The 115,343-nt window shown below is 44.9% G+C and carries 78 protein-coding genes and 1 tRNA gene (1 of these 79 running past the window's edge); 23 read left to right on the top strand and 56 right to left on the bottom strand.

The annotated features are described in order from the left end of the window. Positions 1 to 1,113, bottom strand: the 5' portion of a protein-coding gene (locus DN53_RS16120) for a FecR family protein (protein ID WP_129655951.1). 102 nt of this gene lie to the left of the window's left edge; only the first 1,113 of its 1,215 coding nucleotides appear in the window; its start codon is at positions 1,111 to 1,113; its stop codon lies off the left edge, out of view. Positions 1,114 to 1,243: 130 nt separating this feature from the next. Between DN53_RS16120 and DN53_RS16115 the strand changes: the two genes are divergently transcribed. The 4 genes from DN53_RS16115 (at position 1,244) to DN53_RS16100 (ending at position 3,113) form a co-directional block, all read left to right on the top strand. After that, positions 1,244 to 1,843 carry an RNA polymerase sigma factor gene (locus tag DN53_RS16115; protein ID WP_129655949.1) on the top strand — a complete coding sequence of 200 codons (600 nt, stop codon included), beginning with the start codon at positions 1,244 to 1,246 and terminating at the stop codon, positions 1,841 to 1,843. 69 nt (positions 1,844 to 1,912) lie between these two features. Continuing rightward, positions 1,913 to 2,275 carry a helix-turn-helix transcriptional regulator gene (locus DN53_RS16110; RefSeq protein ID WP_129655947.1) on the top strand — a complete coding sequence of 121 codons (363 nt, stop codon included), beginning with the start codon at positions 1,913 to 1,915 and terminating at the stop codon, positions 2,273 to 2,275. A gap of 96 nt (positions 2,276 to 2,371) precedes the next feature. Further along, the gene (locus tag DN53_RS16105) at positions 2,372 to 2,824 is read left to right on the top strand and encodes a MauE/DoxX family redox-associated membrane protein (RefSeq protein WP_129655945.1); all 453 of its coding nucleotides are present in this window, start codon (positions 2,372 to 2,374) and stop codon (positions 2,822 to 2,824) included. A gap of 52 nt (positions 2,825 to 2,876) precedes the next feature. Continuing rightward, positions 2,877 to 3,113: a DUF6520 family protein gene (locus DN53_RS16100; RefSeq protein WP_129655943.1), complete on the top strand. Its 237-nt coding sequence runs from the start codon at positions 2,877 to 2,879 to the stop codon at positions 3,111 to 3,113. Positions 3,114 to 3,410: 297 nt separating this feature from the next. On the opposite strand, the gene DN53_RS16095 is transcribed toward DN53_RS16100, so the two are convergent. The 4 genes from DN53_RS16095 to DN53_RS16080 all read right to left on the bottom strand — a co-directional run bounded on the left by DN53_RS16095 (position 3,411) and on the right by DN53_RS16080 (position 11,846). Beyond that, positions 3,411 to 5,717 carry a zinc-dependent metalloprotease gene (locus tag DN53_RS16095; protein WP_129655941.1) on the bottom strand — a complete coding sequence of 769 codons (2,307 nt, stop codon included), beginning with the start codon at positions 5,715 to 5,717 and terminating at the stop codon, positions 3,411 to 3,413. A gap of 83 nt (positions 5,718 to 5,800) precedes the next feature. Beyond that, the gene (locus tag DN53_RS16090; RefSeq protein ID WP_165357471.1) at positions 5,801 to 7,123 is read right to left on the bottom strand and encodes a RagB/SusD family nutrient uptake outer membrane protein; all 1,323 of its coding nucleotides are present in this window, start codon (positions 7,121 to 7,123) and stop codon (positions 5,801 to 5,803) included. A gap of 105 nt (positions 7,124 to 7,228) precedes the next feature. Next, complete coding sequence (locus DN53_RS16085) at positions 7,229 to 10,525, bottom strand: SusC/RagA family TonB-linked outer membrane protein (RefSeq protein WP_242502200.1); 3,297 nt, start codon at positions 10,523 to 10,525, stop codon at positions 7,229 to 7,231. A 163-nt stretch (positions 10,526 to 10,688) separates the two neighbouring features. After that, positions 10,689 to 11,846: a FecR family protein gene (locus DN53_RS16080; RefSeq protein WP_129655937.1), complete on the bottom strand. Its 1,158-nt coding sequence runs from the start codon at positions 11,844 to 11,846 to the stop codon at positions 10,689 to 10,691. A 101-nt stretch (positions 11,847 to 11,947) separates the two neighbouring features. Between DN53_RS16080 and DN53_RS16075 the strand changes: the two genes are divergently transcribed. Next, a complete protein-coding gene (locus DN53_RS16075) occupies positions 11,948 to 12,544 on the top strand; it encodes an RNA polymerase sigma factor (RefSeq protein WP_129655935.1) in 597 nt (198 codons plus the stop codon). A gap of 228 nt (positions 12,545 to 12,772) precedes the next feature. Here the strand turns inward: DN53_RS16075 and DN53_RS16070 are convergent, their stop codons facing one another. The 4 genes from DN53_RS16070 to DN53_RS16055 all read right to left on the bottom strand — a co-directional run bounded on the left by DN53_RS16070 (position 12,773) and on the right by DN53_RS16055 (position 21,167). Then, a complete protein-coding gene (locus DN53_RS16070; RefSeq protein WP_129655933.1) occupies positions 12,773 to 15,061 on the bottom strand; it encodes a zinc-dependent metalloprotease in 2,289 nt (762 codons plus the stop codon). After that, complete coding sequence (locus DN53_RS16065; RefSeq protein ID WP_165357469.1) at positions 15,048 to 16,424, bottom strand: RagB/SusD family nutrient uptake outer membrane protein; 1,377 nt, start codon at positions 16,422 to 16,424, stop codon at positions 15,048 to 15,050. Before DN53_RS16065 ends, DN53_RS16070 begins: the two co-directional genes overlap by 14 nt. Positions 16,425 to 16,467: 43 nt before the next feature. Continuing rightward, the gene (locus DN53_RS16060) at positions 16,468 to 19,701 is read right to left on the bottom strand and encodes a SusC/RagA family TonB-linked outer membrane protein (protein ID WP_242502199.1); all 3,234 of its coding nucleotides are present in this window, start codon (positions 19,699 to 19,701) and stop codon (positions 16,468 to 16,470) included. A 275-nt stretch (positions 19,702 to 19,976) separates the two neighbouring features. Next, the gene (locus DN53_RS16055; protein ID WP_129655929.1) at positions 19,977 to 21,167 is read right to left on the bottom strand and encodes a FecR family protein; all 1,191 of its coding nucleotides are present in this window, start codon (positions 21,165 to 21,167) and stop codon (positions 19,977 to 19,979) included. A gap of 107 nt (positions 21,168 to 21,274) precedes the next feature. On the opposite strand from DN53_RS16055, the gene DN53_RS16050 reads away from it, so the two are divergent. Next, positions 21,275 to 21,883: an RNA polymerase sigma factor gene (locus DN53_RS16050; protein WP_129655927.1), complete on the top strand. Its 609-nt coding sequence runs from the start codon at positions 21,275 to 21,277 to the stop codon at positions 21,881 to 21,883. Here the strand turns inward: DN53_RS16050 and DN53_RS16045 are convergent. After that, positions 21,880 to 22,377 carry a hypothetical protein gene (locus DN53_RS16045; RefSeq protein WP_129655925.1) on the bottom strand — a complete coding sequence of 166 codons (498 nt, stop codon included), beginning with the start codon at positions 22,375 to 22,377 and terminating at the stop codon, positions 21,880 to 21,882. The genes DN53_RS16050 and DN53_RS16045 overlap by 4 nt on opposite strands. 155 nt (positions 22,378 to 22,532) lie before the next feature. Here DN53_RS16045 and DN53_RS16040 point away from each other — a divergent pair, with 155 nt between their 5' ends. Next, complete coding sequence (locus DN53_RS16040; RefSeq protein WP_129655923.1) at positions 22,533 to 23,249, top strand: UPF0758 domain-containing protein; 717 nt, start codon at positions 22,533 to 22,535, stop codon at positions 23,247 to 23,249. Here the strand turns inward: DN53_RS16040 and DN53_RS16035 are convergent. The 18 genes from DN53_RS16035 to DN53_RS15950 all read right to left on the bottom strand — a co-directional run bounded on the left by DN53_RS16035 (position 23,246) and on the right by DN53_RS15950 (position 44,823). Continuing rightward, on the bottom strand, positions 23,246 to 23,626 hold the full coding sequence (locus DN53_RS16035) for a DUF2116 family Zn-ribbon domain-containing protein (protein ID WP_129655921.1): 381 nt from the start codon (positions 23,624 to 23,626) through the stop codon (positions 23,246 to 23,248). The two genes, DN53_RS16040 and DN53_RS16035, sit on opposite strands and share 4 nt — an antisense overlap. Positions 23,627 to 23,872: 246 nt before the next feature. Beyond that, positions 23,873 to 23,949: transfer RNA gene (locus tag DN53_RS16030), tRNA-Arg, on the bottom strand. 92 nt (positions 23,950 to 24,041) lie between these two features. Continuing rightward, positions 24,042 to 24,914 (bottom strand): sugar phosphate isomerase/epimerase family protein, encoded by an 873-nt coding sequence (locus tag DN53_RS16025; RefSeq protein ID WP_129655919.1) that lies wholly within the window; start codon positions 24,912 to 24,914, stop codon positions 24,042 to 24,044. Positions 24,915 to 25,102: 188 nt separating this feature from the next. Then, positions 25,103 to 25,777 (bottom strand): bifunctional 4-hydroxy-2-oxoglutarate aldolase/2-dehydro-3-deoxy-phosphogluconate aldolase, encoded by a 675-nt coding sequence (locus DN53_RS16020; protein WP_129655917.1) that lies wholly within the window; start codon positions 25,775 to 25,777, stop codon positions 25,103 to 25,105. A gap of 31 nt (positions 25,778 to 25,808) precedes the next feature. Then, positions 25,809 to 26,855, bottom strand: a complete 1,047-nt coding sequence (locus DN53_RS16015; protein ID WP_129655914.1) for a sugar kinase — start codon at positions 26,853 to 26,855, stop codon at positions 25,809 to 25,811. A 53-nt stretch (positions 26,856 to 26,908) separates the two neighbouring features. Further along, positions 26,909 to 28,015 (bottom strand): bile acid:sodium symporter family protein, encoded by a 1,107-nt coding sequence (locus tag DN53_RS16010; RefSeq protein WP_242502198.1) that lies wholly within the window; start codon positions 28,013 to 28,015, stop codon positions 26,909 to 26,911. Positions 28,016 to 28,075: 60 nt separating this feature from the next. Further along, positions 28,076 to 28,570 (bottom strand): nuclear transport factor 2 family protein, encoded by a 495-nt coding sequence (locus tag DN53_RS16005; RefSeq protein WP_129655912.1) that lies wholly within the window; start codon positions 28,568 to 28,570, stop codon positions 28,076 to 28,078. Between the two features lie 26 nt (positions 28,571 to 28,596). Next, positions 28,597 to 29,517, bottom strand: coding sequence for an RraA family protein (locus DN53_RS16000; RefSeq protein ID WP_242502191.1), 921 nt, complete (start codon positions 29,515 to 29,517; stop codon positions 28,597 to 28,599). Between the two features lie 40 nt (positions 29,518 to 29,557). Next, entirely contained in the window at positions 29,558 to 30,040 is a 483-nt protein-coding gene (locus DN53_RS15995; RefSeq protein WP_129655910.1) for a RidA family protein, read from the bottom strand. Between the two features lie 64 nt (positions 30,041 to 30,104). Continuing rightward, on the bottom strand, positions 30,105 to 31,733 hold the full coding sequence (locus tag DN53_RS15990) for an aminotransferase class V-fold PLP-dependent enzyme (protein ID WP_129655908.1): 1,629 nt from the start codon (positions 31,731 to 31,733) through the stop codon (positions 30,105 to 30,107). A 42-nt stretch (positions 31,734 to 31,775) separates the two neighbouring features. After that, entirely contained in the window at positions 31,776 to 33,023 is a 1,248-nt protein-coding gene (locus DN53_RS15985; protein ID WP_129655906.1) for an amidohydrolase/deacetylase family metallohydrolase, read from the bottom strand. Between the two features lie 17 nt (positions 33,024 to 33,040). Continuing rightward, positions 33,041 to 34,054, bottom strand: a complete 1,014-nt coding sequence (locus DN53_RS15980; RefSeq protein WP_207211133.1) for an SMP-30/gluconolactonase/LRE family protein — start codon at positions 34,052 to 34,054, stop codon at positions 33,041 to 33,043. A 26-nt stretch (positions 34,055 to 34,080) separates the two neighbouring features. Next, the gene (locus tag DN53_RS15975) at positions 34,081 to 35,763 is read right to left on the bottom strand and encodes a PQQ-dependent sugar dehydrogenase (protein WP_242502190.1); all 1,683 of its coding nucleotides are present in this window, start codon (positions 35,761 to 35,763) and stop codon (positions 34,081 to 34,083) included. A 179-nt stretch (positions 35,764 to 35,942) separates the two neighbouring features. Then, entirely contained in the window at positions 35,943 to 37,025 is a 1,083-nt protein-coding gene (locus tag DN53_RS15970; protein WP_129655902.1) for a family 20 glycosylhydrolase, read from the bottom strand. Between the two features lie 10 nt (positions 37,026 to 37,035). Beyond that, a complete protein-coding gene (locus DN53_RS15965) occupies positions 37,036 to 38,208 on the bottom strand; it encodes a heparan-alpha-glucosaminide N-acetyltransferase domain-containing protein (RefSeq protein ID WP_129655900.1) in 1,173 nt (390 codons plus the stop codon). Positions 38,209 to 38,569: 361 nt separating this feature from the next. After that, entirely contained in the window at positions 38,570 to 40,183 is a 1,614-nt protein-coding gene (locus tag DN53_RS15960; protein WP_129655898.1) for a RagB/SusD family nutrient uptake outer membrane protein, read from the bottom strand. Between the two features lie 9 nt (positions 40,184 to 40,192). Continuing rightward, complete coding sequence (locus tag DN53_RS15955) at positions 40,193 to 43,489, bottom strand: TonB-dependent receptor domain-containing protein (RefSeq protein WP_242502188.1); 3,297 nt, start codon at positions 43,487 to 43,489, stop codon at positions 40,193 to 40,195. A 182-nt stretch (positions 43,490 to 43,671) separates the two neighbouring features. Further along, positions 43,672 to 44,823: a FecR family protein gene (locus DN53_RS15950; protein WP_129655895.1), complete on the bottom strand. Its 1,152-nt coding sequence runs from the start codon at positions 44,821 to 44,823 to the stop codon at positions 43,672 to 43,674. A 118-nt stretch (positions 44,824 to 44,941) separates the two neighbouring features. Between DN53_RS15950 and DN53_RS15945 the strand changes: the two genes are divergently transcribed. Next, complete coding sequence (locus tag DN53_RS15945) at positions 44,942 to 45,514, top strand: RNA polymerase sigma factor (RefSeq protein WP_129655893.1); 573 nt, start codon at positions 44,942 to 44,944, stop codon at positions 45,512 to 45,514. 137 nt (positions 45,515 to 45,651) lie between these two features. Then, positions 45,652 to 46,425 carry a carbohydrate-binding family 9-like protein gene (locus DN53_RS15940; RefSeq protein WP_129655891.1) on the top strand — a complete coding sequence of 258 codons (774 nt, stop codon included), beginning with the start codon at positions 45,652 to 45,654 and terminating at the stop codon, positions 46,423 to 46,425. 168 nt (positions 46,426 to 46,593) lie between these two features. Here DN53_RS15940 and DN53_RS15935 read toward each other — a convergent pair whose 3' ends face one another. The 5 genes from DN53_RS15935 to DN53_RS15915 form a co-directional block, all read right to left on the bottom strand. Then, on the bottom strand, positions 46,594 to 47,838 hold the full coding sequence (locus tag DN53_RS15935) for an aminotransferase class V-fold PLP-dependent enzyme (RefSeq protein ID WP_129655889.1): 1,245 nt from the start codon (positions 47,836 to 47,838) through the stop codon (positions 46,594 to 46,596). Positions 47,839 to 47,992: 154 nt separating this feature from the next. Continuing rightward, positions 47,993 to 49,432, bottom strand: a complete 1,440-nt coding sequence (locus DN53_RS15930; protein WP_129655887.1) for a RagB/SusD family nutrient uptake outer membrane protein — start codon at positions 49,430 to 49,432, stop codon at positions 47,993 to 47,995. Between the two features lie 36 nt (positions 49,433 to 49,468). Beyond that, positions 49,469 to 52,882, bottom strand: a complete 3,414-nt coding sequence (locus tag DN53_RS15925) for a TonB-dependent receptor (protein WP_129655885.1) — start codon at positions 52,880 to 52,882, stop codon at positions 49,469 to 49,471. A gap of 117 nt (positions 52,883 to 52,999) precedes the next feature. Further along, positions 53,000 to 54,127, bottom strand: coding sequence for a FecR family protein (locus DN53_RS15920; RefSeq protein WP_129655883.1), 1,128 nt, complete (start codon positions 54,125 to 54,127; stop codon positions 53,000 to 53,002). A gap of 70 nt (positions 54,128 to 54,197) precedes the next feature. After that, a complete protein-coding gene (locus tag DN53_RS15915; RefSeq protein WP_129655881.1) occupies positions 54,198 to 54,806 on the bottom strand; it encodes an RNA polymerase sigma-70 factor in 609 nt (202 codons plus the stop codon). Positions 54,807 to 55,455: 649 nt separating this feature from the next. Here DN53_RS15915 and upp point away from each other — a divergent pair. Beyond that, the gene (gene upp / locus DN53_RS15910) at positions 55,456 to 56,109 is read left to right on the top strand and encodes a uracil phosphoribosyltransferase (RefSeq protein ID WP_129656042.1); all 654 of its coding nucleotides are present in this window, start codon (positions 55,456 to 55,458) and stop codon (positions 56,107 to 56,109) included. A gap of 17 nt (positions 56,110 to 56,126) precedes the next feature. On the opposite strand, the gene DN53_RS15905 is transcribed toward upp, so the two are convergent. Both DN53_RS15905 and DN53_RS15900 read right to left on the bottom strand, forming a co-directional pair. Next, positions 56,127 to 57,497, bottom strand: coding sequence for an MBL fold metallo-hydrolase RNA specificity domain-containing protein (locus tag DN53_RS15905; protein ID WP_129655878.1), 1,371 nt, complete (start codon positions 57,495 to 57,497; stop codon positions 56,127 to 56,129). A gap of 3 nt (positions 57,498 to 57,500) precedes the next feature. Further along, entirely contained in the window at positions 57,501 to 58,349 is an 849-nt protein-coding gene (locus tag DN53_RS15900) for an ATP cone domain-containing protein (protein WP_129655876.1), read from the bottom strand. 218 nt (positions 58,350 to 58,567) lie between these two features. Between DN53_RS15900 and DN53_RS15895 the strand changes: the two genes are divergently transcribed. Then, complete coding sequence (locus tag DN53_RS15895; RefSeq protein ID WP_242502182.1) at positions 58,568 to 59,326, top strand: GntR family transcriptional regulator; 759 nt, start codon at positions 58,568 to 58,570, stop codon at positions 59,324 to 59,326. A gap of 4 nt (positions 59,327 to 59,330) precedes the next feature. Here DN53_RS15895 and DN53_RS15890 read toward each other — a convergent pair whose 3' ends face one another. Genes DN53_RS15890 through DN53_RS15845 form a run of 10 tightly spaced genes read right to left on the bottom strand, consistent with a single transcriptional unit; the run spans position 59,331 to position 79,063 of the window. Further along, the gene (locus DN53_RS15890) at positions 59,331 to 60,566 is read right to left on the bottom strand and encodes a DUF4185 domain-containing protein (protein ID WP_129655874.1); all 1,236 of its coding nucleotides are present in this window, start codon (positions 60,564 to 60,566) and stop codon (positions 59,331 to 59,333) included. A 57-nt stretch (positions 60,567 to 60,623) separates the two neighbouring features. Next, complete coding sequence (locus tag DN53_RS15885) at positions 60,624 to 62,603, bottom strand: sialate O-acetylesterase (protein WP_129655872.1); 1,980 nt, start codon at positions 62,601 to 62,603, stop codon at positions 60,624 to 60,626. A gap of 10 nt (positions 62,604 to 62,613) precedes the next feature. Beyond that, complete coding sequence (locus tag DN53_RS15880) at positions 62,614 to 63,963, bottom strand: sugar porter family MFS transporter (RefSeq protein ID WP_129655870.1); 1,350 nt, start codon at positions 63,961 to 63,963, stop codon at positions 62,614 to 62,616. 14 nt (positions 63,964 to 63,977) lie between these two features. Next, the gene (locus tag DN53_RS15875) at positions 63,978 to 66,665 is read right to left on the bottom strand and encodes an ROK family protein (RefSeq protein WP_129655868.1); all 2,688 of its coding nucleotides are present in this window, start codon (positions 66,663 to 66,665) and stop codon (positions 63,978 to 63,980) included. A 5-nt stretch (positions 66,666 to 66,670) separates the two neighbouring features. Beyond that, the gene (locus DN53_RS15870; protein ID WP_129655866.1) at positions 66,671 to 70,165 is read right to left on the bottom strand and encodes a VCBS repeat-containing protein; all 3,495 of its coding nucleotides are present in this window, start codon (positions 70,163 to 70,165) and stop codon (positions 66,671 to 66,673) included. A gap of 43 nt (positions 70,166 to 70,208) precedes the next feature. Next, a complete protein-coding gene (locus DN53_RS15865) occupies positions 70,209 to 72,986 on the bottom strand; it encodes a GH92 family glycosyl hydrolase (protein WP_129655864.1) in 2,778 nt (925 codons plus the stop codon). A gap of 1 nt (position 72,987) precedes the next feature. Next, positions 72,988 to 74,487: a RagB/SusD family nutrient uptake outer membrane protein gene (locus DN53_RS15860; protein WP_129655862.1), complete on the bottom strand. Its 1,500-nt coding sequence runs from the start codon at positions 74,485 to 74,487 to the stop codon at positions 72,988 to 72,990. Between the two features lie 11 nt (positions 74,488 to 74,498). Beyond that, the gene (locus tag DN53_RS15855; RefSeq protein WP_165357465.1) at positions 74,499 to 77,627 is read right to left on the bottom strand and encodes a SusC/RagA family TonB-linked outer membrane protein; all 3,129 of its coding nucleotides are present in this window, start codon (positions 77,625 to 77,627) and stop codon (positions 74,499 to 74,501) included. Positions 77,628 to 77,640: 13 nt separating this feature from the next. Further along, entirely contained in the window at positions 77,641 to 78,606 is a 966-nt protein-coding gene (locus tag DN53_RS15850; protein ID WP_129655858.1) for a DUF4961 domain-containing protein, read from the bottom strand. 22 nt (positions 78,607 to 78,628) lie between these two features. Continuing rightward, positions 78,629 to 79,063 carry a DUF5004 domain-containing protein gene (locus DN53_RS15845; RefSeq protein WP_129655856.1) on the bottom strand — a complete coding sequence of 145 codons (435 nt, stop codon included), beginning with the start codon at positions 79,061 to 79,063 and terminating at the stop codon, positions 78,629 to 78,631. 504 nt (positions 79,064 to 79,567) lie between these two features. On the opposite strand from DN53_RS15845, the gene DN53_RS15840 reads away from it, so the two are divergent. After that, positions 79,568 to 80,539, top strand: coding sequence for a sterol desaturase family protein (locus tag DN53_RS15840; protein WP_242502181.1), 972 nt, complete (start codon positions 79,568 to 79,570; stop codon positions 80,537 to 80,539). A gap of 12 nt (positions 80,540 to 80,551) precedes the next feature. Here the strand turns inward: DN53_RS15840 and DN53_RS15835 are convergent, their stop codons facing one another. After that, complete coding sequence (locus tag DN53_RS15835) at positions 80,552 to 82,753, bottom strand: outer membrane protein assembly factor BamB family protein (protein WP_207211132.1); 2,202 nt, start codon at positions 82,751 to 82,753, stop codon at positions 80,552 to 80,554. A 260-nt stretch (positions 82,754 to 83,013) separates the two neighbouring features. Between DN53_RS15835 and DN53_RS15830 the strand changes: the two genes are divergently transcribed. Then, positions 83,014 to 84,279 carry an amidohydrolase/deacetylase family metallohydrolase gene (locus tag DN53_RS15830; RefSeq protein WP_129655853.1) on the top strand — a complete coding sequence of 422 codons (1,266 nt, stop codon included), beginning with the start codon at positions 83,014 to 83,016 and terminating at the stop codon, positions 84,277 to 84,279. A gap of 1 nt (position 84,280) precedes the next feature. Then, positions 84,281 to 85,513 carry an amidohydrolase/deacetylase family metallohydrolase gene (locus DN53_RS15825; RefSeq protein ID WP_129655851.1) on the top strand — a complete coding sequence of 411 codons (1,233 nt, stop codon included), beginning with the start codon at positions 84,281 to 84,283 and terminating at the stop codon, positions 85,511 to 85,513. Between the two features lie 51 nt (positions 85,514 to 85,564). Here DN53_RS15825 and DN53_RS15820 read toward each other — a convergent pair whose 3' ends face one another. From DN53_RS15820 to DN53_RS15790, 7 genes are all read right to left on the bottom strand, one after another. Next, a complete protein-coding gene (locus DN53_RS15820; protein WP_129655849.1) occupies positions 85,565 to 87,352 on the bottom strand; it encodes an alkaline phosphatase in 1,788 nt (595 codons plus the stop codon). 84 nt (positions 87,353 to 87,436) lie between these two features. After that, complete coding sequence (locus tag DN53_RS15815) at positions 87,437 to 88,276, bottom strand: endonuclease/exonuclease/phosphatase family protein (RefSeq protein WP_129655847.1); 840 nt, start codon at positions 88,274 to 88,276, stop codon at positions 87,437 to 87,439. 116 nt (positions 88,277 to 88,392) lie between these two features. Then, the gene (locus DN53_RS15810; RefSeq protein ID WP_129655845.1) at positions 88,393 to 89,856 is read right to left on the bottom strand and encodes a potassium/proton antiporter; all 1,464 of its coding nucleotides are present in this window, start codon (positions 89,854 to 89,856) and stop codon (positions 88,393 to 88,395) included. A 102-nt stretch (positions 89,857 to 89,958) separates the two neighbouring features. After that, a complete protein-coding gene (locus tag DN53_RS15805) occupies positions 89,959 to 91,371 on the bottom strand; it encodes a TolC family protein (protein WP_129655843.1) in 1,413 nt (470 codons plus the stop codon). After that, positions 91,355 to 92,707 (bottom strand): HlyD family secretion protein, encoded by a 1,353-nt coding sequence (locus DN53_RS15800; RefSeq protein ID WP_129655841.1) that lies wholly within the window; start codon positions 92,705 to 92,707, stop codon positions 91,355 to 91,357. Before DN53_RS15800 ends, DN53_RS15805 begins: the two co-directional genes overlap by 17 nt. A gap of 5 nt (positions 92,708 to 92,712) precedes the next feature. Continuing rightward, entirely contained in the window at positions 92,713 to 94,380 is a 1,668-nt protein-coding gene (locus DN53_RS15795) for a peptidase domain-containing ABC transporter (protein WP_129655839.1), read from the bottom strand. After that, the gene (locus tag DN53_RS15790) at positions 94,373 to 95,059 is read right to left on the bottom strand and encodes a TetR/AcrR family transcriptional regulator (protein ID WP_129655838.1); all 687 of its coding nucleotides are present in this window, start codon (positions 95,057 to 95,059) and stop codon (positions 94,373 to 94,375) included. Before DN53_RS15790 ends, DN53_RS15795 begins: the two co-directional genes overlap by 8 nt. Positions 95,060 to 95,594: 535 nt before the next feature. Here DN53_RS15790 and DN53_RS15785 point away from each other — a divergent pair. The 9 genes from DN53_RS15785 to DN53_RS15745 all read left to right on the top strand — a co-directional run bounded on the left by DN53_RS15785 (position 95,595) and on the right by DN53_RS15745 (position 110,193). Then, the gene (locus DN53_RS15785) at positions 95,595 to 96,869 is read left to right on the top strand and encodes a ribonucleotide-diphosphate reductase subunit beta (protein WP_129655836.1); all 1,275 of its coding nucleotides are present in this window, start codon (positions 95,595 to 95,597) and stop codon (positions 96,867 to 96,869) included. 3 nt (positions 96,870 to 96,872) lie between these two features. Continuing rightward, on the top strand, positions 96,873 to 98,666 hold the full coding sequence (locus tag DN53_RS15780) for a ribonucleoside-diphosphate reductase subunit alpha (protein ID WP_129655834.1): 1,794 nt from the start codon (positions 96,873 to 96,875) through the stop codon (positions 98,664 to 98,666). 149 nt (positions 98,667 to 98,815) lie between these two features. After that, entirely contained in the window at positions 98,816 to 99,613 is a 798-nt protein-coding gene (locus tag DN53_RS15775; protein WP_129655832.1) for a ThuA domain-containing protein, read from the top strand. Positions 99,614 to 99,627: 14 nt separating this feature from the next. Further along, positions 99,628 to 101,412 carry a PQQ-dependent sugar dehydrogenase gene (locus DN53_RS15770; RefSeq protein ID WP_129655830.1) on the top strand — a complete coding sequence of 595 codons (1,785 nt, stop codon included), beginning with the start codon at positions 99,628 to 99,630 and terminating at the stop codon, positions 101,410 to 101,412. A 158-nt stretch (positions 101,413 to 101,570) separates the two neighbouring features. Then, on the top strand, positions 101,571 to 103,013 hold the full coding sequence (locus DN53_RS15765) for a calcineurin-like phosphoesterase C-terminal domain-containing protein (protein ID WP_129655828.1): 1,443 nt from the start codon (positions 101,571 to 101,573) through the stop codon (positions 103,011 to 103,013). Positions 103,014 to 103,167: 154 nt separating this feature from the next. Continuing rightward, positions 103,168 to 104,106, top strand: a complete 939-nt coding sequence (locus DN53_RS15760; protein ID WP_165357463.1) for a FecR family protein — start codon at positions 103,168 to 103,170, stop codon at positions 104,104 to 104,106. 136 nt (positions 104,107 to 104,242) lie between these two features. Then, positions 104,243 to 107,722: a TonB-dependent receptor gene (locus tag DN53_RS15755; protein WP_165357461.1), complete on the top strand. Its 3,480-nt coding sequence runs from the start codon at positions 104,243 to 104,245 to the stop codon at positions 107,720 to 107,722. 14 nt (positions 107,723 to 107,736) lie between these two features. After that, positions 107,737 to 109,482 carry a RagB/SusD family nutrient uptake outer membrane protein gene (locus DN53_RS15750; protein ID WP_129655823.1) on the top strand — a complete coding sequence of 582 codons (1,746 nt, stop codon included), beginning with the start codon at positions 107,737 to 107,739 and terminating at the stop codon, positions 109,480 to 109,482. 147 nt (positions 109,483 to 109,629) lie between these two features. Beyond that, entirely contained in the window at positions 109,630 to 110,193 is a 564-nt protein-coding gene (locus DN53_RS15745) for an RNA polymerase sigma factor (RefSeq protein WP_129655821.1), read from the top strand. Positions 110,194 to 110,221: 28 nt separating this feature from the next. On the opposite strand, the gene DN53_RS15740 is transcribed toward DN53_RS15745, so the two are convergent. From DN53_RS15740 to DN53_RS18095, 3 genes are all read right to left on the bottom strand, one after another. Next, positions 110,222 to 111,829 carry an aminotransferase class V-fold PLP-dependent enzyme gene (locus DN53_RS15740; RefSeq protein WP_129655818.1) on the bottom strand — a complete coding sequence of 536 codons (1,608 nt, stop codon included), beginning with the start codon at positions 111,827 to 111,829 and terminating at the stop codon, positions 110,222 to 110,224. A 172-nt stretch (positions 111,830 to 112,001) separates the two neighbouring features. Beyond that, positions 112,002 to 112,892 (bottom strand): PorP/SprF family type IX secretion system membrane protein, encoded by an 891-nt coding sequence (locus tag DN53_RS15735; protein ID WP_129655816.1) that lies wholly within the window; start codon positions 112,890 to 112,892, stop codon positions 112,002 to 112,004. Between the two features lie 30 nt (positions 112,893 to 112,922). Continuing rightward, a partial coding sequence (locus DN53_RS18095) for a T9SS type B sorting domain-containing protein (protein WP_165357459.1) occupies positions 112,923 to 115,343 on the bottom strand: 2,421 nt, incomplete at its 5' end.

Here is a 115,343-nt window from a genome sequence, read left to right as displayed (position 1 = left end):
GGATCCGCTGTATTCCACTTGTTTCAAGTTAGCATCTTCAAAGACTACCTGCATGTCGTACCACCGCTCCAGGACTTTCATGATCTCTTCAAGGGTGGCATGGTCGAAACTGAACACCCCTTCCTTCCAGGACACCACATCAAAGATGTTCACTTCAGATAGGGATGCCGTCTTGTTTTGGGTATTGTACCGGAGTTGTTGATTGGGCCTTAAGTTTTCCCTGCCTGCCGGCGAGGCAGGGGTGTTCCCTTCGTAGGTCAGGGATACCTTTCCCTCGACCAAAGTGGTATAGATAACAGGTTCGTCCCTGTATGCCTTGATGTTGAACTCGGTGCCGAGTACCTCCACGGTTTGTTGTGGATGGTCAACTTGGAACCGGGATCCGTTGTGCTCCGTACTGGGAGAGACCTCAAGATAGGCTTCTCCATAGATGAGTTCAATGGTCCGGGTCTTTCCATCGACAAAAGCGACGGGATATTTCAGCTGCGATTCTGCATTGAGCCATACCTTGGTCCCGTCGGAGAGCTCGACAAAGAACTGCCCACCCCGGGGAATCGTCAGTGTGTGGGTTGCGGGTTTCGGATTGCGGGTTGCGGGGTCGTCCCCCGACGAGGCCTGGGATGACGTATAGGTAATCGCCTCGCCGTTACTGGTGGCATGGTCGGACCGGAACGAGGTTCCTTCTTCCAAAACGACCGTGGATCCGTCCTCCATGGTGAGGGTGGCTTTGTCCGACCCTGGTACGATGGCATTGTCCACAATGACCGGTTCGATCTGTATGTCTTCGGATTTCTTGGATCGGTCCAGCATAAAATATCCTGCGAGGAGCATTCCCGTAGCGACCAATACTGCTGCATATCGTAAATAGGGGCTTGTCCTGAAACGATGGGCCAATGATCTTGACCTTCGGATCCTGGTCAAGAGCTGCTCGACTTCGTGTTCGGTATCGGGGTCGTTCATAGTGTAATTGATGAGATAGTTCGTGTTTACGTACTGCTGAAAGCGTGCCTTCCCTTCCGGGGCATCGATCCATTTTTCCAGGATATCCATTTCCTCAGCCGTTGCACAATGGCTCAGGTATTTGACAAGGATGCTTTCTATTTGAGGGTCCATAATCCCTGGGTTCTTTATTTATATAACTGGGCAAAAAAGTGAACTACGGGCTTTTTTAATGTTTTTTTTTACATTTAGTTAAATTTTAATTGATGTCGAGGTAACTTGAGATTAAGTTTTTTCGCTAATTATGGATTATTCCCAAATGGACAATGTAGTATTGATAGGCCAGCTCCAACAGGGCTCGGAGGCGGCCTATGCGCATTTGGTCCGGGAATACCACCATGCGCTTTTCAGCTATGCCGTTTCCCTTTGCGGGGATGGTCCCTCGGCTCAGGACATTGTCCAGAATGTGTTTTTCAAGACTTGGGAAAAGCGGAAAAAACTCAAACCTCATCTATCGATCAAGAGTTTTTTGCTTAAACTGACCTATAATGAGTTCATCAATTTTTACCATAGGTCAAAGGCCACTTCAAAACTGGAAATGGCCTATAGGGATGCCCTTGAGCAGGTGGTCGAGGATAGTGATTCCGAACTTTTACGGAAAAAAATGGCGATAGTGACGGAGGCCATTGCCCAATTGCCCCCTAAATGCAGGGAGACCTTCCTGCTCAGTAAAAAGGAGGGGCTGACCAATCTGGAGATAGCGGAATACCTCAACATTTCCCTTAGGACCGTGGAATGGCACCTTGCCAAGGCCTATGACAAGCTCCGGAAAGAGGTGGGCGATAAACTCAGGTCTTTTCTTTTTCTTTTGTTTCCGATTGAAAAAAAAATACTTGAAGGATAATTAGTTTGAATATTGCTTTATTTGTGTAACTGCTCAGAACTAAAATAATAGAACTTTGGATTTCTGTTTATGATTAAAAAGGGAATCAAGGAACACAAGGTCACGTTGACGCCAGAGGACATCCAAATCATCAGGGACGTTCATGATATGATCATCAACAATCTGGACAAAGACCTTCCCACCTTGCAGGATCTTGCCCGTCAGAAGGGTACCAACGAGTACAAACTGAAATATGGCTTCAAACAAATCTATGGTACGACCATTTTTAGATTTCTGATCAGGGAACGTCTTCGAATGGCAAGGACCCTGATCCAGCACAGCTCCTTAACGATAAAGCAAATCATCCAAATGACCGGCTTTAAGAGCAAGACCCATTTTTCAAGGGCATTCAAGGACAAATATGGAATGTCCCCTACGGATTTAAGGTTGTAAAATCCTTAAAATCATATATTTACTCCGTTTCAGATAACAAATACTCCCTTAGAGATACATCAGACTACCGAACTTTGTCATATCAAATCAAAGGATATGTCACACAAAGGAATCTACTCCAAACTTATTACCCTGTTCAGCCTTTTGCTGACCATTCTATTCATGTATACAGCGGTAAGTAAACTGAACCATTTGGATCTCTTTCAATGGCGCCTGGAACGGATGCCTTATATTTCATCCTATGCCTCTTTGATCTCATGGGCCGTGCCCTTTTTGGAGCTGGTGATCGCAGGCCTATTGTGGTTTCCTAAATACCGAACCATGTCACTTTATGCCAGCTTAATCTTATTGGGCTCATTCACCACCTATATCATTGTAGTGTTAAAGTACAGTGAGTCCATCCCCTGTTCCTGTGGCGGGGTCATTTCAGCCTTGAGGTGGAAGGACCATGTAATATTGAATATCTCCTTTATGGTGCTTTCCCTATTGGGAATCCTTTGGTCAAAGAAACAAAACAACATCCAAATAAATCAAAATACTGTGCAGTAGGGGAAGCCGAAAACCTAGAAAAGAGTAGGCATTAACTTTTATACTAAGTATTATGAAATCTAATTTTTTAAAACTTGTTTTACCGGCCTTCGCCATTCTGTTGGCGGTTGGCCTAGCCTTTGCCACAGAGGAAAGCAATCTTCCTTATGTGGGCTATATCGCAACCCAATCCGGGTATGCTGAAATTCAAACAGATTGTCCCAATCTTAGTGGGGGGTACTGTTATGATGGACTTAATCAGGTGTTCAATGACAGTGGGTTGACAGACCCTAAGCGTACATGGGATTAAACACCATAATACGTTTGTCAAGATGAGGCTGTCCTTTTGGACAGCCTCATTATTTTATGAAAAGCCATTCCAAAATCAACTAATTGCACTTCCCGATGCAACACCACATGTCGACACAAATGATCTTCTGTACTATAGGCCTGGCCACAAATCATTATTTCAAAGTGGCGCCAAAAAGCTTGGTTGACCCGTTAAGGTTGCCATATCCTTCCTGATAAAAAAAGCCGCCCAGAAATTGCTTTCCAGACGACTTGATCACTAATTCAAAAAAAATGATCTACTATAAAAAAAGAAAGGTCATTTTGGTTCCACTTGAAGTACCTTCTCCAGCTTGGCAAGGCATAGGGCCCAATGACCTTTCTGTTCCAGATGCCTTTCCTGCCGCAACTTTTCATCCATCTGTTTTTTTAATTGTATGAGTTGTCCCATCATCATGCCTTTGGCATAATCGGTTTGCGCAAATACCTCAAGATTGCGTTTCACATCTGTACTTTCTTCCAAAACAATCTTTACCAACCAATCGATATAGGCTGCCTGCAACCCTTGTTTTCTGGGTTCCACAAACCCACCCTTCCCATTCAATTCACTAAAAAGTCCCCTTTGCAGTTGTACAAAATAGGCATTCATAACCCCTTCGAAGCCTTGGATGGTCTCCATATATTGCAAACGTTTCATGAGTTTCGGTTTCAACATCTCCTGTACCAATAACTGTTGGTATGTAAATAACTCGTCGGGAAAAGTCGTAAACCGTGAATAGGTACTGAACGTTGGTCGGGCCAACCACTCTGGGGGAGCAACAACCTGATCGACCAAAAAATCCATGGCCTCCCGCTGGGTTTCCAAGGGAATGGGATCATACATTTTTCCGGGTTGATCCATCGATTTATAGAATACCTCATATCCACCTACAAGTGAAAAGACATGCCTCATGGTGAAATACCAAAGTTCAATGGCCTCCCTATGGATACGTTCCATACGTGCATTGTCCTTTTGGCCCTGGTTCAGTTTAGGCAAGAGCGCCATGGCCCGCTCCAGATTTTTCATGGCCAATTTGGCTCCTTTGACAGGATCATCCGTTTCGACGACTTCATCCGTTGCGGTCGGACCGATGAATTCACCCTGATCGTTCGTATAGCGATACCAAGGAATGGTATCCTGCAATCTGATGAAGCGTTCCAGACTATCGTTCTTTTTTTCAGCCGACCAACCCTCAGGAAACTCCTGATACCCCCATCGGATATAGTATTTATCAGTGGGGCCCACTTTTTGCATTAAAAGGGAAGGGGGAATGCTATCTTCGGGCTGTGCCATATTGTTATGGCGCGTATAATTCATGATACTCGGGGTATGGCCCATTGTCCGAAGCCATTGTGCATCACCCATTTTATCAACGGGGTACCGATATTCCCCATAGCTATTGTCAGTAATCCCAAAAGCATGACCTGTTTCATGGGCCACCAAGGATTGTATCAATTCCCCCATGAGTTCATCGGGAAAGGGATAGGTTTGGGCACGCTCATCCAAGGCCGAGCATCGGATAAAGTATGCATCCATCAGATGTTCATAGGAAGAACCCAACAGAATATCGGATTTTATGATCTCTCCCGACCTTTGGTCCACCACCAAGGTCACGGTCGAACCGCTTCTTTTTTCCCCGAACTCCCTGATATTCCCATTCCTGAACCATCGAACTACTGAAGTTCCCAGACAATGGCTCGACCACTCATCCAAGGAATCGACCTCATGCACAACGATGGCATCTTTAAAACCTGCCGACTCGAATGCGGGCAGCCATTCCAAGATACCGGCTTTGACATAAGGCCTCCATTGCTTCGGGATGTCAGGGGACATGATAAAGGTGATGGGGCGGATGGGAACACTGGTCTGCCTATCCTTATATTTTTTTTCCAAACGCCAACGGACAATGCTTCCCATATCATTTTTGGTACGATCGCGGTGGTTGGGCATACCCTCGATCAAAAAACTCATTCGATAATCAAACCGTCTGGGATCCATGGGACTTGACAGCTTCATAAGGCTATAATAAACCGGCTGTATGATTTTGACGTTTTTCTTTTGTTGGCCCAGGTGTACCTTGACCACTACCTCATCCCCCATCACCTTGGTGCCGACAACTCCGGTCAATTTTGGTACATTGGGTGCATTGGATAGCGTTTCCCATCCCAGGGATCCATCAAATAGGATATCGGTGATATTGATACGGAACCTAGCTTCGTTTTCTTCCATGATATCAAAAACACCCAATATGTTCGATTCCACATCCGGATCATTTCCCACAGGCAACCAAATACCTGTCTCGGACCAAATCCTAGGTTCCTCCAAATAAATCTGGTTGCCATATTTCCTGAACACCACCTGTTTGGTTTCATATCTATGTAATCGACCGATCCTGGTAAGAAGCATGGGTTGCCCCATGTAGGATTTGGAGAGGTCCATAAAAAGCTGACCTTCCACTAGGGATGGGTTCAAAAAAGTCTGTGTTGTTGATGGGACTTCCCTAAACTCGGTCCCTCCAATCGGATTTTGGGCCATTCCAAAAAAGGGAACAGTCAAGAACAGCCCCATCCATAAAAAATATTTCATTGTTTTTCGGTTTTTAAGGACAGGCACTCCCCTACCACAGTACTGAACATTTCCAGACTTGTTTCCAGAGAGTGCCCATCCGATCAATATCCTTGGTTCTGTGGCAATAGATTGGGATTGGCCTCCAATTCGATCTCAGGTATCGGAAAAAGTACATCTGAATCCTCCCAATCCGGTTTGAACATTCCCAAAATCGCTGTGGCCCTACCCGTTCGCCTAAGATCGAACCAACGATGTCCCTGTTCGGTGAACAATTCCACCCTCCGTTCGGCAAGAATAGCTTCCAAAAGTTCACTTTCCGAATTGGCCGTGGTATTGGCAAGCCCTGCCCTATTTCGAATCATATTAAGGTCTTCACGGGCACCGATCAAATTTCCTAGACGTGTCCTTGCTTCTGATCGGATCAGATATTGTTCCGCCAATCTAAAATGGATGGAATATTCAAGGGACTCGGTAACATCAAACCGTGCCTTGTACTTGTATGGATAATACAGCGTGATGGTCTGCTCTTCATTGGAGATGCTATCGATCCATGCCGACCTTCGACCATCACCATCCTCAAAAGCGGAAAGGAGCCCATCGGTCAAGGCAAAAGACTGGCCAGGTACAAATGGGATGATCAATTGGCTGGCCTCTTGGGTATTCCCAGGAAATTCACCATGCTGCAATTGCCAAATCGTTTCCATTGATTCCTTTAGGAACACCGTTCCCAGTTCATCCTCCAAACCAAAGTTGCCAATGACATCGGTTGCCTCGGCCTCGGCCAAGTCCCATTGGTCCGTATAGAGGTATACCCTTGCCAACAAAGCCTTGGCCACATTTCGGTCCGGAACCAACCGTTCTTCATTGTCGATGGTACTGCTTTCCATAAGTCCCACAGCCCGCACCAGATCTGAAATGATCCTTTCATAAACCAAGTCCTCGGACATCCGTGAGACTTGATTGTTAAAGGCATAGTCTGTGGTTGTGATATAGGGAACATCCCCAAAAACGGATACCAAAAGACTGTGCATGAAGGCGCGGACAAAAAGTGCCTGTCCCATAAACCTGTCTTGCTCACTCTCTTCCAAATCGGTGGCCCCTTCAATCCCTTCGACAATGGCATTGGCCCCGTAAATGACCTTATAGGCTTCACTCCACCAAGTCAAAACCTCGGTATTGGGTGGCAGCACCCGGTTCTGGTAGAATTCCAACAATTGGGGATTGAAGCCATAGTAGTCCAGTTCATCACTGTATATGGCCAATCTAGTGGTAAACCCATAGTTGCCGGAGACCATTCCAGATTCCCGCATGGTAAAATACAGGTCGGCCATGGCGGATTCCACCGTAGATGGATCATTGAACACGGTCTCGGAGACCATGATGTTCTTTGGAGGGTCGACTTCCACAAATGCCGTACAGCCCATAATTCCTATTAAGGGTATTATCGATAGACACCTTTTCCCATACAAGGAGTTCCATTTCATTATTAAATACTTCGTTATTGTTTTCATGATACTTTTTTTAAATGGTTAGAACCCTACTTTAAGTCCCAAGGTCAGTTGTCTCAGTGGGGGCAATCGGTTGTTGAGTGTCTGTTCCGGATCGGGCCCCTTGTATTTGGTAAAGGTCAAGAGGTTCTGCCCTTGCAGGTATACATTGACATCCAGACCATTTTCTAGATGGGGCACTCTATAGTTCAAGGAAATATTGCGTACCCTGATAAAAGAGGCATCCGACACGGCGGCACTGCTCCTTCGCTGAAGGTCTCCATTGTTGGAGCCGGCTATCAATCCGGACGAGGCGACTTGATAGTTGTTCATGTCACCCGGTTCCCGCCATCTATCATGGTAGAGTTCGACACCGGCATTTCTCCTAAACCCGGGAACCGCGTTGTCCCGGAGGGTATTATAACCCTTTTGCTTTTTGAACTGTAGGAAAACATCAAAGGTCATGTTGCCCCAGTTGAGGGTATTCCCGAGACCCCCATAAAACTTGGGTGCCAGGTCCTCAATCCATTCAAGGTCCCCACTGCTACTGATGTTCCCGTCCCCGTTATAGTCCTCGATCACGTATTGTCCAGTGTCGGGATCGACCCCAAGGGATCTGTACAGCTTTACGATGGATAAAGGTTCACCTATGACATAGCGATTGGCAAAAGTGGAAGTTTCCAGACCATCATAGCGCACAAGTTCACTCTTGGGAACCGATATATTAAAAGTCGTGGACCATTTAAAGGTTTCCGTACTTAGATTGGCGGAACGAAAATCCAACTCAATACCCGAGTTCTCCACCGTGGCATCGAAATTACCGGTAAGCTCGGAAAACCCGGTCGTGGCCGCCAAGGGCACCCCCACCAGTTGATTGGAGGAACGGTTCCTGTACCATGATGCATTTACAAATACACGGTCCCTGAAAAACCCAAGTTCAAGCCCTGCCTCCAGTTTTTTGTTGACCTCCCATCCGAACAAGGGATTAAAAATGCCCGAAGGACTCAGAATGGCGACCCCGTCATAATCGGAACCTGTGACAGTATAGGTATCCAAGAACTGGTAATCCCCGATATTATCACTCCCTGTGGTACCAAAACTGCCTCGGAGTTTTCCAAAACTCAGTACGGAACTGTCAGAAAGGGGGGCCTCTTCGGAAAAGATCCATGCCAATCCAACAGCACCGAAATTCCCGAACTGTTTGCCCGGACCGAAGCGGGAAGACCCATCCCTCCTTCCCGTCAGGTTTAGGATATACCTGTCCAAAAGCTTAAGGTTGACCCTCCCGAACACCGCATTATATTTATAATCGCTGTCGACACTGTTTCGGACCTCCACACGATCGGCAGCTGTCAGGTTAAAGATCAGGGAATTGTTGGGAAAGCCCGTACCCCGCATCACCAGTTGCTCGGTGGTTTCCTGTTGGAAAGTGGTCCCCAAGAGTACATCCATGGAAAGCTTTTTCCAATCCGTTTTCCATTGCAACTGGGGTTCAATGATCCATGAATTCCGCTTGGAACCATTTGTGGTCAGGCTGGAATAACTTTGCGGGGTAAAGTTGAACCTTGGGTTTCTTGCCGAACTCGGCAGGGTCCGGTACGAATCCAAACTATAATCCGTATAGCCCATGCTCGCCCTTACCTCCAAATCCTTCACAAGCTCATACGAGATCAGGGCATTTGCCATAACAGTTCTGGTCTTGACCCCAAATTTCTCTTCAAGGGCTGCCAAAGGGTTGTCCCATGTATTGTTTTCCCAATTGAGATTACCATCCTCGTCAAACAATGCAGGTGCATTCGGTGCCAGTGTATACGCTTGAAAGCTTAGGTCTGATCGTGGCAATAGATTATCCTCCTGGCTATAACTGGTGGACAGGTTCAACCTGAACCTCTCATTGTCCGATCGGTGGTTGATATTGCTATGCACATTGGCCCTTTTATAATTGGCATCCCCAGGAAAGACTGTCGTTTCCTTCAAAAAGGCCCCACTGACCAAAAACTGGGTACGTTCACTTCCCCCGGAAACCGAAAGTTGGGCATTGTTCCGATACGCCGTCCCCCCTATAAGTTCCCTTTGCCAATCGGTATACCTATTTTGGTCCCATAGGGTAATATCGGGCCAATAAAAGTCATAGGCGGGCACGCCCAAAAACCCATCAAGACCATCATTGCTGACCCCTTCCCTTCTCACCTCCAGATATTGCTGGGTGTCCATCAGATTCATAAATTGGGAAACCTGGCCAAGGGAAGTACTCAGGTGGGCATCGAACCGTGTTTTACCTGCCCTCCCCTTTTTAGTGGTGATCAGCACCACACCATTGGCCCCTCTTGAACCATATATGGCAGTGGCATCGGCATCCTTAAGTACTTCGATGCTCTCAATGTCATTGGGATTGATAGCATTCAGGGGGCTGATATCGCTGTTCACGATATCCCTGGATATATCCTCGGAACCTAGGGATTGGGATCCGTAGGGCACCCCATCCACAATGAACAAGGGGTCGGTGGCCCCATTGATAAAATTCCTCCCACGGACCTCAATGGAGTACCCTCCTCCCGGCAGCCCTGTGGACTGCACGATGTTCACCCCTGACATATGCCCTTGCATGGCGGCCAATGGGTTGGCCACAGGTTGCTTTTCCATGGTCTTGGCCTTGATCGTGGCAATGTTTCCTGTACGTTCTTTTTCGGAAACCGTATAGTACCCTGCATTGAGCACCACTTCGTCAAGGGCACTGACACTTTCTTCCAACTGCACATTGATGGTGCTCTGGGTACCTACTGTAATCTCTTGGGGGGTAAAGCCCAGATAGGAGAAGGCCAGGACCTGTTCTGGATCGACTACTTGTATGGTGTAGTTCCCTTCAAAATCGGTCAGGGTTCCCCTTGTGGTTCCCATCAATATCACGGTCACCCCCTGTAGGGGCACCCCGTTGGTATCGGTCACGGTCCCGGTTATTTGACGTTGGAAGGCCTGTTGTTTGGGGCGGATGATGATCCGGTCGTTCCGGCCCAGGATGATGTTGAAGGCCTCTCTCTGAACGGCCTGTTGTAAGAGCTGTTCAACGCTGACCCTTCCTTTTTTCAGGTCGATTTTGGGTGCATTCGCGAACAGGTCCTCGGGATAGATGAAACGGTATTTGGTCTGTGTTTTGATCAGGTCAAACACTTCGTCCACAGTCAATGTCCGGTCCGTGGCCACGGTCACCCTTTCTTGGGAAAAGGTGGTCTTGGTCGTGAGTCCGAACATGGTGGTACAGAGCAAGAAGATAAAGGTTCTCATAAGGTACAGGAAGAGCGTTTGGGGCCTCCCATGTGGTTTGGTTGTTCCAATTTCCATAAATTTGTCTTGTGTTAGTTATACAATTCGTTGATTGGCACTGTAGGGACGAAGTCGGCCATCGGCAAAATGTTTGGCTTCGCTCCCTTTTTTTGTGCGTTTTGGGCAGGGGTTTTATCCCCTTGAGTGAAAAAATCGGTGCTTAGCTACTGTCCATATCGGTCTATTTTAAGGTTATGGTATTTCCTTTTATCGCATAGGTCTCGATCATATCAAAGTCTTTGATATTGTCCAAGATCTCCGTGATCTCCTGTTCCCGGCCCAATGCGCCGGTAAATCCTTGTTGGGCCAGTTTGGGGTCTTCGAACACTGCCTCCATATCGTACCAGCGTGATAGCACCTTCATGATCTCTCCTAGGGCCATTCGGTTGAAACTGAACACACCTTCTTTCCAGGAAATCTGGTCGTAGACATCCACTTGGGCCGTGGAGAGGGTTCCCACTTGCCGGTCCCATACCGCTTGAAAGCCTGGGCCCAGGGTGCTGGTACGCCCTTGTACTTCCAAGGCCACCCGCCCCTCTACCAGGGTGGTGCGAACCTTGGTCTCGTCTTTATAGGCTTTGACATTGAATTGGGTGCCGAGGACCTCTATTGTCTGTTCAAAGTGGTTGACCTGAAACTGGGTTCCATTATTTTCCGTACTGGGGGCTACCTCGAAATAGGCCTCGCCGTAGACCAGGTCCACTGTTCTTGGGTGGTCCGTGGGAAAGGATACCGGATATCGTAATTGTGATTCGGCATTGAGCCATACCTTGGTCCCATCGGAGAGCTGGACAAAGAACTGTCCTCCTCTGGGCACCGTTATGGTGTTGAAGGCCGTTTCGGTCACGGTAGTTTGTGCATAGACAATCTCCTCCCCATTGCTGGTTGCGTTTTGGGATTGGTAGTTGGCTCCTTTTTCAAGGGTGACCTTTGAACCATCTTCCAATGTCAAGATTGCTCGGTCACTTCCCACTTGAATCTGGTTGTCCACGATCACGGGCTTGCTCTGTTTGCCATTTTCGTCAAACACCTGTTGTGTCAGTACATACCCGAGCCCAAGGGCCAGAATCAACAGGGCTGCATACTTTAAAATGCTCGTACGTTGTTTGCGACGGATGTGTGCCTGCTTCTGGTCGATATGATTGATGAGGACCGTTTTAGTATGCTGGGCATCATAGTTGTCCATGATTCGGTTCACTGCCACGTTGACCTTAATGTGTTCCACAAACTTCGGGGCATTGGGGTTCTTTTTCACCCATTCCTCCAGGGCAAGGAGTTCGTCCCTATTGGCCTCGTTGGCCAGGAACTTTACAATTAGGGTCTCGATAGCTGGATCCATCCGTGTTGTTTTATCCTAAGACGAACCCGGAAAAGGGACACCCTGACGCAAGGTTAAAAAAAATTGATATTTTTGTTAAGGACCTGTTATCGGACACCCCCATGGAAAAGCTTCCCCAACATGACACTGCACTCCTGCCCTCCCTTAGAAAAGGGGATCGGAGGGCCTATGCTACTTTGGTGGAGCTATACTATGTGGAACTCTGCCGCTATGCGGCCAATCTTTCGCGGGATGCCTATAAGGCGGAGGACATCGTGCAGAACGTATTGATCCGGCTCTGGGAAAAACGGGAGCGGTTGCACCCGGAACTGGATTTGAAGCGCTACCTCTACCGTGCGGTCTATAATGAGTTCGTGGACCAGTACCGTAAGGAGATGGCCACCACGGCTTTGGAGAAAAAGTATATCGAGGAACTGGACGCCTATTTGGAGAAAGAGGATCCTGAGCGAATTGAACGGCTCATGGAGATTGTCCATCGGGAAATCGATCGGTTGCCGGCCAAGTGCAGGGAGACCTTTCTATTGAGCCGAAAAGAAGGGTTGACCTATGGGGAGATCGCCGAGCACATGGGTGTATCGGTCAAGACCGTGGAGACACAGATGACCAAGGCCTTTGCCCTGCTGCGGGAAAAAGTGGGCGAAAAGCTCCAATCACTCTTGTTTCTACTCTTTGGTGGTCAAGGTAGCGTGGTCCTATAATTGGGTTTATCATCTCTCACATACATTTTATAATTGTCCCCTTAAGTTTAAGTTTTCTCCGGACTGGAAATTCACAATTTTTTTGAAGCATCCATAAAAGGGACCGAACTTAGTAGGAACATAGGTTCCATGAAGTCCGGTCCTCATTTTTAGTCAACCCATCAAACCAAAATGTAAACATCGAAGTTTTATGATTTGGTTGGTGTGTGTTGTGGTTATGGTCGCTCTTCATTGTATCGCGTTCAATTTGTTCAGGCATATTTGCCAATGGCCCAATGAACTGGATTCTTTGTTCTTTTTAACGGCTTTTTTAATATCTTTTTTTAGGGATATTAGTTGCTGCATTAAAAGCCCTTTTGAGTAATCTGTATAGTCAAATTTTTTATCCTCTACCCTAAAGCTTGCCTCTTTCCGTTTTACTATATTAATCAACGTATCGATATAAGTGGATTGTATTTCTTGACGTCTTGGCGAAATGTCAGCCCTGATATCCTTCAATTCTTGAAACAGGCCTTCCTGTAGCATACTGATCATTCCCCATAGTACTGCTCTCTCCATGTGCTCCAACCTCCCCATTCGGGATACACCCATCAGTTCAGACAATAATTGTAATTGATAGACCAATAACATATCGGTACCGTTTATATCATCAAGTCGATATTCAAAACTGGGATGTTCCAGCCATTGGGGTACCTCAAAGGCATTTTGGAGCAAAAACCCAAGGGCCTTACGCTGTTCCCCCATGGAAATGGGCACATATACGGCACCGGGCTGAGCAGCTGATTTATAATGGATCGTATAACCGCCCACGAGGGAAAGTACGTGACGCATTTCATAAAACCAGAGTTCCAAGGTTTTCTTATAAAGCCGTTTCAAAAGGGCATCATCCGGTTGGTCCCGGTTCAACTTTGGCAATAACCCCATGACTTTTTCCATATTTCGAAGCCCTAGTTCCGTACTCGTTATGGGGTCACGATTATCCACTGCCTCATGGGTGTTCCCCGGTCCTATCCTACCATACCGATCGGCATTGAACCGATACCATGGAATACTATCATAGGCAAGGATAATGCTATCTAAAATAGGTCGCTCTTCAAATGGGGAAGTAACCTTAGGGAAGTTGCTATAGCCCCATTTAATTTGGAAAATATCCATAGGCCCTACTTTTTGCAACAACAATGATGCAGGAATGCTATCCTCGGGCTGTGCAATATAGTTATGCCTTGCATAGTTCATGATGCTTGGTGTATGCCCCATTTTCCGGAGCCATTGCACATCCCGTATTTTCTCCAAGGGATAGGCATATTCCCCGTAATTGCCATCCATAAGTCCCAAGGCATGCCCTGTTTCATGGGAGGTCACATACTGAAAAAGTTCCCCTACCAAGGATTCGGGTACGGGATATCGTTGTGCTCTAGCATCCATGGGCGCACAGCGTACCACATATTCATCCACAAGACTGCGCGGGGAGGAACTGATCAGAATATCGGCCTTAAGGATTTCACCGGTTCGTTGGTCCACGATCATTTTCGCCGTTGACCCGCTTTCCTTTTCCGATCCACGAACCCCTGAAAAATTCTCCCATCGAATCATGGAATAGGTCACACTGTGACCACTTGGTGCTCCTTCCGGCAAGTCCCGTACCTTAATCGCATTTTTGAATCCAGCTGCTTCAAAAGGGACCGACCATGCCAATATTCCCGCTCGGATATAGGGTTTCCATAGATCCGGAACATCAGGGTGAAAATAAAAGGTGATCGGGATCACAGGTTCACTTAATGTCGACATTGGGTCCTTTTTCTCCATGCGCCAACGCATAATGGCCGCCTTGTAATTATCCGTTCTTTGGGCATCCCATACATCTTCCAAATAGTATCCCATCCTGTGATCGAACAATCGGGGTCGCATAGGCCAATCGGTCAACTGATAAAAACTGAAATCCACCTCAATGGTCTTGGACGTAGTGCCAGTATTCGTTGTCCGTTTCGTTCGGATGACGGTCTCCCCATCCAATTTCTCCACCTTATAAATGTATGATTTTCGAAGATCGATACGCTCAGGGGAATCATAGGCAAACCACTTCATATCATTGGACAATATAAGTTCGGTAGCATCTATGGTCAGACCACCGGTATCGTTTTTATCCTTGATGATCTTGAACTTTCCCAGGACCCGTTCTTCGATCTTGTAGTCGTCATCAATGGGAATCCATTCGCCAAGGGTAGAACGCACCCGGTGTTGGGTCAATACCACCTGCTCGCCGAGGTGTAACCATCGTACCATTAATTGACCTTTATGATGTCTTACAAACAGCATAGGTTCTCCGATAATCTCCCTATCCAGCACCAAAAAAAGCCGATTGTCCTCCAGATAGGCCCCTATACCATTATTGGCCTGCCCCCAAAGAGGGCAGGCCACCCCAAGAAGTAGCGCACTTAGAGCAAGAGCCCTATGGACAGTGCGTTTCCTTCCCAAGGCAATGGAGCTAATCCAAAACATAATCTTAATAACCTTCATTTTGAGGGGCCAGGTTTGGGTTCAACAAAAGGTCGGATTGGGGAATGGGCAAGTTGACGGCAAAAGGCTCCCATTCCGGTTTGATGACACCTAAAATGGCATCGGCCCTAGCGGTCCGTTTCAGATCGAAAAATCGATGTCCCTGTTCCGAAAACAGTTCCACTGCCCTTTCTTTATAAACTGCATCCAACAAAGCTGTACCGGACAGTCCCGAAATCGGTGCAAGCAATGCCCGCTGTCGGACCCGGTTCAGATAAGCCAGCGCCTCGGCATCCTGGCCCAAATGTGCATAAGCCTCCGCACCTATCAAATACAGCTCGGACAACCGGAGCAAAATGGAGCATTCCTGCGTACTGGGGCTTGGTGCGTTCAACTTGTATTTATTGGCATAATACCAGGTTTCACTGTCACCAACGACCTGGCCCACCCAGGCCTGCAAACGGCCATCCCCAGCTTCGAACCGGTTGATAAAATCGTTGTTAAGGGCCGAGTTCGGAGGTGGACCTTCCGAAAAGACAAATGTTGATCCCTCTTTGGTGTTGTTGCCCGGGATGCCCGAATCCAACTGCCAAAGGGTTTCAGGGCTGTCCCTTTTAAAAACCAACAGCAAATCCTCTTCCAGCCCGAACGGACCGTCATTTTCCACCTCCAGGACCTCTGTGAGGGCATTCGACCATTCTTCCCGATACAGGTAAAACCGGGCCAAAAACGCAGTGACCGTCCAATAATTCGGTCTGTAATTGTCCGCTACTTCCACTTGGGCCAAGAATTCCTTTGCCAATCTCAAATCTTCGAAGATCAAGATGGAAAGTTGCTCCAAATCCATACGGCCTACTTTACTGTTGATGTCAAAATTGGTCGAATCGATAAAGGGCACCGGACCGAACAGTTCCATTAAATGGAAATGAAGGAACGCCCTCAAAAAATAGGCCTCGCCCAAGAACCGATCGATATCCCCTTGTGCAAGATCCGTGGAGTTTTGGACTCCCTCCAAAATACTGTTCGTTGCATAGATCAGTTCATAAGCCCCGTCCCAAAGCCGTTCCACACTCCCATTGGAGGACGTTAGGCGGCCATTGGCAAACTCCTGAACTTCGGGCAATACGTTGCTGTACAGGGTTAGTTCATCCGTGTAATGTCCCATTAGATAGGATAGTCCCGATACGGTCCCAGTCGTGAACACATCTTCCCTTAGTTGGGAGTGGATATGTGCAAAAGCAGCATCGACGGTGGCCGCTTCTTCGAAGACCACGCTTCCCGTGAGTTCATTGGTCGGGGGAGCTATGTCCACGAATTCCTCGCAAGACCCCAAAAAGAGCCCCATCATCAGCACGAAAAGTGAAGACCGATGGATTGTATGCATAATACCTTGTATTGTTTTATATATAGATGTCATAGTGGTGTGATTAAAAAGTGAAACGTGTTCCTAAAGTGACCATGCGCAGCGGGGGCACTGTTGCACTGTTCTGCGTCTCTGGGTCCAACCCCAGATAGTTGGTCCATGTCCAAAGGTTCTGCCCCCTGAGAAAAAGCATACATCCCAGGCCCTTGTCCTTCTTGGCCACCAGGTTATAGGACAGCGACACGGTCTTTAACCTAAGAAAGGAGGCATCTGAAATGCCAGCATCACTGGAAACATAGTTCCGATAGCTCTGTATGGCCTCTGGGGACTGGCCCGCCGTAAATCGTTGTATATCGGCATCCGTTTCGGATGGAGTCCATCTGTCCAACACCTCCTTGGGCTGGTTGGCCAATCCTCCTGGGGCCACCCCTCCCGTTGACCAAAAATTCCGCCCCAGTTGTTTGGAAAACTGGAACAGGGCATCAAAGGTCAATCTGCCATAGGTCCATTGACTGGTGAACCCGCCAAAGTATTTGGGGTCCAAACGTGCAATGGCCTCTCGATCATCCACACTGGTAATGACCCCGTCATTGTTAAAGTCTTCGAATACATACAATCCCGTTTCCGGGTCAACGCCATTGACTTGGTACACCTTGGCGATGTTCAGTGGTTCACCAACTTTCAAACGATTGGCAAAGGTCGATCCTTCCAAATCGGGAAAAGACTCCAATCGGGTCTTGGGAATGGTCAGGTTAAAGGAGGCTTCCCAACTAAACTTTTCACTACGGGCAATCATGGCGTTCAGGCCAAATTCCCAGCCCTCGTTCAAAACGATGGCGTCCAAGTTGTCATTGACACTGGAGAAACCTGTGGTTGCTGGAAGGGGGATGCCGACCAATTGGTTGGAGGACGTATTTCGATAGTGAGCCGCATTCAGACGGATTCGATCTCCCAAAATCCCCAATTCAAGGGCCACTTCCCGCTTTTCATTGGATTCCCAACTAAAATTGGGATTGAAAAGCCTAGTGGGAAAGATTCCAACGCTGCTCTGATATTGGTCTATCCCAAAAGAATAGGTGTCCAAGTACTGGTAGTCCCCTATTTGATCGTTTCCGGAGGTTCCCAAACTGGCCCTAATCTTTCCAAAACTGAGCCACGGAACATACTCCTTGAGAAAAGGTTCCTCTGAAAAGACCCACGCGGCACCAATAGCCCCAAAATTTGAAAATCGATTTTCAGGGCCAAAACGACTGGAGCCGTCCCTTCTTCCCGTGAGGTTGAGCACATACTTTCCCTTGTGGTTCACATTGACCCGACCAAAAACAGCCTGATACCGATACTGTTGGTTTACATCCGCCAAACCAATGGTGGTAGTGGCCGCCGATATGTTCTCTATAAAACTGTTGTTGGAGAAACCAAGGGCCAACTGTGACAAACGTGCTGTTCTACGATCTTGAAAGGAAAGTCCGGTCAAGACCGTAACACTGGTATTTCCCAATGAAAGCCCATATTCCAATTGGGGCTCCACGATCCATGAGGTCCTCTTCCCGGTATTGTGAATCGCGGAAGAAGACTCACTGCCAATACCAAAGGCCGGGTCAAAGATGGTGGAGGGGTTGGTGCGGATTTCCTTCAAATGGCTTTCCGTATATCCAAGATTAACCCTTGCCTTGAACCCATCCCATAAGGTATAATCCAATGATGCATTGCTGACCATGGTCGTCGCATTGTAGCGAAATGTTCCCTGTTGCCGAGAAAGGGGATTGTTCCAAGTGGAGTTTTCCCAATTCAAGCTGCCATCAGAATTATATAGCTCAGGTGCATTGGGCGCAAGGCTAATGGCCAAAAATGTAATATCATTCGCGGGCAGGTCATTATTGTTCCACGTAAAATTATTGGACCATTGCAGGGAAAGCCTATCGTTCTTGGAGGTAAAGCTTACCTTCCCAAGCCCAGATATCTTCTCGTTCCGGTAATCCCCTTTAAAAACACTGGTCTGACCATGATAATTCCCACTGAGCATAAAACGGGTACGCCCTTCCCCTCCAGTGATCGAGGCTTGCAGGTTATTGACATAGGAGGTGTTCCCGAACAGTTCCCGCTGCCAATTAGTTCGCCTGTCCGGGTCCCATGTCCCATTGATATCGTAGGCATTAAATGGCAAGGGATCAATACCATCATTGGCATAGGCTTCCGTCCGCATCAACCGATATTCGGCCGCATCCAAGACATCCATGGTACGGGAGGCCCGCCCAAGTCCACTTTCCAGACCGATGCTCACCCGGGTTCCGCTAAACCCTGTTTTCTTTGTGGTGATCAATACCACCCCATTGGCACCCCGAGACCCATAAATAGCGGTCGCATCCGCATCCTTTAGGACTTCGATACTTTCTATATCCATGGGGTTGAGCGTGTTCAAGGGACTAAATCCCCGTCCCAATAGAATTCCGGATGCCGCTTCCTCCCCTATGGAAGAGGAATCGTAGGGGACACCATCAACAATGTACAAGGGCTCATTGCCCAAATCCCGCACACTGTTCCTTCCGCGTATCTGAATGGAAAAACCGGATCCTGCAATACCAGAGGTCTGTACGACCTCGACCCCGGGCATTCTTCCCTGCAAAGCAGCCAAAGGATTGGAAATGGGCTGTTTTTCAATCTCCATACTGGACACCTTCTCGATACTTCCCGTACGTTCCTTTTCGGTCACGGAGTAGTATCCTGCATTTAAAACCACCTCATCAAGTTCTTGCACACCTTCCTTGAGTTGTACGTTGACAATGGTTTGGTTTCCAACGGTTATTTCTTGGGTGGCATAACCAACACTGGTAAAGACCAATACATGATCGGGGCTGGGAATAGTAATTTGATAGTTGCCGTCGAAATCCGTTGCCGTGCCCAGAGTTGTTCCCTTTACCATTACAGTAACCCCGGGTATGGGGGTTCCCGCTAGGTCGGTGACGGTTCCGCTGACCTGTTGTTGTTCGCTCTTTTTCCGTTCCTTGATCAAGATGGTGTTGTTCTTGGTCACGACAACGTTCAGGTTGGCCTTGGACAGGCTTTTGTTGATGAGCTTGTCCATGCGTATGCTGCCTTTTTTCAATTCGACTTTGGGAAGGTCCTTCAATAGTCCTTCATGGTAGATGAACATGTACTCCTTGGTCTGCGACTTAATGATCCGAAAGACTTCCTCTACTGATACGGTCTTGTCGGCATCGATCATGATGCGTTGGGACATGCTTTCCTTGGGGGTCAGGCCAAATGTAGCTACACAAAATAAGAGTACTAATGTCCGCATAATGCATTTTAATATCCCATCTATTTTATGATAGCGGGGATCTCTTTTATTAATTTCCATAAATTTGAGTGTTACTTGTTAGTTATTTAACTGATAATGACGTTAGGGGGGTATAGTCTGAACTGTCCAGGTGCCGGCTATATTCCTCCTTTTTCCACTTGCCGTATAGGCAATTATTTCTTACGGTGCTAGGTTTTTGGTTTCATACTTTTGGTTTTAGTTGTTATTGGTTTTTCGTTTATAGTTTTTGGTTATGGGTTGTCACTATTTACTTTTCATTTTAAGACAATCGTGTTTTGGTGGATCTCGTAGGTCTGGATGATATTAGTTTCCATCAGGGCGGATAAAACTTCCTCGATGGTATATTTTTTATTGATGGAGCCGATAAAGCGTTCCTTTCGCAAAGTGTCGTTTTCAAAGACGACTTGCATATCGTACCATCGTTCCAATACCTTCATGATATCTTCGAGCGGGGTGTAGTCAAAACTGAACACGCCTTCTTTCCAAGAAATTACATCCGATACGTTTACCTTGCTAAGTGATATGGTCTTGTCTTGGACATTGTATTGTAACTGTTGGTCGGGCAACAAGTTTTGCCTGCCTGCCGGCGAGGCAGGTGTATTTCTATCATAGGACAGGGCCACCTTTCCTTCGACCAAGGTGGTGTAGATATGGGTCTCGCCGGTATAGGCCTTGATGTTGAACTCCGTACCCAGTACCTGTACGGTTTGATACTTGTTGTGAACTTGAAACTGTGAACCTTCGTTTTCCGAACTTGGCGACACGTCAAAATAGCCTTCCCCGTAGACCAGTTCAATGACCCTTGGTTCTCCATTTTTAAAGGCCACGGGATATTTCAATTGGGATTCCGAATTGAGCCATACCTTGGTCCCATCCGCTAGGGTCAGAAAGAATTGGCCTCCCCTTGGAACGGTCAACGTATTGGTCGCTGGTCCGTCATTTTTTGTTTTTGGTGCTGGGTTGGAACCATAGACGATTTCTTCCCCATTACTTCTTGCATTTGCGGATTGGTAATTCGTGCCCTTTTCGAGGATTACGGTACTGCCATCCTCCAGGGTCAGGGTGGCCTTGTCCGTACCGGGCCGTATTGTATTGTCCACGATAACAGGTGGTGTGTAAATTGGCGCTTTGGCTTTCTGACCTATGTACAGTCCAAGGGACACGATGACTAGGATAGAAGCGGCCACGGCCGTTGCGTTTGTCCATAGTCTTCTGACCTTATTCTGCCGTTCGGCTTCTCGGATGTTGATTAGGAGTTTTGTTTTCTCCTGCTCGGTGTCAAAATCTTTCATGATATGGTCAATGGCATAGTGGGTACGTACAAAGGATTGGAACTCCTCGGTATGGCCCGGTGCTTTGATCCAATGTGTCAACTCGTCCAGTTCTTGGAATGAGGCTGCTTGGTTTAGGTATTTTACGATGATTTGCCGTATTTGGGAGGTCATGGAACATGTATTTTACTAAAGCTACTAAGAACCTCAAATCCAACTCCCCTAACGGTTTTAAAAATTTTTTTTCATATTTACCTAACCAAAGCCCAAAAACCAGGTATATGCAAGGGACATCCGACAAAGATTATGGGAATGAGGCGATTTTGGTGTACGATTTACAGCAAGGTGAGGAAGCTGCCTATGCTTTTTTGATGGATCGGTACCATCATAAACTGTGTCTCTATGCCCATAGCCTGTGCAAGGACCATGATCTGGCCGCTGATATGGTCCAGAACGTGATGCTCCGTATTTGGAAAAAACGGGATCGACTTCGCACTGATTCCAGCGTCCGAAGCCTACTCTACCGCTCGGTGTACAATGAGTTCTTGGACCAGTACAAGCACCGTAAGTTCATCCTGAACCTGGAAAAGGAGTATATGACCGCTATAAGCACCCTTGTGGAGGATGATGAAACGAGTCTGGACCGTTTGATCCAGCATGTCCGACGGGAAATCGAGGACCTGAGCCCTAAGTGCAGGGAAATCTTCTTGCTGAGCAAAAAGGAGGGACTGACCAACAATGAGATCGCGGAACATCTCAACCTTTCGGTCAAGACGGTGGAGAGCCAGATGACCCGTGCTTATGCCCAGATCCGCAAAAAGGTGGGAGAAAAACTACAGGGGATTTTGTTCTTTATGTTCGGTCTGCCAAGCAGGATGCAGGGCAATTAGGGAAATTCCTTAAGGGTTCCTCGAAACCTGCCTTCGGTGATCTTCAGAAAATATTCGATGCTTTTTCCTCCCTGGGCCTTTGGAAACAGTTTGAGCGAAAAGTTACCGGTCACCGTTCCGTTGGATTCGTTATGGGACTCCAACACAAAAATGGCTTTTTCCGGTTCTTGTAGAGTGTATTGTGCCACGATTGCATCCCCGCCGAGGGTATCATAATAAAGCGCCTTTTCCTTTTCCACTGTATAGGCCCCAACTCCTTTAAATTTAGTCTTTACCATCAACACACCATTGTCGAGCCCTTTTCCAATGCCCAAGAATACGAGCGTATCGTTCTCCGTCAACTGTAGTTCAGTGCTTCCCTCCCAATGATTTTCATCCTTTTGGGCCACAAAGATGTTTTCCTGCAAAGCGGGAATGGAATTGTCGTCGGAATTACATGCAGCTATGAGCAGAAGGGATACAATGAACAGCTTTTGAAAACGTATGGGTTCCATGGGACTTTTTCCCTAAGATGTGTAGGTCTCGAATGGGTTGCTTTAAAGTTCTCCTAACCGGTGAAAATCGGATATATACGAATATTTTCCTACTTCCCATGGTGTTTTGCCCAATTTGGCTCATGGGAAAATAGCCTATCTAAAACATCTACACCATGCCACAAAAAAAATTTACCATCAAGGAATGGGGCTTTACCGAGCGGCCCCGTGAAAAAATGCTGCTCTTCGGGGCTGATGCCCTGACTAATGCGGAACTGCTTGCCATTTTTATAGGATCTGGTACACCAAGGGAATCTGCGGTCGGGCTTGCCCAGCGTATCCTAGACCGTTATAATGGGGATTTGGAACGATTGTCCCAGGTACCTGCCCATGAGCTCTACCATTTCAACGGAATAGGTCCTGCAAAGGCCATGACTCTCAAGGCTGCCTTTGAACTGCACCGTCGCAAAGGACTCCCGGTACAGGAAGATTATTCCCTGTTTGTCCTGAACGGAAGTGAAGATTGTGTACGCCTCTTCAGGGAATACAACGATGGGCGGAGCGATAGCACATCCTGGTTCCTCTTGGCCAATTCCAACCGACGGTTCCTTGGTCTTATAGAGCTTGTCGCCTATGTCAATGGACCCAATATCCCGAATCTACGAGACTTGCTCGATACCATCCAGGACCATAGTGCCTCTAAGTTGGTTTTTATCAGGAAAGTAAACCAAAGGGCTGCCATGCCCACTATCAAGGATATCGAGTTTTATGAACAGCTTCGGGTCACCTCCCAACACTTGGGTTTAGATCTGATGGATTTTCTGATGGTCTCCGAAACTTCGCATTGCAGCTTTGCCGATTTAAATCTGTTCCCGGGCCTTCCCTATCGCTAGGTTTCGTTTACCTGTAGCGGATGGTTGTCTTTGAGGACCAGTAAGATGGTATCATCATCTAATTTGAGATAGCCCATCTCAAAACAGAAAACATATTCATCACCGGCGCGGGTTCGGTATATATTGGTATAATAAGTGAAGTCAAATCCCTTTATCAAAAGCTCCTCCCGTTTTACTTTGGTGGTCCCGGAACTCCGCCAATTGAGTTCCTTGATAATCTGTCGGTTTTTTTTCAAAATGCCCACAATCTTGCGGACCAATTGGGAATGTCCTGCATTTTTGTTGTAGTTAAAGCTACTGCGGCAGTTGTCATCACAGAACTTTTTGTCCGAGCGTCCCTGTATGGGTTCGTTGCAATATAGACAATGCCTTTCCATAAAAATGCCTTCAACCAAAAATAGGGATTTTCAAGAATTGTGTCCCGTCCATTCCATTTGGACCGTTTTCTTTGGAAATAATAGCCTTGCAATGTCCTCAGGATTAACACTAGGTTGAATTCAATAGAAAATCGGCCAAAAATCACTTAAATATGTTAAAAATTGTTAAAATTAAGGCTTGTGTGCGTAAAGTGTGCGTTTTTGAAAAGAAAAAAGCCTCCAATTCCTTGGAGGCCCTATGAATACTGGTGATCGCGGAAGGATTCGAACCTTCGACCGTCTGCTTAGAAGGCAGATGCTCTATCCAGCTGAGCTACGCGACCTAAGTTTGCGGGTGCAAAGATACTAATGTCTTCGGTTGTAAAAAATATTTTTTTGATTTCTTATGTCCTTTACCCCCATTTCTGCCAATTCTCTAATGAAAGCCTATTTCTTTCAGTCCTTCATGGCTTATCTTTATCACTTCCATGGGTTTTTGGTCCCAAGTCCTATCCTGCTCCACAAAATATTTTACCATCCCTGAAGCTTCTTTTTGAGCCAAAATCCGTTTAAAATCGATGGTACCTTCACCCACGGGGGCAAACTTTCCCTCTTCATCCATATCCTTGACATGCCACGCCTTAAATCGCCCTGGATACTTTTCAAAATACGCAAGGGGATCGGCACCAGCCTTGGTTACCCAATACAAGTCCATTTGAAAGTTTACATATTTTGGGTCTGTATGCTCCAAAAGATAGTCAATGGGCACAATACCCTCTTCATTTCTCTTGTATTCAAAATCATGGTTATGGTACAACAACTTTAGTCCGACGGCCTCGCACTTTTTCCCCATTTGGGTAAGTATTTCTGCCAAATTGGAGACAGAGCCTTTCATTCCCATACTCTTGGTCTCCGAGTTATAGGTAAAAAGTCCCATTGGGGGCACTGGAATGACAAAGTACTCAAATCCAGCTTTTTTGGCAGCTGCCAGTTCCGTGTCAATATTATCTAAAGTAGCCGATGCCTGATGGGTACTTACAGGTTGTAATCCCAAGCTATTTAAATACGCCTTAAAATCCTCCGGGGCCATTCCGTAGTACTTTCCATCGCTGTAACCAGCAGCCTCCACGTAGGCATAGCCTGCCTCTTCCACTTTCTCCAAGGTTGCTTTAGCATCATCTCCCATATTATCCCTGACCGTATACAGGGCCAACCCCCCAAAGTTCTCTTGGGCATTTACGGTTACCGCTAAAAACAGCACAAAAAACGTAGATAGAATACCTTTGGCTGATTTTAAATCTGTTTTCATCATTGTATGTATAGATTAATTTCTGTTCAATATAGGGTTTTCCTGGGATTATTCCTGCCCCTGAATACTACGGTTGATTACCCAGGGTTCCCAATGTTTTCAAACGCTAAATGTTATTCAAAAAGAAAGCCAATAACAAAATTCTTTGCTATTGGCCTTACAGACTTATAGTGAGCTTATCCCTAAATTCAGAGTCCGCTCCGGATTTCCTTGATGTTCTTTAAGGTATCACTGACCAATGCTTCCAGTCCGGCATAATCTTGGTTCGCCAAAATTTGTTTGCTGATCAGTTGAGATCCCATGCCCACGCAAGTGACCCCAGAGGCAAACCATGCTTTCAGGTTGTCGGTTTCCGTGCTTACCCCTCCGGTAGGCATAATGCTGGTCCATGGTTGTGGTCCCTTTATGGCCTTCACGAAGCCGGGGCCATAGGTTGATCCCGGGAACAGTTTAATGATTTCCACACCAAGCTCTTCAGCCCGATTGATCTCCGTTAGACTGCCACAGCCTGGCGAATACATTATTTTTCTACGGTTACAGGTTACTGCAATGTCCTCTCGCAACGATGGGGTCACAATAAAGTTTGCCCCCATCTGTATAAAAAGTGAAGCTGCAGCCGCATCCGTAATGGACCCCACTCCCATGATCATGCCCGGGAGTTCGGCCAAAGCGTACTTGTTGAGTTCTGAAAAGACCTCGTAAGCAAAATCGCCACGGGCCGTGAATTCCAATAAACGTGCGCCTCCATCATAACAGGCTTTGAGCACTTTTTTCCCTAGTTCCACATCTGGGTGATAGAACAACGGAACCATACCCGTTTCCTGCATGACCTGTGCTACTTCCAATCTACTGTACCTTGCCATATATATCTTCTTCTATTCTAAATAATACTTGTTATCGGGCAACTCGTCCGGAAGCATCTCCTCCCATGAGTTTTTCCACTTCATCTACGGTTACCAAGTTCGCATCTCCTTTAATAGTATGTTTAAGGCAAGAAGCCGCTACCGCAAAGTCCAATGCGTTCTGATCATCTTCAGGATACTTAAGGAGTCCATAAATAAGGCCTCCCATAAACGAATCCCCACCCCCTACGCGGTCCACAATATGGGTAATCTGATACTCACTGGATTTGTACATGGTTTTTCCGTCGTACAAAACTCCTGCCCACGTGTTGTGCGAGGCAGATATTGATCCCCTTAGGGTAGTGATTACTTTTTTGGCATTGGGGAAACGCTCCATCATTTGCTTACAAACCGACAAAAAGGCTTCGGCCTTTACATGTTCACCCTGGGTAGTGATGTCCAATCCTTCTGGTTTGATTCCAAAGTGCTTCTCGGCATCTTCCTCATTACCCAATACAATGTCGCAGTATGAGGTCAGTTCGGACATGATTTCCTCACGTTTGGCATCGTCACAGTACTTCCAAAGTTTTGCTCTGTAGTTAAGGTCTGTGGAAACCGTTAGTCCCAATTTTTTTGCGGCTTTAACGGCTTCAATACAAGCATCGGCAGCTCCTTGGGAAATAGCGGGGGTAATACCTGTCCAGTGAAACCATTCGGCTCCTTCAAAAACAGCATCCCAATCCACCATGCCTTTGGTGATCTCGGCCATGGCCGAATGGGCACGGTCATAGACCACTTTACTTCCCCTGCTCACCGCTCCGGTTTCCAAGAAGTAAATCCCAAGACGGTCTCCACCAAACACAATATGCTCGGTGCCAACGCCTCTTTTTCGCATCTCCATAAGGGCACATTCCCCTATATCGTTTTTGGGAAGCCGTGTCACAAAATCCACAGGAACCCCATAATTGGCCAAGGAAACGGCCACATTGGACTCTCCTCCACCATACACCACATCAAAACTACTTGCTTGCGAAAACCTTAAAAACCCTTCAGGGGCCAATCGCAGCATAATTTCACCAAATGTCACAACTCTTTTCATTCCTTCTACTAATCGTATTATTTGTTTGTTATTGTTTAATTTAATCTGATTTCTTACTCTTTATCTTCCTCAACTTCTTCACCTTCCGGAAGTCTTTTGTGCCAGTACGAGGCCAATATAGATCCCGTGATGTTCATTAACGGACCAAATACGGCAGGTGCAAGTCCCATGGTGGCAATTTTACCCAAGGAGTTTGCAATACCCGAAGCCAGTCCGCCATTCTGCATTCCCACTTCTATGGATATGGTTCTGGAATCCCTCTCGGACATGCCCACAAGTCGTGCGAACCAATAGCCCAAGGTATATCCAAAAAGGTTATGCACCAATACCAATAGCATCAGCACACCACCTATATCCAATAGACTGTCCCTTCCGGCAGCAGTGATCACCACAATGATCAATCCTATACCCAACATGGAAATTATGGGCATGGCCTTATCCAACCATTTGGCTCCATCGCCTCTTAGTTTGTTGAACAACAAACCAGCCCCAATGGGCAAGATGATCATTTTAACAATGCTCCACATCATACCCAATACATCTATTTCGATGAATTCCCCTGCCAATAGTTTCATCAACAAAGGAGTGACAAATGGGGCCAAAAGCGTAGCTATGGACGTAATGGTAATGGAAAGCGCCAAATTTGCTTTGGCCAAATAGGCCATTACATTGGATGCCACCCCACTGGGTGAACAACCGATCAATACAATACCAGCGGCAATCTCAGGCGGAAAATCGCTAATGGTAGCCAATAGGAAACCCATAACCGGCATAATGGCCAATTGGGCGGTTACCCCTACCAAAACCCCTTTTGGAGTTTTAATGATTCCCACAAAATCGTTGACGCTCATGGAGGTTCCCATACCAAACATGATTATCTGGATCAAAGGGATGATCAATCCTGTTAGCTTGAAGTCACCTATATAGGTGAAATATTGGGGATAATACAAAGCCAATGTCACCCCGGCAAATATCAAGGCCGTGAACACATTGCCATTCAAAGATTCGTACCCACTGAAACCATAGGCACAAAAAACAAATATGCCAATGATCACGAGACCTGCACTAGGTAAATTACCCGTTGCGGCCATGCCTATGGCAATAACCAGCAAAAGCAGGGAAATCCCCAAGGAAATTGAGTGTTTATTTAATTTTTTCAAAAGTCAAGTTTGTTTTGGTTATTCTTATGTACAGTTGTTGTTCCCTTAAGGAACGCTTGCCTATAATTTAAAGGCTTGTCTGGCCAATAATTGCCATTCCCCACTTTCGGAGAGTTCATAGATCTGCATGTTCCCTATCTTGATTTCCAAGGGTTCGCCATCTTTGGTGGCACTGGCCAAAAAGATGTTACGCACCACTGCGGTATTGCCCGATAGGGTTATGGTCTGCTCTGGTCCGGTCACTGATTGAAAATCAAAAGGGCCATTGAGCACATCATCGATAAAGGTCTCTTTGTCCTGTACCAATCCACTGGAGTGGCCATAGGTCATTTTATCCGAGCAAAGCTTTTCCAGCACCTCACGGGTTGGATTTTCCAATGCCTTGTTAAATTCCAAAACCACAGCTTCCACGTCCGATACTTTAGGCGCAGGGGCTGCGGATTCAACCACTGTTATTGTCTCTTCCTGTTTCTGTTGGGCATCCCCGCAGGAAGCTAGGGATAGCAACAGGGCCATTGCCGAAAGGGCAATGGCCGTACTATTTTTTACAGTCATAAATGTTTATTAGTCTTTTATCTTCTCTACCAGGTCCTTTTACTCAAGACCTTGTCCAGTTCTTCCCTGGTCATTTTACCAAGTTCAGGCTTTCCTTTTAGCCATGTGATAAAATCACTTTTGATTTTATCGGTCCATTGGCTATCAATTTCACCTGTGGTGTATTTTTTGGTTTTTATCATCTCAAAACCGAACACATCCTTTAGGGCCACAAACTCTGCCGTGGCCACAACTTGTTCGGCCAAATGGGCCGGTACAAAAAGGACACCTTCCTGTTTGGCGATCACCAAATCACCGGGAAGCACTATGGCAGCACCCATACGGATAGGCACATTAAGTCCCATGGTTACCATTTCCTCCAAAAAAGAAGGATGGAAATCCCGTACAAAAGCATTGAAACCTTGCAATTCTTTGACGGTTTCCAAATCCCTTGCACTTCCGTTGAAGACCACACCGTTGCCAGATTTGCTAAAAATTGAAGTGGCCAAAGTAGCACCCATAAGTGTACCGGCATCAATTTTACCGAAGCCATCCGCAACATAGACATCTCCCTGGGTAAGCATATCGATGGGCCAGGAATTGGTATTCCCTTTTCTGCCCTCGGCATGTCCACGTGCCTTGATGTTGGTTTCAACATCGGGTCGGCTTGGCATGTACATGGCCGTTAGCGCACGACCTACGACGGCAACATCGTCATGGATCATTTTCCAATTCCCTTCGAATTGGTTGGTATACCCTTCGTTATTGAGAACGGTCCAAGCATCGTCTATCCCAATTTTTTTGGCTCTCTCCACAATATCATCCGGAATGCGTGGACGTCCGTCAGGAAAACGTTCGCCTTTCCACTCCGAAGTCAAGAAAACCAATTCTTCTTTTGGGATTGTCTGACCCTTCAGACCTATTGAGATAAAAAATAAAAATACTATAGCAATGTTCAGTTTGAACATATGTTTCATCATATTTAAGTTAATCGTTTGTACTATTTGTTTAGTCCAAAGCAGCTATACAGTCAATCTCCACCAAGGAATCTCCAGGTACACCACCGTACGTAGCCACAGTAGTTCTTACAGGAGGATTGTTTCCAAATCTACCACGGTACACCTCGTTCATGGCGTGATAATCATTAAGGTCTGCCAAATATACATTCACCTTTAGCACTTTATCCATGGAGGAACCGTTCTTTTCCAACTCCTTTTGGATGTTGTCCAAAACAATTTTGGTATGCGCTTTTATTTCGAAAGGTTCAACGTGTGCCCCTTTACCTGCAATATACAAAGTGTTTCCATGTTTTACAGCTCCAGAGAACAAAGGAACATCTTGGTCGGTCACAATATCACCAACTATTTCTTTTTTAGCTTTTTCTCCTCCGGTCATGGCTTTTGCAGCGGCTGTTGCCCCAACTCCAAATAGAGCTGCCAATCCTACTCCAATTCGCTTGAATGATGATCTTCTTGATGTTTGATTTTCCATATTACAATGTTTAAAAATGATTTAAGGTTTGTTTATTTTTCTATTATATACATTATTTTAAAGACTAGGTAGCCAAGGGCGGGCCTCCCGGTACATTCAATTTTTTACGATTTTGCCTGTAAGATACCTTTTTGGCAGAAAACTTGGCTGTTAAATATTCCCCAAGGAATACGGAACCGCTCAGCTCTCCATTGGAAATCTTACCCGTGAACCAAAAACTGATACCATTTCCTGGAATCCTGAAACTGCTTCGGAGTACCACTTCGTCCCCTTCGATCATACCGATCATGTCCTGACTGCCGTTTTCGCTGGTATGCGTACCTGATATCCAGTTACCATCCTGCTCCAAGAAAAATTTATGGGTACTGTTACTGGTAAAGTATTTTACATCGGCTTCCCAATGGCCTGAGATATCTTCGCTTGGAGATACCATTTCATCTGAAATTGGCTCTCTCTCTTGTGAAAGTATCTCATACAATCTATCCGCGACCACTTTTGCATTTCCTGGACGCATTTGGCTAGGGGTAATAGTGATGGCACTACTGTCACCCCTGCTCCCACCTCCAATGGCGATCCTTGGTTTGGTTCGGGCCACGATCTCGGCCACTTCCTCTCCAGTGATGTTAAGTTTGTCCGGATCCCATTTTAAAATCAATCTAGGGGTCCTATTGTTCAAACCTTTGGGCAAAGTCACTTCAGGAGTAATTCCATCAATTTTGGTCAATTTGGAAGAAATCTCGTCCATCCAACCCAACCAGGTCTGCCATTCCTTATCATGATCTCTGGTTGTCCAAGCCTCAACAGCGGCCAACATTCCCAACATCTCCTCTTTTCCTACTTTGTTGTCCCTTCCCGGTCCATGGTGTGGCGAGCTGGCCTGCCATGCTGCCATTAAAAGATCCTTGTCTCCCAATAACAACCCGGCACACTGTGGTCCGCAAATGGCCTTTCCTCCACTATAGGCAACCACTGTGGCCCCACGCTCCAAGTGCACACAAGGAATGCTCAAATCTTCCGCAGCCGCATCGGCCAAGATTGGAATGTTCTTTGGCTTGGCAATTTCGCTGATCACTTCCAACGAAAGTGGTTTTCCTGTTTCATTGTCATCCCCTGTCATGATATAGATCATGGCCGTTCTTGGGTTGATGGCCTCCCGTATTTCCTCTGCCGAATTCACGGTAATCACTTTTACCCCAATATTTCGGATAGCGTGATCGTAGTAGTTTCGTGAACTTCTTGGGATAATAACCTCGTTCTTTTCAAAATCATCAATATGGGGTATCCTGATCAGTTTTTCTGGGTTACCACCGGTTACACAGGCGGCAGTAACGTGTTTCATCCCTGCAGCACATCCTGCAGAGACCATTCCCCAATCTGCCTTGGTAATTTCAGCCAAACGACGGCCAATACCTTCGGCCAGCTCATCGTATTGTACAAAGTACCCAGATGCAGCCTCTATGGCCTCTATCACCTCTGGACGTTCCGTAGAGCCTCCCAATATGGTAAAAGTTCCTCTACAGTTTATAATGGTATCTATTCCCAAGGATTCATAAATGCTGGGGCCTTTGGATGACTTGGTCATCAATGGACCTGTAACACTTCCCAATGTACCGCCAAGCATTGATTGGCTGGCCATTAGGCTTCCCGCTACAGGAACAACGCCTAATTGCTTGATTATTTCCCTTCGTTTCATGCTCATGTCTTTACGTATTAGTTTGTTTTAGTTTGGTCATTTTTATTTGTCCCATTCTTTACTGGACAATCCGTTAAGGTCATACACTACCCTACCGTCCTTTAGGGTCACCTCACACTGAAACTTTTGATCTCCCATCATCTTTTCATTCTTTGTGTCCACAAATCCAAATTCTCCTTTTTCAATGCTAAGAATAGCCACATCGGCAATGGCACCAACACTCAAATGTCCCAAATCGGTCCTCTTGATGTACTGGGCAGGGTTCCATGTGGAAACGGCAATTATTTCCGCTACCGGCATATCCATGTTCAAAAACTTGGACATAATGTTCGTCATATCCTTCATACCACCATTCATACTACCAATGTGCAGGTCAGTACTGATGGAATTGGGCTTGAAACCTTGCTGCATGGAAGGAACTGCCTGTGAAAAAGCAAAGCTTCCGCCACCATGGCCTACATCAAAAACGATTCCTCTTTTTTGGGCTTCAAAAACAAAAGGCTTCACCTTTCCTTGGTCATCAACCACTCGCTCCCTGCTACCCAATGAGGCGTAGGCATGTGTAAAGATATCCCCGGGTCTCAACTTTTCCATGAACAGGGTCTCTATGGACAACATGGGTCTGCTTCCTCCAAAATCGATCATTACCGGTACATCGGCCATGGTTCCTGCTTCAACAGCTCTTTCGGTTGGGGTCCATTCGAATCCTGAATAGTGGGCCAACTTTACCCCTACCAATTCCTTGTATCTTCCAACGGTCAAGGCAGTCATTTTTGGATCCATATCGTTGACGTTCTGCTCGATCACGCCACCTTTCATACCGGAGCCCACAATGTTCAAAAATGCCAATACCCTGGTCTTGGATTCATCAATGACATTTTTCTTGAAAACCTGAAAGTTTCGCCATCCTGCACTACCGGCATCCACAACGGTAGTTACACCGCTTCTAAATGTAAAGTTATCAGGGGCCACACTGTGGGAACCTCCACTGTACATTGAATTCTCTTCGGTTCCGAAGAAAACGTGTCCGTGAAGGTCAATAAGTCCCGGAGTGACCAATTTGTCTTGGGCATCGATAACTTTTTTACCCTTCTTGGCCGATATGTTACTGGAAACCTCAGCGATTTTTCCTTCTGAAATGGCCACATCCATTTTCTTGTTTATGCCATTTTTGGCATCGATAAGCGTTCCGTTCTTGATCACCAAATCATATTCCTGTGCCTGAACGGCCTTTGAACAGAACAAAACTGCCAAAGCAATAAGTGCGTACTTTAATTTATGTATTTTCATTGTATTATGAGATTATGTTATTCTTTTCTTTCTTTGATCATTTGGAATGCCCTTCCTGGACTCTCCACAGTGAAGGTCTCCACATTTCCATTATCCTGAAGGGTAATGAATGCCTGGGTTCCCTCTTCACCGCCAAATGCAATATTGGAAGCTTTTTTACCTGTCAATGGAATCTCCTCAAGGATTTCCCCTGTTGTTGTGGATATCTTGGCAACGGTACCTTTTCCGTGGCGGGTCACATATAAATTTCCATCCGCATCGGTGCGCATACCGTCCATCCCAAAATCTTCAAATTTGGTCAGCAAACGTTTGTTGCTGATTTCCCCTTCCGGAGAAAGATCATAGGCCCATATGTTTCGCTGTACGGATTCGTTCACATAAAGTGTTTTGTTGTCCGGGCTCACTTCAATACCGTTGGTGGTTCCCATATCCCCTTCGAGCAAGGTAAAGGTCCCCTCTTTCACTCTCCAAATCTGTCCTTTTGAGTTGGCCCAATCAGGGTCGCTGGCAAAGATGATATCATTATCCATAATGGCGATATCATTCGGTTGGTTCAATTCGTCATTGTGGGCATAAACACTGATCTCCTTGGTGTCCATATCCACTTTTAGCACATTGTGCATGGTATAATCCGCAATGAACATATCCCCGGCACTGTTAAACCGGATACCGTTGCCAATACTCCCTTCGGGAAGGGTCACAAACAGCGAGGCATTCCCCACAGCATCCACTTGACCAATGGTACCCTGCTTTTCAAAATTTACCACATAAAGGATGCCATTTGCGTCAACAGCAGGCCCTTCTATTCCTCCGGTAAAACCTGATGGTTCTGTAAAAACGCTGCTCTGATACAATGTGGATTCTTCTTTAGTACTGTTTTCCTGTGCTTCGGATACTGACTGACCGTTTGATTTTTGCTTACATGCTGTGGATAGCAACACCAAACATACCGTCATCAGCCTAAAGTTACGGAAGGGATTGCAAACGCCCATATTCTTAATAGCCATTGTTATACGATATACAGATTTCATAAAAAAAGTGGTTTAATTGGTTATCCCTACGGTGTTTCGTTGGCCTTTCTCACCTTAGCCACCTCTTCTGGGGTTATTTTTGAACCTTTGTTTCCAAAGTTACCACGCACATAGGTCAATATACCCGCAATCTCTTCATCTGTAAGTCTATCCAACTTGGGCATTACGTTGTTATAGGACTTTTCGTGTACAAATATTTCCCCGCGAAGGCCTTGAAGCACCACATTGATCAAACGCGTCTTGTCTCCTAAAATCCACTCTGCATCATCCAAAGGTGGAAAACGATCGTTACCCAAACCATTTCGTTGGTGACATACGGAACAATAGGTGTTGAAAAGCTTTCCTCCTTCGCCTACATTTTCATCACTATACTTATCTTCGCCATCATTCGGCTTAACCACCAAGTCTTCGAACTCAACCGGGGTTTTAATGTTGGAAGCCGTTCTTTTGCGCTCTTCCATCCCAGCCAATTCAGCTTCACCGAATTCCTCCTTATCCCCTTTGTACATGATTCTCCAAATCTTACCTTTTTCGGAATCCGATACATACAAAGAACCGTCGGGTCCAACGGCCAGCCCCATAGGACGGTACATTGCATCACTGGTGTTCTTGATGATTTCCTGTTCGGCAAAGCCATCAGCAAATACTTCCCAAGGTCCTGTTGGAATTCCGTTCTCCATAGGAACAAATCCAACAAAATAACCTGTTTGGGGGTATGGGGCACTACTGGTAGAACCATGGAAGGCTATAAAGGCACCATTCTTATATCGCTCTGGAAATTGATCTCCCTCATAGAACATGATATCGTTTGGTGCAAAGTGCCCAAGAAAACCAACAACAGGGTCGGTCAATTTGTCCACATCCTCTCCTTGTTTTTCGCCATCACCGCCATACTCGGGATTAAGGAAATAATCTCCTTTGATTTGGTCATAGTAATGGTATGGCCATCCCGCATCGTCTCCATCCTTAAGTCTCACAAATACTTCCGAAGGCAATACAGAACCTTCCCAAGCCGTAAACTTATTTGGCCATGTGGGGTGCATGTAATCCCTTCCGTGCACCACGGCATATAGGTTATTGTCTTGATCGTTCCAATCCATTCCCACAACGCTTCGTAGACCCGTAGCGAATTTTTCTCCATCTTCCTGAAACTGGTTCAACTTATTGGCATCAAACTTCCAAACCCCAGCTCTATCTTCCAGTATGGGGCAAGGGAACATTCCCGGGGACAATGGTGATCTATCGTCCACTTGACATACATCAGAAGGAGCTCCATACACCGTGTACAAATTTCCTTCTTTATCAAAAGCGATTGGCTTGGTATCATGTTGTCTTGGGGGTTGCCTATCTGTCAGGATCAATTCAAGTTCAGTATCGGGTACCAACTGGTCCGTTAATTTTTGGCGATAAATCCTTGTTACCGAACTGAAATATAGATATCCATTGTGGATACGCATTTCGGTTCCGTAACTACTGCGGTCTATGTAATCATCGAATGTTTCAATGATATCGGCCTTACCGTCATTATCGGTATCCCGAAGCGCAGCATTTCCTCCTTCATCATTTGGGAATCTTAACTTTACGTAAATATCGCCATTGGTATTTACGGTAAGGTGCCTAGCCCTTCCTTTCAAGCTGTCCACAACGGACACCACCTCAAATCCATCCGGAACAAAAAGACCAGCATTGTCCGGGTCTCCGGGGGGCAATCCACTGTCCTTTGGGGCGCATTGTACAAGAAAAATTGCGGCGATCGCACAAAGTAAGGGATACGCAAAAACACGCCTTTTGTTAGCGTATTTAAAGTTTGGTTGGCTAGTTTGGTTCAAAAATTTACTCATTTTAGTCAAGGGTATTACTCTATTGTTTGGTTTTAGTTTACTTAAGTTTAGTTTTTTATCTTTTGTGTTGCGGCAATCATTGCTTTTAGGGTGTTTACCACTCCTGCACTGGCCTCATCCGGCTTTTCACTGTAATAATTCTCCATAAAAGAATCTGCGGACGACCACACTGTATGCATTACCCCCAAATATTTCCCAGCCATTTCAGGGGTTGAATTTTGTTTGAAGGAGTTCATCATTTCCACTTGCTCTTCGGCCACATTGGGCCTACGCCATGGACAGGCAATCACCTGCAATCCGTTCATGGCAAAATAGGCAGGTGTGGGAATGGCCTTCTCGTAATGCCAATCGCAAATGACCACAGATTTTGAAATCATCCCCACTGCACTCGCCGTATTGTTATAGCTTCCCTCCCACATTCCTATTCCAGAATCGGTACCATCGATAAGACGATCGCCCCAAATCCATAGTTCCTTGCCACTACTCTGTAAATGATCGCTTATTTTGTTCACTTCCCCTGCAAAAAGCATGGCAGGGTCTTTTCCTTGACATCGAGGACAATCTGGATGCGCCAGATAAAACACTTCATCCATACCGGCATGAAAAGCGTTGGCTTCAAAAACCTCCATAATCTCATCCACTATATCAAAAACAACATCATGTACTTTGGGATGCAACGGGCAATAGCTTTTGCAATACAGCCTATCCGCATTGGGCCACTCATATTTTTCCGGAAGCTTTACCTTTGGGGTCTCGTCAAAATCTGGGTAGGCCTCCAAAAGTTTGCTCAAATCACTATGCCAGGATTGATGTCCCAAAAGATTTACCTGTGGAATCAAATTGATGTTGTGTTTTCTACTAACCGCCAGCAATTTCTTGACATCTTCCTTACTCAAGGGATTCTCATCCCTAAGCTCCGGCCTGGACTCATAGGCGTAATTGTAATCCACCCTCAGCACAAGGGTGTTGATTCCACCGGGAGCCAGTTCGTTTTCAATGAACTTTACAAAATCGTTTACTTTATCCTTGGATGGGGCCGCTATACAAAAACCTCTCACTGCAAATGGGGATTGCCCAAAACCAAAAGTCGTGGCAAGCAGCAAAATCAGCACTATTGTTTTTCTTCCCATGATTCTATCTTTATAGCTTGAGTTTAATTCCTTTTTTCTCCAACCATCCCGTAATCGCCACCACAAGCAGTGCAAATACCATGGAGCCCAAAAGTCCGATTACCCCAGTATTCAGAACATCTGGCAATGTAAAGCCAACAAATGTCCGTAATGGATAAATAATGTACGGTAACATATAGCACGTCAATGTTGCCGTTCCTGCCGGAGCAATGATCTTGGCCCATTTTGTTATTTTCTTCTTATCTGCGATATAGTGCAGAACCGCAAAAAGGATAAAACCCATGGCAGAGCACACTGCCAACCATGAAGGTGTTGCCCTTAACTTGGAGATTCCCCATATTGGCCGGGTACCCAATGCATAAACAAGACATATAATTCCCAACACTGTGAGAATCAGATATACCTGTTTTAAACTGGTTTTGACATATTTTTCAAAAATCAGTGAAGCCAAAATCCCTGCAGAAGTCAGCCCGGGTATGGTACCACCAACAACAGTTGAAAAATATCTCAACCCTCCATTCAACTCCAAAGAAAAATCGGTTTGCGCCAACACTGAAAGGACATTGAAAAGTATCCAAACCGCAATCATTACAGCAAAATTTCCCCTTGCATACAAAAAGATAAGGGCATTGGCCAAATAGGCCCACCCAATCAATCCCAAAATACCCCACCATTGTGGCCGCATCCAATGCTCTCCGTCTGCACCTCCTTTATAAATCAAGGCCAAAAACAAGAATATCAGTACCCCAAAAATCTGAAGTGGAAGATGCCATTTTTTAGGAATTGGGCTTCTTTTGTAATGGGTCCATACCAAAAATACAGCAAAGGCCATCAGCATGCACCAAAGATATTTTCCAATTATCATGCCTTCACTAAATGCGGTTTCGTAGTTCACCATGAAGACCCCTATGAAGAGTAAGGAGAACGACCTTATCAAAATATGCTTTGCAATGGATGTGCGCGTGTCCCCTTTCTTTAAGCGATTTTTGATCGCAAAAGGAATACTAAGCCCCACTATAAAAAGAAACAAGGGAAAAATAATATCGGAAAAGCCCAAATAGTCTTCACTTGCCTTGGCATGCAAAAGCCATTTTGGAACATTATCCAATGTCCAAAAGTCGTTTACCCATATCATAAAAACCATGGTCAACGCCCTCAGAATGTCTATTGAATTGAGTCGCATATTAGTTTCCGTAGGCCTTATATCCTTTTGAAAAATTTCCCAAGTTTATTACACCCATATTATAAGTACGCACGAAACTTTAATAACCCTATATTTTTTTGTGATTTTTAATAAAAAATCTTCATATATATAATCCTGCAAGCTATTAAATTTTCGATTTCCTTGGATTTAAATTGCAAACAATTGTTATTTTTTCAAAAGAAAGCCTTCAAAAAAAGAATCCTCTTTGAAAGCTCTTAATATCTTATGAATCCATTTGCCTTCGAATTCCATTATTCAAGATATAAAACAAAAAAGCGGGCGAGAAAACTGGCTTTCCCGCCCGCGGCTTCAAACTTAACTCAACTTAAACATGTAAACTCTAAAAATTAGGGGCGCCAGTATCCCACCAAAGTCTAGTGCCTCCATTGTCGGGACCGCCCAATTTGGAAACGGCTCCGGCAACGCCTTCGGCATTGGTAGAAAGTTCACTATCCACAAATGGGATTCTTCGGATTTGAATATCCGTATCTATGGTTCCTGGGCTTTGATTGCTCACTACCGGGAAAATTTTGGGGTATCCGGTACGACGGAACTCGCTCCACGCCTCTTGTCCATCAGGGAATACCGCTATCCATTTTTGGGTAATGATCTTTTCCAATTTGGTTTCATTGTCATCAGCACCATCCCAAGCAATGGTTGCATCGGTAAGGGCATTGATATTGTTGGACGGGTACACTGGGTCCACATAATCTGCAGGCACGGAAACGTTGTCCGATATATAATCATCAGCGCTGCCAACACCTCTCTGTTCAAAGGAAAGGGCAATTCCCATCTCATAGTTGGCCTGGGCATCACCAGCACCACTCCATCCCCTCAAAGCAGCTTCCGCTTTTAGGAAAGCCACCTCAGCAGCCGTCATTAGTTGTGCCGTGTACTGGGTCAAATCGTCATTGATTACCGCAAATCTTACATAGTCGGCCTTTTGGGCCGATGCATCCGCATATCCATCCAACAAAGGCAATCCATTCCTGATTCCTTTAAGTGTTCCGGGAACAATGGGTTCTGTTTCCGAATCCCCTGGGTTCACTTCCGAAAAATAGGCATTGATACGAGGATCGTTATATCCACCCATAATAGACTCCATGGATGCGTTCATACGGGTATCCCCCCAAGAATTATCAATCTGGGCCAACGGATGGCTATTGGTACTGGTCACAAAGAATCCATCGTCATTGCCGGCCATTACACCCAGCGGATGACTCAAGGCTTTTTCACCTTGCAACTTGGCCTTTTCAGGGGCTACTTTGGAAATTCTGATAGCGAGCCTCAACCGCAAGGAATTGGCAAATCTCACCCACTTTGAATAGTCCCCTCCGTAAGCGAGGTCGAACGCCGAAAATCTTGGGCTATCGATATCCGCCATAAGATTATCCACGGCGGTATCCAAATCGGCAAAAAATGCGTCATAAGCCTCCTCTTGTGAGTCATATACCCCAGCATTGTCCAAATCACCGAAATTGGTATACACAATAGGACCAAAAACATCCGAAACCCTATGCATGGCCTCTACCTTCAAAATCAAGGATACCGCATAAAGGGTTGGATATTCCCCTTGGGTAAGACCCTCAATGTCCTTGACATTGTTCATGACATTGGAATAAGGAACGGACCAGATGGTATTGTTCCAACCACTCACCAAGTTATAGGTCGTGTTATTGGACCCATTCTGAAAAGGGTTTGGAGGGGTCAAATATCCTGCGTAGGCATCGGCATTCAAGTTTTGCTGAAGCTGGTATTGCCACCCGGGATTGAAAATATAGATACTTTCAAACACGGGCTTATATTTGGATCCCACATGTTGAAAATCCCCTTCGAGTTGCTCTTGGGTGATTTCCCTTGGGTTTTTATTGAGTTCTTCAAAATTCTCAGTACAGGACGTAGCCAAAAACCCTAAAGTAGCTGCCAAAACGCCCAATCTATATATATTTTTCATGAGTTTTTTTTAAAAAGTTAGTTTTACGTTTAGACCTGTGCTCCTTGTGGAGGGAAGACCTAGAACATCCACTCCCTGAAGTGCATTGCCTGTACTTAAACTGACATTGGGGTCATGTGGGGCATCTTTGTAGAAGAAGAACAGATTGCTTCCCACCAAGGAAGCGCTCACATTGCTGAAGAAAGATTCTTCTCCCAAATCAAAGGTGTAGCCCAACGCCAATTCGGCCAACCGTACATTGGTGGCACTGTAGACGTATTCACCTGTAAAACCATTCCTTCCACCTGCCGCACCGTAGTATTGTTGTGCCGTCCAAGTTTCTGGATTACCATTGATATCAACTACTTCGATGGCTCCATTGGCTGTCTCACGCGCAGTGTTGTTGCTCAAGCCTTCCACAGCAGCTTGGGTCATACTCATGGTCTCACCACCAAACTTCCCATCAATCAAAAAGTCAACACTGAAGTTTTTATAGCTGAAGGAGTTGTTCCACCCCAAAGTAAAGTCTGGGTTGGCGTTACCCACTTTTTCCAAACCTTCGATAACATTGTCGGAGTTTTGGTCATTTTCCACCAAACCACCATCAACTACAACAGGTCTACCCTGCTCGTCCCTTTTTACCACTCGGCCATAGATGTCCCCAAAGGAACCTCCTTCTACCAAATAGGAAGCAAAGGAATTGTTTCCTGCCCCGGAAAGGGTAAAGTACGTAGGCTCAATAAGTCCATCGGCAACCGTACCGTCATAGATGCTTTCCACTACGTTCTTGTTTCGTGCAAAGTTCAATGTGGTCTTCCAACGGAAATCCTCACTTTGGATAGGCGTAGCAAAAACCGTGGCCTCAATACCCCTGTTTACGATCTCTCCTGAATTCAAGCCTGCATTGGGCGCCCCAATAACCGCAACGGAAGTTGGGAAGGGGAAATATTGGTTAACGGTCTTGGTGTTGTAGTACCCCACATCAAAGCCCAAACGATTATTGAAAAATCTCCACTCTGTACCCAATTCAAAAGACTTCTGCTTTTCTGGCTTAGGGGTGGTTCCAGGGAAAGGTCTGATAGGATCGGTAGGACTGATTCCATTACCAAACAGAATGGTCCTGTTGGGATTGATCTGGTTAGGGGAGAAATCATTCCCCACCTCGGCATAGGAACCCCTTACTTTGGCAAAAGAAATCTTCTCGCCAAAATCAAACATCTCGCTCAACACACCTGTAAGACCTACGGACGGATAGAAAAACGAATTGTTCTCCGGTGGCAAAGTGGATGACCAGTCATTTCTGGCCGTAAGATCGATAAAGATCTTTTCATCATACCCGAAAGTGGTGCTCGCAAAAACAGAGTTTATCTGTCTGTTCAATGACGTTTGCGATAGTGCTACCTGCGAATTGGCATTAAAGTTTTGAAGGGTAAACACATTGGCAAATTGAAGCCCTCCCTGTGATCCTGAGTCCGCATTAAGGATTTCAGTGGTATTTCGTTTTACACTACCCCCAACATTGGCGGTAAAGGAAAGGGTTTCGGTGATATCGTAATTGATATTGGCTATAATATCACCATACAACTGACGGATATCTTGCTTATTAAAGGTGTAGCTACCGTTCTCATGGGCCAATGTAGCCTGTGTGGAAGCATAAGCCTTGCGCTCAAAATCCAACAAGGATTGATCATAGGTCCCTCTGGTCTGGATAGACAACCAGTCATTGACCTTGAAATTCAAGTTCAAGGAAGCCAACAACTTTCTGTTCGTATCTTCTCTTGGGTTCCTGTAGACAATCCAATACGGGTTTTGCTCAATATCGGACAACGGTCTTACCCAACGCTGCACCTGAATGTTCCTGTCTGGGTTGTACTCCTCAAAATCGGCATAATCCGATAGGCGTCCATCGGCAGTTGGAAACACATAAGTCCCCACCAAAGGATTGAAATAAAATCCTGAAACAGCCCTATTGCGTATTTGTTGGGTAGATGCCATAATACTGGCATTCATGGTCAACACATCATCAAAAAACTTGGCGGTTTCCCTTAAGTTAATGGTATGTTGCTTTAGCGTGTTATCTGGAAGAATCCCCGAAGCAAAGCTGTTGCTATACGAGAAATACGTCTGTGCCTTTTCTGTTCCACCGGACAAGGACACGGAATTGATGTTGTTTACACCTGTTTCCAGAAAATCATCAACATTCTGCTGTGCTGCATCACTAAAATCAATCATGTAAGCAGCCCTATCCACCGTAATGTTGGATGAAAAATCCACTTTAAAAGTACCATCCCGGCCTTTCTTGGTAGTAATCAATATTACCCCGTTAAGACCCGCATTTCCATAAAGTGCCGATGCGGAAGCACCTTTCAATACGGTCAAGGACTCAATATCGTCCGGGTTGATCAGGGAAAGGGCGTCTCCACCGTCCCTACCACCACCAAAGGTGCTCGTAGGCTGAGACGCTGTTGGGTTACTCAAAGGCACACCATCCACTACATACAAAGGCTGGTTGTTGCCAAAAGAGTTGTTACCACGCAAGGTAACCTTAACCGAACCCCCTACCCCAGATGAACTTCTGGTAATGGCCACACCGGCCACCTTACCGGACAAGCTGTTCATAGGGTTGGTCTGTTTTACCCGGTTCAATTCATCAGAATCGATATCCTGGGCCGCATAAGTCAAAGACTTCCTGGTTTTCTGGATACCCAGGGCGGTTACGATCACTTCGCTAAGCTGATTGGCATCCTCCACCAAGGTAATATCGATGGTTGATTGACCATTGACAGGAATCTCTTGGGTTTGAAAGCCAATATAGCTAATGACCAAAACGGCATTGTCATCCACAGAGATGGCATAATTCCCATCAAAATCGGTCTGGGTACCATTGGTCGTTCCTTTTTCAATAATATTCGCGCCGGCCAATGGAATTCCCTGTTGGTCCAAAATAGTACCGCTCACTTGTTGCTGCAAGCGTTCTACCGTTTCCACTTTTGATTCCTCGACCTTAACTTCTGATTTCTCCCTCTTCCGAACCACAATGGTGTTGTTTGTGGTGAATTCATATGTAAAATCTATAGGGGTAAGCAACATGTCCAGAAGATGTTTTGCTTTTACAACACCTTGTTTTACTGGAACTTCCGGAGCATCTTCCAACAAGTCGTTCCTATAAATAAATTTATAGTCGGCCTGTTTGTTCATAAGTTTGAAAACCTGTTTTGCACTGAGCATTCGATCCTTGGCGATCAAAATGTCGGCGTCTTGGGAAAACCCTTCTTTGGGTCCCAAGGCAAAAGCCAGCGTGCAAAATAAAAAGGTAAAAGTTTTCATCAGAAACTTTAGGAGCCGAAAACCTGTTTTAGATCGGCCCAAATTCAAGTTAATTTTCATAAATTAGCAATTGGTTTAGTTAGACATAGTTTTAATTAATCCGCTGAGGACAAAGGCTATTACGGTGGAATGTGTTAGCCTTTTCCTTTTTTTATGCAATCAGCATTTCCTTACATACTGTCCTATTTTATATGTACAGTTTTGTTTTTTACTTCAAATTTGACCTCGCCTTGGCTTGCCACACCAATCAATGTCAAGATATCGTCAAATGATTTGGTCCTTTCCAATATTCCTGTAAAATTGAAATCCTTGCGTTGGGCCGACTCGAATATTACATCAATGTCATACCACCGCGAGAGCACTTTCATGATCTCGCCCAAGGACTCCCCGTCAAAGATGAACACCCCATTTACCCAAGAGATGGCCTGGGAGGCATCCATATCAATGACTTCTATTTGGTCCAAGTTTTTCTGGATTCGTGATTGTTGATTGGGACGAAGCGTTTTTCTGGAATTTCCTTTTTCCAATGCAATCCTACCTCCTACCAAGGTGGTCACGATCTCATCATCATCCTTGTAAGCACTTACATTGAATTCGGTACCCAAAACACTTATCGTCTGATCATTGGACACTACACTAAAGTCTGAACCCTTGTTTTGGGTACTTGGTGTAACCTCAAAATAGGCCTCTCCATACACAAGCTCTACCTCGCGGGTCTGCCCCTGGTAAAACGTCACGGGATACTTTAACTTGGTCTCGGAGTTCAACCAAACTTTTGTGCCATCGGACAATTGAAGATAAAACTGACCTCCCCTAGGTATGGTCAGGTAATTGTACAAAACATCATCCCCTTCATCTGTCCGCTCATGCGTTCCATAAACAATCTGCTCCCCATTGCTCCGCATGGTACCCTTTTGAAAGCTTTTGCCCTTTTCCAGCGCCACTTGGTCCCCATTTTCCAAAGTGAGCACCGCCTTATCGGAACCGATCACAATTTTATTGGGTACACTTACAGTCTCTTTCTTAAAATAACGGCCACCAAAAATCAGTCCGATCGCGAGCAATATGGAAGCGGCAATGGAGATTTTGGTGTATACATGAAGTCTACTCTTTCTTTTGTTCGACTTCACTTTCTGTTTTATGGATTCCTTGGCTTTATGTAGGTCGTAATCTGCCATGCAACTCGTTGTTAGGTAGTGGATTCTAACTAAATTATTAAAGATTGTGATATTGTTTTGGTCACTCAACCAGTCATCCAACTCCTCCAATTCCCTGCGATTGGCTTCCTTGTTGAGGAACTTGATGATTAAGTTATGCCCTTGGGTCGAATTCATGCCTTGCAATTATTCTTAAATACGTGTGAAAGTTTTTTGACCCTGTATTTTTTTATGATTTTTTTTATAATTTTTCGGGCGAAAACGATAAAGTAGATGGAAAATTATCAACCTCTAAATGGACTATACCGACAATAATTACCTTTTGACCAAAAGGTTGATCAAGGGTGACGAAAAGGCTTATGAATACTTGATGGACACCTATTACCAAAGACTTTGTGCCTATGCCTATACCCTTACCAACGACCATGGAAAAGCAGAGGATATTGTACAAAATGTCTTTGTAAGAGTTTGGACAAAGCGAAAAAAGCTCAATCCAAATTTTTTGATCAAAAACTTTTTATATAAATCCGTTTATAACGAATTCATTGATGAATACCGGAAGAACAAATCTGTTCTTTATCTAGAGAAAAAATATCTGGAGGCCATCGACATCGTTGTGGAAAAGGAAGAAGATAATCTTGAGGAAATCATTAGATTGGTAAATCTGGAAATCAACAATCTTCCCACAAAGTGTAGACATATCTTTCTACTCAACAAAAAAGAAGGTCTCACACATACTGAAATTGCGGATCATCTTGGAATTTCCATAAAGACCATTGAGGCACACATGACCCGCGCCTTCAAGATCCTTGAGAAAAAATTGGGCCAAAAATACGAGACCATTTTCTTTCTCATGTACAATGCCTAAAGTCAAATTGAACACCAAATATACTATTGAACATTGCTTTCCGATTTCATAAAGTAATCTCAGGAAGACTAGGGACATTTGCATTCCCAGCCTCTAACCGAATAATTAATCAAAACCGCATAACATCCTTTTAAACCATGAAAAACGCAAAACCCATTGCACTACTGTTCTGCTCTCTTTTATACCTATCCTGTAACCAAAAGAAAAAGGAGGAGAAAAGTACCGTACCCACTGAAACAACCCAAACCATGACTGAGAACAAAACTGAAGAACTACCAACACTTACCATAAACAAGGAATCCTTTACCGAATTGGGAGACCTTCATTTTAAACACAGCGTTGGAGGAGAACCCATTGAAGAGGAAACCTTGGTAATGGTGAAATACGATGACGAATTTCTGGAAATTAAATTTGAATGCAGGGATAACCCCAGAATGGACCAGAACCATTTTACGGAAGACAACACCCCTATGTTCACTCAAGAGGTCTTTGAGCTCTTTATAAGCAAAGGGAAAGAACCCATGGAAGACTACGTGGAAATTCAATTAAACCCCAATAATGCCATGTTTCTGGCCACCATACACAACAATTTCAAGGGTGACGGGAAATTCAGCTCGGAGCATTTGGACCCCAACGCCATGGGCGTGGAACACAGCGCTTCCAAGGACCAAAGTACCAATACATGGAGTGGTCACATGAAACTTCCCTTAAAGTTGCTACAATACCCTGAAAATACGCCTGACAACGTGTACCGATTAAATTTTTACCGGATCATTTCCCAAGAAGACCATACCGAGAAAGATTGGAGAAACAATGCCGAAAACTCGACCTTTGCCTGTTGGAGTTCCACTATGGCAAAAAGACCCGCTTTTCACAGACCAGAATACTTTGGTTACATGGTTCTTGAATAAAATGGCATAAAGCATTTAAAACAAAAAAGGGGCGCTGGTTGTCACCTGCGCCCCATACAATCTAAAAAACTAACCAAACAATTCCAATGATTGCTCGATTTTACACGCCACTTGAAGAGTAGCGGGGCCATTGCATTTGGATTCACAATGACCAAATATCTTAAAGCCTTATACGGCTTTACTCAATACGTCAGCCAAACGTTCGGCCACGTAGTCTACCTGTTCCGGCTTTAGAAGCACAACACCAACGCTCAATCTGTCCTCGGCACCATCTCTTCCTCTTCTAATATTGGTTACAATACTTGGGTTTTCCGCTTTTAAAGCATCACTAACCTCTTTTGGGCTCATCTTCACCTTTTCTTGATCCCAGCTCACCAACATACTTGGAAAGGCATTTGCAGGACCAGGGCTTACATGGGTCTCCCCACTTACGGTCTCAATGGTGGTTATCTTGGTTTTGATACGTTCAATACGGTCCAACCAATCTTGCCATTCCTTTTCATGATCCAGTTCCAAATAGGCCTTAAGGGCTGCGTACATCCCAAAAATCTCCTCTTTGTTGACTTTCATTGGCCTACCTATTGGGGCCTCATGGGGGCTATGGTTGAATTTGGCCGCTTCAATAAGGTCTTTTCTACCAAAAAGAAGTCCGGCACTCTGAGGTCCCCTGATCATTTTTCCTCCTGAGAAAGTAATCAGGTCGAAACCTATTTTTTGAAACTTGAACAAGTTTTCCTTTGGGGGTACATCAGCAGCGGCATCAATAAACGTGGGTATATTATGACGCTTGGCTATGGCTACGAACTCTTCGTGTAAAATTGGTCCGCTTGCCGCATTGAAGTACAAGGCCATTACGGTGTTCTCATTGATGGCAGCTTCCATTTCCTCCGCTCCATCCACCTCTACAATCTTGGCACCTGCTGTAGGAATTGCTTGATCGAAGACATATCTATGGCTTTTCTGCATGATAACTTCCGGACGTGGATCGGGAAGGTCCGGCAATTGCCTTCTCTTCTTCAAATCCATACCTGTTATGGTCGCAGCGGTACCCAATACCATGGCACAGGCTGCTCCCGAGGTCACCATAGCGGCTTCCACGTTGAGCATTTCGGCTATCTTTTCACCTACCTTGTCCTGTAGTTGGTACATATTGGCAAAATCATGGGCGGTGGAGTTAATGGCTGCCATCACCTCTGGACGCATCAACGAGCCCGATAGAAAGGTCATGGTAACCCCCGCATTGATTACCGGTGTCACGCCCAGTTCCTCAAAAAAGTTCCTGGTCGCTTCTTCTGTTCCAGCTCCTGAGTCGGTCTTGTTGAATTCACAGGCCGATACCATTCCGGTACCTACCAATCCACCTACTACCGGAACAGCCGATAAGTTTTTCAATAATTTTCTCCTTGTAATCATCTGTTATTGTTTTTGGGTTATTCCAATTCCATGATCGTCCATTTCCTCCCAAGTTTTCTAAAACAACAGTGTCCGAGTGCCACAAAACTTGTTCATGTGGCACTCTTCACTGTTCACTTATTTTAAATTTCCTCTGTCATTAAAAACGAACCAATTACCATCCTTGTCTTTGAACAAGGTTTTCATTGGTATCTATCTCTTCCTGAGGTAATGGATAATATCTGTTTCGTTCTGCATAACCGTTGGGTCCCAAAACAGTTTGGGCCAATCCCCATCTTCTCAAATCATTGAAACGATGGTATTCAAAGGCCAACTCCACTTGTCTTTCATGCACAATGGCATCGAACAAAGCTTCTTTGGTCCCTGTGGTTCCTGCATCCAACAAGGTCATTCCCACACGGTCACGAACTTCGTTCACCGCATCACGGGCAACATCCCTCATATCCAATTCATTGGCAGCCTCTGCATACATCAACAATACATCTGCATATCTGATGGCCGGGAAGTTGGTCCCTCTGTTGTTCACGTACATTACGGGGAACAAACCTTTTTTAAGGTTATATCCTGTTGCGGACCATACGGATTGATAGGTATCCAAGTTCAAGCTCTCTGTACTTAGTTCAGGGGCAAAAACATCGCCATCAATAAAGATGGATTCGTTAAGTCTTGGGTCACCATCTTCAAAAGCATCAACAATGGTCTGTGTGGGCAAATTGTTTCCAAAACCTCCATTTACCTGTGGGTTGTTGTAAGATACCCTTAAGGTACCAACATCGCCTTCACCCACTTCGGCAAACTGGATTTCAAAAACTGACTCCACGTTGTTCTCACTGTTGATATTGATAACATCTCCGAAGTTCTCTACCAAGTCATACAGCTCTGAATCGATTACCTCACCTAGCCAAACTTCGGCCTGCTCATAGTTTTCATCATATAGATAGACTTTTCCCAAAAGGGCCTGTGCAGCTCCTTTGGTGGCCCTACCTAAATCCGATGCGCCATAAACCTCTGGAAGCACTGCTTCCGCATCTATCAAATCCTGAATCATCACCTCATAGATGGCAGCCCTGGTTGATTTTGCCACCAAAGCGTCCGAAGGCACCTCAAAAGGTTCTGTGAACAGGGGCACATCTCCCCAAAGGGTGGTCAAATGCCAGTAATAAAATGCACGTAAGAACTTGGCTTCTCCCACCAACCTACTCTGAAGACTTGCATCGATGTCTTCCATCAAAGGTACTTCTTTGATTACTGTATTGGCCCTAAATACGCCTTCATACAGCTTTCCGTACACGTCCATTAGGATACCATCGGCAGCGGAATAGGTAAAATCATTGAATCCATAACCACCAGTATTGGTAAGCACCACCTCACCTGTTGGCGGAGTGTACAATTTAGACATGGTGTTAGAATACAATTCAGTGGTCTGCAGGGTTGCATAAATAGCATTTACCCCTTGCTCCGCACGTTCGGCCGAGTTAAAGAACCCGTCAACTGGAATGGCATCTGGCGGAGTTTTATCCAAAAAATCTTTTTCGCAACTGCCTAGAGATAATGCCAAGCAGCTAAGAGTAAGTATTTTATATATATATTTCATGATCTCTATTTTTTTCGATTTATTTTCCTCGGTTTCCTACAATCCTATTTGCACACCCAATTGTATGGTTCTTGGCAAAGGATAAGTTCCCGTATCAACCCCTACTGCTAGAGGATTCAAATCGTTGGTCGCCCAACCAGATCCACCAAGTACATCAGGGTTATATCCTGAGTAATCGGTAATGGTGAACACATTTTGGGCACTTAAATAAACCCTGGCATTGGTCAGTCCAACAGAATCCAAGATTGTTTTTGGGAATCTATACCCTACTTGGATGTTACGCAATTTCAAGAAAGAAGCATTTTCAAGAAAACGTGTTGAAGGACGCGTGTTGTCGTTAGGATTTCCACGTACCGCTCTTGGGAACGTATTTGTGGAACCTTCCCCGGTCCAGCGGTTCAATGTAGTGGCCATTTGCTCATGCTCACCGTCCATACTTTCCAAATAGGCCCTCTGGCTATTGTAAAGTTCCTTTCCGGCAACACCTTGGAAGCTCAAGCTCAAATCAAAGTTCTTGTAGGACATGCTTCCGTTGATTCCATAGCTGAAGTCAGGGAATGGATCTCCTATCACCTTTCTATCTGCATCGGTGATGGCCCCATCTCCGTTCAAGTCCTTGAACCTAACATCTCCAGGTGCAGCACCAGGCTGTGTGGCATGGCTGGCCACCTCTTGATCGTTCTGGAAGATTCCATCAGCAACATAACCATAGAAGCTGGACATGCTCTCTCCAACTGTGGTACGTGTAAAGGTTCCGTAGTTATAGGCATTGTTTACCAAGTTGATGATGGATGTTGTTCCATCTCCCAAGCTGGTCACCTCATTCTTAACCGTGGATAAGTTGACCGATACCTCATAGTTGAAATCGTTACGATCTTTTCTGTATCCCAACAAGAACTCGAAACCGGAGTTTTTGATACCTGCAGAGTTCTCGTATGGGCCTAAGGATCTTTCAATACCAGTGGCCACGGAAATCGGAGTACGCAATAAAACGCCATCAGTATCCTTAACCCAGTAATCTGCGGTGAAGAAAATAGATCCATCCAACAATCCTAAATCAACACCTACGTTGGTCTGTGTTGTGGATTCCCATTTCAAGGCAGGGTTACCCAAGCTGGTAACCGCGGCGGCGGCGGCTATGCCTTGACCTGCTCCCAAAATATACCTTGGTGTGGTATCGATGGTGGTCTGGTTCACATAATTGTCATTGGTATCCTGGTTACCCAATTTACCCCAGCTTCCCCTTAACTTTAGGTTGCTGATGGCTGGTATGGCAGACATGAAGTTTTCCCTTGAAATGTTCCATCCCAAAGCCACGGATGGGAAATTACCATATCTGTTCTGGCTACCAAATCTTGAAGAACCGTCACGACGGAAGGTCGCTGTGAACAAGTACTTGTCCAAAACAGTAATGTTGGCCCTTCCCAAATATGATCTCAAAGCCCATTCAGACTCGTTTCCTTGAATGGTGAAGCTTCCCGTTCCTGCGTCAATCACCTGTAGCTCATTGCTAGGGAATTCGCGAATAGACCCACCTATATTACTATAGAAGGCATTCTGCTCTGTATATCCACCCAAAAGGGAAAGGGAGAAATCTTCAAATTGCTTGTCGTAGGTCAAAATATTCTCAACCAAGTATTCGTAAGACTCTCTCTTGCTCTCAGTCAATTGCTGAACAAGGTTGGTCCTGTTCTCCATCTCAAATTTGGGCACATACAATTTAGAGGTATTGAAACCAGCATTGATACCCAAGTTCAAACGATACTTCAAATTAGGAATGATCTGATACTCGGCATACAAGCTTCCCAAAATCTTATTGATGGTGGTATAGGTACGTCTGAAGTTCCTTCTACCCACAATGTTTTCACGGTTGTTCCTTCCGGTTTCAGCCGCATTTGGACCGGCGTACCCTCCAAGGTTTCCTTCCCTGAAAATAGGCATGGTTGGTGAAGCTCCCAATAAGTAGGCAAAATCCAAGTTGTTTCCTTGACCCATATTGAGTCCTAATCCCCTACTAAGGTTAATGGACTCTCCAATAGTCAACTTTTCTCCAATCTTGAATTCACTCTTCACACGGGCAGTATATCTTTTGAAGTTACTGAACACCATGATACCTTCTTGGTCAAAATAGCCACCAGAAGCAGAGTACTTTGCGTTTTCGCTGCCCCCTGATATGGATACATTATAGTTTTGGATAGGAGCCGCCTGATAGGCTGCCTTTTGCCAATCTGTATCTACTGTGATGCTTTCAGGATTTGCAAATGCGGGTTCTACGGTAGCTCCGGCCGCAGCAGAAGCATCAATGTTCAACTGTGCATATTCCCTAGAGTTCAATAAAGGAATGAAATCCGTAAACTCCTGAATACCATAGTAACTGTCTATGGTCACTTTTGGTTTACCGCTTTTTCCTGCCTTGGTAGTGATCAAAACCACCCCGTTGGCAGCTCTGGAACCATAAATGGCAGAAGCAGAGGCATCTTTCAAGATGTCCATGGACTCAATTGAATTTGGGTCTATGGAGTTTACATCGGTAACGTTTACCGGCATACCATCCACAACATATAGTGGACCGGTATTTCCAAAAGTACCCATACCACGGACCCTGATCTGTAGGGGCGCTCCAGGTTCACCTGAACTGGAAGTAATCTCCACACCAGGTATTCTTCCCTGAACCGCTTCGTTGATGTTGGCAACAGGCTGTCCTTGTACATCATCCGATGAAACGGATGAAATGGCACCGGTCAAGTCACTTTTACGCTGGGTACCATACCCCACAATGACCACTTCATCAAGACTCTGTGCATCTTCCATCAAGGTCACGTTTAAGGTAGTGGCGGTTCCTATGGCAATCTCTTGGGTAGAGAATCCCAATGAACTGAATACCAAAACGGCGTCAGGACCGGAAACCTGTAGCACATAGTTCCCATCAAAGTCGGCCGCGGTACCATTGGTGGTCCCTTTTTCTATGACCGAGGCTCCAAGAATAGGAACTCCGTTACTGTCCACTATGGTTCCGCTAATGGAAATCTGTGGAGCAGGTTGCTCCGCATTGGCCATAGGGGTTTTTCCAGAAAAAACAGGCTTTGTAGGTCTGTTGCTCTTCAAGACAATCTGGTTCTTTACGGTTACAAAAGAGATATTGTCCCCAACAAAGATTTTTTGCAACAAATCTTTAATAGCGATGTTCTTCACATTGATGGTCACCTTTTTGTTCACATCAACTTCACCTGTTTTGTAAAAGAATTTGAATTTACTTTGGTTCTCTATCTGGCCCAATACCATTTCAATAGGGGCGTTGTTCACACTCACCGTCACTTTTGTGTTCTGGGAATATGAACTCGCATGGAGATTGAACAAGACACATATAAATAATAAGATCGAAACCTTCAATGTTCGGTTCTTGTTTAAAATGTTTTCCAAAAAACAGGAAAACCAATGGTTGTTTTTCATAATTTTGAGAGATTTTGATTGATTAACAATCCTTCAGTTAAAATCATTTGTTTAGGGGAACGTGGCCGCGTTCCCTTTTTTTGAGTCAGTTTGTTTTAATTCATTGGCAAGTGGTTTTTAGTTGGGTTGATTAATTATCACTTTATTATCTTCAATATAATAGTCAAATCCGGCACTTTCCTTGAATGTATCCAATAGATCAATGATGGTTTCGTTTCCAAATTTACCATTGAACTTTATGGGATCCAGTTCTGTGTAGGCGTTACTGATCTCAACATTGTACCTTCTTTCAATTTTGTAGACAATTTCTTGGAAAGACTCATTGTTGAAAATCAATCTTCCCTGTCTCCATTCCAAGTAATCGTTCACATCTACCTCCTCCACAGCAAATCCGTTGGAGGTCAATGATGCTTTTTGCCCGGGCACAATGACCTGGGAAGCCCCAGAGTTTTCTTCCTGATGATTATCCGACACCGAAACACTTCCTTCCACCAATACCGCAAAAGGTTCGGTACCTTTATAGGAGCTTACATTAAAATGTGTTCCCAGAACCTGGACATCTATATCATTGGCTTCCACCAAAAAGGGACGTTTCTCGTCTCTGGCCACCTCAAAATAAGCTTCTCCGTCCAAGAATACCTTTCTTTCTTGATCTGGTAGAAAGTTGACCGGAAATTTCATGGAGGTACCCGAATTGAGATGCACCAAGGAACCATCTGAAAGTACCAACTGGAACGTTTTTCCATGAGGTACTTTTATTTCATTGTACACCAACTCCTTCATGGACTCGTTGGCCTTATATACAATTTTGTTCCCTATCTGGGTTGCAAACACCTTTCCGCCTTGGGTTGCAAAGTTCTGCTCGGAATTTACGTTGAGCTTCTCTGAGGTATTGTCACCGGTACTAAGAACCACGGCACTGTCCTCAATGATCAATCCTGGGTTTTCCGCGGGTTCTTGGAACAACCAAACATAGGCTCCAGCAACCAGTCCAATGAAAACGGCAGCGTATTTAAGGACATTGGTCCTTTTTCTTCTGCGCGACATGATGCTGAGACGCTCTTGTATTTCATACCAAGCTTTTTCAACATCTGCATCGCCCTTGGTTCCCAAGGCCCATATTTTCTTTATTTCCATGAAAGCCTCCTTGTTATTGGGAGAGGCTTCTATCCATTGGAAAATTTTTGCCACCTCGGCTTCGGAAGCTGCTTCCGACAGGTATTTGGTTATCAAGCGATATTCCATTGAAAGTCTTTGGTGTTTGTAGTAGGTACACCTCAAAGACTTGCTACCCTATATAAAAGTTAAGTTTTTTTTAAAAAAGCGTTAAAAAAATTAAAATCAAGATGTAGGGAATGTAGCTGGCGAGTCTTAATTTGAGAAATTTTAGCGCCCGGGTCATATTGGCCTCCACTGCTTTTAGGGTGATGTCCATTTCTTCAGCTATCTCCTTGTTCTTCTTGTTCTCCATGCGCTTCTTCATAAAAATCTGCCTGCATTTTTCAGGCATCTCGGCAATGGATTTTTCAACCAATTCCTCAAGCTCCGAAAAGGTCATGGAATCAAACCTTAAAGAATCCAGAATTTCCATATCCAATAATCTTTCCTTTTCCTGGAGTTTCAAGGATTCATACCTTCTCTTGACTTTTTTATGGCGAAGCAGGTTCAAACAATCGGTTTTGGCCGAAGTAAACAAAAATGAGCGGATACCTCCTATCTTAATGATCTTATCCCGGTTGGTCCATAATTTGATAAATGCATCTTGGGATACACTCTTGGCCTTGTCACGATCGCCAATAAACTTTTGACTGAACCCTACGATATCATTGAAGTACTTATTGAAAAAAAACTCAAAAGCGCGGTTGTCCCCTTTTTTAAATTGGGAAAACTGAAAGTCCTCTGCGCTGTAAAAATCTTTATTCATTTTCTGGCGATAGAAAAAATAGGGGGAAATACTTTTAATGCCGCTTACCCGAACTGTTGTGTTTGGATGCCTTCAAACGCGTTCCATACGCATCCATTTTTTTTCTATATTAAGCGTATCATCAAGTACATCACCGCCAATTCTCGAAAATTTCTGTAAATTTTCAAATTTTTAACGATATTCTTTGGATAAAATCCTAAAATTACAATGTTTTTTTGTGATATTTCAAAACAGTCGTATCCTAGAATTTCTCTTCAACCGCTTTTCTCTAATAAAATCAAGAATTTCGCTAATATAACTTATTGTTGGCCATTTTTTTTATAAATGAGAGTGCTAAATCATGAAGTCTAATTTACTTGTTTGATTTACAGAAACATACAATATGTTAAAAGCCAGACACGCTCAGGATTTTAAAAAAGTTCAATTTACAGGGTAAATGTTCAGGTTACCCCTTCCCAGTTAATCGCAGATTATCATTATATCACCTTTGTGTTACTTCTCTACGCTTTTAATCCTTTGCGCAGTATCCTTAATAGTATCATTATGGCCCAATATAAATCAGGAAGGTGCTATAAGCGACATCATGTAAAATTAGAAGTATTATGTGTTATTTTTACGAAAGACCTTTAATCCTACTGATACGTCCAATATGATCATCAACCGTTTTGATACATCCCCTTCCGTGCTAAATACCTTTATTACTGAAATACGGGACGTGGGGATTCAGAAAGACGCCATGCGGTTCCGAAGGAACATTGAACGGATCGGGGAGGTCTTGGGCTATGAGATGAGCAAGACCCTAACCTATCTGGAAAAAGAGGTCATCACCCCATTGGGTTCAAAAAAAATCCAGAGCTGTACAGATCAATTGGTCCTTTGTTCCGTACTCAGGGCCGGTTTGCCCTTACATCATGGCATTTTGAACTACTTTGATGCTGCCGAAAATGCATTCATCTCCGCATACCGCCACCATCCCAACGATTCGGATGATTTTGAAGTGGTGGTCAAGTACTTTGCCGCACCTTCCTTGGAGAATAAAGTATTGGTGCTGACAGACCCCATGTTGGCCACGGGGAAGACTTTGGAAAATGTACTCAATGTTTTAAAAGACCATGGTACGCCCAAAAAAATCCATATCATTTCCGTCATCGGGTCCCAGCCAGGTGTTGAAAAGGTAAAAAAAGTATTCCCGCAGGATACACAGTTATGGATAGCGGCCATAGATGATGAGCTTTCCAGCAAAGGGTATATTGTTCCCGGTTTGGGTGATGCGGGTGATTTGAGTTATGGAATCAAATTATGATGCCCTCACCCAAGAAATCAAAGTAAAATTTCAACGGTTTCATGGAGTTCAGGAATGTGGGTGTGCCATCCGAACACTTCTTCAATCTTGGTCTTAAAAACAGCCATGGCCTCGGTTTCCCCATGTATGAGGAACACTTTTTCCGGCACGTTGTCCACGCCTTCAAGCCAATGCAACAGTTCCTTTTGGTCTGCATGGGCCGATAAACTTTCCAAATGCTGCACATTGGCCCTGATTGGCACATACTTTCCAAACATTTTCAATTCTTGTGCGCCCTCCAACAAATCCCTGCCCCGGGTTCCTTCGGCTTGATATCCTACCAACAATATGGAGGTGGATTCCATATCTGCCAGTTGTTTGATATAGGTAAGCACCCTCCCCCCAGTGACCATGCCACTGCCCGCAATGACAATTTTAGGTCTGGTGTCGTCAATGGTTTCCCATGTTTCGCGATATGAGCTTACCAAAGTAACATGATTGCACATATTACGGTATTCTTCCGGGGCAAGCTTATGCCATTTGGGAAATCGACCAAAGACCTCCAGTACGTTTATTCCCATGGGACTGTCCACGAATATGGGAATGTTGGGGATTTTGTTCCTATCGTAAAGTTTATACAACAAATACATGAGGGATTGCAATCGCTCCACCGCAAAAGATGGAATGATCAAGGTACCCCTTCTTTGAATGGTCCTTTGGATGAGTTCCTGTAAAATAGCCTCCAAATCTTCTTCGGGATGCGCTCTATCGCCATAGGTACTTTCCACAAAAAGATAATCGGCCCATTGTGGACGCTTGGGAGGATCAAGTAGGTCGTCCTTTAAGCGTCCCACATCACCAGAGAACACCAACTTTTTGCCAAAAAGGTCAATCTCAATAAACGTTGAACCAATGATATGGCCATTATATCTGAAACGTACCGAACAATGGGGTGAAAGCCCTATGTCTTCCTCCTCTTCTATACTTTTAAAGAGTTTTAAGGTGGCCATCACGTCGTGCTGGTCAAACAGCGGAAGTGCCGGGTCATGCTTACTGTACCCTTCCTTATTGGCTCTTTCCGCTTCTTCTTCCAATATTTTGGCACTGTCTTCAAGAATGATCTTGGCAATCTCCAAAGTGGGTGCCGTTCCCAAAATACTTCCTTGAAATCCCTGTTTTACCAATAGGGGAAGATATCCGCAGTGATCCAAATGCCCATGCGTCAACAGGACCATATCTATCTGTGAAACATCAATGGGCAAGGGTTCCCAGTTCTGTATCCGAAGTTCTTTGTTCCCTTGGAACATTCCACAGTCTACCAGTATCTTGATTTCATCGGTTTCCAAATAAAATTTGGACCCCGTTACGGTGCCTGCAGCACCCAAAAAATGAATTTTAAGTTTTTCCATATACTAAATCTGGGTATGACACAGGGATTGCATTTCGTTAATGATCCTACTCTTTCTACCATTGGAAACCCCTAAATGGTCCAAATAAAAACTATCTTCCAACAATTGACGGCACAACACAATATCCCTGTTCAACAAAAACTGTTTTTCCCTTGCCGATAGTAAAGTGGAGACCGTAATGGGATACAACCTCAGCCTATCGATCCTATCCTTCAATCCATTCCCGGAGGGATGGTCCCAACTCAATAGTTTTAATCCCGCACATTTTCCATACTGGAGCGCATCCATGGTGAAACGGGTGTTGGTGACCACCCATCCCGCGGTATTATTATACTCTTTTTCCTTTTCCGACTCGAGCGGTCCTTTAACGTCATGGTATCTGGAAGCAATGTACAACGGCACCTTTACATTGCACTTTAGGCCATCCTCGCCATGAAACTTGCATTCAATAATGTTCAAGGTTCCGTCTTTATGAGCCAACACATCTATTTCATGGGACACACAGGTACCTTGCACCATTTGCCCCACTTGGGTGGTGTATCCCGAATAATATAAAATACCGCTTATGAACCGTTCAAAAGGGAATCCCGTGGGGCCCAGTTCATAAATGGCCTTCTTCAATTTATATTTTGAAGCACAAACCGATTTAGCCTTTTTGAGCATGGCAAACGCCCTGTTATAGATTTCCTTGGTGGAGATTCCTGGGTAGAGTTCGTCCATGACCACACTGACGATTTTTTTCACCAAAGCATCATCCGCCCCACTGGCCTTTAGGGAGTTTTCCAATTTTGAAACGGAGAACTTGGTCTTCTCCCCTGTGGATTTTATAATATCGAATTCCTGTTTTTGCATACTCTTTTTGATGTGGAAAATCCTCCATAAATATCTTGAAAATATCCTTACCCGTTAATGCGCTTGGGACTTAATTCTGTTATGGAACTCAATACAAGTTTCCAATTAGGCAAAAAATTGGGTAAATTCAGTTTAACGGATTGGTCTATAAAGAACCCTAATAAAATCCGATTGCCCGGAATAGGTAGTTATTAGAACAAATTTTATAAGTTTGCTTCATGTCTGAACAAAAGAACATGGACGACCTTAAGTCCCTCAGCATAGACCATGATAGCCCTGTGCCTTTACACTTGCAGGTTGAGGAGATACTTCGAGACATGATCAATGACCCGGAATATCAAAATGGAAAATTTTTGCCCAAAGAGGTAGATTTATCCAAAAGACTGGGTATTTCACGGAACACCATCCGGCAGGCCACCAACAGATTGGTGCAGGAAAAGCTTTTGATCAGGAAAAAAGGAGTCGGTACCAAAGTGGCCAAAAAACAGGTAGAGACCAAACTGTCCAATTGGGTAAGTTTCAGTCAGGAAATGCATGCCCAAGGGATTGATTTCAGAAATTATGAGATCAAGGTCTCCAAGATTATGGCCGATATGGAAATTGCCGGGGAACTGGAAATCAAGGAAGGCCAGGAAGTCTTTAAACTGGAAAGGCTCAGAGGATTGGACAATGGTCCTTTTGTGTATTTCATAAGTTACTTCCACCCCAGAATAGGCATCACGGGAAACGAGGATTTTGGACGTCATCTCTACGACATTTTGGAGCATGAATACCATACGGTCCCAGTTCTCTCAAGGGAACAGATAAGTGCCATTTTGGCCAACAAACCTCTTTCCGAAAAGTTAGGGGTACCCGTAAACTCAGCCATTCTCCAAAGAAAAAGGGTGGTCTACGATCCCGGTAACAGGCCCATTGAATATAACATTGGGTATTACCGGGCCGATCAATTCACCTATAGTATAGACATTAAGCGTTGAGACCCTATTCCAAAGGAATCTCAAGGAATCGTGGTCGATAAAGATTTGGGTCTTTTAAAATATCCGCCCAAAAATCAAATGAATTTACATTATAGCTGGCCAACAGACTTCCCGGTTTGGAAAGATGCGGATAGGCCTTGGCGTTATAGGTGAAATACGTTTTGTTCGTGTCATTTTCAGTGGTCTTATACACTATTTCAGGTTCTCCAAACGGTCCTACAAGGGACTCCCCAACTTGTATGGCAACTTCCGGTCCCATGGTATAGCGCTGGTAGGTGAGTATGATACTTCCGTCCGATAATGGGGAAACACTCATTTCGTTGGAAACATCCCTGGCGATCAATGCAGCATCCGCCATATTGGCCACCCAATCGGACCCATTCCAAAATCTCCATTGTCCAAAATTGACAAAATCCTTCGGCAAGGCCCTAGCCACCAGCAGTCCCTTTGTCCCATCTTGATTAGATACCGCATAAGTGTAGATATAACCATCAGGGTTTGGTGCCCCAGCCGACTCTGTATTCACGAAAATAGCGCTACCAAATGAGGTTTGGGTCTCCGAATCAAAAAATGGGGTCTCCAATTGACTATGATCTGTATATGGGGGCTGACTGTCCTCCGGAATCTGCAATAGGTTCACCCCAACCTGCTCAAATGTGAATCCTCCAATCCCGGCAGTGTCCTTTTCCCGTACAGGATATGCAAAAATATATAGATTGCCATCCCCTTCCGTATTGACAAAGCCATCCCCCAACCAATAGTAATCATGGGGTCTTGCGTTCGGCGTATTGGGTTTGAAAAGTCCCTCGGCCTTACCTTCTGTTGTTTCTTTCCAATGAAACGTAATTTTTTCCGAATCCGGTTCTTTTCCTTTCAGGATTCCCACCGAGTTATTGATCATCAAAAAATCGTCTGGCAAGAGGGTTTCCCCGTCATGGTGGCCAATCATGGTATCCCCAAAAGTGAATAGCGTCACCGTGCTATCTGTTGCTGGGACAAACTCCTTGCCATCCATTGGAATCCCAAAAATGCCATCTCCTCCAAACCACCCTTCATTTTTAATGAAGAGTTGGCTCCACGCTGTTGATTTCTCCGCCATACCAACATTTACTTCTGCTCTATTCTCCTCTTGGTTCTCCTTTGTTTCCTTTTTATCCATGCAGGAGGCGCACAACAATGCAATCGCTGCAATGCCCATTACTTGTTGACTCAAGGAATAAATTGACTTAATGTATTTCATATATCTTCATTTTAGGTATCAAGACCTATTGTTTACTGATTCTATCAACAACCCTTGCTAAAATGCATGGGGATTGTAGTGGTATGTATTCTTTGCTGTACTCAACTCAAAATCATCGGTTCTAAAAGGAAAGGCTGGAAGACCATTCCCATTTACCAAATCCAGCGGTCCTGGGTTATCGGACCACGCATACCTGACATACATTGGTTTTTTGATTTCTTCGTGATATACCTCTACTTGGGTATCATTCAAAACCTTGGCTTTGGCCCAATAAAACTTTCCATCTGCTCCAGCAATGGCAAAACCTCTTACATAACCATGTTTGTCCGTACTCTTTAATAGGCTACCATAGGTCTCAAACTCGATAGTGATGGATGAATCCGATGGGATACTTTTTTTATAAACAGGCCCTTTTCCCAAGGTTTTACCATAGGTATAATGTTTTGCCAATAGGGCCAATCGCCTTCCCACCTCTTTTTTATTGTAAGGGTGGATATCATTGGCATCCCCAATATCGATTGCGGTCACAATGTCCACATTATCCAGAGTGGTGGCCTTCATTTGGGACTCCCGTAATTCGGCCCACTGACTATTCTTTGGTTGAGTATCTTCTTGTCTATAGTTTGCCAATTGAACCACTAGAAAAGGCATTTGGGGATTGTTCCATTGCTTACGCCAATCTTGGATCATGGCCTGCAATAGTGAACCATATTCCACGGCCCTGGATTCATTGGATTCCCCTTGGTACCAAATCACCCCGGTTATAGGTAGTTTGTGCAATGGTGCTATACTGGCATTGTACAGGAGCATGGGATGCGAAAATGGACTGCCATTGGCCACTTCCGGTTGTGGAAACCCATTATGGTCTATACTCACCCCCTTTTTATATTGCCAAGTCCCATTAAGAATGGAATTGCCCCAAAAAGCATTGGTGTAGATTCCTCCTTTCCCGCCAACATCAAAGACACGCACTGTGAGTATGTTCCCTTCTTCCCGAAGTATCTCTTTGGGTGCGGAATAATTCCTGAAATTACTTTTCCCAAAAGACTCCCCTATTTGTACCCCGTTGACCCATACCCTATCGTAATCATCAATTTGGTTAAGAACGATGCTGACATCGTTTTTCAATTGAATGGAATCCAAATCAAAGGTTCGCTTGAACCACATGCTACCGTCATGCGAAGCGTATCCAAAATCATCCCAGAAAGCAGGCAGGGTACATTCTTCCCAATTGGAATAATCATACCCCTCCTCGTACCATTTCTCTTCAATACCAGGCCCTTTTAAATAATACTTCTCATCCCATTTCTTTCTGAATTTTGCCAATTCAGTATCCAAGGTTTTAAAGCTTTTGTTGATTTTACCAATCTTTTGCGTAACCTCATCAAACTGTGGAAATGTCTTGAGGACATCCATTCCCATCCAGGTTTCAATGGCCGTAGCTCCCAAATTGCTACTGATAAGGCCTATGGGAACTTCTTGTTCCCCAACGAGGTCTTTCCCAAAAAAATAACCGACGGCACTGAAGTTCCGGGCAGCTTCCTTGGACACTTCCTGCCATACGGCATTGGATACATTTTTCCTGGGAAGATAATCCCGGTCTACCCATACCGAACACAACCTAAGGTTGGGTAAATCATAGTTGTCATTCGGGGTTTCCTTATACTGCAGCATATTCAGGGTGTACTGCATGTTGGATTGCCCTGCACATAACCATAGGTCACCGACCAATAGGTTGTCCAAGGTCAATTCCTTCCCTTGATCATCTTCAATTTGAAGGACAAAAGGCCCTCCGGCAGCCATGGGTCGCAGATTCACTTTCCAGATTCCGTTTTTATCCGCTTTTGTCGTATGGCTTTGGCTTCCAATGGTAATGGTCAATGTAGTCCTTGGTTCTGCCTTCCCTTCAATAGGAATTTGCTTATTCCTTGGCAATACCATATGGGAAGAAAAAATTGGGGGCAACTCTATCTGACCACATACCAACATGGGCAGAAGCGTCACCATAAACCATAAGATCTTTAAACGCATTTTCATAATGACCGATTTATTTTTTCCATCCCATTTCAATTTCTTCCAAGGTCTTGCCCTTGGTTTCCGGAATCATCCTATACGTGAATACCCATAGGAAAATAGCGTTTATCATGAACAACCAAAATGTATAGGAGGGACCAAGATCACTCAATAAAACGGGCGTGAACTGTGATATGAGCATAACCCCTACCCACAAGACCATGATGCATATGGACATGGCCACACCCCGTACTTTTGTTGGAAAAATTTCCGCAATCAACACCCAAGGAATAGGTCCTAAAGAAGATGCAAAACAGGCCACAAATCCCAAAATGAAAATCAACAGCCAAGGTCCTCCAAGGGCATCAAACTGATATAAGCCCCCAATAACCAACAGGCAAACAATCATTCCCAGAATTCCCCATAGCAATAGTTTTTTCCGCCCCGCCTTGTCGATGTATTTGATTGCCACAAAGGTGAAAATTGAATTGATCACTCCTATCAGAACGGTCTGCATAAGGGCTGAATCCACCCCAAAACCTGCAGATTTCAATATTTCAGGGGCGTAGTACATGATGGCGTTGATACCCGTAATCTGTGAAAAAAGAGCCAAAATCACCCCAATAATGATTGCAGTACGGAACCCTTTTTCAAAGAGTTCGGATAATCTACCTTTTTCCTGTTGCAAGGCTTTCTGGATGTCTTGATGGATTTCAATGGCTTTCTCCTTGGGATTCAGCTTTTCCAAAATGCGAAGGGCTTCCGCATTGTTCCCGTTCTTGGACAACCAGCGAGGGCTTTCCGGAACCAAGAACAGGGCACCCAAAAACAATAGGGCAGGCAAAGCCTCTGACCCCAACATATAGCGCCATCCATATGCAACGTTCCAAGCTTCATCCCCTGCTTGCGCCACCAAATAATTGCAGAAATACACAATGATGATTCCCAAGACTATCCCCAATTGATATAGGGAGACCAAGGACCCTCTTTTTTCCGCCGGCGAAATTTCCGATATATATAACGGAGACAGCATGGAAGCCGCTCCAACACCTACACCTCCAATAATGCGCGCAATGACCAAAAGGGTGAAACTTGGTGCCAGTAGACACCCTATGGCTGATATGGCAAACAACAGAGCTGTTATGATCAAGGCCTTTTTCCGACCAACCCGGTCAGCCACATAACCAGCGGTCAGGGCACCTATAATGCAACCCAAAATGGCACTGGATACAGCCCAACCTTTTAGTGAAGGGGTCAGTGAAAATTTGGTTTCCATAAAACCGATGGCACCCGATATCACAGCTGTGTCATAACCAAATAAAAAACCTCCCAATGCGCCAATGGCGGTAATCTTGAACAGGTAGTTGTTTTTTTGTGCTTCCATGCTTTAGTCAATGATTAAAATCCGGTTTTACAGAATTCTGGTTTTACATTGGATTGGATCACTTTTGCCTCTCCTTCGCCCAAATTCTCAATCGTGTAACGCCCTACCGCAGCGGGGACCACAAAGGTTTCGGCATAATGGATATCCATACTCCTGTTTTGGGCCACAACCCGTATCTTAGTCCCCTCCACCAAGTTAAGGATATGGCATTGTTCTTCCGTATCAATGATCATTTTGTCCGTGAACTCAAATCTATGGATTTCATAAAAATGCTTTGAATGGGTTGGCAATTTCACCTTCTTCCAATGGTCACCGGATTGTACCACTCGTGGTTTGGAAATATACTCTACTTCTACCCTATCCCCTTGGCACTCCATGTTCAGGTTGGCCACACCACGCTCAATATTCAGTGGCCTTGGCTTTCCATCCAGATCCATGCGCATCCAATCATACATCTTAAACGTAAAGATGTAAGGTGTACTACTGATTTCCAGTACTAGGTTCCCGATGCCGGAACAATGCACGGTTCCATTTGGGATAAGAAAAAGATCGTGCTTTTTTGCATCGAACGTCTGTACATATTTTTCAACTGGCATGGGCTTCACTTGGGCATGGCTCTGCTCCAAGGCCTCTTGGAATTCCTCTTTTTGCACCCCTTCCTTAAATCCAAGATACACCTGGGCACCGGCCTCGGCATCCAAAATATAATAGGTTTCATCCTGGGTAAAGTTTTCCCCAAAATTTTCCCGCATGTATTCCAAAGTGGGATGGCACTGCACGGATAGGTTCTGTCCATTCACCGTATCCAAATAATCGAACCGTATGGGAAAATCCGTTCCAAAAATATCTGCTGCCTTGCCCAAAATGGCCTGATTATCCTGAAACATCAAAAAATCAAAGGAAATCTCCAATCGTGCACCGTTTTTTGAAATCACAATCCCATTTTCTGGTGCAATGAGTTCAAAGGACCATGCATAGTTGGGCACATTTTGCGCCAGTCCATCAATTTTTTCCTTCATCCAATCCCCTCCCCAAATCCCGGGTGAGAACCAAGGTCTTGGTCTAAAGGCATGGGCAGACATTTCCTGAAGCGCTTTTCGCAAGGTATCTCCCGAACACCATGATACATCACCTTCAAACTGCCCGTCCACAACATAATCCATATCCTTTAATAATTGGTGTTTATGCTTATTCAGGACCGGCCAATCAATAAAGTACATACGCTTGTATTGATGCTTTTTATCTGCCACCATGATATTGCCCAAATTGGTAACCTGTCCTGCCCTGGAACGAAATTGTATCTCATTCTTTGGGATATCCATATAAACAATGGTCCCTTTCCAACCACTTAAGGCTGCTCCCGGCCCATAGATAATATTGAGGATACCTTCCTCTGGTATGATAGATCGCAATTTTTCCTCATCGAAAAATTCTTTTAGATCTCCGGGAAATATCTTTCCAAAAACAGGGTCGTCTCCCCCCAAATAGGGTGCAACCATTTCCTCTATGGCCGAAACTTCCTTGTATGCCGAAGCCATATCATAGTTGACATGCTTCACATTTTTCTTTTGCAGTTCACTGGACAATCGTGCCATAAATTCTTTCCAGTATGCGCCCATATAACCGTCTATGAGAACACATCCTGTTTTGGGAAGTTCATCCACGAGGCTCTCCACGCCCATGGAAACAGTCCCCGTAGAAATCTCAAAAGAGGGGTACACCATATAGCCTTCACCTGTTCTTGACCCATCTGCCTGCATTGGCATCACATACTGCTCCGTGTTTCTTTTTGTGCTCAATTTATTCTGTTTAATGGTTAAATGTATGACGGCACCCAAAATGGCCGCATGGGCCGTGCCTTTGGTAATATGAATATTGGGGAGGACCGGAAAACAAGCTTCAAAAGCTTGGCTGAAAAGGTGATAGCTCTTGGATATGCTTCCTCCAATAACAAGGGCGTCTGGTTTAAATTCTTCCGAAAGAGAAGTCATCACTTCACCCAAATGCTGTCCGTATTGTTCAAAGATTCCCTTGGCCTTTTCCAAGGTTTCCGCTTGTTCGGCAATTTCCTTCACATTGTCCACAGTGATTCCTGTGGTCTTGGTAAAAGTTTCCAAAAACCATTGGGTGGAAATCCAATCCTCCACTCTTTTGCTTTTAAAGGGAAGGTTATACATATTGCCGTCATGGGGTATGTTGGCATGTTCGGTGACCACATTTCCATCAATGACAAAGCCTGAACCTATTCCCGTGCCCAAGGTCACCCCAAAAACCCTTCCTTTATCCAGATTGTTGGTATAGGCCTCCCCTAGGACAAAACTGTCCGCATCGTTGATAAAGGCAATGTTCCCGGGGGACGCCAAAGTATCTTGTAAATGAGCCCAAAGAAAGAGCTTCAAGTTGACCCCAAACAATGCGTCGTATTTGTTGAGTCCACGGATATGGGAAACCCCATTGGTATAGTCAAATGGACCGGGCACGGACAGACCAATGCCCTTTATGGGCTTTTTGAACTTTTGAATGGATTCCCTTATGGCAGAAACCAATTGGTCCAAAAAATCCTGCGCGGGCAAATCACTGTCCACAGGATAACGTTCCACCGTTTCCACAAGCAAGCCCATTTGTGAGGCATCCACCATACCTAGGGCAAAATGGCTACCTCCTATATCAATCCCCAGATAATATTTGTTTTGGTCCTGCATGGACTTTAATTCTGTTTTGTGTTAAACTTAATCTTGGTATTCTTGGGCAATTGCACCTTTCTAGTGGATTGGGATAAATACCCCTCGCCATAATAGAATTCCATTTTTCGTTGTTTACCATTTTCCAAGGTGATGATGCCCGATTGCGCATCTTGCGGGACCATTGTTACATTTCCCAAACCTTGATTGGTGCGGTGTATCCTAAGGCTATCATTATTGATGGAGGAAACCAACAGTTCCCCCTCTTTCCCGAGTACCCGGACCAAAGCGCGGGCATTCCCATTGACCATAAAACCGGTATTTTTATGATTCTTCGGTTTGAAGTTCCCTGCACCATCCCCTTTTAAGACAAGTCCCAAAAAGGCATCGTTTTGTCCATAACCTACTTCGTATTCGTAAAAGTTGCCAATTAGGATAACATCCAAGTTACCATCCAAGTCAATATCTGTGATGGTGGTACCCATAATCGGGGCCCATTGGGCCTCCATGGGCAAGGGTTTTAGATTGAACCTGCCTTCCCCCAGGTTTTCAACATATATGCTCTCCAATTGCTCCATTGTTCTTTTGATGGGATTCCCGGCCATATTGTTCTGAAGGATTTCTTCAATCTGGACATCGGCGTAAGAACGGTAGTTCTTGTATTTACTTTTTATGGAAGCCATTTGTTCGGCCAACAGGTCCCTGGATGCCAATGGATAGCTCATCATAATTCCATCGGGACTTAGACCGTATTGGGTCATCAAGGGGTCCACTCTGCCATCTTTGTCAAAATCCCCAACATGCAATTCCATGGGGTATTCCTCCGAAGCGTTATACACGCTGTTGGTCCCTTGATTTCCGATGATGTAGTCCGTATCCCCATCATTGTCAAAATCCCCGCCATTGATGCTGTTCCACCAACCGGATGAACTGGGCAACACAACCTTTTGAAAACTTCCTTTTTGGTTTTTGTACAGGGTTACCGGCATCCACTTCCCTACAACCAATAGATCTATCCAACCGTCATTGTCCACATCCGTCCAAAGAGCCGCGGAAACCATTCCCAATTCCTGTTCGCCCAATTTTGAATGGGTAACATCGGTAAACTTCCCTTGATTATTTTCCAATACATAACTTTTGGGGGCCAAACCATAACTTCCGGGAACAACCATTCCACCTACAAAAAGGTCCAAATCCCCGTCTTGGTCATAATCCGAAGCAACCACACAGCCTCCACTCGTGTTCATGTTGGGCAAAGCATCTTCGGCCATGGTTAAATTCCCCTGACCATCGTTTATATACAGTCTATCCTTATAATGTCCCGGCTTCATCAGTGAGAATTCCGACCCTCCACTGACCACATATAAGTCATTATCTCCATCGCTGTCCGCATCAAACCATATCGCCCCCGCATCTTCATGCTCTGCATTACTTTCAAAGGTTTTATTTTCAAAGCGTCCATCTTTGCGTTGGATATACAGCTGCCCTGAAAAACCATGCGAGCCTCCAATGAAAAGGTCATCCAAACCATCCCCATTGGCATCGGCAACCGCAAGGGAAGGTCCATTGCTGGAAAATTTTTGTGGAATGAGCGGCTCTATATCAAAATCAGAAAAAGGAATTTCTTGATGTTCAAAAGGGATGATCCCATCAGTCTTGAAAAATATTCGTTGTTTTTCTACGGTACGAATCGACTCAGATACCTCAGAAGCATCGGTATACTGAAGGGTTAAAGTGGTATCCATGGCTGCACTCGCATAGGACTTGCGCTTTCCATCTGGCCAAGCCACCACAAGACTATCCACGCTTTGGTCCTTCTGAAATGCAAAATACAGTGAGGGTGCAACGCTGGATTGAAATCCTCTGGTAGTGTAGTTCTCTGAAAACTGAACCTCACTCCCGGTATAGGCCCATACTTTTGCCCCTATTCCTTTTGGATTGGACTGTGGCCCTTTAAATTTGAGTTTTAGGGAATGTCCCCCATTATTTTTGCTGTGGGAAGAGGTGTTCTCCAGTACAGTGGCTTTTTCATTGATGTTATTGGTGACAATATCCAGGTCTCCATCATTGTCCAGATCCGCGTACACGGCCCCATTTGAAAAGCCAGGAGATTCAGGGACCCATGTGGACGAAGTATTGGTAAACTCCAATCCCCCATTGTTCCTGTAAAAATAGTTCTGGAGCTTTACTTCGGGCAGTCTGTTGATACTGGCCAAGTATATACTGTCCGCTTCCTCCCTGGTCCTAAACTTGAATTGCTTTCTGCGATATACAATAAAGTCCAAATCGGTCATATCCTTGAGGTAACCCGTGGTAATGAACATATCCTTTAGACCATCCTGATCATAATCAGCCATCAATCCACCCCAACTCCAATCCGTACTGCTAATTCCCATGAGTTGGCCCACCTCACTGAACGGTGCTTGGGCCCCATTGTTCAATTGGAAGGTGTTTCGCATGTATTGGGGTTGATAGCCTACACTTTTGCTGAATTCAAAAAGGTTGTGGTTGGGTTTGTTCAGCATCAGTTTTCTACGGCGATTATCCGAAGGCAGCATATCCAATACCAAAACATCGGTTAGACCGTCATTGTTTATATCAGCAATGTCATTGCCCATCCCATTATGGCTTTGGTGATTGAGAAGCTCTTTGGAGCTGTCCTTAAAAGTCCCATCCCCTTGGTTGATATACAGGATGTCATTGGAAATAAAGTCGTTGGACACGTAAATGTCCGGATACCCATCTTGATCAAGGTCACTCACACCTACCCCAAGACCAAACCCTTCGATAGTGATTCCTGTTTCCTGGGAAACATCCATAAAGACCGGATGCCCCATTGGACCGATGCCATCATTCCGATACAGTTTGTCATTGCTTTCAGATTCCCCGTTCAGTTTTCGGGGCACCGGATTGTTCATCCCGGTCATTTGGTGCATATGGTTAAGCAGATACATGTCCAGATCACCATCCCCGTCATAATCAAAAAAAGCGGATTGTGTGGAATACGAAGAATCTGCCAACCCATATTCCTGGGCCATTTCCTCGAAAGTTCCATCTCCTTGGTTGATATAGAGTAGGTTTTCTCGCTGCTCAGGGTCCAAATGTCCAGACCGGCACACATAAATGTCCAACCAACCATCCGTGTTGATATCCACCATACTCACTCCGGAAGACCATCCTTTGGACTCCAGACCTGCTTCACCGGTGATGTCCTTGAATTTTAAATCACCTTGGTTCAAATACAATTTGTTGGAAACCTGATTCCCTGTAAAGAAAAGATCGTCCCATCCATCATTATTGATGTCGCCTACTGCAACACCCCCACCATTGAAGTAGTAGATGTAGTTAAGGATATTCAAATCGTCATCCAAGGGAAGGTCGTTGGAAAAATGGATTCCAGAGGCTTTGGCCTCCACTGGCTGGAAGAGATATTCCCCCCGCTTTGTACCCTCTGTGCACGACGCACCCAAAATCAAGAGTACAAAAGACCAAATCCCCAATGTTATAATCCCTTTTTTCATTGTCAATCCCTTCTTTTATGAAAGGTTCCTTTACGCTATGCGTTCAATTTTGAATTCCCCAATTGGTATTCGGTTCAGGCCCAAGTTGCAGAATAAGTTCCCCTCCCTTTTGAAAAACATCATGGGTGAACCAAAATGTTTGGAGCGGCTCATGGTTCAACATCGCCTTTTGGATATAGCTGTTCTCTTTACTGTTATCCAAGGTTTTAATGGTAAACTCCTTCCCCTCGTAATAGTTTGGGTTGAGTTTTATGGTTATCTCATCAAAAACCGGACTGGTAATTTCATATTTTGGTGTGAGGGAATTGTTCCCCGTTAGGCTAAAAAGTCCCATGGACATCAATGCGCTTACGCCACTCATCTGGCCTTGGTCCTCATCGTGTCCGCCATAGCCTTGGTCCACGCTCGTTGCGCCGTAAGCCTGTTCATTCACCCTTCTCACCCAATACTGTGTGAGCCATGGTTTTTGTACATGATTAAAGACATGGGCATTGGAACAGCCCGGCTGGTTGGCATAACTGACATATCCATCCGAATACCCAAACACAAAATCCTGAGGGGCTGCTTGCTCAAAAGCAAAGTTGAGTTTATCGGCCAAGACATTGTTCCCTCCCATAAGATTAGACAATTCCGTAATACCATGGGACACCGACCAGGTTCCTTGCCATGCGTTGGATTCTACCCAACCCTGACCTGAGAGCAAATCTGTATGAAGCCAATTTCCCAATCTGTCTTTGGGTAGTATTAGCTTTAAGTCGGGATGGAACAATTTGGACCAGCCTTCAGCTCTCTTTGAGAAATAGGCATGATCCTTTGTCTTCCCCATCTTCTTTGCCATTTGGGAAAGCGACCAATCCTGAAAGGCCCATTCCAAAGTCTTTCCTGCATTATCCGGGCAGTAGCCGTTGGCCATATAAAACTCGAGGTCTTCTGCAGAATCGCTCATCATACCACCGGGCATGTGATTGCGTTTCATCACTTGGAAGGCATGTTTGGGATTTGTTTTTGTCATCAAATCCTTCATGTAGGTACTCACCAGCATATTCGTTGCCGGGTTTCCTGTCATGATATAGGAATACCCCCCTGCTATGGCCCCTCTGGGCAACAGTCCGCCATTATCGGCATATTGGACCAAAGACGCCGAGAAATCGTCCAAAATTTCCGGCCAGGCCAACCCCCAAACAATGTTCAGGTTCCATTGGGTGAGCCAAAGCGCATCAAAATTGTACATGTTGAACCTTGACTTGCCATCTTTGTCCTTTGGAAGGGTTCTTATTTTTAGGTCGGCTTTTGTAATGTTTCCTTGGCGTTCTCCTTGGGTATAATCGGGATAATCCCCGCTGACGTCATTCAGGATTCTTCTTCCCAACAAAATGTGCCATAGGTCCGTGTAGAATTTTACCTGTTGTTGTTCTGTTCCACCTTTTACCTCAATTCTCCCCAGCTGCTCTTCCCACACCTTGAAGGTCTCTTCCTTATAGCGGTCAAAGTCCCAATGGGGTGCTTCGGTTTGAAGATTTTTACGGGCGTTTTCCACAGAGGTGTACGAAATGGCCACTTTCATCTGAACCTCATCCCCTGCTTTTACATCATAGGTGGCAGCAACTCCTTTAGTGGGTGCATTCCAATAACTCTGGGTAATTCCGGCAAAAACGACCGAATCCCTACGGGTCATGGTATCTGAGCCTTTTATGGTGGTAATATTGTTGAATCTTTCCTTATCCTTCCATCCTTCCAAGGTCTGGAACGGTTTATCAAATTGGATAACAAAGAACACCTTGACCTTTTCCGGTCCTCCCCAAAATCTTCCAGCTGAATCAAAGGAGCCTTCCAGTTCATTTTGGCTGACCTTCCGAACCTCTGCATTGATCATGGTTGAATTCCCCAAATAGCCTCCCAAATTGGTCAATATGCTGGCCTTGTCCGCTTGGGTATACTTAAAGCGATATAGGGTAGTACGCTTGGTACTGGTAAGTTCTGTCCAAACATGATGTTTCTTCAGATACAGACGTTGATATCCCGGCATGGCCACTTCATCGTCATGACTAAAACTGGATTTCCAACCTTTATCTCCCAAGGTAGGGTCTATGTTCCCCAAGGTGGGCATAACTTGGATGCCTGAAAGGCACCAACCGTGAATCTGTCCGAAGCCCAATACTTCCGTGGAATTGTAACTGTACCCACCACCGTATTGATTTTTATTGCGGGTCACCGGTGCCGCAGCCACCATGCCCATGGGGTGTGCCCCTGGGGTAAAGAAAAAATACCGGCCTTTGGCCGACTCCACAAACGGATTCACCCAATGCAAGGGATTTGTGCTGTCACTGGGCGAGGCAAACACTTCCATTTCGGATAGACCAAGGTTGAGTCCTTCCCCATCGGTGACCTCAAAGCGGACCCATTCCACTGTTTTTGTTGGGAACTCCACTTTCTTGGCATCTCCATTGTTCGGAATGGTGTTTACCCGAATCAAGGAACCGTCACTAAACCTTAAAACGCCTCCAGCGGTGTGTTCCTCCAGACCGGGACGATCATAAATGACAATGCTGTTGATGCTACGTGGTCTGTCCCAATCCATCTGGAGCCAGGGTAATGTATTAGCTCCCCATGCCTTACGTTCGCCAACACAGGCCCATTCCCCCTGTCCATCCAGGCGAATCAGCCCATCCATCAAATTGGAGGCTTCATTTCCTTCCAGTTGGGAAGAGACTTTCACAGTGGCTTCCTTTGCTATGTTTTCAGACGCCAAGGCCGAGAAACCACCCAAGGTCACCAGTAGCGCACAAACCACCTTGAGGGTTTTAAAAAAAGTGTTGTTCATATCAATAACCCGAATTCTGTGTCAGATTTTGGTTAATATCCCTTTCTCTTTGGGGTATGGGAAGCAGGTTATGTCTTGCTGCCACGGGAACCCCGGGCTTGGCCTCGGTAACTTTTTCTTCCAGTTTCCCAAACCTTACCAAATCGAACCAACGATGACCTTCCCAGGTAAGTTCCTTTTTTCGTTCTTCCAAAATGGCTTCCTTGAAAGCTTCGTATCCCATTGCAGATAGATCGGGAAGTATATTGCGTTCCACGCCATCGGCAAATCTTGCCCTTTCTCTTACTTCGTTGATGGCATCCAACGCTGCGGGAGTACTTCCATTGTTCTGTTCATTCAACACTTCGGCGTACATGAGCAATATATCCGCATAGCGAATAAGTTGGAGGTCATTGGCCGTATTGTTCACCAAGGGCTCTGCTACCCGGTCCCAATATTTTACGATATGGGGAGAGTCAAATTCCACCAACTCCCCGTTGATGACATCTTCGGTCATGAAGGTCACTTCTTTTCTTCTATCCTCATCATCAAAGGAATTGTACAGGGCCATGGTTGGTATCTCCAAGCCTCCACCGTTGGGTCTACCGCCATAGACACCTCCAGGGAGTGTCCTGTAGACCAAATGTCCTCCTTCCCAAAGGGTGGTGAACAAATCGGTACCCTCTAAAAAGCTTATGGCAAACAAGACTTCCTTACCGTTGTTGTTGGCAATTTTGAAAACGTCCGCGTAGTCCTCCCAAAGCCCAAATCGTCCACTGGTCATGATTTCTTCCAGTTTACTTTTTGCCAATTGAAGATTCTCCCCTTGCTGAAGGGCCGCTTTGGCCATGTAAGCCTTGGCCGACCAACTGGTGGGCCTGCCGTTGTCCAGCCCAACCTGTTCGGAGGGAAGGCTACTTTCTGCCATGGACAGATCCTCAAAAATCTGGGTATAGACTTCCGAAATGGACGCCCTACCCAAGAAAGAACTTGAAGTAAATACTTTTTGAGGCTCCAGTTGTAATGGTACCTCGCCAAAGAAACGGACCAATTCAAAATAGAGGAGTCCTCTCAAGAAATGGGCTTCACCCAATAAGTCATCCTTGGTGTCCTCATCCATCTCAACATCCGGGATGTTAACGATGGCCATGTTGGCTGCGTTGATACCCAGGTAAAGGTTGGACCAAATTTCCAATGCAATGGTATTTTCCGGTGTATGGGCCATAGCTGAGAGTTGATTGTACCCATCTCCCCTATTGAAGCTGGTTTCCCCTTCATCCGACAAAAGCGCATTGGCCGTCCAATAGTTGGCAAAATATAGGCCCTTGGCATTCAACGTTTCATCAAATGTGGCCCCCAAATGCCCGTATATCCCATTAATGGCCAATTTGGCGTCTTGTTCTGTTTGGTAAAATGTATCCTCGGTATAAAAGGTCTTCACTTCCTCTTCCAAGGCACTCTCACAACCCAAGATCAAAATCAGGGTGGCGAAGTACATTCTATAATTTTTGAATTGTTTCATGATTTTGACTTTTAAAAGTTTACGTTAAGACCCAAAAGAAATGTCCTTGAGGTAGGATATCCCCCAAAATCAGCTCCTGCACTTAGGTTGTTGTTCTGCCCCCCAAAGCTGACCTCGGGGTCCACTCCGCTATAATCGGTAAGGGTAAACAGATTCTTTCCTGTGATGTAAAACCTAAGTTTGTTGATTTTCATCCTGGACAAAAATTTGCCCGGTATGGAATACCCCAAAGTGGCCGATTTCAATCTTAAGTAAGAGCCATCCTCCACATAGTGATCGGAAAACACAATGTTCCGAGGGCCATCGGCAGCCCTGGTATAGGTATTGCTGGGATTGTTCGGTGTCCATCGGTTGGAGAAGGCCTCCAACAATACATTTCCTTGACCATTTAAATTTTCAAGGTTGATTCTATTGAAGTTGGCTATTTCATTGCCATACACCCCTTGCATAAATATATTAAGATCCCAGTTGTTCCAGGTTATGGTATTGTTTATCCCAAAGGTGTATTCTGGAATGGGATTTCCGATAAAGGTTCTGTCGTTATCGGCGTCGATGACCCCATCGCCATTTAAATCCTTGTACTTTCTTTCACCAGGGGTGAAGGTGTCCGTTGCAAACCTTGGGGTTGTAGCAGGGTCATCATCCAATTGAACGATGCCATCGGAAACATAGCCGTAGAATGCCCCAATCTCACCACCTTCCACAAGCAACTGCCAATTGGTTATTCCCAGAATTCCAAAGCCTGTTGGAATATTGTCCAAGCCGGCCAAATCCAAAATCTTGTTCTTGTTATAGGCCCCAGTCAGGTTAACGTCCCAATTGAACTTCCCCTTGAACATTTGTGCATTGATGCCCAATTCAATTCCTTCGTTACGTACACTTCCCGCATTGACCACACTTTGAATGTATCCGGTTTGTGAAGGTACTTGGAGGTTCAGCAACAAATCTTCCGTATTTTTTCGGTATCCATCAATGGTGAATCCCAATCGGTCATTGAAAAAACCGAGGTCCAGACCAATGTTGTATTGCTCGGTACGCTCCCATTTAAGGGCACTGTTGGCCGGCGTGCTGGGCAATTGCCCCACCACCTCATTATCATTAAAGGAATGATAGGTAGGTTTGAATGTAGATTGTGCAGAATAGGGTGCAATGGACTCGTTTCCAATGATTCCATACCCCAAACGCAGTTTTAGATAGAGTCCGGAGTCTTGAAGAAAGTCTTCTTCCGAAACATTCCATGCGAAAGCCCCTGATGGGAAAAATCCATATTTATTGCCATCACCAAACTTGGACGAACCATCAACCCGTGAAGTGGCCGTAAAGATGTATTTGTTGTCCAAAATGTAGTTGACCCTTCCAAAGTAGGATATCAATCTGGACTCTATGATGTTGGAACTGACCCCTGGGTTCAATCCAAGTCCCAAGTTGTTGGAACCAAAATTTTCCGTCGGGAATCCCAAAGCATTCCCTGAAAGGGATTCAATGGTGAAATCTTGCCATGAAGCCCCTACCAAGGCATTCACACGATGTCTATTGCCAAAGGTATTGGTATAATTCAACGTGGATTCCGCCAAATAGCTGGTGGCCGTATTTTTGGCCTGGGCCGCAAAAGCCCCTGGTGAATTTCCAAAATCGATTTCCTCGGTCCTAAAATAAAACTGTTCATTGATGTTCAAATCCACCCCCAAAGTGGTCTTCAATTGGAGATTTTTGGCCACATCCCATTTAATGGCCAAATTGTCCAATATCCTGGTGGCCTTACCCTTGCTCTCGGTCAATTTTTGATAAGCTACCGGACTAGGGAAGTTAGGAATCTGCTCTTGGATATTGCTCACGTCATTCACAAAGGTCCCATCGTCCTGAACAATGAAATTTCCTTTGGTATAATTTCCTTCAGGGTCAAAAACAGGTAACAGGGGATTAAACTGGTATGCCCCGGTTATGGCACTACTGGCCACCTCTACCCCGCCTGTGGTCTCGGTCCTCGCGGTATTAAAATTGGTCCTATTCAAGCTCAGGGAGTTTTCAATGGACAATTTTTCCGTAGCCTTAAAATCGAGGTTTACCCGAAAATTGTACCGTTTAAAATCGGTTTCAATAACCACCCCTTCCTGGTCTAAATATGACCCGGAAACAGCGTACTTGATATCTTGGTTCCCTCCCTTTATGGAAAGGTCGTGGCTTTTGGTAATGGCCGTCCTGAAAATTTCATCCTGCCAATCGGTACCCACTCCAAAAGAGTTTGGATTTGTATAGAACCTGGGATCTCCTGAACCATTATATCTTGACTCGTTTACGTAAAATGCAAATTGTGATGCATTGAGTACATCCAGCTTTTTTATAACCTCACTCACCCCTAAATAGGTATCGTAATTGATTTGGGCATCCCCGTTCAATCCTCTTTTGGTGGTAATGATGATGACCCCATTGGCCCCACGGGAACCATATATGGCCGTGGCGGAAGCATCCTTCAATACATCTATGGAGGCAATATCATTGGCACTCAGGGTAGAAAGGGCATTGATGGAAGGGCCCTCGGCCACACCAGCGGAAAGGTTGTCGCTGTTGTTGTCTACAGGAAAACCATCGATTACGTATAAAGGTTCATTACTGGCATTGATGGAACTACTACCTCGAATCCTGACAGAAGTGGCACCTCCAGGTTGACCCGAAGTTTGGGTCAATAACAGTCCAGATACCCTTCCCTGTACAAAATCATCGGCGGTAGTGGAACGTACTGATTCCAAATCCTCGGATTTAATGGTGGCAATAGACCCCGTAAGATCTTTCTTGGTTGTACTACCGTAACCAATGATGACCACTTCGTCCAATTCGTTCACATCCGTTTTCAGAGCTACATTGATGGTCCGTTGTCCGCCCACCGGAACTTCTTGGGAACTAAATCCCTGATAACTGAAAACCAAGGTTACATCCCCACTCGGGACTTCCAAGGTATACTCCCCATCAAAGTTGGCGGAGGCACCAATGGCCATGCCCTTCACCACTACATTGGCCCCTGGTAACGGAAGACCATCGTCCTCTCCGGTGATTACCCCTTGAATGGTAATATTTTGCGCAAAGGTCATAAGATTGCCAAGCACCAAAAAAATGACAATAAGGCCTTTTGTTCTGTTTTTCATAATCGTCATGTTTTTAATTTGTACAGTTGGCTATTAGTTGAAAGTCTTCCCCAGTATCAGGGTTCTTTACCTCTACATCTCCACTTTGGTTGATGAAACTGAAGGTGATATCCGTAATTTCCTGACTTGGCAAGGCATTGAAAAGCTGTCTGGGCCAAATGGATATTTGCCATTGGTCATTGCCGGTACTGCGCATTTTGGTAATATCGCTATTATCGCAGACCTCAACAGGCTGACCATCTATAACAGCTTTGGCGCATAGATATACATCAGTAGCACCCGAAAGCGCTGTTGGCGACCCTTCGGGTCCTTTTGTGGCATCAAACCCAATATGGATAATATCATCATAGGTATATTCCGCAGGTTGAAAGGTCACGGGAAAAGGAAGAGGACCACATAAATCTATCAACGGATTGGACCCTCCGGTCACTTCCATGCAAGAAGTGAACCTTATATCGGTCTCTCCCGCAGTGATGCCATATCCCGAAGTTCCCACAACATATCCCAGTTGAGTTTTAAGGTTATCCGTCCCGACATCCATGGAAAGTTGGATCTGTCCTGAAAAGTTTACGCCATTGGCACCGGATACCGTTTCATCGGAGATGAACACCACCCACTCTACCAGACCATAATTTTCACCGATTCCGGCAAGGTCCATAATGGGAGTGGCGTAATCTGGGTCGGCACCATTGGCCAATCGCATGGTCCCATCCCCATTATCAGAGGTGTAGGAAACCGTGGCATTGGACGCTATGTCCCAAGCCTCTGGAGCCAAAACGCCAAATATAATGTTGTGGGCCGCATCTTCGGCTGGGGCCACATCAACATCGATGGTGATGTCCATTCTTTCCCCTACACCCATGGAAGAGGGTTGATTTACATTGGTAATGGTAATGCACATACTCAACAACAAAAACAACAGAAACAGTGCTTTTGGCTGAAACAGGATGCGCTTTAGTTTGTATAGTTTGTTTTTCATTTCAGTGCATGTTAGTTTCTGGTTATTTGCTCAATCGATACGTATAGGTATTAGAGGTACAGCCCATAGGAACGGTCACTGTAAGCTCATCCCCACCGGAAAGCACCGCTCCCTGAATATCCAGGCTTGTACCATCCGAAAAATTGATCTTGGTTGGATATATAGGATCATCAAATGACCAGTTCCCACTCGCCTGCCCCAAAACAAAAGGTGTTGTTAGATTGGAAAGGGTATACGACGATGGCATCCCATTTTCGTACGATAATTGCAAGGAAAAAGATTGAAAATCGATAAAATTGGTGATATCGTTTCCATTCTGGAGCACTTGGTCAATCTTCCAATCACCATCAATATTGGTGACGAACTCGGTAAACCCTTCGGGGTTTTGTTCTGGGTCGTCATCACAACTTAAAATAGCCATGACCGACAGCAATAAAATCAATCGCAAACATTTCATAAATACATAGTTTGAAGGATAGTTTAGTTAACGGTACACTTTGTTGAACAAGTCATCAAATGAAAATGGGAAGACCGAAAGCATTGAATCGACACTTCCTTCTTCCCATCATCCATTTTTAGAACTAAACCCAACAACTCAAATAATTCTATTAAATATCATCTCTTTTACACAACCCAACCCATCTTTGGCCAATCAAGAATCAGGTACATTATGTTCATATGTTCATACATATGTTCAAATATAGATATTTATTGCATGTTGCCAAAAAAAATGTTTCTTTTTTGCCAATTCATTACTAGACGAAGTCTTGAATTATTGATAGCACAAAGTTATTGCTTATAACAAACTCTCGCCGTACTGCCCCAATAGAACCATTAAAACGTTTTCGTAAACCGTTTTTCTATAAACATGTTCATATGTTCATACATAAAAAATTATATATTTGAACGGATGGAAATACAACCGCTTATGGATTTTTTAAATGCAATTTTTGAGGAAACAATGAATTTTCTAGGCTTCACCGGCATACTGGAAGCCCTAAAAACAGAAAACTACGCCTTTTTCAAAAGCTTTGATGGTATCATATCCTGTGTTTTCCTAGCATTGCCCATTTTACTTTTTGTAGAGTTCTTCATTGTCTTTTTCAGGGAAAGGGAACAATTAAGAACGTACAAAGTAAATTTCTTCATTATTGTCTTCAATAGGATTATTGGCCGTATTCTTTCCTTGGGAACCATAGTGTGGTGTATTGGTTTCTTTCAAGAGTATGCGCCTTTTCAGACCACATACACTTGGTATTGGTTTATCTACGGTTATGTGGTCTGGGAATTGGGCAGTTTTATTTATCATTATTTTGGTCACAAGATACGTTTGCTGTGGTGCCTACACTCCCCCCACCATGCGGCGGAGACCATGAACTTATCCGTAAACCATGCGCATTTTTTTCTCGAATTCCCATATGCTGATTTTGTCCGAACCGCAACATGCATGCTCTTAGGAGTTGACCCAAAGCTGTTCTTTTCCATTCTTCTGCTGGATATTACCTATGCCACCTTCATCCATGTTGGCGAGCATGTGCTGCAAAAGGGACGTTTAGGGTTCCTTGGAAAACTTATTTTAACCCCCTCGCACCATCGTGTACACCACGGTAGAAACCCCCTGTATATGGACACCAACTTCTGTAATCTCTTGAACATTTGGGATAGGATTTTTGGAACCTATCAAGATGAGAAAGACCACCTTCCCATTCAATATGGCATAACCCGTGAGATGGATTCGGGAAGTTTTTTGGATGTGTATTTTGGTGAATTCAAAGCACTATACAAAGATGTGGTCAATGCTCCAGGCCTAAAAAACAAAATATTGTATGTTTTCATGCCTCCGGGATGGAGTCATACAGGAGACCATCAAACCGCTAAACTGGTACGTGAAAAATACTTAGACCTTCAAAAAGAAACCGTCCATATACGCTAAGCTATGAGAGGTTCAATTTTCCCCACCTTCACCTTCTGGTAGTGCAAAAGCCATGATATAGCCTCCTGGTTCATCCTCATTTCCTGCCAAGGAAATGGCCAAATACTGCTTTCCATCCATCATGTAGGTACTGGGAGTGGCCGTTCCTGATGCCGGAAGCAAGGCTTCCCAAAGCAGTTCTCCGCTATCTTTATCAAAGGCAAATAGTTTTTGATCATGGGTTCCCGTCAAAAACACAATTCCACCAGCGGTCACAATGGGTCCAGCCGCTCCTCCAGTTCCTGTTATAGGCGCTCCGTTCTCTTGCAGGTCTGGATAATTTCCCACCGGAATTTTCCACATGTATTCCCCGGTATTCAGGTTGATGGCATTCAAGGTACCCCATGGCGGCTTAATTCCAGGTCTGCCTTCGCTATCCCTAAAATACCCATAGGCCCTAATATTCAAATATCTTGGCAAGGTGTCTGACTTCACTTCTGCGTTGGCATTGGCATTTTCATTGGCCTGCACTTCCTTGAGCCAACGGTCCTCTCGTCTGGACCTTGCGTCTTTTTGCTCGAACAGATACGCCAAAATAGCTTCTTCCTCTCCGGGAAGCACACTAGAAAACGAAGGCATTTTTCCGGCACCCTCCTCTATTTTTTTCAAGACTTCTTCACTATCCATCTTCATTCCCAAGCCCAATAGTGATGGATAGTCGGGCTCCTGTCCATTTTTATCGCCCCCATGGCAACTCAAACAAAAATTACTGTAAAACTGTTCCCCTCTTTCATACAGTGAGGCGTTTCCATCCTGACTTTTTGTTTTTTCCACTCTTTTCAACATACTGATTTCAGGAGAATCATTGGATTTCACGAAGAGTACACCCGTATTTGGGTCGTAAGCTCCGCCGCCCCAGCTTGAGCCTCCCCTGCTGCCCGGAAACATAAAGGTTCCTATGGTATCCGGTGGCGTAAACAAGCCTTCGTAACGATACGACTTGAATTCTTTCAACAATGAATCGTGGGATGCTTCGGAGTAAAAGCTTAAATCATCCACGCTAATGGATTGTCGCGCATAAGGTGCGGGTTTAAGTGGGAACGGCTGGGTAGGCCAAGCGTATTCCCCCGGTATATTGGAGGCCGGTACCTCTCTTTCTTCAACGGGAAATAGTGGCTCTCCTGTTTCCCTATCCAACACATACAGAAAACCCACCTTGGAGGTTTGTGCGACCGCATCCACTTTTTGTCCGTCCCGTTCCAAGGTCACCAAATTTGGAGGTGCCGCCAAATCGTAATCCCATAGATCATGATGAATGGTCTGAAAGTGCCATATATACTCCCCCGTTCCCGCATCAAGAGCAACCACACAATTACCAAAGAGGTTCATGCCCACCCTGTCGGCCCCATAATAATCATAGGTAGGAGATCCCAAGGAAACGAAGACCATGCCCCGCTTTTCATCCACACTCATACCGCCCCAATTGTTGGCACCGCCTGCATATTTATAGGCATCTTTGGGCCACGTATTATAACCGACTTCCCCAGGTTTGGGAATGGTATGGAATTTCCATTGCAAAGCGCCTGTCCTGATATCATATGCCCTGATATATCCAGGTTCCGCGCCATATAGTTCAGAGACTTCGGTCCCCATGATCAATAGGTCCCCATAAACAATCCCGGGCGATGTTGGGATAACCGAAATGGCATCTGGGTCTCCCCTAAGTCCAACATTCATGCTGGCCTTACCCTCTTCACCAAAAGATGACACTAGCTTTCCAGTTTGTGCATCCACAGCAAAAAGTTGGTCGCCCGCGGTAAACAGTATTCTTTTGTCGTCGCCATCTTCCCAATAGGTCACCCCCCTACTCACTCCCCCACCAGTTCCTCCATCAAAGGGGTCAAAAGACCAAATCAATTTTCCCGTATCAGCAGCAAGGGCATACAACCGATGTCTGGCCGAAGTGGTATACATGACCCCATCCACAACAATAGGATTGGATTCATTCCTTGAAAATCTGGTACCTTCCACGGCATCCATGGGTCTAAATGTCCATGCGGGGCCCAACGTTGACACATTTTCCTTATGTATCTGTTTCAATGGAGAATAACTGGTACTGGCGTTATCCGCCTTGTACATACTCCATGTCCTTTCCGTATTGGTATTTTTCCCGCATCCCACACCCAACAACTGCAAACAAAGGGTAAATCCAATGATTTTTTTAGTAGTTCTCAATTTTGTTCTTGTTAAAATGGTTGCCTAAATATAGAGTTCATATCTTCAATATTGGTTATTTTTTGCGTGCAGATGCCACAACGTCTTTCAAATATCCATCTTGTTTCCAACGATATAGCGAAGCAAGAGTATAGGGTAACCCCCTTTTCAAGTGTACTATTATATAAGCTGGAAAAGCAAAAGAACCTTTTTTGCCCCTCAAACACTTTTCCAGTCTCAAAAGCCATATATTAACAGATTCACTAAACCAACTAAACCACATGAATTTCCACACCAACCTCAACCGACTGCGTTTCTTACTTCCAATTTTCTTATTTACCCTTGGCTTGGGGGTGCACGCCCAGGAATATGATCTTCTCCTAAAAGGAGGTCACCTTATTGATACGAAAAATAATATCAATACCCCTATGGATATCGGCATCCAAGATGGAAAGATAAAAAGCGTATCCAAGAGCATTTCAGAGAAAAAAGCTGAAAAAACCATTGATATTTCGGGGTATTTTGTGACACCTGGCCTTATAGACATGCATGTCCATGTATTTATGGGCAACGAGTTGGATGACTATATTGCCAATGCACAGACCAGTGTAATGCCCGATGGGTTTACCTTCAGGTCCGGAGTAACCACGGTTGTGGATGCTGGTTCATCAGGTTGGCGAAATTTTCCATTGTTCAAAGAACAGACCATAGACAAGGCCAAAACGAGGGTGTTAGCTCTGCTCAATATTGTGGGTCATGGCATGAAAAGTAGGTTTGACGAACAAAATTTAAGCGACATGAACCCCGAGATGACAGCTTATTCCATCACAAAACTCTATCCTGAAATTTTGGTTGGCATAAAAGCGGCCCACTATTGGGGCGGTTTTGATCAAGTGGATTTAGCGGTTGAAGCCGGTAAAAAGGCCAACGTCCCCGTAATGGTGGATTTTGGTGAGCATGACCCACCCAACTCCATAGAATCTCTTTTTATGGAGCATCTCCGTCCCGGGGATATCTTTACCCATACCTACTCCTACGGACCAACACAACGTGAAACCATAGTGGATGAAAACGACAAGGTGAAACCATTTGTCTTCAAGGCACAGGAGAGAGGTATTGTTTTTGATGTGGGCCATGGAGGTGGGGCATTTTCTTGGCGTCAGGCCGTGCCTGCTTCCCAACAAGGATTTAAGGCCAATGTAATCAGCACCGACCTACATACCCAAAGTATGAACTCCGGGATGAAGGACCTCAGCAATGTTCTTTCCAAATTTATGGCCATGGGATTCTCATTGGAAGATGTCATTGCCCGGGCAACTTGGGCACCTGCCCAGGTCATCGGAAGGACGGACTTGGGACATTTGGACGTAGGGGCCGAAGCGGATATAGCCGTATTTAGCTTACGGGAGGGAGATTTTGGGTTTTTGGATGTGCGTAGAAACACCCTTAAAGGAAAAAAGAAGCTGGAGACCCAACTTACCCTAAGAGCTGGTAAAGTTGTTTGGGACCTGAACGGAATGGCGGGAACAGATTTTAGTAAGAAGTAGTATGTGCAAAGGCTATTTCAAAATAATATTCGGGCTTATTACAGTCTTACTGACCTCAAACTTTTATGCCCAGGAGGTTGACTTACTCCTTAAGAATGGACATGTTTTTGATCCAGCGAACCAAGTAGACACCATTGCCGATGTATCCATTATTGATGGAAAAATAGCCGAAGTTTCCCAAAATATTTCCAGCGAGACGGCCAAAGTGGTGGTAGATGCAACGGGGCTTTTTGTAGTACCCGGTTTGATTGATACGCACACCCACGTTTTTGTTGGCCCCGAGGCTAAAAAATTTGCCAATGGGATAAACAGTTTGTCCCCCGATGATTTCAGTTTTAAGGCTGGAGTCACCACGGTAGTGGATGCCGGAACCTCCGGTTGGCGGAATTTTCCCCAATTCAAGGAACAGGTCATTGACCAGTCAAAAACACGTATACTGGCCTTTCTCAATATTGCAGGTCATGGTATGACCGGCGATGAACTTGAAGGCGACATCAGTGAAATGAATGTAGCCAAGACCGTGGAAATGATCAACCAATATCCCAATACGATCGTTGGTATCAAAATTGGGCATTACAATGGCAAGGATTGGACCCCTTTTGAACGTACCATTGAAGCTGGGGAAAAAACCAATCGCCCCATTTTTGTGGAGTGCCATCTCCCCGAATATACCTTGGAAGATCAATTGGCCCATATGCGTCCCGGGGATATCATCACCCATACTTTTGAACACATCTCGGAACGTAAGCCTGTGGTAGATCAAAATGGCGCCGTTTTGCCTGTGGTAATGAAAGCCAAGGAACGTGGTATTCTCTTTGATGTGGGACATGGAGGTGCCGGCTTTTGGTTTGATCAAGGCATTCCGGCCATAGAACAGGGCTTTTGGCCCAACTCCTTTGGTACGGACCTACACAGGTTCAGTATGAATGCAGGGATGAAGGATTTCCTCAACGTCATGTCTAAATTCCTGAATATGGGGATTCCCTTAAAAGAAGTATTCAAGCGTGGTTCCTGGTATCCTGCCAAAGCCATTGGCCGCAACGATTTGGGCCATTTGGGAGTGGGCGCTGTGGCCGATATAGCCGTACTCCGGCTTAGAGAGGGAACGTTTGGCTATATCGATGCCCGCAACAATTTGCTCAAAGGCGACAAAAAACTGGAAGCGGAACTCACCATAAAAGATGGCAAAATTGTATGGGACTTAAATGGACTGTCCGCAAAACCTATCGATTAGGTTGTTGAAACCGTATACCATTCCATCATTTTAAAGCTACTTTTTGCGGCTTTATTTTCCATTTTCAGCAGCAATGCCCAAAGCCCCCAAAATTTTATGATGGATGTCCGTATTCTCATAGACCCCTCGAAAATTCTGGGATTTTGGACCATAGGCAAATAGCGGCACCATGATTCCCGTATGGTCAACAGTCAAGAAATCTCCTTGGACCCTACCTTCTTTCATATCTCCTCCTACAATTCCAAAACCGGACGTTTCATGATCCGCAGTGATGACCACCAAGGTGTTCCCATGGGTATCCGCAAACTCCAATGCTTCTGCAATGGCCCTATCAAAATCCAACAGTTCCTCCACAATATCCCCAACATTGTTGGAATGACCTCCATTATCAATTTGGGCTCCCTCCACCATTAGAAAAAAAGGTTGTTCCTTAGCCCTTAATGCCTCAAGGGACTTTTTAACAGCCTCGGGAAAAATGCTTCCTCTGCCTGAGCTAATGGAAGGCACTTTATTGCTTCCCAAATAGATGGCCGTTGGCCCCTGCAAGGTTTCAAAACTTTCCAGGGATTGGGTCTTAAACTTTTGTTGGATGGCAGTTTCTTGATTTTGTCCTCCAGAAATAAAGAGATCAAGTCCACTGCTGTTTAAATCAGCTACCAAACCTTCGGTATCGTCGCGCTCGACCCTGTGGGCAAAAAAGGAAGAAGGGGTTGCCCCATAAATGGCATCGGTAGTTACAATGGCGGTATTGAACCCCTCAGCACTCACCGCATCCACAAGATTGGCAAGGCCGTTTCCATCCGCATCTACTCCAATAGCCCTATTGTTTGTCTTAACCCCAGTGGCCATGGCTGTTGCCCCTGCCGCAGAATCGGTGATCAAATCGTCATGGGAAGCGGTCTTGACCAAGCCAATATCCTTGATTTCCGTTAGCGTTAAGTTTCCTTGGTTCGCCACCATGGCGGCTGTTATTTGAGCCAATCCATTGCCATCGCCGATCATCAGGATCACATTGGTGGGTTTTGCCTCCGACGCGTACCCATACTTGGGTCGATAAACCGGATTTGGTGATTCCCTTGTGTAGCTGTTGGCTTCCAGATTGGTCAAATATTCTTGGGCCAAAGCAGGTCGGTCCGTGTTGATGTAATCCACCCCTAACCTAGCCAATCGAGCCCAAGCCGTCTTAGTATCGGGTGAAGCCCAAAAACGGAACGGTTTACCCACACTCTTGGCTTTATTGATAGCAGCTTCCACTGTTTTCAAGTCGGGCGCTGTCATTCTTCCATATCCATTCCAAACCGAATAATTCTTAAAGCTCGTGCTGACCAAAGCCACTTTATTTAAATCAATGTGGTCCAATTCATCCAAATTCTGATGATCGAACCAAATGAAATTGGGATACTTCCCGTAATCTGCAGGTTTGGGTCTATTTCCCGAAATCACAAAACGAACCTTGTCTGTTTTTAGGAGTTGCGGATAATCTTCCAAGACCTCTACCAGCCTTTCCAAGGTCGCATAGGCCTCGGATTTAAAATCGATAAGTACTTGAACGTCCTTCAAATTACCTGATTCCTGCAATTTTTGAAGTCTGTCCAGGTAAAGTGCCTGAAAGGTTCTTCCTTCCACAATTTCAGCTTCGGCATGGGTCACATAAAGGGTATTGTCCTTTAAAAATACATCGGCCTCAATGGATGCCGCGCCGTTGGCATAGGCGAACCAGAAGGGTAGTTCCTGTGCATAATCGTTATGCGAATGCACCTTATAGCTTGTTTGGGCTGCTAGATTGGAGCCCAGAAATAGGATAAGGACAACAAGTATTGACTGTAATTCCTTTTTCATTTGTTATTGATTTTTGCCATGGAAATGACACACCTCTGTAAGCTATTTATACTACAGAGATCTATTCCAAAGAGATTTACCAAACTATTTAGAAGTGAAATCCAATCGGGCAAATACCGGTAAGTGATCGGATGGATACCTAAGGTCTTTTGAGTCGCTTAAAATGGCGCTTTTGACCACCCTGATTCCCTTGGAAACAAAAATGTAATCGATTCTTTTATCCACAGGTTTGGTAAAGTCAAACCCGTTGAAGGTACCCTTGGGACCAAAGGCATTGGTACCAGCCTCAACATGAGTGTCCTTCATCTCTTGAACAATCAATTGGATGCCTTCACTGTTGCTTTCCAAGTTAAAATCACCCATCAGGACTGTTGGATGATTCTCTAGATTCAACTCCTTTATCTTTTGCAGGATGAGTTTGGCACTTTCTTCCCGCGCCTGTACGCCCACGTGATCAAAATGGGTATTGAACACAAAAAATTTCGCTCCACTCTCTTTATCCTTAAAAAAGCCGTAAGTACAGATTCTGGGCAATGCTGCATCCCAATCCTTGGAGGGGACTTCCGGTGTTGTGGACAACCAAAATGTGCCTTCTTTCAGGAGTTCAATATTTTTCTGATTGTAAAAAATAGCGGTAAACTCCCCTCTGTCGTCACCATGGTCCCGTCCTATGCCAAAATAGGTGTAATCCTTCAGGCCACTGTCCATATCCTTTAGTTGGTTGATAAGCCCCTCCTGCACCCCAAAAACATCCGGGGCATAGAAATTCAATTGGGAAATAAGGAAATCCTTTCGGTTCTCCCAATGGTTGGGGTTATCATTGGGGTTATCATATCTGATGTTATAGGAAATGACATCTATGGTCTGACCATGGCTCACATATATGGTGGCACAAAGGAATAGGAAGAGAATGCTTTTTTTCATTGTATAGATTGTTCTTTTATCTTAAATAGGCTTCTGGCTAAACATTTTGACCGCAAGCTACCCATTTTTTCAGTGTATGCATTATATCCAATGTTGCTAAAAAGCTAAGGATAGCCTCACAATCCCTTCAGGGTCTTATCTACTTCCTCAAAGATTTCGGGTCGGTCGGCAAGGACCACCAATTTATCCCAAGGTTCAATTATTGTGGAGCCATTGGGAGTTACATAGCTATCATCGCGTTTGATCATGGCAATGATGGCATTTCTTGGAAAGCCCAGTTCCACAATCTTCTTATCCGTGGCAAAACAGTCGGGAGTCACCAAAATCTCTTTCATTTCTGCTTTTGGATTTTCTGATAGCAATAAATCTGTAGCGCTTGCTTTTTTTACTTTTTCAGGTAAAGCTACATGCAACCATTTCGCCACAATGGACAGTGTGGTTCCTTGGATAAGTATGGAGGTCACCGATATAAAGAAAACAATGTTGAAAATCATATTGGCCTTATCGATTCCTGCCAAGAGAGGATACGTTGCGAACACAATAGGCACTGCTCCCCTTAGGCCCACCCAAGAAATATAGAACCGTCTTCTGAGCTTCATTTTATATGGTAAAAGGCTCAAGAAAACTCCTACCGGACGGGCCACCAAGATCAAGAAAAGTGAAATCAGCAGGCCTATGCCCATAAAAGGAACGACTTGCTTTGGAAAAACAAGCAGTCCCAAGGTCAAGAAAAGTACAATTTCCATTAGCCACGCCAAACCATCGTACATTTTCAATATGGTCTTTTTGTGAATCAAATCTTGGTTTCCCAAATACACGGCACAGATATAAATGGCCAAAAATCCATTGCCGCCTACAAAATCCGTCGCGGAGAAGGTAGTGAACATCAAAGCGATGACCAACACGGGATACAAGCCTTCAAAGTCCAGTTTAATTTTATTGATGATGAACTTACTTAGCCTTCCAAAGGCAAAACCACCCAACCCGCCCAAAACCATTTGTAGCAGGAACATGGGAACAACAGACATAAAGCTTTGGTCTTGGTTGACCACTAGAGTCAAAAAAGCAATGGTAAGCACATAGGCCATGGGATCGTTACTTCCACTTTCCAACTCCAATGTGGGCCGTAAGTTCGCCTTTAATGCCAAGCTTTTGGACCTTAAGATAGAGAATACGGCAGCCGCATCGGTGGAAGACACAATGGAACCCAACAACATACTTTCATAAAACGTAAAATCCGTAATATACCATACGAACATTCCCAAGGTCAGCGCGGTCAATAAAACTCCCAAGGTAGATAGGGTCACTCCTTCCTTGAGTATGGGTTTTACGGCTTTCCAATTGGTATCCAGTCCTCCGGAGAACAGAATGAAGTTAAGGGACACGATACCGATGAACTGGGCTATCTTGGGATCATCAAATTGAATTCCCCCTATCCCATCCGAACCGGCCAACATCCCCACAGCCAAAAAAAGCAACAAGGTGGGGACACCAAATTTATAGGAGGTTTTTCCGGCAAATATGCTCAAGAGGAGCAATAGGGAGCCTACCAATAAAATATTCTCAATGGTCAAGTTCATTTGTGGTCATTCAAAAAAGCGTGCCTAACAAAGGTATTGCTTCATCCCCTGAAAACAGCTAGTTCAAATTATATTTTTTGGATAAAGGGGTTTTTGAACAGCCTACAATATTTTAGGGTTAATGGCCAGGTTCTTGAACAATTTTGCCTTGGTATGGAAGAATTTGTTCTCCATTTCATTGCGTTTTAAATAGGTGTCGATGAGTTTACTCTCCCTTGAATTGATCAAGAAGAGGGAACTCTCACCAAAGCTGAACTTACGCTCTTCAGCCTTCAACAATGTAGTATAGTCCGTTACAATATTGGCAATCAATTGGTTTTGGACTTCGTAGGATTCCAATTCCCCATAAATGGCGATGACCTTGTTTTGAAGTGCCACCTGTGCATTGTCCCGTTCAAACTCGGCATCCATAAGTTTGAATTTGGCCAATTTTAAATCGCCCCTTTCCTTTCGTAGAAACAATGGGAACTGAAATGTAACACCTCCTTTAAAATTATCCACGATTAGGGAGTTTATCTGATCGGGGGTTTCGGTGATAAAATTATACTCCACATCCAGTTTAGGAAGCAGTTTGTTGGCTTTAAGCCTTTTATCCACCAAAAGCTGTTCAATTTTAAATTCCAAGGAGCGTAGCTTGGGGTGTTTTTCCATACTGAAACTGTCCAGAGGCTTACCCAAGATTTCCAACGTGCCATCTATTCGACCTGCGGTATCCAAATCGGGTGTTACGCCGGGCTGCAACTCCACGGGTACATCATCTATCCATAAAAAGTTGGATAGCTCAAGGGATTTCTTCAATACATCCACCTTACTCTGCTCGTACCCCAGCGCACGGTTTCTTACCGCTATTTTGGCTTCCACGGTATCGATCATGGCCACATCCCCGGCCAAGGCACTCTGCCTCACCCCTTCAAAACGGGTTTGGGCATTGCCTAAAAAGTCTTTGAATACCAGTGCATCGCGATACGCCTTCAACCAATCAAAATAAGCCATGGACGCGCGATACAGCACCTCATTGACCATTAAATCTTGGTCTGCCTTGGTCTGTTCCCTATACAGTTTGGCCTTTCGCAAGGTGGCCATACGCTCATTGATCCAAAACCCTTTTCCCAAGGACATGGATATGCCCGCACTGTACAAGCCATCTTCGGGAAGGTATTCATCGGTGTTTAGGTAGGTTCCTTCCCGTTGGTCAAAACTCCCTTTTAATTCAATACCAAACCACGTAGGTATCTTGAAGGTTGTATTGAGGCGATCCCAATATTCGGTCCCTTTGAACTCCTTTCGATCATAATCCACCTCGATCTTTGGATCAAAACCTCCCCTGGCCTTCATTAAATTGGCCTGGCCTACATTTAAGGTCAATTGGGCCTGTTTCGCAATAGGGTGGTATTTTTTCACATACCCTAAATATTCTTTAAACCCCAACACCAAGCTATCCTGTTGTGCAAAGGTTCCCCAAACCGCGAAGAGGAAAATACCTATGGAAAACCGTATTTTACTTCTTTGCACCATCTGCGTTTGCGTTTTGGGGTTGATAGTAATTGGGTGGGAAGCCATTGAGCTGCCTCCATAGTTCAAACCAAATGGGAACGTCTTCCAAGAGTGCCATGGTCATGGCACCTGATCCTACCCTGATATCCTTGGGCCATGGAACATCTTCCTCATCCGGGGCCAATAACACGCGATACTTCCCATTGGTACTTATAAAAGTCTCTATGGCCACTATCTCTCCTCCGAAGGTACCATAGGAAACATTGGGCCATCCACTGAAAACCAAGGCGGGCCAACCATCAAACTGAATACGGACCTTTTCTCCCAGGTTGATCAAGGGCAAATCTATGGGGTTCACATAGGTTTCAACGGCCAAATCGTATTCCGCAGGCATGATTCCCACCAAATGATCGCCTTCCTTAAAAGTTTCCCCAATCCCGGACTGAATGGCTTTGTTGATATACCCGTTTTGTGGTGCCCGTATATACAGTAGACTGTTACGCATCTCATAATTGGTGTACGCATTCTCCAGTTTGGTCACTTGGGCCTCAGAGTCGAACTGATTGGACTGGGCCGTGAACAGATCACTTTGGGCCTTGGATATCTTATCGGTGTACTCTGCCTGCACCCTATTGATTTCCACTTTGGCATTGATGACCTCATTCTTGCTGGCCAACCATTTATTTTCCTGCGATACCAACTTTGCTTGGGTTTCTTGTAGCTTCAACCGCTTTTCCTCCAAGTCAGTCACTGCCTTTAACCCTTCATTTTCCAATTGTACCACCCGATCATATTGCCTTTGTGCAATGGCGATATTGGTTTTGGCCGCCTCAAGATCAATGCTGTCGCTTTTTACCTTCAGTTTGGATTGCTCCCATTTGTTCTTGGCCTGTTCCAATTTCAGCCCTCGTTCCTGGGTCAGGGCCCTGATCTGTGTTTCCAAAGCCTTTACCTTTTCTTGATAGGAGGTCACGGCCATGGATTTCGCCTGAATCTGTTTTCCGGTGCGCTCCACCAAACTCGGATCAAAATATTCACTCTTCACTTCGGAAATGTAGAGGATCGTGTCTCCCTTTTCCACATAATCCCCTTCCCGAACATACCATTTTTCAATACGTCCCGGAATTGGGGATTGAATGGTCTGCGGACGTTGATCCGGGGTCAATGTGGTTAGATACCCCCTACCCGATATATTCTGGGTCCATGGCAGAAACAAAATCACCAAAAGAATTACGGAAAATGCGGCCAAAAACCGATTGAACTGTTTGTAATGGCGTTTTTGAAAAACCTTGGCTCCTGCCTTGTATAGGGAAAGATCTACTTTCTTGTTCAACTTGTTATGTGAAATGTTCAGCATGGTCCTTAACTTGGGTTAATGAATTTTCCATTTTCAATAGTCAGTATCCTATTGCAGCGAGCCTCCCATTTTTGGTTCTCGCTAACGACCACCAGAGCCCATCCATTGGACGAATCAGATAGGAAATCCATCACTTTTTCCGCTTCTTTCTCCTCAAATTGATCCAATGGGTCTTTGAGTATCAAAAGTTTTGGGCGATGTACGACACTTCGGGCCAAAACAATTTTCTTGGATATGGTATAGGGAATCTTTTTCCCTTCAGGGTAAAGCATGGTCTGCAGTCCATTGGGTTGCTCCTTTACAAACTGCGTAAGCCCCGTTTTCTCCAAGGCCCAGTATACGTCTTCCATGGGAATGTCCTTGTCCCCAAAAGTCACATTCTCCAATATGGTGCCTTCAAATGGATACTCTTCCGTCAACGATTGCCCAAGAAGCGCACGGTATTCATTGAGGTAAATGCCTTGGAGGGCCACATTGTTCACATAGATTTTTCCTTCACTGGGCTCATGGATACCGGCAATTAAACGGAGCAATGTGGACCGTCCCGAACCGCTTGTACCCTTCAATAAAATAGAGCATTGTGGAGTAATCGTAAATGTGATGTTCTCCAAAATCTTCTTGCCTCTCCCAGGTACTACATATGCCACATCCTGAAGCTCTACAGTAAGCCCCTTGGTTCCTTCAAAAGGTGTTTCCCCTTGTTGTGGTTCCATTTCCTTGTCCACCACCTGTCCCATTTTTTCCAAGGAGGTCAAGAGGTCGTAAAAGGTTTCCAGTCCCAAAATGAGTTTCTCCACGGAACCGATTACCAAAAGAATAATGATTTCCGCAGCAACAAACTGGCCTATGTTCATTTGTTGGTCCAATACCAAAAGTCCACCAATCAACAGCAAACCTGCCGTGACCAATACTTTAAAACCAATCATCTGGATAAACTGTATCACCAATACCCTAAAGTGTCCTTCCCTTGCATCCAAATAATGGGCCACGAGGTAATCATTCCTATCCATGGCATGCGAAGTCTTGCCTGAAAGTTTAAAGCTGATGATCGATCTGGAGATTTCCTGTATCCAATGGGCCACTTTATACTTGTTTTTGGATTCCTCCAAACTGGTCTCCAGCCCCTTTTGGGCCGTAAACTTGAGCACCACATAGATCAGTAGCACCAACAGCAGTCCATAAAGGATAAAGAATGGGTGATAAAAGGACAACAACAAAAGTCCAAACACAATTTGCAACAAGGCGGCTGGAAAATCAATCAATATTTTGGATAGCGCCTTTTGAATTGTGAGCGTGTCAAAAAAGCGGTTGGCCAATTCTGGCGGATAGTGATTGCTAAACTGACTCATTTTGATCTTTGGAAATCGATAGGCAAATTCAAACGAAGATCTTGTGAAGATTTTTTGCTGGACGTTTTCTATAATCCTGATCTGCATCAGCTGCAAAGCGCCGGCAAAGGCCACCCCCACGGTCACCATGACCACAAGGACCACCCATGAAGCACTTATCTGTGCACCTTGAATAAGATTGATGATCGCTTGGATACCCAAAGGAAGGGAAAGATTGACCAATCCCGCAAAAATTGCATAGTAAAACACCTGAAAGATATCCTTCTTATCCAAGGTAAGCATACCAATCAATCGCTGCCATGCCGTTAAAATGTTCTTAGCCATTGGGCTTTGTTTTTAAGGTTCGGAAAATTAAGTCCACAAAGTATTCGGCGGGAGTCACCTTATCATTGCAACTGGTAAGGGCCGGGAAGTGTTCTTGCAAGAAAAATTGGTGCAGGGTCCCTTCCATGACCATACTGGACAGGCTAAGTGGATATGGATATTCTGGATCCACGGCCGCAATCATCTCACTAAGTCTATCCACCAACCTTTTGTAAATGGTGAAATACCCCTCTTTATTTTCATTGTCCACTTCTTTGGTCAGGTATGATTTGGAATACTCACTGATTACAATCTTGTTCAATACCACTTCGTTGACATGGGTAAAGGATTTATCCTCCTCAACGGTCTGGGCCAGTATTTCCAACGCTTTCTTCAGCTTTTCATTACTATCCGAAATACTATGGGTGGCAAACACCAACTTGTATTCCGTCCACCCCCAATACCAAGATGCCAAATACAGCAACATCTTGTGCTTATTCTCAAAATAGCGATAGATGGAACTCTCATTGGAACCTATCCTTGCTCCCAACTTCTTAAAAGTGAAGCATTCAAAACCTATCTCGTATATCAAGAGAATGCCTTGCTCAACAATTTTTTTTCCCAATGTGGATGATTCGGGATCCTTCACATAGAGTTTTTCATTGATGTCCATCTTGATGGACTGCATCAACCTATCCATGATTGAAATACTTTGAAATTAGAAACGGCAAAATTAATAGTATTACTATCACATCATAATAGTTTAACTTTCAATTAACGAAAATGAGTTTGAAGAGTGAACAAAATCTTAAAGCATCAGTCTCTTCAAAAAAGACCTTCAGGAAGAACTTTCACCACCCCATGAATGCCTTAAAAGTAATTTTGAACCCGAAAACTGACCACTTTCTTCTCAATCAACAAGACAAAAACCCTAGAAATCTTTAAGTGCCATGGAGACCTGTTAGTAGAAATATTTATCCTCCGAAAATGGATGACAGTTCCTTGTATCAACACCTTATGGAACAGTAATTCCGGGACCGTTCGGTAATACTTCCTTACACCCCATTGATTTGACCAATTTTAATTTACAACTTCTTAAGTATTGATTATCAAACAATTAAACGCATTGTTGATAAAAGTGTTGAGAACCTAAATGTGTTAACATAAAATCAAGCTAAAGAAAATATGAATTTTACATAGTAGTTCAGATAGAACAAATCCAAACACTTTCTTTCATGCATATTTCTCACATTACTAAAAGGGATTTTAGTACACAGCCCTTCGATTTGCACAAAATAACCAACGCAATTTTAAAGGCCATGACCGCAGTGGACCATGGTCAGATAAATGATGCGCAGAGCATAGCCAATAGCGTTCATGAAACCCTATTGGAACGGATGCAAAAGGATGAACATTATGTGCCAACCGTTGAGGAGGTCCAGGATGTTGTGGAAAATGTATTGATGGACAGTCAGTTCCATGATGTGGCCAAGGCCTACATCATTTACAGGAACAAAAGGGCCCAAATGCGCGAGACGGATATCTTTGAAAAGCGTATCAACCTAAAGCCCTACGAGTACCCACAATTGTATGAATATGTGCCAGCCATACGTCATTCCTATTGGATCCATACGGAGTTCAACTTTACCAGTGACATCCAGGATTTTAAATCGGGATTGAGCGATGTGGAGCGCAGTGCCATCAAAAATACCATGCTGGCCATTTCGCAGATTGAAGTGGCGGTAAAAACGTTTTGGGGAGATATCTATCACCGTATGCCCAAACCGGAAATAGGCTCCGTGGGTGCCACTTTTGCCGAAAGTGAGGTAAGGCACCACGACGCTTATTCACACCTATTGGAAATTTTAGGCCTCAACCAGGAGTTTGAGAACCTGAAGAAAAAACCGGTGATCATGAAACGGGTGCAGTACTTGGAAACGGCCCTGAAAAATGCCAAGAGTGAAAACAATAAGGAGTATGCAGAGTCCATTCTACTCTTTTCCCTTTTCATAGAACACGTTTCGCTCTTCTCCCAGTTTTTGATCATCATGGCCTTTAACAAGCATAAAAATGTGCTCAAGGGCATTTCCAACGTAGTGGAGGCCACTTCCAAGGAAGAGCAAATCCACGGCGATTTTGGAATTGACGTCATCAATATCATCAAAAAAGAACATCCCGAGTGGTTTGACGATGCGTACAAGAGCATGATCCAAGAAATCTGTGAAAAAGCCTTTGAAGCCGAGAGCAAAATTGTGGATTGGATCTTTGAGGAGGGGGAACTGGATTTCCTTCCCAAGGCGGTGGTAAACGAATTCATCAAAAACCGATTCAACAACTCTTTGGAAAGTATTGGCATTGCCAAAATCTTCGATGTGGACCAAAAACTATTGGAGCAGACCGAATGGTTTGATGATGAGATCATTGGAACCAAACATGGTGACTTTTTTGTAAAACGATCCATCAACTATAGCAAAAGAACACAAAGTATAACCAGCGACGACCTTTTTTAAATTATGGAGAACAAAGCCCAAGCCCCCCACATTGTTGAACAAAGTCAAGACAACAGTACCCAAGAACTTTTAAATGCCAGAAAAAGCACCCTAACCAAGCTCAAGACCCAGGAAGAACCACAAGGGTTTGAATGGTTGAACGAATACAGTCGCCAATTTTTGGCGTCGGGGTATCTCACGGAGGGTGTTACCCCGGAGGGCCGTATTCGGGAAATTGCCGAAAGGGCCGAGGATATCTTGGGGATTCCGGGCTATGCAGACAAGTTCTACAATTATATGTCCGAAGGTTTCTTTTCTTTGGCATCACCTGTGTGGTCCAACTTTGGTAAAAGAAGAGGGCTTCCAATCAGTTGTTTCGGTTCCCACATTGATGATGATATGGGGAATATCCTGTATACCCAGTCCGAAGTGGGCATGATGTCCAAATTGGGTGGTGGTACTTCGGGTTATTTTGGGAAGATCAGACACAGGGGTGCGCCAGTAAAGAACAACGGACAGGCTTCGGGTGCCGTACATATTATGCAATTGTTTGAATCCATGGTAGATGTGGTAAGCCAAGGGTCGGTTCGTCGCGGTCGTTTTTCACCGTATCTACCTATAGATCATAACGATATCATGGAGTTTTTGGAAATCGGTACCGAAGGGAACCCCATCCAACAGCTTACCCACGGGGTTACCGTTACCAACCAATGGATGCAGGAAATGATTGATGGCGATGTGGACAAAAGAACGGTTTGGGCCAAAGTGTTGCAACGAAGGGGCGAAATGGGCTATCCGTATGTGTTCTTCTCCGACAATGCCAACAATGGGGCCGCCGATGTTTACAAGGACAAAGAGCACCGTATCCATGCCAGTAACCTTTGTACCGAGATCATGTTGCCTTCCAACGATGATTGGTCCTTTGTCTGTGTATTGTCCAGCATCAACGTATTGCATTACGATAAGTGGAAGGACACCGATGCCGTGGAAACCATGGTGCACTTCTTGGACGCTGTAATCACAGAGTTTGTTGAAAAGTTGGAAGCCTATCGGGATTCATCCGATCGTGATGACCGTCAAACCTTCCTTTTTATGGAGCGGGCCTATAACTTTGCCAAAGAAAATAGAGCTTTGGGCTTGGGTGTATTGGGATGGCATTCCCTATTGCAATCCAAAAGATTGGCCTTTGACAGTCAAGAAGCCTATAACCTGAACAGTGAAATTTTCAAAACCATCAAAGAGCGTTCCTACAGCGCTTCCGAGGCATTGGCCGAACGTTTTGGTGAGCCCGAGGTGCTGAAAGGCTACGGAAGGCGAAACGCCACATTGAATGCCATAGCGCCCACCACTTCCTCTGCGTTTATCTTGGGCCAGGTTTCCCAAGGAATTGAACCTATCTGGTCCAATTGCTACGTGAAGGATATCGCCAAGATCAAGGTGACCATCAAAAATCCATATCTCATGGAACTTTTGGAGGAAAAAGGGCAAAACAACACCGAGGTTTGGAAAAGTATCCGGGACATGGATGGATCTGTACAGCATTTGGATTTCTTGTCCGAAGAAGAAAAGGCCATATTCAAAACCTATTCAGAGTTGGACCAATTGGATATAATTTATCAAGCGGCCAATAGACAGAACCATATAGATCAAGGACAGTCCGTGAACATCATTGTGCACCCGGACATGCCCACAAAGGACATCAACAAAATCCATGTAACGGCTTGGAAACTGGGCCTAAAATCCTTGTATTACCAACATAGCATGAATGCTGCGCAAAAATTCAAACAGAAAAAAGAATGTGCCAGTTGTGAGGCGTAGTGGATACCTATGACATAAACTTGTATCCAGTTTGGATTATCATAATAGTATTAAAAAAGCATTGTTAAAACAATGCTTTTTTTTTATACGGAAACATTCCTATTATTGTATTTGTGTATTTTTAACACAAAACAACCAAACAATACCATATGCACTCCAAAAGCTTACTCAACAAAATAGTTTCAGGCAATTCCAGACGCTCCTTTCCAAAGGCAAAAAGAATTGGATTACTACTCTGTACACTATGCTTTGTGCCTCTTTTGGTTTGGTGCCAAGATGCACCTTCCAAAAAATTACTGGTTTTCTCGAAGACCAAAGGGTTTCGCCATGAGTCCATTGAGGTAGGCGTCGAGGCTTTAAAGAAACTGGGGGCAGAAAATGGCATTGAGGTAGAAGCCACTGAAAAATCCAGCTGGTTCAACACCAAAAAACTTAAGGAGTATGATGCCGTCCTCTTCCTAAGTACCAGCGGAAATGTATTCAACCGAAAGCAAGAGGCCGCTTTCAAGAATTTTATACAATCCGGGGGAGGTTTTATGGGAATCCATGGGGCGTCTACAACCGAATATGAATGGGACTGGTATGGCAAAATGATCGGTGGTTATTTTGATGGACATCCAGAACCGCAGGAAGCTACCCTCATTGTGCATGATAACATGCATTTGTCCACCCACCACTTATCCAAAACTTGGAAACGTTTTGACGAGTGGTACAACTTTAGGTGGATGGATGAGAATTTCAATCTTCTTATTTCTGTGGATGAATCCACTTACAAAGGAGGAAAGCATAAGAACGGACATCCCATTTCGTGGTACAAACCTTTTGAAGGTGGGCGAATGTTCTATACCGCTTTGGGCCACACCAAGGAATCGTATTCCGATGAACGTTTTCTGAACCATGTTCTAGGAGGGATCCTTTACGTTTTGGACAGATCCGAAAGTGAATAACCCAACGTTCCCTTATGTCAATCCAAACGCATCCACTACGCAAAAAAGATAGTCGCATCATTCCATGGATTGCTTTTGCAATGCTTATCGGAATCATTTTTGTCTCGGGATGCCAACCCAAAAAAGAATCAAAATGGACCGGGGATGCCATCCAAGGTAAAGCCCTATATCATCAATACTGCGCTTCGTGCCATGACCTAAAGATGAATGGCATGGGACCTAAATTGGGAGGAATCACAACTAAAATTGAAAAAGATTGGCTGCTTCAATTTGTACAGAATCCCGAAAAGCTGATTAAAGATAAAGACGAACGGGCCGCAAAGCTGTTTGATCAGTACAAAAGCTATATGCCCTCGTTTGCGTTCCTGTCCCAAGAAGAGGTTGAGTCCATATTCACCTATATCCATAAAACATCGGATAGTTTGGGTTTACTATTTGACGATAATGAAACAGGTATTGGGAAAAGCAAGGATTCCATCGAAAGAACCGAACCGGACCTAAGCACAATTCCCAAGGCACACCACTCCAACTTATCCGTTGTACTGGAGGATTTTATTAAAATGCCCAAAACTGGGGAAAATCCACCTTCCCGAGTGGCGAGTTTGCGTTCTGTTCCCTTAAAAAATGGTAAGTCGATGCTCTTTGCTCATGATCAAAGAGGAAGTATTTACCAGTTGCAAAACGGTAAGGCCACCATTTTTTTAAATCTAAAAGAAAGAACGGAAAACTTCATCGATGGTCCAGGACTCGCATCGGGACTTGGAAGCTTTACCTTTCATCCGGAGTATTTAAAAAATGGAAAAATCTATACCATCCATACCGAAAAACCGCATGGTATTGTGCCTGATTTTCCATTAGGAAAAGGAATTGAAGTGGCCATGCAATGGATCCTGACCGAATGGGTGAACAGTGATCCCACGCAACCGATTTTTCAAGGAAGCAGGAAAGAACTTCTCCGAATCGATGTCCCTACCCGATTGCACGGTATGCAGGACATCATCTTCTCAAATGTCAAGGATAAAAACAACCCGGATTATGGCATGCTGTATCTGGGTATTGGGGATGGGGGCAGTACCATTGCAGGATATCCGGAGTTATGCCATAGTATCCGCTCGCCACTGGGTACCATCCTTAGATTGGACCCCACCGGGAACAATTCCAGAAACGGAAACTATGGAATTCCAAAGGACAACCCTTATGCCAATGAAAGCGATAAGGATATCTGGAAAGAAATATATGCTTACGGATTCAGAAATCCACATCGAATCACATGGGTCGGGAAGAGAGAAAATGCTCGTCTGGTCACGGGAGATGTGGGAGAACTGACCGTGGAAGAAGTCAATGTGGTCAAGCCCGGTAGCGATTATGGCTGGAATGAACGCGAAGGGTACTTTGGCATCAACCCAAAACAAATAAAAGAAACCTACAACCTCACCCCAAACGACATGAGGTATGAACTTCCGTTTGCCCTCTATGGCCATGAAACCGGGAATGCCATTTCTGGAGGATATGTCTATGAAGGCCCAATCAAGGAACTCAACCATCAATATATTTTTGGGGACATTGTACGGGGAAAACTCTTTTTCCTCAATGGTTTTTCAGAAGAACCACAGCCCATTCCCATCCAAGAGATTGGTATTTTTTATAAAGGGGAACATACCGATATGAAAAAAATAGTCGGGAAATCCCGGACTGATCTTCGCATAGGAAAAGATGGGGATGGAAATCTCTACACCATGAACAAAGCCGATGGCATCATCCGAAAAATTATAGGGGTAGTACCTCACAAGGTCCCATAACTCCTCCCCTGGAAAACGTAGAAATACGCATTGAACCTCCAAATACAAACAGCTTCCCTTTTTCATTTCTGGATTTCTTAACGAAGAAACAAAGAGTTCGGACTACGTGCCCTACCCATTTTCTTTGACTCATTCATAAACAACCTTAAAAACAGAATATGGAAAACCGAAGAACATTTGTTAAAAAGATGGGATGGACCACAGGAGCATTATCGCTTCTGGGCATATCTCCAGTATTGAGTTGGGATAGTATCGTTACCCGCTCCAAACCTATCAGGATAAAAGGAAGGGTGATAAGCAGTGGCAAAGGATTGTCCAAGATTGTGGTTTCAGACGGTGTCACGGTCACCTCCACGGACCACAACGGGCACTTCGATTTTTGGAGTATTGCCCAACAGCCCTTCGTGTTTTTAAGCATTCCTTCGGGCTATACCTTGAATCAGTTGTCCAATGGTTCCGCTTCTTTCTTCCAACCCATTGATACCAGCAAAGAGAAGAATGAGTTTCTGTTTCAACTCCAGAAAAATGAAGTGTCCGATGACAAACATAGTCTATTGCTTCTGGCCGATCCCCAAATCCAAAATGAATACGAAGCTGGGGAATTACTGAAAACGTCCACTCCAGATTTCATCAAGACCATCAAAGAATTGAACGACCCCAATACTTTTGGGGTGGGTTGCGGGGATTTGGTATATGACCGGCTCCATTTGTTCGAAGACTACAATAAAGCCATTAAAGCCACTGAAATCCCATTTTTTCAGGTGATTGGAAACCATGATATGGATTTGGATTCACGAAGCGATGAGGCCACAACCCGAACTTTTAACCGACTGTTTGGACCTTCGTACTATTCTTTCAACCGGGGTGAAATCCATTACGTAGTGCTCGATGACGTTTTCTTTACCGGCGTTGAACGCGAATACATAGGTTATATTACCGAAAATCAGCTGGCATGGCTGGAACAGGATCTCCAATACATTGAGGCTGGCCGCACTGTGGTGGTCTGTACCCATATCCCTATTGCTGGCGGAGTGAAGAACAAGAGCCACCTCTATGAGCTTTTGGCGCCCTACAAAGTCCATATCCTTTCAGGGCATACCCATAGAAACTATAACACCTTTGAAGAAAACTGTTTTGAGCATGTCCATGGTGCGGTATGTGGTGCATGGTGGAGCGGACCTATCTGCAGTGATGGTACACCCAATGGATATGGGGTATATCAAATGAGCGGTAGTGACCTTTCATGGTATTATAAAGCCGTGGACAAACCCAAGACCCATCAATTCAGGTTTTATAAAAGAGGAGCAAACCCAGAATTCCCAAATTCGTGCAGTATCAATGTCTGGAATTGGAACCCCAAATGGAACATCTGTTGGTATGAAAACGGAAACCGAAATGCGCATGTGAGAAACGTAAAGACCACCGACCCCTTAAGCACCGAGCTCCATTTGGGTAAAAAACTGCCCGAACGAAGAACTTGGGTAGAGCCTGCTTCAACTGACCATATGTTCTTTTTTGAACCTAGTGATCATATAGATGAAATCACCATTGAGGTTACGGATAACTTCGGCAATGTGTATGTGGAAACGGTAAACGTTTAACCACCCAAACGAATCCAACCCCCTATTGTTAGCTCATTGTTAAGCCGTCCCAAGCTGTATAAATAAAAGGTTAACAATGATTAAAAAAGGTCTTCCGCATTACGTGGCAAGGCCTTTTTTATTGACTTCACAACAAGCACCGAAACCAAAAACTATGATCCATCGGGAACGTTTTCATGAATTGGTAGAAAAATACCTTGACAATACCTGCACCAAAAGTGAGGAGTTGGAACTTGAGGAATACTACAACACCTATGGTGGGCAATTGTTCCCTCCCAATACGGAACAGCGTACGAAGAGACAGTTATACCAGAGAATAGCCGCTCGTATAAAAACGTCCAAGGAAATCACCATCCGTAATAGACGTAAAGCAGTCTATCGGATAGCAGCCACCATATCCATTTTGGCCATCCTTGGGATTTCCTCCATGGAACTGTTCCCCAGAAAAGAAGCCCAACTGATTACGATAACTTCCAATTTAGGAGAAAAAAAGCAGGTGGTACTCCCAGATAGTTCCCTAGTGACTTTGAACTCAGGGAGCAGCATCACCTATCCCGAGTTTTTTGCAGGAGAAACCAGACAGGTGAATATGACTGGAGAGGCTTTTTTTGAGGTCTCCCATAACCCCGACCAACCCTTTTGGGTAACTACCCCAATCCTAAAAACCAAGGTGTTGGGAACCTCATTCAACATAAGGGCCTATACCGACAATCCAGATATTAAAATCAGTCTGGCCACAGGGTCCATTCAAGTCAGTGAGGAAAACAACGTCTTGGCCACATTGAAACCAAATGAGCAATTGCTGTTTGATAAAGGCACCGGCAATCATCTGGTGACCAAGCAAAATACTATCAAAGACATTTCGTGGTTGGACAATATCATTGTTCTGGACGACCATTCCCTTGAGGAGACCCTTCGCATTGTGGAACGTTGGTTCAATGTGAAACTGCACATGTTAACAGAAGATGTTACCAACAAGACCATTTCGGGTAAGTTCATCAACCCCACATTGGAAGAGACCATAGAAAGTTTGGAGCTGCTAACCGGTGCCCAAATCACTTCTGAAAACCAAGTAGAACCCCAAAAACCATAACCTATGATATAGCACTGAGCCCAACAAAAAAGCCTCTTCTGCGCCAACAGAAAAGGCCCTATTAACTACATATTCACCAAATACATAGTATGATATAATGAAACCAAAATTACTATTTTTTTTCAACGGAAACGTTATGAAAACCATCATGATGTTATGGGCCATGCAATTTTTTGCACTACCGGCCCAAGCCAAAGTGGAGAACTCTCCCAATATCAATCTACACCAAAGTCAAATTAATCTTGTGACCATCTTTACCAAGATTGAGGAACAAGCCCCGGTCAGCTTTATCTATACCAATGAGGTAAAACAAATCAAGCACAAGGTAAATGTCGACTATAACAACCTACCCCTAAAATCCGTCATGGATGATCTGGCCCAAGTATACGGGCTGGGATACCAAATCCAGAAAAGCAATATCACCGTTTATGTAAAATCAAGGTCTACCCAACCTGTACAACAAATCATCAAAGGGTCTGTAAAAGACAATACAGGAGAACCCTTGATGGGAGCCAATGTATTGGTTGTGGGTACGGACAAAGGCGTTGTGACCGACTTTGACGGAAACTTTGAAATTGTAGCCAAAATCGGTGATGTTCTGGAGTTCTCCTATGTTGGGATGGAAACACAAACCTATACAATCACTTCCGATACCAATACCATTTCCATTCAATTGGATGCCAATAGTGAGCAATTGGATGAGGTGGTTGTTATTGGTTATGGGGAAAAAACCATTGAATCCTTAAGTGCAGCAGTCAGCAAGGTAGATGTCAGTGCTTTGGCGGAACGTCCGGTGAGCAATGCCGCCGTGGCACTTCAAGGGTTGACACCGGGGCTTACCATTACCCGTTCCAACGGTCGCCCTACAGATACCCCCAACATCAACATCCGGGGTTTTACCTCCATCAATGGTGGAGATCCATTGATCATCATTGATGGTGTGGAAGGAGACATCAACGATATCAATCCAAGCGATATAGAGAACATCAGTGTTTTGAAGGACGCGGGTGCCGCAGCTATTTATGGTGCCCGTGCTTCTTTTGGTGTAGTCTTGATCACCACGAAGCAAGCGAAGGAAGGTGACCTAAAAGTAAGCTTGGAGGCCACTACGGCCATAAGTCAAGTCACCACTAATACCGACTTTGTAACCGATCCCTACGAGGCCATACAGATTGCGGATAGTTTCTTTCAGGCGAGCAGTGGTGCATCGTACTCCAGATATACCGAAGCGGATTACACCGCATTGCAGGAGGTATCTGCCAACCCATCCTTGGCACGTGTGATCACAGATACTCGAAATGGTCGGCAGCAGTATGTCCACTACGCCAAAACCGATTGGTGGAACACTTTCTTCCGAAAGAGCAGACCTTCCCAAATCTATAATGCCTCGATAAGTGGCGGAAGTGAAAAACTGAAAGGGTATTTCTCATACCGAAACTACCGTGAAATTGGCATCCTAAAAGTTCAAGAGGACCTGTTTAAAAAGGAGAACTACAGGGCCAAAGTTGAGTTTAAGCTGAATGATTGGATCACCATTTCAGACAACATGCAGTTCAACCGCTTTGATGACCTTCAATATGGAGGATACCGAGGTGGATGGCACGGAAACTATTGGAATTATTTGGTGTACAACCATGCCATGCCCTGGTATTCGCCAACCAATCCCGATGGCACCTATTTCTATCGAAGTGAATTGAACAACTATGCGGCCGGTGACGGACTCTATGCCTCTCTATTGCATGGAAAATCCAAACAAGAAACTGAGGATTCCGAGTTTTCCAACATTGTAACGGCCACCTTGACCCCTGTTGATGGACTTACCGTCAAGGCAAGCTACGCCTACCGAAAAATGAACCAGAACATTTTTCAAAGATCCACTTTGGTGCCTTGGAGCATATACGTGGACGACATACAGACCATGAGTTCCGATAAATTAACCGAGTTCAATACCTCAGCCGATTATGATGCTTTCAACATATATGCCGATTACAACAAGCGTTTCGGTAAGCATCATATGGATGTCATGGCAGGTTTTGGACAAGAATCCATGTACAGCAAGACCATCCAGGCCAGCACGCAGGGATTGATTTCCGATGACCTTAATTCCTTGGGGCTGGGTACCACGGCGGATGATGCCACAGGAAGTGCCTACGAATGGGCCATACAAGGTGTATACTCAAGACTATCATACGATTATGACAACAAGTACTTTTTGGAACTGAATGGCAGGTACGATGGCACCTCTAGGTTCCCCTCAGACTTCAGATGGGGTTTCTTCCCTTCGGTTTCCGCGGCATGGGCACTGCACAATGAAGGTTTTATGGAAAGCTTGCATCCGGTCTTGAGCCAATTGAAACTAAGGGCCTCTTATGGGTCTTTGGGTAACCAAGAAGTTTCCCCATACTCCTACCAACCTGTTTTGTCACGCTCCGTAAACGAGGCGTTCTCATTGAACGGAAGTCCTTTGGAATCTATCTCCTCCCCTGCTCTTAACCCGGTTGAGATTACTTGGGAAGAGGTTCGCACCTTGGACTTTGGGGTTGATCTTGGACTTTTCAACAACAGGGTAACCGCAAATTTTGACTGGTTCAAAAGGGAGACTTTGGGAATGCTCACCGCCGGTCAGGTACTTCCTGCCACTTTGGGGGCATCAGCTCCAAAAGAGAATGCCGCTGACCTGGAAACCAAAGGTTTTGAACTGTCCCTTGGATTTACCGACAGCTTTAATTTGGGTGGTTCCCCTTTTCAACTCAGCGTGAGTGCCGGACTTTCCAACTCCGAGACCACGATCACCAAGTTTGATAATCCAGAAAACTTGTTGAACTCCTTTTATGAAGGAATGGTCATTGGGGATATCTGGGGGTATCAAATTGACGGACTCTTTCAATCAGAAGAGGAAGTGGCCGCACATGTAGACCAATCCTACGTAACGGCAAGAATATCCGGTAGGGGTGGATTACAACCCGGGGATGTTAAGTATGCCGACCTTAATGGAGACGGTGTTGTGAACGCGGGTACCAATACACTTGATGATCCAGGAGATCAAAAAATTGTTGGGAACGTAGCTCCAAAATACCTCTATAATTTTAGAATATCATCAAGCTGGAAAGGCTTTGACATCTCGGCATTTTTCCAAGGTGTAGGTAAACAAGATTGGTATCCAGGCTACAACTCCCAATTGTTCTGGGGGCCTTATAGCCGTCCCTATGCCTCTTTTGTACGTAAAGATTTGGCCAATGACATTTGGTCCCCTGAAAATCCAAACGGCTTTTACCCCAGAGGCTTTGGTTACATTGCCCTTAGCGGCCGTAATTCCCTGTACAACATTAATGATCGGTACCTACAGGACATCTCTTACTTGCGACTTAAGAACCTAACGTTTGGGTACAACCTGCCCCAGTCGGTCTTGGAACGGACACCTTTTGACAAGATCAGACTCTATCTCAGCGGAGAGAACATCCTAACCTTTACCAAGTTGACGGATTACATCGACCCGGAAATTGCAAGCAACCAAGTTAACCTGAATTCCCCTTCTGGTTCGTATTCCTATGATTCCAGAGGCCAGGAAGCCCCCATGTCCAAGACATATTCATTGGGTATTTCAGTTCAATTTTAAATCTAACCAAGACGATGAAACGAATATATATAGCATTGATCAGTTTAAGCAGTTTATTCTTTGTGAACTGCAGTGACGACTATTTGGATAAAAATCCCATTTCGGATGTCAGTGAAGACAGTTTCTTTTTGACCGCTTCCGATTTGGAGTTGTACACCAACGGTTTTTATCTTTTATTGCCCAACAGTTCTTCCCGGGGTGAAATCTTCACCGCGGACAGCTACAGCGGCGAGATTGTCCACAATACCTTGAGCGACCTGATGACCGATTCCCGTATTGTCCCCTCAAGTGGTGGCGGTTGGAACTGGAACAACCTGCGTGATATCAACTACTTTTTGGAAAACTATGAAAAGTGTGACGATGAATCCGCTAAAAATCGCTACGGTGGGGTTGCCCGCTTTTTCAGGGCCTATTTTTACTTTAACATGGTCATGAACTTTGGGGATGTGCCTTGGTATGACAAGACCATGGAAGCCGATGACCAAGATCTTTACAAAGCCCGTGACAGTAGACAGTTTGTTGTGGATAAAATTTTGGAAGATCTGGACTGGGCCATTGCCCATATGAACGACCAATCATACGCCTACGAAGTAAGCAAGTACACCGCATTGGCCTTGAAATCCAGAATCGGACTTTTTGAAGGAACCTTTGAAAAGTACCATGGCATCCCCGGTTATGAGAAATACCTACAGGCATCCATTTCCGCTTCCGAGGAGTTGATGGAAAGTAGCCCTTATACCTTGTACAGTACTGGTAATCCAAGTTCGGATTATGCCGATCTGTTCAGGGCCGAGGCCTCCGAAACTTCCGAGGTTATTTTGGCCAGGGAATACACAGAACCCCTTACCAATGGGCATCGGGCAAATTACTATACGTTGACCGGGTCACAGGGAAGACCTGGAATGCCCAAATCTGTAGTGAACTCCTATTTGAATGCAGATGGGAGCCGTTTTACCGACCAGGCAAATTACAACACCCTATCATTTGCGGACGAAACAGCCGATCGGGATCCAAGACTTTCCCAAACCATTCGCACATCGGGTTATACCAGGATTGGTCAAAGTGTTGAATTGCCTCCAGACCTGTCTTTCACCATAACCGGGTATCATCTCACCAAATTTGTAACTGCTGCAAACTCGGATGGAATCAACCAAAACACAAACGATCTTCCCGTATTCCGTTTTGCGGAGGTTCTATTGAACTATGCCGAGGCCAAGGCGGAACTGGGTACGGCTACCCAAGAGGACATGGACAAATCCATTGGTTTATTGCGCAATCGCGTAGACATGCCAAATGTATCCGTGGTCGATGCCAACGCAAACCCAGATGCCTATCAAGAAATGTTTTATCCTAATGTGGGTGGTAGCAACATGGGACTTATTTTGGAGATCAGAAGGGAGCGCAGGGTAGAACTGTATATGGAAGGTCACCGTTGGAACGACATTAGACGTTGGAAAGCAGGACAGTCCCTTACCTTGCCCTTGCGTGGAATTTATTTGCCCGGGGCTGGCGAATATGACTTGGATGGAAATGGCGCCATTGACTTGGTGGTGTATGAGGGCGAGCTTCCCACAGGTCAGATCAGCGGAGCCAAATATTTTCAATTAGGGACCGATATCCAGTTAAGTGCAGACAACCTGATAGATCCCCTTCCAGATTTTAATGATAGGACTTTTAATGAGAACAGGGATTACCTACTCCCTATTCCAATCCAAGAATTGCAATTGAACACCAACCTTGTCCAAAACCCAAATTGGTAAAAGGTTTCAGTAGATCGTATCCCTGGAAAACAGCAGTTTTTCGGGGATACTTTTTAGTAACAAAAGCATAATGTTCGCAAAGCGATCTGTTGACTTTCCCCTAATAAATTTGTTACAGACGCCCCCAATAAACACAAGGTGCCGCAGATGATGGAAAACCAAAAATTGATTTTTAAAGCTCTCCAAAATCGTCAGGAAAAAGCACTCGAAAAGATTTTTGCCCTCTACTGGAAACGCCTCTATATCTATGCCTATAGTTTTACTGGCGATCATCAGGTCTCCGAGGATTTGGTCCAGGAAATTTTTATAAGTCTTTGGGAAAAATCGGCCACTACCCAAATCCACCAAATAGAAGCCTATCTGTTTCGAGGGGTAAAATACCGTGCCATCAATTTTCTAAAACAGGAACAGCGCAAAGTTTCTGCGGAAGACACCTTGAAATCCGAGCCAATTTCCGAAGGACCGGAGGAACACATGGATTATCTGGAGTCCAAAGAACTTTTTTTAAAAACCATGGATAAGTTGCCCAACCGGTGTAGAAAGGTCTTCTACTTAAGTCGTGTACAAGGGTATAATAACAAAGAAATTGCCCAAGAAATGGATATCTCCATCCGAACGGTGGAAACCCATATCAGCAATGCCCTCAGTCTTTTCAGGTTACACTATAAAAACTGTTTGCAAATACTGGTGCTCATCTTTTTCAATAGCTAAGAAAAACTTCCCAACCTACTGCCAAACATCAATAGCGGCGTTTGGCCTGCCATTTTCCATTTCCGTATTCGCTAAAACTGACATCACCTCCCATCAACTGTCCATTCTGGATTTTCCCTTTGAAGGTGAAGTTAAGACGAACGCCATCCAGAGTATGGGAACTGCGAATGAGCACCTCATCTCCATGAACACTGCCCTGCAATGCCCTAGAAGCATAACTACCATAATGGGTCCCCTTTACGTCTTCCCCGTTTTGTGCAATGACAAAGGTTTGATCTGAAGCGGTGGCCGCAAACTCTATGGCAACATCCCACTCCCCACTTAAATCAAAGGAGGCAGCATCCAGGTTTCTCTCTATTTTGGGTGGATTGGACAAAACCTCAAATACACGGTCGGCAATTATCTTTTCCTCCCCTTCTCTAAGCTGAGATGTATTGATCCGGATGTTGGGCTCCATGTTGGGAGGAAAGGGCAAAAAGCTACCTGCCCCACTAACGGCCACTCTTGGTGTGCCATCCCACAATATCTGCTCCACATCATATCCGGTCAGGGGTATTTTCTCCATGTCCCACTTTACATTAAGTGAGGGACTTGGGTTGGAAAGTTGTTCCGGTGGGGGTTGTCTGATGGATGTCTCCAATCCAGGGATTTTGTTGAGCTTATCGGCAATGTATTCCAAGGTACCGGTCCAAGTTTCCCTTTCCTTGGCATGGTCCCTTTTCATCCACATTTCAACGGCGGTAAGCATTCCCATGATTTCTTCCCGGCCAACCTTATATCCTCGTGCAAATCCATGGTGCGGTGCACTGGTCACCCAAGCGGCCTTGATCAAATCCTTACGACCTATCAACAGTCCAGCACACTGGGGACCGCCTAAATATTTTCCTCCACTATAGGCCACCAAATCGGCTCCTTGTGAAATATGGGGATTGGGGATCGGTAGTCCTTCTGCGGCGGCATCTACCATAATTGGTACACCCAGCGGCTTGGTAACACTTGCTATCTCTTTTATGGAAAGTGGTCCGTTCATGGATTTTGATCCGGCCAAAACCAATACCATTGCCGTACGGGGGCCCAAAGCGGCCTTGAGTTCTTCCTTGTTGTCCACTGTGATCATGCGAACACCCACTCCCCTGACCGCTGACTCATATGCCGTCCATGAATAGCGCGGGATGATGACCTCATCTTTCATTCCATCCAAATTGGGGAGCTGCCATAATTTATCGGGATCCCCTCCAGTGACTATTCCTGTGGTCCCGATCATCATGGCCCCTGTGGCCCCTGTGGAGACCAATCCAAACTCGGCACCGGTCAATTCCCCTAGACGTTGGCCTACACCATCCATCAATTCATCGAACTCCACATAATCCAAGGTGGCTTCCTGCATTGCCTGCTCTACTTCCGGAAGTACCCTACAGCCTCCAATGACTGTGATGGTACCCCGTCCATTGATTACCGGACGGACTCCCAACTTCTCATAAATACTCTTGCCTTTGGCGGCTTTCTTTAGTACATCTGCTTTGTCAACGGCTTTTTCCGTGCCCCATCCCGCATATACGCTGGACGGTAGCAATTGTGCAAAAACTCCGGTCAAGGGAACAAGTCCCAATTTTCTGATCAGTGCCCTTCTTTTCATATGGTATATCCTAGGTTTACGTTGGGGTACACTTTGGAAACATGCCCCAATTTTATCGAATTGACTAAAGATAACCCGTTTGTAGAGCTTTTTCAACGAGATTCAACAAAAATGTCCAACTTAAGCCCGTTTTGGGGGATATGAACAAAACCAATATACTTTGTGATGAATTTTACAGGCTTAATCTCATGAACAGTTCATGGGTACTGTTATCAATACCTTCAATGGCACTTTGGAGGGAAGTCTCGTAGGCATATCCCAAATTGAAACCTTGTGAAATATTGAATAGGAACAATCCACTTACACTTTCATCAAAGCGATAGGATGCTCCAAACTCAAAGCGTTCCCCAAAATCCAATATTGCCGTAAGTTCCAGGGACATGGGAGAGGCATCCACATATCGGAACATTCCTGCGGTCTTCAAGTCCAAGGTTTTCCCAAGGATAAAACTATACCCTCCACTCAAATAGGCATGCATACGGTCTGCCCCCAAATAGGCATTTCCATTTCTTTCCTGTAGACGATCCGGGGTCAGAAGTTTTGGTACCGACAAAGAGACAAAATATCGATCGTGCTTCAGGTAGGCCCCTGCCCCAACATTGGGGGTGAATCTACTTTCGTAATTGAGCAAGGTACCATCCTGCCCCATTCCATAGGTAATTAGACCATCCGTGTTGGCATCGTAGGAATTGGCACTCCCTTTGATTCCAAAATATAGTTTATGTTCTTCATCCAAATCAATGTAATACGAAACATCCACTGCCACCCATGTTTGCTGTTCAATAAAAGTGCGATCATTGAGAACGGATACACCAAGTCCCAATTTTCTACCCACTGGCATGCCAAAAATGGCACTTTGGCTTTCTGGAGCGCCTTCCACACCGGCCCATTGACTCCGAATTCCCAAGGAAAATTCGGCAGCTTCCGAGCTTCCGGCAAAGGCTGGGTTGTAAATGTTCATATTGTACCTGTAAAAGGTGTAGTTGGGATCTTGTTGCCCATTAGTAACCACTGAGAACATTAGAACGGTCATTAAAAGATATAATTTGTGAAATATATTCATGATGGTATGTGCTTTTGTCTTGTTATCTGTCTAATAATTGATGAAAATCCAGCCTTGCATCGGGGCAGACCCATCTCCAAAGTCGATTACGTAGAGGTATGAACCTGCTGGAAGTATACCATGTTTACCCTTGTAATAACCTCCCCAATTGTTTTGGTAAGATCTTGCAGCAAACACTTCGTGTCCTGAACGGTTGTAGACTTTCACCACATTGTTGGGATAGTTTTCTATACCAGGAACTACCCACGTATCGTTGTTTCCATCACCATTTGGTGTAAACGCCTGGGCTGGAGTAATCGTTGGCTCATTATCTGTGGTGGCATCCGTATCCGGAACCCCGTCGTTGTCGTCATCCTCATCTTCATTGTCACCCATACCGTCACCATCGGTATCGGTATCCTCAGAATCATCAAGCGGGAAGGCATCCTCACTATCAGGGGTACCATCATTATCATCATCGGTATCGGCATTGTCTCCTGTTCCATCCTCATCACTATCCACACTTTCATTGGGGTCATTGGGGAATGCATCCTCGTCATCGGCAACTCCATCATTGTCCGTATCCGTGATTTCCCCATTGGGATAGATATCCTCCTCATTTGGAATTCCATCTCCATCGATGTCATCATCTGAATTGTCTCCTTGACCGTCTCCATCGGTGTCGGTATCTTCGGAATCATCCAATGGGAATGCATCATCCGCATCCAGGGTGCCGTCATTATCGTCATCCGTGTCGGCATTATCTCCAGTTCCGTCACCATCGGTATCGGTGTCTTCAGAGTCATCCAACGGGAAGGCGTCCTCTGTATCAGGGGTACCATCATTATCGTCATCCGTATCCGTGCTATCCCCTATACCATCATTGTCGGTATCCAAGTCGTAATAAGTGCCATTCACAATACCCAAGGGAAGGGTATAATTACCCGCTTCATCCCGTGCAATGCCATTATTCACATTGAAGAAAACCAACTCTCCGGGAACCAAGGGTGTAACAGGAATGTTATAGGCCAATCCTGGTGTCACCTCTTGAAGGGCCCCCATGGTTGCCATGGTTTCCCCTCCAGGTCCTGGCACAATCTCAACTGGAAAGGGTGCCAAATCAAATACGGGTTCGGAAAATTGTAACTGAATGGTGAAGGGGCCCAGATAAAGAGACTCGTCAATCACCAGACTTGGTTGTGGTGCCGTGGTATCAATGGTCACGGTGCTACCATCGGTCGTATTGGTTGCCACCAAATTATCGGTGGATGGGTTTGCGGTGAGAGTGAATCCAACAATACCCTCGGACATGGTATCATTTACCTCTATCCATCCCAAATACGTATTTTCACCAATGAGGGCACTATCATCAAACATCAGCGTACTCCCAAGAATTGAAAGTGCCACTTCATCAACCGGTCTGTTGAAACCGAACTCAACCGATACGCGGTCCCCTGCCCTAGCCAATTCCGAGGAAGCATTGTTCGAGGAAATGGTGATATGGGTAAACTCCAGATCGGTAATGATGGTATGATCGTTATTGGTATCCTGCGCTGTGGGGTTGCCCAATGCATCTTGATACCTCAACGTAACATCATACAAAGCTCCATTGACCAAAGAGCTGCTGCTTGCCGAGATCACTTCGGTGGCCGAAGCCAAATCTTTGGCATCAATGATTATGGTATTCAATTCGTCACGTAAGGGGTTTTCCAATTGAAGCGTGATAGGACTGTTGGGGTCTTCTGTTGAACTAAAGATCACTTGTACACTATTGGCCAAGGGGTCTTCGGGCACGTAATAGTGTATGGTAATATTGTCATAGGAGGTTTCACCGGGAACAGGCAATATCAAAGAAGGTGCCGTGGTTTGGGTATCTACCAATGGATTGGGGTCCTCCCCATCCAAAAGCAAGTCATTATCGTCATCGGTATCCGCATTGTTCCCTACCCCGTCTCCATCGGTGTCGGTATCCTCAGTTGGATCCAAGGGGAAAGCATCATCCACATCTGGTGTGCCATCACCATCATCATCTGTATCACATACATCACCCTCTCCATCCGAATCAGTATCCAATTGATTGGCATTTGAGATGGAAACACAGTTGTCAACAGCATCAAGAACCCCATCACCGTCCGAATCAAAGTCATTATTGGTCAATGTAATTGCAATGGTCTTATCGGAGAGCCCATCAAAAGTGTCATCACTTGAACCATCATTCACTACGATGGATATTGTGGCGGTATCATCGGATACGGCCAAATCATCCACCCCGGTAACGGTAACGGTCTGTGGGGTGTCCCAATCAGCAGATGTAAAAGTCAATTGAGCCTTGTCCACGGTGGCCTCATCGGTATCGTCACTGCTTATGTCAAGAACAACATCACTAGTGGGCCCGGAGTCCAGTACGACCGTAAAAGTATCGGTCCCTGCGTTTTCATCCACGGTCAATGCAGTTTCACTTACGGTGAAATT

Source organism: Flagellimonas olearia (assembly GCF_004150225.1).
GTDB classification, from domain to species: Bacteria; Bacteroidota; Bacteroidia; order Flavobacteriales; family Flavobacteriaceae; genus Flagellimonas; species Flagellimonas olearia.
This window is presented reverse-complemented; position numbering and strand designations above follow the sequence as displayed.

What these genes read in the sequence shown, in the direction of transcription:
- DN53_RS16115 (WP_129655949.1), top strand. Translation starts at nt 1,244, where the DNA reads ATGGATTATTCCCAAATGGACAATGTAGTATTGATAGGCCAGCTCCAA.
- DN53_RS16110 (WP_129655947.1), top strand. Translation starts at nt 1,913, where the DNA reads ATGATTAAAAAGGGAATCAAGGAACACAAGGTCACGTTGACGCCAGAG.
- DN53_RS16105 (WP_129655945.1), top strand. Translation starts at nt 2,372, where the DNA reads ATGTCACACAAAGGAATCTACTCCAAACTTATTACCCTGTTCAGCCTT.
- DN53_RS16100 (WP_129655943.1), top strand. Translation starts at nt 2,877, where the DNA reads ATGAAATCTAATTTTTTAAAACTTGTTTTACCGGCCTTCGCCATTCTG.
- DN53_RS16095 (WP_129655941.1), bottom strand. Translation starts at nt 5,717, where the DNA reads ATGAAATATTTTTTATGGATGGGGCTGTTCTTGACTGTTCCCTTTTTT.
- DN53_RS16090 (WP_165357471.1), bottom strand. Translation starts at nt 7,123, where the DNA reads ATGGGCTGTACGGCATTTGTGGAAGTCGACCCTCCAAAGAACATCATG.
- DN53_RS16085 (WP_242502200.1), bottom strand. Translation starts at nt 10,525, where the DNA reads ATGGAAATTGGAACAACCAAACCACATGGGAGGCCCCAAACGCTCTTC.
- DN53_RS16080 (WP_129655937.1), bottom strand. Translation starts at nt 11,846, where the DNA reads ATGGATCCAGCTATCGAGACCCTAATTGTAAAGTTCCTGGCCAACGAG.
- DN53_RS16075 (WP_129655935.1), top strand. Translation starts at nt 11,948, where the DNA reads ATGGAAAAGCTTCCCCAACATGACACTGCACTCCTGCCCTCCCTTAGA.
- DN53_RS16070 (WP_129655933.1), bottom strand. Translation starts at nt 15,061, where the DNA reads ATGAAGGTTATTAAGATTATGTTTTGGATTAGCTCCATTGCCTTGGGA.
- DN53_RS16065 (WP_165357469.1), bottom strand. Translation starts at nt 16,424, where the DNA reads ATGCATACAATCCATCGGTCTTCACTTTTCGTGCTGATGATGGGGCTC.
- DN53_RS16060 (WP_242502199.1), bottom strand. Translation starts at nt 19,701, where the DNA reads ATGCGGACATTAGTACTCTTATTTTGTGTAGCTACATTTGGCCTGACC.
- DN53_RS16055 (WP_129655929.1), bottom strand. Translation starts at nt 21,167, where the DNA reads ATGACCTCCCAAATACGGCAAATCATCGTAAAATACCTAAACCAAGCA.
- DN53_RS16050 (WP_129655927.1), top strand. Translation starts at nt 21,275, where the DNA reads ATGCAAGGGACATCCGACAAAGATTATGGGAATGAGGCGATTTTGGTG.
- DN53_RS16045 (WP_129655925.1), bottom strand. Translation starts at nt 22,377, where the DNA reads ATGGAACCCATACGTTTTCAAAAGCTGTTCATTGTATCCCTTCTGCTC.
- DN53_RS16040 (WP_129655923.1), top strand. Translation starts at nt 22,533, where the DNA reads ATGCCACAAAAAAAATTTACCATCAAGGAATGGGGCTTTACCGAGCGG.
- DN53_RS16035 (WP_129655921.1), bottom strand. Translation starts at nt 23,626, where the DNA reads ATGGAAAGGCATTGTCTATATTGCAACGAACCCATACAGGGACGCTCG.
- DN53_RS16025 (WP_129655919.1), bottom strand. Translation starts at nt 24,914, where the DNA reads ATGAAAACAGATTTAAAATCAGCCAAAGGTATTCTATCTACGTTTTTT.
- DN53_RS16020 (WP_129655917.1), bottom strand. Translation starts at nt 25,777, where the DNA reads ATGGCAAGGTACAGTAGATTGGAAGTAGCACAGGTCATGCAGGAAACG.
- DN53_RS16015 (WP_129655914.1), bottom strand. Translation starts at nt 26,855, where the DNA reads ATGAAAAGAGTTGTGACATTTGGTGAAATTATGCTGCGATTGGCCCCT.
- DN53_RS16005 (WP_129655912.1), bottom strand. Translation starts at nt 28,570, where the DNA reads ATGACTGTAAAAAATAGTACGGCCATTGCCCTTTCGGCAATGGCCCTG.
- DN53_RS16000 (WP_242502191.1), bottom strand. Translation starts at nt 29,517, where the DNA reads ATGTTCAAACTGAACATTGCTATAGTATTTTTATTTTTTATCTCAATA.
- DN53_RS15995 (WP_129655910.1), bottom strand. Translation starts at nt 30,040, where the DNA reads ATGGAAAATCAAACATCAAGAAGATCATCATTCAAGCGAATTGGAGTA.
- DN53_RS15990 (WP_129655908.1), bottom strand. Translation starts at nt 31,733, where the DNA reads ATGAAACGAAGGGAAATAATCAAGCAATTAGGCGTTGTTCCTGTAGCG.
- DN53_RS15985 (WP_129655906.1), bottom strand. Translation starts at nt 33,023, where the DNA reads ATGAAAATACATAAATTAAAGTACGCACTTATTGCTTTGGCAGTTTTG.
- DN53_RS15980 (WP_207211133.1), bottom strand. Translation starts at nt 34,054, where the DNA reads ATGAAATCTGTATATCGTATAACAATGGCTATTAAGAATATGGGCGTT.
- DN53_RS15970 (WP_129655902.1), bottom strand. Translation starts at nt 37,025, where the DNA reads ATGGGAAGAAAAACAATAGTGCTGATTTTGCTGCTTGCCACGACTTTT.
- DN53_RS15965 (WP_129655900.1), bottom strand. Translation starts at nt 38,208, where the DNA reads ATGCGACTCAATTCAATAGACATTCTGAGGGCGTTGACCATGGTTTTT.
- DN53_RS15960 (WP_129655898.1), bottom strand. Translation starts at nt 40,183, where the DNA reads ATGAAAAATATATATAGATTGGGCGTTTTGGCAGCTACTTTAGGGTTT.
- DN53_RS15955 (WP_242502188.1), bottom strand. Translation starts at nt 43,489, where the DNA reads ATGAAAACTTTTACCTTTTTATTTTGCACGCTGGCTTTTGCCTTGGGA.
- DN53_RS15950 (WP_129655895.1), bottom strand. Translation starts at nt 44,823, where the DNA reads ATGAATTCGACCCAAGGGCATAACTTAATCATCAAGTTCCTCAACAAG.
- DN53_RS15945 (WP_129655893.1), top strand. Translation starts at nt 44,942, where the DNA reads ATGGACTATACCGACAATAATTACCTTTTGACCAAAAGGTTGATCAAG.
- DN53_RS15940 (WP_129655891.1), top strand. Translation starts at nt 45,652, where the DNA reads ATGAAAAACGCAAAACCCATTGCACTACTGTTCTGCTCTCTTTTATAC.
- DN53_RS15935 (WP_129655889.1), bottom strand. Translation starts at nt 47,838, where the DNA reads ATGATTACAAGGAGAAAATTATTGAAAAACTTATCGGCTGTTCCGGTA.
- DN53_RS15930 (WP_129655887.1), bottom strand. Translation starts at nt 49,432, where the DNA reads ATGAAATATATATATAAAATACTTACTCTTAGCTGCTTGGCATTATCT.
- DN53_RS15925 (WP_129655885.1), bottom strand. Translation starts at nt 52,882, where the DNA reads ATGAAAAACAACCATTGGTTTTCCTGTTTTTTGGAAAACATTTTAAAC.
- DN53_RS15920 (WP_129655883.1), bottom strand. Translation starts at nt 54,127, where the DNA reads ATGGAATATCGCTTGATAACCAAATACCTGTCGGAAGCAGCTTCCGAA.
- DN53_RS15915 (WP_129655881.1), bottom strand. Translation starts at nt 54,806, where the DNA reads ATGAATAAAGATTTTTACAGCGCAGAGGACTTTCAGTTTTCCCAATTT.
- upp (WP_129656042.1), top strand. Translation starts at nt 55,456, where the DNA reads ATGATCATCAACCGTTTTGATACATCCCCTTCCGTGCTAAATACCTTT.
- DN53_RS15905 (WP_129655878.1), bottom strand. Translation starts at nt 57,497, where the DNA reads ATGGAAAAACTTAAAATTCATTTTTTGGGTGCTGCAGGCACCGTAACG.
- DN53_RS15900 (WP_129655876.1), bottom strand. Translation starts at nt 58,349, where the DNA reads ATGCAAAAACAGGAATTCGATATTATAAAATCCACAGGGGAGAAGACC.
- DN53_RS15895 (WP_242502182.1), top strand. Translation starts at nt 58,568, where the DNA reads ATGTCTGAACAAAAGAACATGGACGACCTTAAGTCCCTCAGCATAGAC.
- DN53_RS15890 (WP_129655874.1), bottom strand. Translation starts at nt 60,566, where the DNA reads ATGAAATACATTAAGTCAATTTATTCCTTGAGTCAACAAGTAATGGGC.
- DN53_RS15885 (WP_129655872.1), bottom strand. Translation starts at nt 62,603, where the DNA reads ATGAAAATGCGTTTAAAGATCTTATGGTTTATGGTGACGCTTCTGCCC.
- DN53_RS15880 (WP_129655870.1), bottom strand. Translation starts at nt 63,963, where the DNA reads ATGGAAGCACAAAAAAACAACTACCTGTTCAAGATTACCGCCATTGGC.
- DN53_RS15875 (WP_129655868.1), bottom strand. Translation starts at nt 66,665, where the DNA reads ATGCAGGACCAAAACAAATATTATCTGGGGATTGATATAGGAGGTAGC.
- DN53_RS15870 (WP_129655866.1), bottom strand. Translation starts at nt 70,165, where the DNA reads ATGAAAAAAGGGATTATAACATTGGGGATTTGGTCTTTTGTACTCTTG.
- DN53_RS15865 (WP_129655864.1), bottom strand. Translation starts at nt 72,986, where the DNA reads ATGAACAACACTTTTTTTAAAACCCTCAAGGTGGTTTGTGCGCTACTG.
- DN53_RS15860 (WP_129655862.1), bottom strand. Translation starts at nt 74,487, where the DNA reads ATGAAACAATTCAAAAATTATAGAATGTACTTCGCCACCCTGATTTTG.
- DN53_RS15855 (WP_165357465.1), bottom strand. Translation starts at nt 77,627, where the DNA reads ATGAAAAACAGAACAAAAGGCCTTATTGTCATTTTTTTGGTGCTTGGC.
- DN53_RS15850 (WP_129655858.1), bottom strand. Translation starts at nt 78,606, where the DNA reads ATGAAAAACAAACTATACAAACTAAAGCGCATCCTGTTTCAGCCAAAA.
- DN53_RS15845 (WP_129655856.1), bottom strand. Translation starts at nt 79,063, where the DNA reads ATGAAATGTTTGCGATTGATTTTATTGCTGTCGGTCATGGCTATTTTA.
- DN53_RS15840 (WP_242502181.1), top strand. Translation starts at nt 79,568, where the DNA reads ATGAATTTTCTAGGCTTCACCGGCATACTGGAAGCCCTAAAAACAGAA.
- DN53_RS15830 (WP_129655853.1), top strand. Translation starts at nt 83,014, where the DNA reads ATGAATTTCCACACCAACCTCAACCGACTGCGTTTCTTACTTCCAATT.
- DN53_RS15825 (WP_129655851.1), top strand. Translation starts at nt 84,281, where the DNA reads ATGTGCAAAGGCTATTTCAAAATAATATTCGGGCTTATTACAGTCTTA.
- DN53_RS15820 (WP_129655849.1), bottom strand. Translation starts at nt 87,352, where the DNA reads ATGAAAAAGGAATTACAGTCAATACTTGTTGTCCTTATCCTATTTCTG.
- DN53_RS15815 (WP_129655847.1), bottom strand. Translation starts at nt 88,276, where the DNA reads ATGAAAAAAAGCATTCTCTTCCTATTCCTTTGTGCCACCATATATGTG.
- DN53_RS15810 (WP_129655845.1), bottom strand. Translation starts at nt 89,856, where the DNA reads ATGAACTTGACCATTGAGAATATTTTATTGGTAGGCTCCCTATTGCTC.
- DN53_RS15805 (WP_129655843.1), bottom strand. Translation starts at nt 91,371, where the DNA reads ATGGTGCAAAGAAGTAAAATACGGTTTTCCATAGGTATTTTCCTCTTC.
- DN53_RS15800 (WP_129655841.1), bottom strand. Translation starts at nt 92,707, where the DNA reads ATGCTGAACATTTCACATAACAAGTTGAACAAGAAAGTAGATCTTTCC.
- DN53_RS15795 (WP_129655839.1), bottom strand. Translation starts at nt 94,380, where the DNA reads ATGGCTAAGAACATTTTAACGGCATGGCAGCGATTGATTGGTATGCTT.
- DN53_RS15790 (WP_129655838.1), bottom strand. Translation starts at nt 95,059, where the DNA reads ATGGATAGGTTGATGCAGTCCATCAAGATGGACATCAATGAAAAACTC.
- DN53_RS15785 (WP_129655836.1), top strand. Translation starts at nt 95,595, where the DNA reads ATGCATATTTCTCACATTACTAAAAGGGATTTTAGTACACAGCCCTTC.
- DN53_RS15780 (WP_129655834.1), top strand. Translation starts at nt 96,873, where the DNA reads ATGGAGAACAAAGCCCAAGCCCCCCACATTGTTGAACAAAGTCAAGAC.
- DN53_RS15775 (WP_129655832.1), top strand. Translation starts at nt 98,816, where the DNA reads ATGCACTCCAAAAGCTTACTCAACAAAATAGTTTCAGGCAATTCCAGA.
- DN53_RS15770 (WP_129655830.1), top strand. Translation starts at nt 99,628, where the DNA reads ATGTCAATCCAAACGCATCCACTACGCAAAAAAGATAGTCGCATCATT.
- DN53_RS15765 (WP_129655828.1), top strand. Translation starts at nt 101,571, where the DNA reads ATGGAAAACCGAAGAACATTTGTTAAAAAGATGGGATGGACCACAGGA.
- DN53_RS15760 (WP_165357463.1), top strand. Translation starts at nt 103,168, where the DNA reads ATGATCCATCGGGAACGTTTTCATGAATTGGTAGAAAAATACCTTGAC.
- DN53_RS15755 (WP_165357461.1), top strand. Translation starts at nt 104,243, where the DNA reads ATGAAAACCATCATGATGTTATGGGCCATGCAATTTTTTGCACTACCG.
- DN53_RS15750 (WP_129655823.1), top strand. Translation starts at nt 107,737, where the DNA reads ATGAAACGAATATATATAGCATTGATCAGTTTAAGCAGTTTATTCTTT.
- DN53_RS15745 (WP_129655821.1), top strand. Translation starts at nt 109,630, where the DNA reads ATGATGGAAAACCAAAAATTGATTTTTAAAGCTCTCCAAAATCGTCAG.
- DN53_RS15740 (WP_129655818.1), bottom strand. Translation starts at nt 111,829, where the DNA reads ATGAAAAGAAGGGCACTGATCAGAAAATTGGGACTTGTTCCCTTGACC.
- DN53_RS15735 (WP_129655816.1), bottom strand. Translation starts at nt 112,892, where the DNA reads ATGAATATATTTCACAAATTATATCTTTTAATGACCGTTCTAATGTTC.